General features: G+C 62.3%; 99 protein-coding genes, 3 tRNA genes and 1 pseudogene. 54 read left to right on the top strand and 49 right to left on the bottom strand.

Annotated features, from left to right (window positions below; genetic code table 11):
- Window positions 1-264 precede the first annotated feature (264 nt).
- Window positions 265-2001: a gamma-glutamyltransferase gene (ggt, locus tag NKJ23_RS25570; protein WP_352683196.1), complete on the top strand. Its 1737-nt coding sequence runs from the start codon at window positions 265-267 to the stop codon at window positions 1999-2001.
- Window positions 2002-2065: 64 nt separating this feature from the next.
- On the opposite strand, the gene NKJ23_RS25565 is transcribed toward ggt (NKJ23_RS25570), so the two are convergent.
- The 3 genes from NKJ23_RS25565 to NKJ23_RS25555 all read right to left on the bottom strand — a co-directional run bounded on the left by NKJ23_RS25565 (window position 2066) and on the right by NKJ23_RS25555 (window position 3477).
- Window positions 2066-2407, bottom strand: a complete 342-nt coding sequence (locus tag NKJ23_RS25565) for a hypothetical protein (RefSeq protein ID WP_292663955.1) — start codon at window positions 2405-2407, stop codon at window positions 2066-2068.
- A 181-nt stretch (window positions 2408-2588) separates the two neighbouring features.
- A complete protein-coding gene (locus NKJ23_RS25560; protein ID WP_352457746.1) occupies window positions 2589-3038 on the bottom strand; it encodes a hypothetical protein in 450 nt (149 codons plus the stop codon).
- A gap of 139 nt (window positions 3039-3177) precedes the next feature.
- Window positions 3178-3477, bottom strand: a complete 300-nt coding sequence (locus NKJ23_RS25555) for a DUF1236 domain-containing protein (RefSeq protein WP_352457747.1) — start codon at window positions 3475-3477, stop codon at window positions 3178-3180.
- Between the two features lie 422 nt (window positions 3478-3899).
- On the opposite strand from NKJ23_RS25555, the gene NKJ23_RS25550 reads away from it, so the two are divergent.
- From NKJ23_RS25550 to ggt (NKJ23_RS25515), 8 genes are all read left to right on the top strand, one after another.
- The gene (locus NKJ23_RS25550) at window positions 3900-4091 is read left to right on the top strand and encodes a DUF3606 domain-containing protein (protein ID WP_352624329.1); all 192 of its coding nucleotides are present in this window, start codon (window positions 3900-3902) and stop codon (window positions 4089-4091) included.
- Between the two features lie 102 nt (window positions 4092-4193).
- Window positions 4194-4460 (top strand): DUF6894 family protein, encoded by a 267-nt coding sequence (locus NKJ23_RS25545; protein ID WP_352448669.1) that lies wholly within the window; start codon window positions 4194-4196, stop codon window positions 4458-4460.
- Window positions 4461-5114: 654 nt separating this feature from the next.
- Window positions 5115-5492, top strand: coding sequence for a VanZ family protein (locus NKJ23_RS25540; protein ID WP_352683193.1), 378 nt, complete (start codon window positions 5115-5117; stop codon window positions 5490-5492).
- A gap of 536 nt (window positions 5493-6028) precedes the next feature.
- Window positions 6029-6676: a GntR family transcriptional regulator gene (locus NKJ23_RS25535; protein WP_352683191.1), complete on the top strand. Its 648-nt coding sequence runs from the start codon at window positions 6029-6031 to the stop codon at window positions 6674-6676.
- Window positions 6677-6761: 85 nt separating this feature from the next.
- Window positions 6762-7607, top strand: coding sequence for a transporter substrate-binding domain-containing protein (locus tag NKJ23_RS25530; RefSeq protein WP_352683189.1), 846 nt, complete (start codon window positions 6762-6764; stop codon window positions 7605-7607).
- Between the two features lie 85 nt (window positions 7608-7692).
- Window positions 7693-8406, top strand: coding sequence for an ABC transporter permease (locus NKJ23_RS25525; protein WP_352683187.1), 714 nt, complete (start codon window positions 7693-7695; stop codon window positions 8404-8406).
- Complete coding sequence (locus NKJ23_RS25520) at window positions 8403-9122, top strand: ABC transporter permease (RefSeq protein WP_023677396.1); 720 nt, start codon at window positions 8403-8405, stop codon at window positions 9120-9122. The genes NKJ23_RS25525 and NKJ23_RS25520 overlap by 4 nt, the downstream gene beginning before the upstream one ends.
- Before the next feature lie 21 nt (window positions 9123-9143).
- A complete protein-coding gene (gene ggt / locus NKJ23_RS25515) occupies window positions 9144-10736 on the top strand; it encodes a gamma-glutamyltransferase (protein ID WP_352683185.1) in 1593 nt (530 codons plus the stop codon).
- A 152-nt stretch (window positions 10737-10888) separates the two neighbouring features.
- Here the strand turns inward: ggt (NKJ23_RS25515) and NKJ23_RS34725 are convergent.
- A pseudogene (locus NKJ23_RS34725) lies at window positions 10889-10981 on the bottom strand (SOS response-associated peptidase); the annotation flags it as partial.
- Between the two features lie 192 nt (window positions 10982-11173).
- Here NKJ23_RS34725 and NKJ23_RS25510 point away from each other — a divergent pair.
- The 6 genes from NKJ23_RS25510 (at window position 11174) to NKJ23_RS25485 (ending at window position 17390) form a co-directional block, all read left to right on the top strand.
- Window positions 11174-11902: a hypothetical protein gene (locus NKJ23_RS25510; RefSeq protein ID WP_352683183.1), complete on the top strand. Its 729-nt coding sequence runs from the start codon at window positions 11174-11176 to the stop codon at window positions 11900-11902.
- An 8-nt stretch (window positions 11903-11910) separates the two neighbouring features.
- The gene (locus NKJ23_RS25505) at window positions 11911-12705 is read left to right on the top strand and encodes a hypothetical protein (RefSeq protein ID WP_352683181.1); all 795 of its coding nucleotides are present in this window, start codon (window positions 11911-11913) and stop codon (window positions 12703-12705) included.
- 27 nt (window positions 12706-12732) lie between these two features.
- Window positions 12733-13287, top strand: coding sequence for a hypothetical protein (locus tag NKJ23_RS25500; protein ID WP_352683179.1), 555 nt, complete (start codon window positions 12733-12735; stop codon window positions 13285-13287).
- 714 nt (window positions 13288-14001) lie between these two features.
- Entirely contained in the window at window positions 14002-14673 is a 672-nt protein-coding gene (locus NKJ23_RS25495; RefSeq protein ID WP_352683177.1) for a hypothetical protein, read from the top strand.
- 679 nt (window positions 14674-15352) lie between these two features.
- A complete protein-coding gene (locus NKJ23_RS25490; protein ID WP_352683174.1) occupies window positions 15353-16558 on the top strand; it encodes an AAA family ATPase in 1206 nt (401 codons plus the stop codon).
- A 217-nt stretch (window positions 16559-16775) separates the two neighbouring features.
- Complete coding sequence (locus NKJ23_RS25485) at window positions 16776-17390, top strand: class I SAM-dependent DNA methyltransferase (RefSeq protein ID WP_352683172.1); 615 nt, start codon at window positions 16776-16778, stop codon at window positions 17388-17390.
- 603 nt (window positions 17391-17993) lie between these two features.
- On the opposite strand, the gene NKJ23_RS25480 is transcribed toward NKJ23_RS25485, so the two are convergent.
- From NKJ23_RS25480 to NKJ23_RS25435, 10 genes are all read right to left on the bottom strand, one after another.
- A tRNA-Phe gene (locus NKJ23_RS25480) sits at window positions 17994-18069 on the bottom strand.
- 430 nt (window positions 18070-18499) lie between these two features.
- Window positions 18500-18691, bottom strand: coding sequence for a DNA gyrase inhibitor YacG (gene yacG / locus NKJ23_RS25475; protein ID WP_023677402.1), 192 nt, complete (start codon window positions 18689-18691; stop codon window positions 18500-18502).
- A complete protein-coding gene (locus NKJ23_RS25470; protein ID WP_352457706.1) occupies window positions 18688-19317 on the bottom strand; it encodes a Maf-like protein in 630 nt (209 codons plus the stop codon). The genes yacG and NKJ23_RS25470 overlap by 4 nt, the downstream gene beginning before the upstream one ends.
- A gap of 25 nt (window positions 19318-19342) precedes the next feature.
- Entirely contained in the window at window positions 19343-19561 is a 219-nt protein-coding gene (infA, locus tag NKJ23_RS25465; RefSeq protein WP_006200926.1) for a translation initiation factor IF-1, read from the bottom strand.
- Between the two features lie 89 nt (window positions 19562-19650).
- Entirely contained in the window at window positions 19651-20118 is a 468-nt protein-coding gene (locus tag NKJ23_RS25460) for an arsenate-mycothiol transferase ArsC (RefSeq protein ID WP_352683202.1), read from the bottom strand.
- A gap of 1 nt (window position 20119) precedes the next feature.
- A complete protein-coding gene (locus NKJ23_RS25455) occupies window positions 20120-20605 on the bottom strand; it encodes a UPF0262 family protein (protein WP_292663977.1) in 486 nt (161 codons plus the stop codon).
- 2 nt (window positions 20606-20607) lie between these two features.
- Window positions 20608-21900, bottom strand: a complete 1293-nt coding sequence (gene hisD / locus NKJ23_RS25450; RefSeq protein WP_352683170.1) for a histidinol dehydrogenase — start codon at window positions 21898-21900, stop codon at window positions 20608-20610.
- A gap of 4 nt (window positions 21901-21904) precedes the next feature.
- Window positions 21905-22339, bottom strand: a complete 435-nt coding sequence (locus NKJ23_RS25445) for a DUF2948 family protein (protein WP_352457708.1) — start codon at window positions 22337-22339, stop codon at window positions 21905-21907.
- 301 nt (window positions 22340-22640) lie between these two features.
- Window positions 22641-23933: a UDP-N-acetylglucosamine 1-carboxyvinyltransferase gene (gene murA, locus NKJ23_RS25440; RefSeq protein ID WP_352614714.1), complete on the bottom strand. Its 1293-nt coding sequence runs from the start codon at window positions 23931-23933 to the stop codon at window positions 22641-22643.
- 157 nt (window positions 23934-24090) lie between these two features.
- Window positions 24091-24321: a hypothetical protein gene (locus NKJ23_RS25435; protein WP_352683168.1), complete on the bottom strand. Its 231-nt coding sequence runs from the start codon at window positions 24319-24321 to the stop codon at window positions 24091-24093.
- A gap of 160 nt (window positions 24322-24481) precedes the next feature.
- Here NKJ23_RS25435 and NKJ23_RS25430 point away from each other — a divergent pair.
- A tRNA-Thr gene (locus NKJ23_RS25430) sits at window positions 24482-24556 on the top strand.
- A gap of 1292 nt (window positions 24557-25848) precedes the next feature.
- Window positions 25849-26319, top strand: coding sequence for a group I truncated hemoglobin (locus tag NKJ23_RS25425; protein ID WP_352683166.1), 471 nt, complete (start codon window positions 25849-25851; stop codon window positions 26317-26319).
- A gap of 99 nt (window positions 26320-26418) precedes the next feature.
- Here the strand turns inward: NKJ23_RS25425 and NKJ23_RS25420 are convergent, their stop codons facing one another.
- The 5 genes from NKJ23_RS25420 to NKJ23_RS25400 form a co-directional block, all read right to left on the bottom strand.
- Window positions 26419-27012 carry an SOS response-associated peptidase gene (locus NKJ23_RS25420; RefSeq protein WP_352683163.1) on the bottom strand — a complete coding sequence of 198 codons (594 nt, stop codon included), beginning with the start codon at window positions 27010-27012 and terminating at the stop codon, window positions 26419-26421.
- A gap of 84 nt (window positions 27013-27096) precedes the next feature.
- Entirely contained in the window at window positions 27097-27354 is a 258-nt protein-coding gene (locus NKJ23_RS25415; RefSeq protein ID WP_031211977.1) for a hypothetical protein, read from the bottom strand.
- 266 nt (window positions 27355-27620) lie between these two features.
- Complete coding sequence (locus NKJ23_RS25410; RefSeq protein WP_352683161.1) at window positions 27621-28148, bottom strand: hypothetical protein; 528 nt, start codon at window positions 28146-28148, stop codon at window positions 27621-27623.
- A gap of 524 nt (window positions 28149-28672) precedes the next feature.
- Window positions 28673-28873 carry a CsbD family protein gene (locus tag NKJ23_RS25405; protein ID WP_352683159.1) on the bottom strand — a complete coding sequence of 67 codons (201 nt, stop codon included), beginning with the start codon at window positions 28871-28873 and terminating at the stop codon, window positions 28673-28675.
- A gap of 192 nt (window positions 28874-29065) precedes the next feature.
- Complete coding sequence (locus NKJ23_RS25400) at window positions 29066-30349, bottom strand: ROK family transcriptional regulator (RefSeq protein WP_352683157.1); 1284 nt, start codon at window positions 30347-30349, stop codon at window positions 29066-29068.
- Between the two features lie 197 nt (window positions 30350-30546).
- Here NKJ23_RS25400 and NKJ23_RS25395 point away from each other — a divergent pair, with 197 nt between their 5' ends.
- The 4 genes from NKJ23_RS25395 to NKJ23_RS25380 all read left to right on the top strand — a co-directional run bounded on the left by NKJ23_RS25395 (window position 30547) and on the right by NKJ23_RS25380 (window position 35988).
- Window positions 30547-33105, top strand: a complete 2559-nt coding sequence (locus tag NKJ23_RS25395; RefSeq protein WP_352683155.1) for an ATP-binding cassette domain-containing protein — start codon at window positions 30547-30549, stop codon at window positions 33103-33105.
- A complete protein-coding gene (locus NKJ23_RS25390; RefSeq protein ID WP_352614739.1) occupies window positions 33102-34091 on the top strand; it encodes an ABC transporter permease in 990 nt (329 codons plus the stop codon). Before NKJ23_RS25395 ends, NKJ23_RS25390 begins: the two co-directional genes overlap by 4 nt.
- Before the next feature lie 46 nt (window positions 34092-34137).
- Window positions 34138-35139, top strand: coding sequence for a rhamnose ABC transporter substrate-binding protein (locus NKJ23_RS25385; RefSeq protein ID WP_352624340.1), 1002 nt, complete (start codon window positions 34138-34140; stop codon window positions 35137-35139).
- Window positions 35140-35226: 87 nt separating this feature from the next.
- Window positions 35227-35988 carry a glutamine amidotransferase gene (locus NKJ23_RS25380; RefSeq protein WP_352683153.1) on the top strand — a complete coding sequence of 254 codons (762 nt, stop codon included), beginning with the start codon at window positions 35227-35229 and terminating at the stop codon, window positions 35986-35988.
- Window positions 35989-36102: 114 nt separating this feature from the next.
- Here NKJ23_RS25380 and NKJ23_RS25375 read toward each other — a convergent pair whose 3' ends face one another.
- The 4 genes from NKJ23_RS25375 to NKJ23_RS25360 form a co-directional block, all read right to left on the bottom strand.
- Window positions 36103-36984 (bottom strand): YihY/virulence factor BrkB family protein, encoded by an 882-nt coding sequence (locus tag NKJ23_RS25375; protein WP_352683151.1) that lies wholly within the window; start codon window positions 36982-36984, stop codon window positions 36103-36105.
- Window positions 36985-37158: 174 nt separating this feature from the next.
- Window positions 37159-37563, bottom strand: coding sequence for a TadE/TadG family type IV pilus assembly protein (locus NKJ23_RS25370; protein WP_352571643.1), 405 nt, complete (start codon window positions 37561-37563; stop codon window positions 37159-37161).
- Window positions 37553-37972: a TadE/TadG family type IV pilus assembly protein gene (locus tag NKJ23_RS25365; RefSeq protein ID WP_352571642.1), complete on the bottom strand. Its 420-nt coding sequence runs from the start codon at window positions 37970-37972 to the stop codon at window positions 37553-37555. Before NKJ23_RS25365 ends, NKJ23_RS25370 begins: the two co-directional genes overlap by 11 nt.
- A gap of 26 nt (window positions 37973-37998) precedes the next feature.
- A complete protein-coding gene (locus tag NKJ23_RS25360; RefSeq protein ID WP_352683149.1) occupies window positions 37999-39354 on the bottom strand; it encodes a pilus assembly protein TadG-related protein in 1356 nt (451 codons plus the stop codon).
- A gap of 164 nt (window positions 39355-39518) precedes the next feature.
- Between NKJ23_RS25360 and NKJ23_RS25355 the strand changes: the two genes are divergently transcribed.
- Both NKJ23_RS25355 and NKJ23_RS25350 read left to right on the top strand, forming a co-directional pair.
- Window positions 39519-40844: an NAD(P)H-dependent oxidoreductase gene (locus NKJ23_RS25355; protein ID WP_352634686.1), complete on the top strand. Its 1326-nt coding sequence runs from the start codon at window positions 39519-39521 to the stop codon at window positions 40842-40844.
- The gene (locus tag NKJ23_RS25350) at window positions 40837-40995 is read left to right on the top strand and encodes a hypothetical protein (protein ID WP_352589246.1); all 159 of its coding nucleotides are present in this window, start codon (window positions 40837-40839) and stop codon (window positions 40993-40995) included. Before NKJ23_RS25355 ends, NKJ23_RS25350 begins: the two co-directional genes overlap by 8 nt.
- Before the next feature lie 147 nt (window positions 40996-41142).
- Here the strand turns inward: NKJ23_RS25350 and proC are convergent, their stop codons facing one another.
- Window positions 41143-41958, bottom strand: coding sequence for a pyrroline-5-carboxylate reductase (gene proC / locus NKJ23_RS25345; protein WP_352683147.1), 816 nt, complete (start codon window positions 41956-41958; stop codon window positions 41143-41145).
- A 226-nt stretch (window positions 41959-42184) separates the two neighbouring features.
- Here proC and NKJ23_RS25340 point away from each other — a divergent pair, with 226 nt between their 5' ends.
- The 5 genes from NKJ23_RS25340 (at window position 42185) to NKJ23_RS25320 (ending at window position 46825) form a co-directional block, all read left to right on the top strand.
- A complete protein-coding gene (locus NKJ23_RS25340) occupies window positions 42185-42922 on the top strand; it encodes a hypothetical protein (protein WP_352683145.1) in 738 nt (245 codons plus the stop codon).
- A gap of 36 nt (window positions 42923-42958) precedes the next feature.
- On the top strand, window positions 42959-43093 hold the full coding sequence (locus NKJ23_RS25335) for a hypothetical protein (RefSeq protein WP_023677431.1): 135 nt from the start codon (window positions 42959-42961) through the stop codon (window positions 43091-43093).
- 37 nt (window positions 43094-43130) lie between these two features.
- The gene (gene folD, locus NKJ23_RS25330) at window positions 43131-44030 is read left to right on the top strand and encodes a bifunctional methylenetetrahydrofolate dehydrogenase/methenyltetrahydrofolate cyclohydrolase FolD (protein WP_352683143.1); all 900 of its coding nucleotides are present in this window, start codon (window positions 43131-43133) and stop codon (window positions 44028-44030) included.
- A 16-nt stretch (window positions 44031-44046) separates the two neighbouring features.
- A complete protein-coding gene (locus NKJ23_RS25325) occupies window positions 44047-45045 on the top strand; it encodes a GlxA family transcriptional regulator (RefSeq protein WP_023677433.1) in 999 nt (332 codons plus the stop codon).
- Between the two features lie 112 nt (window positions 45046-45157).
- Window positions 45158-46825, top strand: a complete 1668-nt coding sequence (locus tag NKJ23_RS25320) for a vWA domain-containing protein (RefSeq protein WP_352683142.1) — start codon at window positions 45158-45160, stop codon at window positions 46823-46825.
- Between the two features lie 148 nt (window positions 46826-46973).
- On the opposite strand, the gene edd is transcribed toward NKJ23_RS25320, so the two are convergent.
- From edd to zwf, 3 genes are all read right to left on the bottom strand, one after another.
- Window positions 46974-48797 carry a phosphogluconate dehydratase gene (gene edd / locus NKJ23_RS25315; RefSeq protein ID WP_352683140.1) on the bottom strand — a complete coding sequence of 608 codons (1824 nt, stop codon included), beginning with the start codon at window positions 48795-48797 and terminating at the stop codon, window positions 46974-46976.
- A gap of 73 nt (window positions 48798-48870) precedes the next feature.
- A complete protein-coding gene (pgl, locus tag NKJ23_RS25310; RefSeq protein ID WP_352683138.1) occupies window positions 48871-49590 on the bottom strand; it encodes a 6-phosphogluconolactonase in 720 nt (239 codons plus the stop codon).
- Window positions 49572-51041: a glucose-6-phosphate dehydrogenase gene (gene zwf, locus NKJ23_RS25305; RefSeq protein WP_352683136.1), complete on the bottom strand. Its 1470-nt coding sequence runs from the start codon at window positions 51039-51041 to the stop codon at window positions 49572-49574. The genes pgl and zwf overlap by 19 nt, the downstream gene beginning before the upstream one ends.
- Window positions 51042-51315: 274 nt before the next feature.
- On the opposite strand from zwf, the gene NKJ23_RS25300 reads away from it, so the two are divergent.
- The gene (locus NKJ23_RS25300; protein ID WP_023677438.1) at window positions 51316-52062 is read left to right on the top strand and encodes an SDR family oxidoreductase; all 747 of its coding nucleotides are present in this window, start codon (window positions 51316-51318) and stop codon (window positions 52060-52062) included.
- Between the two features lie 63 nt (window positions 52063-52125).
- Here the strand turns inward: NKJ23_RS25300 and NKJ23_RS25295 are convergent, their stop codons facing one another.
- The 3 genes from NKJ23_RS25295 to NKJ23_RS25285 form a co-directional block, all read right to left on the bottom strand.
- Window positions 52126-52926, bottom strand: a complete 801-nt coding sequence (locus tag NKJ23_RS25295) for an SH3 domain-containing protein (protein WP_352683134.1) — start codon at window positions 52924-52926, stop codon at window positions 52126-52128.
- 259 nt (window positions 52927-53185) lie between these two features.
- Window positions 53186-54472, bottom strand: coding sequence for an NAD(P)/FAD-dependent oxidoreductase (locus tag NKJ23_RS25290; RefSeq protein ID WP_352683132.1), 1287 nt, complete (start codon window positions 54470-54472; stop codon window positions 53186-53188).
- 185 nt (window positions 54473-54657) lie between these two features.
- Window positions 54658-56091 carry a glutamine synthetase family protein gene (locus NKJ23_RS25285; protein WP_352683130.1) on the bottom strand — a complete coding sequence of 478 codons (1434 nt, stop codon included), beginning with the start codon at window positions 56089-56091 and terminating at the stop codon, window positions 54658-54660.
- A gap of 167 nt (window positions 56092-56258) precedes the next feature.
- Here NKJ23_RS25285 and NKJ23_RS25280 point away from each other — a divergent pair, with 167 nt between their 5' ends.
- Window positions 56259-56975 (top strand): HAD family hydrolase, encoded by a 717-nt coding sequence (locus NKJ23_RS25280; RefSeq protein WP_352683128.1) that lies wholly within the window; start codon window positions 56259-56261, stop codon window positions 56973-56975.
- 32 nt (window positions 56976-57007) lie between these two features.
- Here the strand turns inward: NKJ23_RS25280 and NKJ23_RS25275 are convergent, their stop codons facing one another.
- Window positions 57008-57397, bottom strand: coding sequence for an ANTAR domain-containing protein (locus tag NKJ23_RS25275; protein ID WP_245274728.1), 390 nt, complete (start codon window positions 57395-57397; stop codon window positions 57008-57010).
- Window positions 57398-57827: 430 nt separating this feature from the next.
- On the opposite strand from NKJ23_RS25275, the gene NKJ23_RS25270 reads away from it, so the two are divergent.
- Entirely contained in the window at window positions 57828-58289 is a 462-nt protein-coding gene (locus NKJ23_RS25270; protein ID WP_352589275.1) for a RidA family protein, read from the top strand.
- A gap of 53 nt (window positions 58290-58342) precedes the next feature.
- On the opposite strand, the gene NKJ23_RS25265 is transcribed toward NKJ23_RS25270, so the two are convergent.
- Window positions 58343-58597: an SMc00767 family acetate metabolism repressor gene (locus NKJ23_RS25265; protein WP_023677446.1), complete on the bottom strand. Its 255-nt coding sequence runs from the start codon at window positions 58595-58597 to the stop codon at window positions 58343-58345.
- A gap of 70 nt (window positions 58598-58667) precedes the next feature.
- The gene (gene aceA / locus NKJ23_RS25260) at window positions 58668-59957 is read right to left on the bottom strand and encodes an isocitrate lyase (protein WP_352683125.1); all 1290 of its coding nucleotides are present in this window, start codon (window positions 59955-59957) and stop codon (window positions 58668-58670) included.
- Window positions 59958-60195: 238 nt separating this feature from the next.
- Here aceA and NKJ23_RS25255 point away from each other — a divergent pair, with 238 nt between their 5' ends.
- The 7 genes from NKJ23_RS25255 to NKJ23_RS25225 all read left to right on the top strand — a co-directional run bounded on the left by NKJ23_RS25255 (window position 60196) and on the right by NKJ23_RS25225 (window position 68335).
- Window positions 60196-61647, top strand: a complete 1452-nt coding sequence (locus NKJ23_RS25255; RefSeq protein WP_352683123.1) for a helix-turn-helix domain-containing protein — start codon at window positions 60196-60198, stop codon at window positions 61645-61647.
- A gap of 196 nt (window positions 61648-61843) precedes the next feature.
- Window positions 61844-62743 carry a DUF2167 domain-containing protein gene (locus tag NKJ23_RS25250; RefSeq protein ID WP_352571625.1) on the top strand — a complete coding sequence of 300 codons (900 nt, stop codon included), beginning with the start codon at window positions 61844-61846 and terminating at the stop codon, window positions 62741-62743.
- Between the two features lie 182 nt (window positions 62744-62925).
- The gene (locus NKJ23_RS25245) at window positions 62926-63879 is read left to right on the top strand and encodes a DMT family transporter (RefSeq protein ID WP_023677450.1); all 954 of its coding nucleotides are present in this window, start codon (window positions 62926-62928) and stop codon (window positions 63877-63879) included.
- A 352-nt stretch (window positions 63880-64231) separates the two neighbouring features.
- Window positions 64232-65329, top strand: coding sequence for a polyamine ABC transporter substrate-binding protein (locus NKJ23_RS25240; RefSeq protein ID WP_352683121.1), 1098 nt, complete (start codon window positions 64232-64234; stop codon window positions 65327-65329).
- 73 nt (window positions 65330-65402) lie between these two features.
- The gene (locus NKJ23_RS25235) at window positions 65403-66542 is read left to right on the top strand and encodes an ABC transporter ATP-binding protein (RefSeq protein ID WP_352683119.1); all 1140 of its coding nucleotides are present in this window, start codon (window positions 65403-65405) and stop codon (window positions 66540-66542) included.
- A 9-nt stretch (window positions 66543-66551) separates the two neighbouring features.
- Window positions 66552-67520 (top strand): ABC transporter permease subunit, encoded by a 969-nt coding sequence (locus NKJ23_RS25230; protein ID WP_352577543.1) that lies wholly within the window; start codon window positions 66552-66554, stop codon window positions 67518-67520.
- Window positions 67517-68335: an ABC transporter permease gene (locus NKJ23_RS25225; protein WP_352683117.1), complete on the top strand. Its 819-nt coding sequence runs from the start codon at window positions 67517-67519 to the stop codon at window positions 68333-68335. Before NKJ23_RS25230 ends, NKJ23_RS25225 begins: the two co-directional genes overlap by 4 nt.
- Window positions 68336-68342: 7 nt before the next feature.
- Here NKJ23_RS25225 and NKJ23_RS25220 read toward each other — a convergent pair whose 3' ends face one another.
- Entirely contained in the window at window positions 68343-70193 is a 1851-nt protein-coding gene (locus tag NKJ23_RS25220; protein WP_352614779.1) for an AsmA family protein, read from the bottom strand.
- A gap of 283 nt (window positions 70194-70476) precedes the next feature.
- On the opposite strand from NKJ23_RS25220, the gene NKJ23_RS25215 reads away from it, so the two are divergent.
- Entirely contained in the window at window positions 70477-72435 is a 1959-nt protein-coding gene (locus NKJ23_RS25215; protein ID WP_352683115.1) for an acetoacetate--CoA ligase, read from the top strand.
- Window positions 72436-72718: 283 nt separating this feature from the next.
- Here the strand turns inward: NKJ23_RS25215 and NKJ23_RS25210 are convergent, their stop codons facing one another.
- Window positions 72719-76465: a PAS domain S-box protein gene (locus NKJ23_RS25210; RefSeq protein ID WP_352683113.1), complete on the bottom strand. Its 3747-nt coding sequence runs from the start codon at window positions 76463-76465 to the stop codon at window positions 72719-72721.
- Between the two features lie 253 nt (window positions 76466-76718).
- Here NKJ23_RS25210 and NKJ23_RS25205 point away from each other — a divergent pair, with 253 nt between their 5' ends.
- Together NKJ23_RS25205 and NKJ23_RS25200 are read left to right on the top strand one after the other, a co-directional pair.
- Window positions 76719-77177 (top strand): phasin, encoded by a 459-nt coding sequence (locus tag NKJ23_RS25205; protein ID WP_254819298.1) that lies wholly within the window; start codon window positions 76719-76721, stop codon window positions 77175-77177.
- 335 nt (window positions 77178-77512) lie between these two features.
- Window positions 77513-77589: transfer RNA gene (locus NKJ23_RS25200), tRNA-His, on the top strand.
- Between the two features lie 61 nt (window positions 77590-77650).
- Here NKJ23_RS25200 and NKJ23_RS25195 read toward each other — a convergent pair.
- Window positions 77651-78571, bottom strand: a complete 921-nt coding sequence (locus NKJ23_RS25195; RefSeq protein WP_352683111.1) for a LysR family transcriptional regulator — start codon at window positions 78569-78571, stop codon at window positions 77651-77653.
- Window positions 78572-78696: 125 nt separating this feature from the next.
- On the opposite strand from NKJ23_RS25195, the gene NKJ23_RS25190 reads away from it, so the two are divergent.
- The 4 genes from NKJ23_RS25190 (at window position 78697) to NKJ23_RS25175 (ending at window position 81365) form a co-directional block, all read left to right on the top strand.
- A complete protein-coding gene (locus tag NKJ23_RS25190; protein ID WP_352683109.1) occupies window positions 78697-79449 on the top strand; it encodes an SDR family NAD(P)-dependent oxidoreductase in 753 nt (250 codons plus the stop codon).
- 77 nt (window positions 79450-79526) lie between these two features.
- Window positions 79527-80255 carry an SDR family oxidoreductase gene (locus NKJ23_RS25185; RefSeq protein WP_352683107.1) on the top strand — a complete coding sequence of 243 codons (729 nt, stop codon included), beginning with the start codon at window positions 79527-79529 and terminating at the stop codon, window positions 80253-80255.
- On the top strand, window positions 80255-80599 hold the full coding sequence (locus NKJ23_RS25180) for an Atu4866 domain-containing protein (RefSeq protein WP_352683105.1): 345 nt from the start codon (window positions 80255-80257) through the stop codon (window positions 80597-80599). Before NKJ23_RS25185 ends, NKJ23_RS25180 begins: the two co-directional genes overlap by 1 nt.
- Window positions 80600-81110: 511 nt before the next feature.
- Window positions 81111-81365 (top strand): DUF768 domain-containing protein, encoded by a 255-nt coding sequence (locus NKJ23_RS25175; protein ID WP_023719384.1) that lies wholly within the window; start codon window positions 81111-81113, stop codon window positions 81363-81365.
- A 60-nt stretch (window positions 81366-81425) separates the two neighbouring features.
- On the opposite strand, the gene NKJ23_RS25170 is transcribed toward NKJ23_RS25175, so the two are convergent.
- The 3 genes from NKJ23_RS25170 to NKJ23_RS25160 form a co-directional block, all read right to left on the bottom strand.
- Window positions 81426-82553, bottom strand: a complete 1128-nt coding sequence (locus NKJ23_RS25170; RefSeq protein ID WP_352683103.1) for a DmpA family aminopeptidase — start codon at window positions 82551-82553, stop codon at window positions 81426-81428.
- Between the two features lie 7 nt (window positions 82554-82560).
- The gene (gene xseA / locus NKJ23_RS25165; RefSeq protein ID WP_352457093.1) at window positions 82561-84126 is read right to left on the bottom strand and encodes an exodeoxyribonuclease VII large subunit; all 1566 of its coding nucleotides are present in this window, start codon (window positions 84124-84126) and stop codon (window positions 82561-82563) included.
- Window positions 84127-84196: 70 nt separating this feature from the next.
- Window positions 84197-85153 (bottom strand): LysR substrate-binding domain-containing protein, encoded by a 957-nt coding sequence (locus NKJ23_RS25160; RefSeq protein WP_023680469.1) that lies wholly within the window; start codon window positions 85151-85153, stop codon window positions 84197-84199.
- Window positions 85154-85387: 234 nt separating this feature from the next.
- On the opposite strand from NKJ23_RS25160, the gene NKJ23_RS25155 reads away from it, so the two are divergent.
- The gene (locus NKJ23_RS25155; RefSeq protein WP_352683101.1) at window positions 85388-85678 is read left to right on the top strand and encodes a DUF1127 domain-containing protein; all 291 of its coding nucleotides are present in this window, start codon (window positions 85388-85390) and stop codon (window positions 85676-85678) included.
- Window positions 85679-85852: 174 nt separating this feature from the next.
- On the opposite strand, the gene NKJ23_RS25150 is transcribed toward NKJ23_RS25155, so the two are convergent.
- The 4 genes from NKJ23_RS25150 to NKJ23_RS25135 form a co-directional block, all read right to left on the bottom strand.
- Entirely contained in the window at window positions 85853-86908 is a 1056-nt protein-coding gene (locus NKJ23_RS25150; protein ID WP_352683099.1) for a DUF937 domain-containing protein, read from the bottom strand.
- A gap of 102 nt (window positions 86909-87010) precedes the next feature.
- Window positions 87011-88384 carry a glutamate--cysteine ligase gene (locus NKJ23_RS25145; RefSeq protein ID WP_352683097.1) on the bottom strand — a complete coding sequence of 458 codons (1374 nt, stop codon included), beginning with the start codon at window positions 88382-88384 and terminating at the stop codon, window positions 87011-87013.
- Window positions 88385-88570: 186 nt separating this feature from the next.
- Window positions 88571-89305, bottom strand: a complete 735-nt coding sequence (locus NKJ23_RS25140; RefSeq protein ID WP_352683200.1) for a 16S rRNA (uracil(1498)-N(3))-methyltransferase — start codon at window positions 89303-89305, stop codon at window positions 88571-88573.
- Between the two features lie 32 nt (window positions 89306-89337).
- Window positions 89338-89985 carry a hypothetical protein gene (locus tag NKJ23_RS25135; RefSeq protein WP_352683095.1) on the bottom strand — a complete coding sequence of 216 codons (648 nt, stop codon included), beginning with the start codon at window positions 89983-89985 and terminating at the stop codon, window positions 89338-89340.
- Window positions 89986-90059: 74 nt separating this feature from the next.
- Between NKJ23_RS25135 and NKJ23_RS25130 the strand changes: the two genes are divergently transcribed.
- Window positions 90060-90758: a type 1 glutamine amidotransferase gene (locus tag NKJ23_RS25130; RefSeq protein WP_352589299.1), complete on the top strand. Its 699-nt coding sequence runs from the start codon at window positions 90060-90062 to the stop codon at window positions 90756-90758.
- 287 nt (window positions 90759-91045) lie between these two features.
- A complete protein-coding gene (locus NKJ23_RS25125; RefSeq protein WP_292664785.1) occupies window positions 91046-91186 on the top strand; it encodes a hypothetical protein in 141 nt (46 codons plus the stop codon).
- Between the two features lie 28 nt (window positions 91187-91214).
- On the opposite strand, the gene NKJ23_RS25120 is transcribed toward NKJ23_RS25125, so the two are convergent.
- Genes NKJ23_RS25120 through NKJ23_RS25110 form a run of 3 tightly spaced genes read right to left on the bottom strand, consistent with a single transcriptional unit; the run spans window position 91215 to window position 94021 of the window.
- A complete protein-coding gene (locus NKJ23_RS25120; protein WP_352683198.1) occupies window positions 91215-91985 on the bottom strand; it encodes a metallophosphoesterase family protein in 771 nt (256 codons plus the stop codon).
- Between the two features lie 38 nt (window positions 91986-92023).
- Window positions 92024-93160, bottom strand: coding sequence for an alpha-hydroxy acid oxidase (locus NKJ23_RS25115; protein ID WP_352683093.1), 1137 nt, complete (start codon window positions 93158-93160; stop codon window positions 92024-92026).
- 57 nt (window positions 93161-93217) lie between these two features.
- Window positions 93218-94021, bottom strand: coding sequence for a FadR/GntR family transcriptional regulator (locus tag NKJ23_RS25110; protein ID WP_352683091.1), 804 nt, complete (start codon window positions 94019-94021; stop codon window positions 93218-93220).
- 211 nt (window positions 94022-94232) lie between these two features.
- Here NKJ23_RS25110 and NKJ23_RS25105 point away from each other — a divergent pair, with 211 nt between their 5' ends.
- The 5 genes from NKJ23_RS25105 (at window position 94233) to glcF (ending at window position 100461) form a co-directional block, all read left to right on the top strand.
- Window positions 94233-95567 (top strand): DUF3422 family protein, encoded by a 1335-nt coding sequence (locus NKJ23_RS25105; protein ID WP_352472690.1) that lies wholly within the window; start codon window positions 94233-94235, stop codon window positions 95565-95567.
- 136 nt (window positions 95568-95703) lie between these two features.
- Window positions 95704-97200 (top strand): FAD-linked oxidase C-terminal domain-containing protein, encoded by a 1497-nt coding sequence (locus NKJ23_RS25100; RefSeq protein ID WP_352683090.1) that lies wholly within the window; start codon window positions 95704-95706, stop codon window positions 97198-97200.
- 224 nt (window positions 97201-97424) lie between these two features.
- The gene (locus NKJ23_RS25095) at window positions 97425-98681 is read left to right on the top strand and encodes an FAD-binding protein (protein ID WP_352683088.1); all 1257 of its coding nucleotides are present in this window, start codon (window positions 97425-97427) and stop codon (window positions 98679-98681) included.
- Window positions 98678-99061: a DUF4870 family protein gene (locus tag NKJ23_RS25090; RefSeq protein WP_352683086.1), complete on the top strand. Its 384-nt coding sequence runs from the start codon at window positions 98678-98680 to the stop codon at window positions 99059-99061. The genes NKJ23_RS25095 and NKJ23_RS25090 overlap by 4 nt, the downstream gene beginning before the upstream one ends.
- Before the next feature lie 68 nt (window positions 99062-99129).
- Window positions 99130-100461, top strand: coding sequence for a glycolate oxidase subunit GlcF (gene glcF, locus NKJ23_RS25085; RefSeq protein ID WP_352683084.1), 1332 nt, complete (start codon window positions 99130-99132; stop codon window positions 100459-100461).
- A 12-nt stretch (window positions 100462-100473) separates the two neighbouring features.
- Here the strand turns inward: glcF and NKJ23_RS25080 are convergent, their stop codons facing one another.
- On the bottom strand, window positions 100474-101394 hold the full coding sequence (locus tag NKJ23_RS25080; protein ID WP_352618472.1) for a bifunctional 5,10-methylenetetrahydrofolate dehydrogenase/5,10-methenyltetrahydrofolate cyclohydrolase: 921 nt from the start codon (window positions 101392-101394) through the stop codon (window positions 100474-100476).
- A 261-nt stretch (window positions 101395-101655) separates the two neighbouring features.
- Window positions 101656-102390 (bottom strand): L,D-transpeptidase, encoded by a 735-nt coding sequence (locus NKJ23_RS25075; RefSeq protein WP_352683082.1) that lies wholly within the window; start codon window positions 102388-102390, stop codon window positions 101656-101658.
- Between the two features lie 222 nt (window positions 102391-102612).
- Between NKJ23_RS25075 and NKJ23_RS25070 the strand changes: the two genes are divergently transcribed.
- Window positions 102613-103248 (top strand): DNA-3-methyladenine glycosylase I, encoded by a 636-nt coding sequence (locus tag NKJ23_RS25070; protein WP_352683080.1) that lies wholly within the window; start codon window positions 102613-102615, stop codon window positions 103246-103248.
- A gap of 4 nt (window positions 103249-103252) precedes the next feature.
- Here the strand turns inward: NKJ23_RS25070 and NKJ23_RS25065 are convergent, their stop codons facing one another.
- Window positions 103253-103504, bottom strand: coding sequence for a hypothetical protein (locus NKJ23_RS25065; RefSeq protein ID WP_031213141.1), 252 nt, complete (start codon window positions 103502-103504; stop codon window positions 103253-103255).
- Window positions 103505-103686: the final 182 nt, after the last annotated feature.

The following is a 103686-nucleotide window of genomic DNA, read 5'->3' as shown; positions in this document are numbered from 1 at the left end:
TTTGTTTTTTATCGTGTGCCCGCCGCCCCCCCCCTCGTGGGGGGGGGGGGGGGGGGCGCCCCCCGCGCCCCGGGCTGGGGGCCGCCGCGCTACGAAGGCCCCCTCTCGGGCCGCTTCGCGGCCACCTCTCCCCCATGAATGGGGCGAGGAACCCCAGGTGTTGATAGAAGGCGCGAAGCCTCGCCGTATCTTCCCGTCATTATCAGTAGACTCGACCTCCCCAAAGGGCTTTCCTAGGCCTATCCCACGCCTCGGAGGACGGCCATGCGCAACACCCGCCGAACCCTAATCGCCGTAAGCCTTTCCCTCACCCTGACCTTCGTACCCTTCCTCGCCTATGCCGCCTCGCCGCAGCCGGCGAAGGGCGAGCACGGCATGGTGGTGACCGCCCAGCATCTTGCGTCTGAGGTCGGCGTCGAGGTGCTGAAGCAGGGCGGCAACGCGGTCGATGCCGCGGTCGCCGTCGGCTATGCGCTGGCCGTGGTCTATCCCACCGCCGGCAATATCGGCGGTGGCGGCTTCATGACCATCCGCTTCAAGGACGGCCGCTCGACCTTCCTCGATTTTCGCGAGCGCGCGCCGCTGGCCGCGACCAAAACCATGTATCTCGACAAGGACGGCAAGCCGGTAAAAGGCGCCAGTCTCGACGGCTATCTGGCGGTCGGCGTGCCGGGCTCGGTCGCTGGTTTCGAGATGGCGCGGGAGAAATACGGCACGCTGTCGCGGCAGGACTTGCTGGCGCCGGCCATCCGCTTTGCCAAAGAAGGCTTCGTTCTGGAGCAGGGCGATGCGGCCTCGCTCCTGGGCGGCGCGGAGCGGCTGGCGAGGGACCCAGCGGCGGCGGCCATTTTCCTCAAGCCGGACGGCAAGCCTTATGCTGTCGGCGAGCGCCTTGTTCAGCCCGATCTCGCGGCTTCGCTTGCCGCCATTTCCGAACGCGGGGCGGATGCCTTCTACAAAGGCGCGACCGCCGACGCCATCGTCAAGGCGAGTGGCGAAAAGGGCGGCATTCTGGCCAGGGCTGATTTCGAAAACTATGCGGTGCGCGAGCTCAAGCCGGCGACCTGCAATTATCGCGGCTACGAGATCATTTCCTCGCCGCCGCCGAGCTCCGGCGGCGTCATCATCTGCGAGATCCTCAACGTGCTTGAGTTCTATCCGTTGTCCTATCTCGGCGCCGGTTCGGCCGAGACGGTTCACGTCATGGTCGAGGCGATGCGCCACGCCTATGTCGACCGCAATTCGGCGCTCGGCGATCCCGGCTTCATCGACAATCCGGTCGCAAAACTGCTCGACAAGAACTACGCCAGGGAAATTCGCGAAAAGATCGATCCGTTCCGGGCCGGCGTCTCGCAGGAATTGATGCCGAAGGGCTTTGGCGAGAGCAACGAGACGACGCATTTTTCGATCATCGACAATGACGGCAATGCCGTCGCGGTAACCTACACGCTGAACGGCTCTTTCGGCGCCGGCGTTGTCGCCGCCGGCACCGGCATCCTGCTCAACAACGAGATGGACGATTTCACCCAGAAACCCGGCGTGCCCAATCTCTATGGCCTGGTCCAGGGCGAGGCGAATGCGATCGCGCCGAAAAAGACGCCGCTGTCGTCGATGAGCCCCACCATCCTCGCCAAAGACGGCAAGCCGTTCATGGTCATCGGCAGCCCCGGCGGTTCACGCATCATCACCATCACGCTGGAGGCGATCGTCAACGTCGTCGACCACGGCATGAACATCCAGGAGGCCATCGACGCACCGCGCATCCATCACCAATGGTTGCCCGACACGGTCTATATCGAACCTTTCGGCCTGTCGCCCGATACCGAAAAGCTGCTCACCGGCATGGGCTACCGTCTCGATCTTGCCGACACGACCTGGGGCCAGGCGGCCGGCATCCTGGTCGGCGGCAAGAGCCTGGCGGAAATCGAGAAGGGTGGCGGCGCCCGCTACAATGGCGCCATCGACAGCCGCGCCGCAGCCGGCAAGGCTATCGGGTATTAAACCCCAAAAAGTGGGAACCGGTTTTCGGATAAGATCATGGTAAACAAGAAGATTGCGCCTTGCTTCAGGTGACCAGCGCGATTGTCGACGCAATCAGCATCAGCGCCGCGATGCCGACGAACAGCGCGTAGATGCGCGGCCGGTCGAGCAGAAGCGCATTGCCGGATATCCATGCTGCAGTGGCGCCACCAAGCGCGAAAAAGAAGGTGCTGCGGCGCCCGAAGCTCAAGCCGGCAGCCATCAGGCCACCGATGATCAGGGCGCCGAACACGATGATCACGGCGACTGCGTATTTTTCGAAATCGTTGCTGCCGGCGCTCGGGCCGATTGCGTTCAACCTCGACAGATCGTCCGGATCGAACGGGCTGGTCGACCCATATTCGTCTTGACCGACAGGCTCATGCATTATTCGTTCTCCGCAAACCGACAGCAAATCATCAAGCCTCGCCGAGCGCAACCGCTCGCCGAATGTGATCGGCACGGTGTTCAACACTTTCTGGCGACGGCTTGCCAGAGATTTTTGAATTCGCGCTTGGATCGCCGCCCCGCTGCGCGGCCTGGTCAAGCGCTTTGCCCGAGCTGAATCTTCATGCCGCCCTGGCCAAAGACTGCGTTGCCTGAACGGAAGCCCCAAGCACCGCCTGTGCGGTGTCGGCCTGCCTTTCATCGACATGCGCCAGCACCAGGATCACACCTTGTGCGGCATCCGGCTTGCCTGGCTGCTTGCCGGTACCGGACGATGTCCCGAAAAGCCTGCCGGCAACGCCGCCCAGGACTGCACCGACGAGGGCCGAGGCCAGCCATCCCGCGCCGAGGGGATCGATGCCGGGGATATCGAACGCGCCGAGGCCGGCCAACAAACCGGCCGCCGCGCCAAGGGCGGCACCGGTGCCTGGACCGCGCAAGACGGCGCCGATTTCGTCATCATAGGGTCCGATGACACTGATTTCGTGGCGGGCGATCCCTGCCGCCTGAAGCGCTTCGACGGCACGCGCCGCCTGGTCATGGGAATCAAAAAGTCTGCTGATTGTTCGCATTGAAACTGCCTGTGAGGCCCCCCGGCCCTCGACGGTACGGCGGGTTCCTGCTGAGCGACGACGCCGAGGAACCGCCTAACGCATACGTCGCCCGCCGCGGAATTCCGAGCGGGGGGGGACGACTGCCCGAGCTTTCACGTCACTCGATGATCTTGACGATCTTGCGCGTGCCTGGGTCGACCACGACGGTGCGATTGTCGACGATGACATAGCGGTATTTGACGCTGGGGACTTCATGAAGTTCGACGGTATCGGGGAGCGTCGAGCCAATGTTGAGCTCCACCCCAGGGATTTTCACCGAGGCCAGCGGCTGCTTTTTCACATACTCCTTGATGACCGTTTCCTGCTGCGGTTCGATGACAACGTCTTGCGCCGCAGCGGCGCCGATGCCTGCCAGCAGCAAAAAACCCGCCACCGCGGTGGAAAGATGCATTCTCATGGTCGTCTCCTTTGCGAACTCGGTCCGCTCTTCGCGCCAAGGCTCATTCGAACGGAAGGCAGCTGAAAACGTTCCGTCGACGGGGCTTCGGTCCCGCCCGGGAGGGACCAACCGACGTGTTGCCGCAGGACCTAAGTCTGATCCTTGCGCGCAAAGGGTGGGTTTGCCGCGTGACCCGGAACCGCCGCGGCACCTAGCCGTTGCTGGCTGCACATTCCGGGAGGATTCCATGGAAAAGGTCGACGGTTGCTCGCACCGGTCCTGGCTGTTTCCATTCCGATCGAACCCGGCATCTGCGCAGCCCTGTCCCTTCCTGCGCCGATAAGGGTTCGCGCGTCACTTTGTGGCGGGCGAACCCTCAAATTGCTGCGTGCACCAAAGTTGACCCCCTGAAGCGAAGAGAAGGGGCGAGGAGAGCGGAAATGCCCGACGACAAGAGCAAGCGAGACTTCAGCGACCGCAATCGCGTTTCGGCGGATGAATATTATGAGGTCGAACATTTCGCGCGGGAAAATGGTGTTTCGCCCAGCCAGGTGAGCAAGCTGATCAAAAGGACCGGCGGCGACCGGATGATCCTCTCGCAGGCGGTGAAGGCATTGCGCGAGCGCAAGTGAGCTGGCGGCCAAGCCAACGGTGGAGAGGCACTGATCGCGATCGGCCGAGATCCGGCCAGCTATCGACAACATGCCCGGATGCCGCCGCTTCGGCCAAGCGCAATGCCCCGCTACTTCTTCGATTCCGATGAAGACGGAATCGTCTATTCCGACGATCAGGGAACGTTATATGACGATCTCCCGCTGGTCAGGAAAGAAGCCCTTCGCACACTGGCCGAGATGGCCAGGGATGGCCTTCCTCATCGCAGGATTGCAGTCAAGGTCCGGGACGACCGTGGCGGTCTGGTCCTTGAAGTGGCTTTGACCTTTGCCGTTGAAACGCGGCACTTCGACGAGCGGATTTTCCAGATCGACTTGCGCACGAACTGACGGCTCGATCATCATCGCGCCGACCATCATCAGATTTCTGGTGTAGCGGCATCTTCCCCTGGCGCTGAACATTAGAAGTCTCTAATTGTTATCTTAAGCAGCGGGAACCTCCCAGGATTCTGCTGCAGATCGGGTGCAACCCGATCGGCCCGCGCCCTCCGCCAGAGGCGCGGGCTTCGTTTGTTTAGCCGATGCGCAACGCCGTTCGGCAGCAGCATATTGGAGACCTGCGGGAGCAGTAGTAGCATCTGTCGCTACCGCGGCGCCCTGGCGCCCAGGCAACGGAGCCCGTCGTCCGACAGGGCGGCGGGCTTTTTTGACGCGGGTCGGTCATCACGCAATCGATGGAATTCTGGCCGGCGCCGATTCGTGTGGCATGGGGTAAGGTGCCCTGACGCAGCGCCGGCCAAGCGGAAATCAGGTCCGCCGCAGCCAGATTGTAGCCGCGCTGGCGCAGCAGGTAATTGCGTGATCGCGGAAGCTACACCATGCAGAGCCCTCCCCAGCAGTTCGGCCTGCCAGCGGCTGACCCGAGGCATTCATTCATTCTGACGATGCACCGGACGCCCCGACGGCGGAAATTGGACGCAGCGCTCGCTCTCGATTCAGCGGCCGGTGTTCGCTGCAGATTTCGGACGAAAGGCCATTCTATCCTTGTTGCGCCTGGATTCTTATCAGATCGTGGCAAGGATTGCCTTTCCGGCCGCGTTTGCCGGCGTTCTGCTGTTCGCCCTTCTGCCGGAGCAACTCCTGCAGGGCCTTGGCCTGGCTTTCACGTTTGATCACGACAAGCTCGATCACGCCGCCGCCTTCGTCGTCCTGGCGGCTCTCGGAAGTCTCGGCTGGCCGGAACGCAAGGCGAAGCTGATCGTACTCCTCGTTCTCACGGGTGCGGCGATCGAGGGGCTTCAAGCCGTGCAACCGATAGGGCGCGACCCGGATTTATTCGATTGGGTGGCCGACTGCGCGGGAATCGCGTGCGGACTGATGGTTGCAGGCTGGACAAAGCGGCTCGCCGGCGGATTGCCATAGCTCGAAAGCGCATAACGGAATCGGCGCGCCCGTGCCCCAATAAGGGGAAAATGGCCGGCGCCACTTGGGGGGCGCGTTGGGGTAAGTTGCCTGATGGGGCGCCGGCCAGGCGGAAAAATTACGTCCGCCGCAAAGTAACGTAGCAGGAATGGCAAAGCGCGGCAGTAGCGTGATCGCGGAAGGTCCGCGTTGGCGCCTCCGGTGCGGTGACCCGTTTTGGATCAACAAATCTGGCACCTGAATTGCACTGCAGGCAATGCCGGGAAATCCCGGCAATCGTCCCCGAATATGGGGCCTCGCCGCTTCGCAAATGGAGCGGCGGGCCTTTTTGCCGGACGTTGAAAAGTAGGCCGATCAGCGGCTTAGCCGATCACAGTGTGCTTAGCCCGATTTCCCCTACCAAGTGCTTATTCTCACAAGAGAAATTCTAAAGCGCCAAGCATCGGTGCTTGACACAGGTTTCGTCAGCTGGATAAGTGGATACACAGATACGCTCTGATCGGACCAGGGACATGGCAGCTGACGCAATCGAGCCGTTGGGCATCACGACCGCCGAGGAGGAAGCTTATCGCCACATTCAGCGGGCCCTGAGGATGGGGCGTTATCGGGCCGGGGACCGGCTGATCCCGGAAGAGATCGCGACGGAAATCGGCATGAGCCGCATGCCGGTTCGCGAGGCATTCCGCCAACTGGCCGCGGAAGGTCTTGTGGTCATTCGCCCGAACCGTGGCTGCATCGTCGCCGGGCTTACCCTCGATGAGATCTACGAAACCTTTGAAATACGCTCGGTGCTCGAAGGGCTGGCGGTGAGGCTTGCCATGCCGCACATCGATGCCGAAGTGCTTGAAGAACTGGAACGCCAGCTGGACCGCATGGAGCGCGCCAGCCAGACCGGCAGCAGCGACTGGGTCGTGCGCCATCAGGCCTTCCATTTGCAGATTTGCCAACTGAGCAACCGACCCAAACTGGTCCGGCAGATTGCCAGCCTGCACGTCGTGATCGAGCCCTACCTGCGCATCTGGTTCGACTATGTCGACAAACCCGCCAGCGCGCGTGCCGAGCACGAGATCCTGATCGACGTGCTGCGGTCAGGTGATGCCGGCAAGGCTGAGATCGTCATGCGGGATCATATCGTCGAGACAGCGCCGCTTCTGGCCAACTTCGCAAGTCCCGGCCGCCGCTAGGGAATACCGTCTAACTCGTTGAAGCCGGAAGATAATCCGGCACGACGAAAGGGAACTGCCATACCGGCAAAAAGAGGAGAATGATATGAAAATTAGCCGCATCGCAGCCATTGCGTCGGTCCTGTTCGGCCTAGTCCAGGCCGCCGTTGCACAAGAAACACCAAAGGCAATTACCATTGCCACCGAAGGAGCCTACGCGCCCTGGAATTTCACAACAGCCGACGGCAAGCTGGACGGCTTCGAAGTCGATCTCGCCAATGATCTGTGCGGGCGAATGAAGATCGAGTGCAAGATCGTCGCACAGGACTGGGACGGCATGATCCCCGCGCTGACCGTCGGCAAGTTCGACGTGATCATGGCGAGCATGTTCATCACTGAAAAACGTCTGAAGATCATTGACTTTACCCAGCCGTATGCCGTGGATCCCTCAGGTTTCGCGGTCGCCAAGGATAGCGAACTGGGCAAGCTCGGCATCTCCAACGAGCGGTTGAAGCTGGACAATGAAGCCTCTGCGCAGGCGGCAATCGACAAGCTCAAGCCATTGCTGAAGGGAAAGATCATTGGAGTTCAGGCTGCAACGGCGAACCTGGAATTTGTGAAAAAATACTTCTCGGACGTCGCCGAGATTCGCGAATACAAGACCACCGAGCAACACGATCTCGATCTCGCCGCGGGTCGCATCGACGTGCTCTTCGCACAGCAGACGGCGCTGGCCGCCACGCTGAGCAAGCCGGAGTTCAGCGACTATACGCTTGCAGGACCAGGATTTGTCGGGGGTCTCTTCGGCCTTGGCTCCGGGGCCGGCATCCGCAAAGAGGACACCAAGCTGAAAGACATGCTCAACGGCGCCATCGACGCCGCGACCGCCGACGGCACGATCAAAACCCTGTCGCTTAAATGGCTCAAGAGCGACGTCACTCCAGTCAAGTAAGCGCTTGCCGGCGAACGGCCATTCCTGACCACGTTCCGGAGCTGAGCCGTTCGTCCTGCCGGGGGTATCAATGCCGGGGGTATCAATGGTTGACGCATTCCGGCTGCTTGGTTTCCAGCACGGAGGTTGGGGGGCTGCTCTTCTCATGGCGGCCTCGGTCACAGTGCTCCTGTCTGTGCTGGGCTTTGCGCTTGGCGCTGTGTTTGGCGGGCTGGCAGCGGCCGGGCGTCTCCGCGACTCCAAGGTATTGAGGTTCTTGGCCCTTGGCTATTGCACGGTTTTCAGGGGCGTGCCCGACCTTCTGACCATTTATCTGCTTTACTATGGAGGTAGCGTCGCCCTGACCTCGCTTGGTCATAGCCTGGGCGGGTCCGGATTCGTCGGCGTTCCGGCCTTTGCCACTGGAACCTTGGCTATCGCGATTATCTCGGGCGCCTATCAAGCCGAGGTCTATCGAGGGGCTTACCTCGCCATCGACCAGGGACAGCACGATGCCGCTTGCGCGCTTGGTCTCGACCGGCTGCAGCGGCTGCGACAGGTTATTTTTCCCCAGCTCCTGAGATACGCGCTGCCAGGTCTCGGCAATGTGTGGCAGTTGGTTCTGAAGGACTCGTCGCTGATATCGGTAATCGGCCTCGTTGAACTGATGCGCCAGGCGCAGATCGCTGCAGGTTCGACCCGTGAACCGTTCATCTTCTACATTGCTGCAGCCTTGCTCTATCTGGCTATCGCTTCCGTCACGGGCCACGCCTTTTACCGTCTGGAACGGAAGGCGCCGTGGCGCGTCCGGTCGGCATGATAGATTTCAGTTTTTTCCTCGAAATCCTGCCGAAGCTACTCGCCGGCCTGCCGCTCACGATGGAACTGGCCCTGACTTCCATCGTTGCCGGCTTCGTTCTTGCCGTCACATTGGCGCTTGCCCAGCAATCGGAATCGCCCTTCGTCGTCTTGCCGATCCGTGGCTTCGTTGCCGTGTTCAGGGGCACGCCTCTGCTGGTGCAGATTTTTCTGACCTATTATGGCCTTGGTCAGTTCCGGCACCAACTGTCGGCAATTGGATTATGGGCCGTTTTCCGCGAACCCTACTGGTGCGCAATCATCGCGCTGACACTCAACACCACCGCCTATGGCAGCGAAATCCTCCGCGGCGCGATTCAATCGGTGCCACGCGGCCTTGTCGAGGCGGCCCGGTCTGTCGGCCTGTCCACCTATTTGACCTATCGGCACGTTATCCTGCCGCTGGCCTTTCGCCAGGCGCTGCCGAGTTACGGCAATGAAATCATCCTAATGATCAAGGGCACGTCTCTGGCTTCCATCGTGACCTTGATGGAGGTGACTGGAATTGCCCAGGGATTGATCGCCCAGACCTACCGCGCCTTTGAAGTCTTCATCTGCGCGGGCGCCATTTATCTCACTTTGAACTTCGCGATCATCCGTGCCTTGGCGGCACTCGAATACTGGATGTCGCGGCATCTGCGGCACCGCCCCTCGACGATGAGCGACGCCGCCTCTTGAGCACGATCAGAAGGGCATAGCATGCGAAATTTTGAGAAACCAACGCGCTCGGTCGTCGTTTCACGCGAGGCCATGGCCGCCACCTCTCATCCGTCGGCGACCCTGACGGCGGTGGAGATCATGGCGGCCGGCGGCAACGCCATGGATGCCGCCATCGCAGCCTGCGCGGTGCAATGTGTCGTCGAGCCAGCCTCGACCGGCATTGGAGGCGACTGCTTCGCTCTTCTGTCGCGAAACGGATCCGGCGAGGTCATCGCCTACAACGGATCGGGCAGGACACCCGCCGCCCTCACGATTGACTGGTTCCTCGAACGTGGCATGGCGGAGGTGGCCCGCAATTCTCCTGGCTCCGTCACCATCCCGGGAGCCATCGATGCCTGGACCAGATTGCACGCTGATCATGGACATATGCCCTTCGATCAAATCCTGGCCCCCGCTATACGTTTCGCCGAGGAAGGCTACGCCATTTCACCGCGGGTCCATCGTGACTGGGCGTTGGAAGAAGAACTTCTGGCCTCCGATGTAGCCGCGAAACGGATTTTCCTGCCAAACGGCCGCGCGCCAGGCGTTGGCGAAGTGCATCGCCAGCCTGAGTTGGCTGCAACGCTGCGGCTGATCGCCAAGAAGGGACGAGAGGCCTTCTACACTGGCCCTGTGGCCGACGACATGGTCGCCTATCTTCGTGGGCTCGGCGGATTGCACGCACTCGAAGATTTCGCCTCGGCAACAGGCGAATACGTGACCCCGATCAGCACGGCGTTCCGAGGCTGCGATGTGTTCGAATGTCCGCCGAATGGCCAGGGTGTGATCGCGCTGCTCATTCTAAACATCCTCTCGCGCTTCGAAGCGCACGGCGACCCGCAATCCGCGGACCGGCTTCACCTGGAAATCGAAGCAACACGCCTCGCTTACGCCGCGCGTGACCTGCTCGTCGCCGATCCTGATGCGTCCGAGGTCCCGGTGGCCGACATGTTGTCGAATGCCTGGGCCGATCGTCTGGCCGGCATGATTGACCTAAAGCGCGCCCGCGCGGACCTGCCGGCGTTCGATATGCCGCTGCACAGCGACACGGCCTATATTTCCGTTGTCGACAAGGATCGCAATGCGGTCAGTTTCATCAACTCGGTCTTCGACAGCTTTGGCTCGGGCCTGGTCTCGCCACGCTCCGGTGTCGTCTTGCACAATCGCGGGCAAAGCTTTTCGCTTGACCCCAAGCACCCCAATGCAGTGGCGCCGAACAAGCGACCTTTGCATACCATCATACCCGGGATGCTTGCGAGAGACGGCCGGGCAGAAATGCCTTTCGGCGTTATGGGTGGCTACTACCAGGCAATGGGCCACGCGCACCTGCTGACGAAGGTGCTCGACTTCGGGATGGATCTGCAGGAGGCGATTGATCTGCCGCGGGTCGCCCCCGTCAGCGGCACCATGAACGTCCAGGCCGAACACGGGCTCGCTGGCGAAACCGTAGCTGAACTTAGCCGACGCGGTTTCGAAATCATTCCCGCCACGGACCCGATCGGCGGTGCGCAGGCCATTCGCATCGATTGGGCAAACGGGACCCTGCTGGGCGGTTCTGAACCGCGCAAGGACGGCTGCGCCCTCGGTCTGTAGAGCGGGTACGACGCAGCGATGCTCGACGCCAACATTGCTGCCAGTGGTCGTACTGGGGATTGCGGATGTTGGTTGTGCCTGCGTTGGCATCGCGCCTGACGCGCTCTAATGGCGTCGGCATTCCCAGCGCAAATTGGCAAGCTCACGCCGATAGACGGCTCAAGGTTGCCCAGAATGTCGCGCAACGCACGGGTCCACTGGCGAATGGCCTCTTGCGACGTGGTGATGTTGTAAAGGTTGCACATGACTTAGAGTGTGCAACATTCCCCGCCATCGCGCTAGGCACGACACAGCGAGGAACTCTGGGGATCGACACGTCAAGGCGCTGTCCTGGCCCGCGCACGTAGAACTTCCGCATGAAGCTTATTTGCTTCCAGCCAAGATCACGGAAAGAATGGATCTAAGTATTCTAGCGATACCACATCTGTACGCTCCAAATGCTTCTGCTAACAGCACTCGAATCAAAAAAGCAACACCGGAATGGCGACACTTACAACCATAGCGCAGGCATTTACGTGGTCGAAGAAATCTCCGCGCCTGACTGGCGGCGTAACAGCATTCATTTACGTAACGTCTATATCGTGTCTATTCTCGGGAAATTGGTTGTATCCGGAATTGATATTACTGCAGACGCTTGCGGCTTACTTCATAAGCAAAATGTTTACAGCGCGACAATTGCCCCTCGATCGGCAGCGTCTATTACGTTTTCTCAGCCGACCCACGCACTGGTTCTGGGCGCAAACAATCGTGCTAGCTACCGCGATTCCCTGCGCATACATTCTAGGGCCTCAGGGAGACAGTTACTTGTCGCTGTTGGCCATCGGCACACTGTTGATGTATTCGGCAGCAAAAGCTGGCTGCGCGAATGCTGCGTGTTGTCCAGCTCGGTTTGGTCCGCTCGCGGTGTCTTCTCCTCTACTACCGCGGATCGAAGCTACAATCGCAATCGTCGCCGCCATTTTAACGTCTCTGGCGTTTACACACCGAGTAAACGGGCATACGATATTTCTGTCAGGCGGGTTAACTCTTCTAATCATGCGAATGGTATCATTGGGCCTCCAACGTCGGCGTGCACGGCAAGTGGTGGCGCAGATGTTCACAACTTGCTTGCTCATGTCGATTATATTGCTAATTACTTCGAGGTGAAATATATCCATGTTGTGTAGCCGTTCCAATGACTAAAACAACGATCGTTTACGATTTGACGCCATATGCCGCTAGAAACTCGGCTTTCTTTAAAGAAATTAAGGACGCTCTGGCGAATGGCAAATTATCAATTGGTCGAATGTTTAAGCTTCTCCCTCTAAATGTTATTCGTCCGTACAATGGCCAGGAACTACTTGTGCGACGAGGCGATGGTTTTTTCAGGCGCGACGGCGATGTTTTTGTCAATTCATCCCCTGAACGACAAGTCGTCACTTTTCTTGACGACCAGTTGGGCGAAATCACCGTTGAATTCCCCCCAGAAATGAAAATTAGAGCCACAGACGGTGAGTTCATCTCCGTGGGGTCGGTTGATTCGGCAATCGTCGTTCGTTTTGCGGATCTGCCGCCCGAGCTCCCAATCACGCCCCCATTGCGGTTTGGCAACTTTGTCATCGCGCCCTTCAGGATGGTGACCACGTTCGCCGATGCGGCTGGCAATGAAATAGTCGTGGACGGGACGGTTGAAGGAAGCCCTGCATCGTCGGCGGCTGTTTCTGATTTGTTGATGGCGCTTAGGGCAGGATCCGAGGCAGGTTGTGAGTCTCCGACCCCTCCGCCGCCGCCTCAGGAGGATTGGAGGTTTGCAATATATCGAAATGCGAATAATGGCCTCTGTAGAGTAATAACCCCAGGCTTTGCGTGGGGGAATGTTCGATTAGGAATATATCAAACTAATGCGGAAGCCGAGGCCGCCATGAATAGATTCTTGAGCGACGGAGATGAGTCCGGAAGTGTTCGTCCGACTTGTGAGGGGCGCGGTTAGGCAACCTCGCCAATAGGATTACTTCACATGAAGCTTGTCCAGCAAAGCGAAGGTTCTGCCCAGGTAATCGGCTCGATAGGCGACGATGTTGTGAACGCCTTGCCGGGCTTGGTAGTCGAAGAGCAGCCCATCTTCGAAGGCATGTCGTGCCGCGTAGTACTTAGTTTACTTTACCATTATGACATCGGCGGATGGCCGCTGACTACGCCGCCGAGTTGGGATCCAAACCGCATTGTGGCAAGTATTGATTTTTACTCTCACTATGGCACAGAACAAAGCGAGAACCAGTCACGAAAGATTCGTAATAAAAACATTGGGTCACAGCCGCCGATCAACACAGAACTGCCTGTATTTACTTTTCTGGCGGTTAATCCTCTAAAAGTGCGCCTGAATTTTCTTACAGTTAATTTTGTCGCTGTGAGCTTTGTCCTTCCAAGAATAGGCGGGGCTCCGCTGGTCTTATATATTGCTGGAAATGTCAAGATATTTGTTGACGAAAATCTAGTGCTCGACAAAAACTATGCTAGCCCAGGCGGGGAGGTCCATTTTGAAGACAAATGGCCTGTCATACGTCGAGAATAACAACAGTGAGCTCGTCGGTTTGAGTAACACGAATACCCCGTTAAAGGGGCCGTTAAAGGGGGGGTGACGGGTATTGCAAGGGAAGCGATAAGGACGATGGCATCGTCAGCGATGCAATCGAGACAGTCTCCCGCATGTCTGCTCCAGCCTTCAAACGTGGTGTCACCGCAAGCGTTAAGGTGAAGATCGGAAGGAGCTTGTCGGTCAATTTGGCTTGTGTGTTTCTGCGACCGCGCTGGGTACTGCGCAGGCCACTAGCTTCAACGTAATTGACGGCGTTTCGGCCGTCACTTGAGCAGTCGGATTCAGCGCTTTTGCGAGAAAACACCGACCAGCTTCACGTGGTCTCATGGTTTGTATGGGACCGCATGCGTTGCCAACCTTCTAAGGTTCTCGCAAGGTTGTGGGTGTCATTGATCAAATCAAATCTATCATGGGCACAGGGTGAGGGCTGGATGGCAAACTCCATCACGACCGAGGGCCGCTTTTTTCACTTGTCAGATTAGCGGGTAGGTCAAGCGCCACGAACAGATCGGCGCAGTCGCCATTTCCGCTAGAAGCAAGGTAGGCGGTCAGCTGCCGTGTGTCCGGGCCGCACGAAAAATGCTTGAACATTGGACCTGTCCTGGTCTGTTTGCACTTTCTGTCCATTAGCAACCTTGCCACTTTCCTTTCAATTTGCTTGGCTGCAAACTGATAGACTGGGGGAGCGAAATGGCCGAAAATGGTGGTCGTCACCTACTCGATACTGTTGTGGGAGTCGTGTCCCTCGCCGGGTTGCTTGCTGGTGGGATTTGGTACGCTACTGGCCTACAAAACCAGTTGGACGCCGCACAGCGCGAGATTACCGACCTTCGCACTAAGCTCGATACCGTGAGTGCCGCTAACTCTAGTGCTAAAGGTATCAAGGGAGATAAGGGCGATCCTGGCGACCAAGGCCCTATAGGTCTGCGCGGCCCGAAGGGTGATGTAGGACCGCAGGGTGATGCCGGACCAATGGGACCGCCCGGCAAAGACGGTGCGGGCGGCGGTATCGACGAGGGCGAACTGGAAAGTCTGGTCGATGCCGCCGTAACTGAGCGGATGGCTTCTTTGCCGAAGAGCGGCGAAGGGGTGGTTACGCAGCAGCCCGGCGTGTTTGATTTTTCTAAGTGCATTTCTGTCGCTGCCCTTACCGTGAAAGAGACTGCAACAATCGGGCCGAACTTGGAAATCTGCTCTTCAAACGGCGAATTGTTGGCAAGAATTACAGGTGTCGATAAGATGTCTAGCAGGTTATATTTTGAAATACCTGGACGCGGTTCGAATGGATGCGACACTAGATACAAATGTAATTTTAAAATCGCATCAATCCCCCCCCTTTACGGTGGAGCGTTTTTCAACTGACGGAGACAATGAAATCGCGATGATACGCTTTCAGAGAAACTAATTATCGAAGCTTTTCGTTGATTTGCGTAAGTATCTGGGGAGAGGGCGGCCGAAGCGGTTCATAACGGATAGAAATGCGATTTCGCAATCTGCGCCCCCATGGTCTTCAGCGTGACCTCGCCGTAAGTGTCGGCAACCGTCCCAGCGGCCTGACCCTGGATTGCATCTAGAATGCGCGGAGGGATGCCGGCCCCCATGTCAATTGTTTTGAAGCGGTGACGGCCACGTTAGGTAACGGGGTCGAGCCCACCAAAGACCGGACGGCCGCTCCCTCCACGGCTATCATAGGGCTCCGCTGTTTCTTCCGCCACAGGAGGACTGCCGTCCTTGCCCGTTAGGGACAAACTGTTACCTATCTCCGGGCCGTACAGGGAAAAATGGTGCCCAGAGGCGGTTCGAACCACCGACACGCGGATTTTCAGTCCGCTCTCGGTGATTGATATTGTTCAGATTTTAGGCCGAATGTCGCGTTTGTGTCGCGTCAGGCCCGCTCGGCCTGAACTCGTTGCCCTGTTCAGCGCCCAAACACGCGTGCCGTGGTGCCGACAGTCATTCAGATGGATGATGGTATGGTTCGGCACTCCTAGTAAGCTCCGATCCACAGGCAATTTAGAGACTTTCTGAGGTCCATGTTCCTATGGGCGCAAGCGGCGCGACGACGGAGGTGTTGGCGCAGGCGGCGGGGTCGGCGTCGTCGAGGCTCGCACGCCTGGAAGCCACGACGACCGACGTCGACCGACGGGCAACCGTGGGGCGCTCGATCGATCAGGAGATGGCACGGGCGACGAGCCAGTTCGACAGCGACAGGCGTGTCAACCAGCCGCAAGCGCAGGCGATCGAGAAGCAATTGCAAGTTCTCAAGTCAACCGGCAACGCTGTCGCGGCTCAACAGGCGGGACTGCACGCCATGGAAAGGCAGTTTCCGCCGCATCGCATCTCCTCCAAAGCTTTTGCGGCGTCAGCAGGATGCCAGCGAGCGGGGTCAACTCGGCCAGGCGGATGCCAGAGTGTTTACGCTCGCCACACCGCCGGAGCGGGCGAGCTCGCTTCATCCGATCTTTCTGTTTCCTGTTCGGGAGGTCCCTACATGATTATCGAGTTGTTCGGTCCGCCTGGTGCAGGCAAGACGACCCTTCTCCGCGCCCTTTGCCGTGAGCTGGCGAAACGCGACATCCGTGTGAAGACAGTCAATGGCTATCGCCGGATTGATTTTGTGTCTTTCGGCAGCGAAGTCGATTCGGTCGAGGATGAAGGCCCGGAGACACGCCATGGCATCCAGCGTCTGGTGCACAAGCTCGCCACCGCGAGTCCGGTCTTGTTCTCGACCCCGCCGAGCGAGGGGGCCGCTGCGCGGCTTTTGGCATCGATCCCTCCAAAAAGTCGAATATGGGCGTTGCGTCTGAAGATCGATGTCGTTTTGCTCTTCGAAGCCTGGAATACGGCGCAGGCCTCAGAAGGGTACTTCATTTTCGAAGAGGGCATCGTTCAGGCGTTGTGTGCGCTCGTCCTGTTGGCACGAAATCCAAGTATCGACATGGTTCGTGATTGCATGACGTTCCTGCCGCGACCGGATCTCCTCATTCAAGTCGACGCGCCCGGGGAAACGCTGCGCCACCGCCTCATTGAGCGGTATGCGCGGCAGCCGTACCTCGAGCGCCTTCTCGAAGTCGGAGTGGTCAGGGGCCTGAAGCAAGCGGATATCGCGAGGGAGATCGGCCAATGCCTGCAAGACAAATGGCCGCTGATGCGTGTCGACGGCCTCGACCCACGCAATTTCGAACAGGTCGTCGCGCGCATCGTGGGGCACGGATTGCCCGCGACGGCATGCGTCGGGCCAGACTAGAGGCGCGAGTTGCATGGTGCTCACGGTGAGATCGTTCGTTGGCATTCGCAGATTTCTACGGGCGCAGCGGCGACCGTTAGGCAACGTCCATGAGAACCGTGCACCCGCTCGTCGGGATTACCGAGCAAGCCACCAGACGGATGGGTACGGTGCCCATTACTCCGACACGTTCCGGTCCGGCTACTATGCAGCTCTGTGGTCGGGTATCGAAAAGCCTTTGGTCGAACGTATTCTCCTGCCTGTCGGCGGTCCGAACCGGAAATGCCTGGACTTCGCATGCGGCACAGGCCGCATAGCAAATATCGCAGCTCAATTTTTTGGTGAAGTCGTCGGCGTTGACATCTCCCAATCTATGCTGGCTAGCGCACGGGTTCCGAAGAACGTGAAATTGGTCCGCGCTGATATTACGTTCTCTCCGCTTGCCGAAAGGTTCGACGTGGTCACGGCATTCAGATTCTTCCTCAATGCTGAAGATGAGCTCAGGAAGGATGCACTGTCGGCCATCAGCGCGCATTTGAACGAAGGTGGATTGCTAATCTCGAATATCCACATGAATGCGACCTCGCCAATAGGGCTGGTCTGCCGCATTCTGAACCGTTATGCAGGAGGGACAGTCCGCCACACTTTGAGCATTAAAGGATACGAGCAGACGCTCATTGCAAATGGCTTTATTGTCGAGCGGATAGTTGGGTACGGTTTTTTGCCGCGACCCGGGAAATTGCTGCCAAGACTCTGCGAAATATTGATCGTGCCGTTTGAAAGGTTCTGCGCACGTGCCAGGATTCCGGCGGAGCTTGCGCAGAATTTCCTGGTGGTTGCCAGAAAGCGGTAAAGCCGGCGGGCACATGAAATTTGAAACCGAGCATTTGCCATGAGGCTGGTCTTTGTTGAAGCTATTGGCAGGAAAGTATCGAGTGTCGTTTTTGGCTGCGCTTCGCTTGGCTCAATCAGACAAAGCGCTGCTCGCCTCCGCGCATCAGTGCGTTTGGCGACGGCGCTCGCCGGTGACCAACGATGCACTTGCCCTTTAGATTGGGGGATTCCGGCAACGTAACGCCGGTTCGCGCCGTAATTTCCAGACGTCTTGAGGTTCAAGTATCTCCCTGCCGATTGCGGGACGCGAATTCCTCGTAATGCCTGCGTGTGAACTCCGGTTTGGCCCGATGCCGCACCTGCCGGCCTGTAAGCCTCTCGCAACCAGTGCCCACGCATCTCGAACCATAAAGACGCATGAGAGAACGTCTGAAAGCGGCTACGGCGCGCTTTACGCGTGCTCATGTCGCGTTCATGTCGCGTGGAGTTGCCGACAGTCGCAGGAAACCTTTGAAAATCAGCGGTAACAGTTCGCAGCACGGCGCGACATGAAATGCCGTAAGTCGCCAAGTTGGCGACACCGCAAGCAAGCGATTGATGATGATTTTATATGAGGAAGTAGTGGTGCCCAGAGGCGGATTCGAACCACCGACACGCGGATTTTCAGTCCGCTGCTCTACCAACTGAGCTATCTGGGCCTGCTCCGGTGGGCGGCAATCTGCACACCGGGTTCATGAAAGCGCCGTCGGCACCCCTTGAAAGCGCGTGGGTTATAGCACGGGAATTCGGCCTGTCCAGCGCTTAGAGCATGATCCCGAAAAGTGGAATCCGGTTTTCGGAAAAGATGATGCTCAAACAAAAAGCATGATCCCGAAAAGTGGAATCCGGTTTTCGGAAAAGATCATGCTCAAACAAAAGCATGATCCCGAAAAGTGGAATCCGGTTTTCGGAAAAAGATCATGCTCAAACAAAACCCCAGAAGCTGTTCCGTCCAACAGTGCCCGGATGGAACAAGTTCTGGACATTGATTTCAGGCGGGAAACGACAGCAGTCCGCAAGGCCGATCATCGGTCACGATCGCGGCTGCGAAACCGTCCCAAGCCTGTGGAAAACCGCAGGTGGACGGCGCTATTTCTGGTCATCGTTCTCGTCCTCGTCGTCGCGGCCCGGGATGACGTAGACCCCCTTCAGCCAGCGGTTGAGGTCGATATCCTTGCAGCGCGTCGAGCAGAACGGGTAGGTTTCGCGTGCCGATGGCTTGCCGCATTCGGGGCAGGGCCGCTTGGGCCGCAACGGCGTGACCTTGTCGTCTGGGCTCATATCCGCGCACCCGACAGCCAGTTGGCGTGCACCTTAAACCCTTCGCCGCTCAAAAGCGCTACCGTCTCGTAGAGTGGCAGGCCGACGACGTTGGTGTAGGAGCCGACAAGCTTGACGACGAAGGCGCCGGCAAGCCCCTGGACGCCATAGCCGCCGGCCTTGCCGCGCCATTCTCCGGACGCGATGTAGGCCTCGATTTCCTCGCGCGGCAGCCGCTTGAAACGCACCCTGGTCTCGACCAGCCGCAAGCGCTGCTTGCCGCCCGGCGTGATCAGGCAGATGCCGGAATAGACCCGGTGCGAACGGCCGGACAAAAGCCCGAGGCAGTTGGCGGCGTCGTCGAGCGTCTCGGCCTTGGGCAGGATGCGCCGCCCGACGGCAACCACCGTGTCGGCGGCCAGCACGAAGCTCGGCAGGTAGTCGGCTTCGGTCTTCAGCGAAGCCAGCGCCTTCTCGGCCTTTTGTGTTGCCAGGCGCTTGGCCAGCGAGCGCGGGTGCTCGGCGCGCAGCGGCGTCTCGTCGACATCGGCCGGCAGCACCCGGTCCGGCTCGATGCCGGCCTGCTGCAGCAGCTCGATCCGGCGCGGCGAACCCGAGGCAAGCACGAGCTTCTGCAAAATGCCCATCGCGATCCCGGCCGGGTTCTTGAACTTACTTGAAGCGGTAGGTGATGCGGCCCTTGGTCAGGTCGTAGGGCGTCATCTCGACCAGGACCTTGTCGCCGGTCAAAACGCGGATGCGGTTCTTGCGCATGCGGCCGGCCGTATGGGCGATGATTTCATGTTCGTTTTCGAGCTTGACCCTGAACATCGCGTTGGGCAGCAGTTCCGTCACGACACCCGGAAACTCGAGGACTTCTTCCTTCGGCATTCGATACCTTTGCTTGGATGGGTACTTCCAGCGCCCCGGCCGGAAAGTTGCGCGGAACCTATATGATAAACGCCCGCTTGTGAACATGCTTAATCCGCGGCGTTTTCAGCCCCGGTGCCGAGAAAACGGCGGCCGATCCGCGCCTTCAGCCGCTCGCGCACGTCGCGGTAGGCGGCCATGATCTGCTCGCGCGTGCCGCTGACGCCGGTCGGGTCGGGCATCGGCCAATACTCGACCTGGACGGCCAGCGAGCGGGTGAGCTCGAGCGCGGTGTGGTGGGCTTCCGGTGCGAGCGTCACGATCAGGTCGAAATAGTCGTCCTCGAGGTCGTCCATCGTTCTCGGGTGCCGTTCGCCCAGCGACAGCCCTTCTTCGGCCAGCACGGCATCGACGAACGGATCGCGTTCGCCGCCGCGCACCCCGGCCGAGGCGACGAAGGTTGTGGGCGGAAGCACCTTGCGCGCCAGCAATTCGGCCATCGGCGAGCGCACGGCGTTCATGCCGCAGACAAACAGGATCGAGCGGGGCAGGATCGGGCGGGGCAGCGGGGCGGCCAGTTCAGCCTCGCCAGTGCAGCACGCAAACCAGCGTGAACAGCCGGCGCGCCGTGTCGAAGTCAATCTCGATCTTGCCGGCAAGCCGGTCCATCAGCGTCTGCGAGCCTTCATTGTGCAGGCCGCGCCGGCCCATGTCGATCGCCTCGATGTGGCTGGGTGTCGCGGTGCGGATGGCATCGTAATAGCTTTCGCAGATCATGTAGTAATCCTTGACGATGCGCCGAAGCGGCGTCAGCGACAGGATGTGGGTGACCACGGCTGCGCCGTCCTCGCGCGCCACCGCAAACACCAGCCGGGATTCGGCCAGCGACAGTTTCAGCCGGTACGGCCCGGCGCCGTCGTCATTGACCGGCTGGAAGCGGTTCTCCTCTATCAGGTCGAAGATCGCCACCGCCCGCTCATGCTCGACATCGGGCGTCGAGCGGCCGATCGTCTCGTCGAGCTCGACATCGATCAGCCTGGCGCGGGTTTGGTCGTAGTCGGACATTTCTACATGTTCAGCCGGATGGCGACGGAGCGTCCATGCGCATCGAGGCCTTCCGCCTTGGCGAGCGTGATCGCCGCCGGCGCCAGCGCCCGCAACTGCTCCGGCCCGAGCTTCAGGACCGAGGTGCGCTTGACGAAATCGAGCACCGAAAGCCCGGACGAAAAACGCGCCGAGCGCGCCGTCGGCAGCACGTGGTTGGAGCCGGCGACATAGTCGCCGATGGCTTCCGGCGTGTGGCGGCCGAGAAACACCGCACCGGCATTGCGCATTCGCGCCAGGAAGGCCTCTGGGTCGTCGATTGCAAGCTCGACATGTTCGGCCGCGATGCGGTCGACCAGCGGCAGTGCTGCCTCGATCGTCGGCACCAGGACTATGGCGCCGAAATCGCGCCAGCTCGCCGCCGCCGTTTCTCCGCGCGGCAGGTTCTGCAACTGGCGTTCGATCGCCTGTTCGACCGCTGCGCCAAACGCACGGTCGTCGGTGATCAGGATCGACTGCGCCGACACGTCGTGTTCGGCCTGGGCGAGCAGGTCGGCGGCGATCCAGTCCGGATCGTTGCTGCCGTCGGCGACAACCAGCACTTCCGACGGCCCGGCGATCATGTCGATGCCCACCGTGCCGAACACCTGGCGCTTGGCCGCCGCGACATAGGCATTGCCGGGGCCGACGATCTTGGCGACGGGCTTTATCGTTTCGGTACCATAGGCAAGGGCCGCGATCGCCTGGGCGCCACCAACGCGATAGATTTCGGAGACACCGGCAAGGTCGGCTGCCACCAGCACCAGCGGCGGCACCTCGCCGCCGGAGGCCGGCACCACCATGGCGATGCGCTCGACGCCGGCGACGTTGGCCGGTATCGCGTTCATCAGCACCGAGCTCGGATAGCTCGCCGTGCCGCCCGGCACGTAGAGCCCGACGGCCTCGATTGCCGTCCAGCGCGAGCCGAGCTCGACGCCGGCGGCATCGGTGTAGCGGTCGTCCTGCGGCATCTGCCGCTGGTGGTGGGAGCGGATGCGCTCGCGCGCGAATTTCAGCGCCTCGACCGTCTGCGGATCGGCGGCCTCGTAAGCCTTGGCAATGTCGTCCCTGGAGACGGCGATGCCGAGCCTGGCCAGGTCACCGCCGCCGAATTTCTGCGTGTACCCGACCAGCGCCGCGTCGCCCTCGGCACGCACCTTGGCGATGATCTCGCGCACCACGGTATCGACATCGGCCGAGACTTCCCGCTTGGTCAGCAGGAACGCGGCAAAGCGCTGCTCGAAATCGGCGTCGGACTGGCGAAGCGTGATGGCCATCGGCTCAAACCCTGTGGACCGGGCGCGACGTCGCTTCCCAGGCGCCGCCGACATCGGCAAGCCGTGCCTCGATGCATTCGACATCGAGCATGATCGCGCCCCCGCCCGAAAAGATCAGCTCGACGATGCCGGCCGGTTTGTCGAGCGCGAGAAAGCTGATCGCCAGCAGCGACAGCACTTCGTCGGGCTTGTCGCGGGCAATGCCGCTGGTCTTGGCGCCGAGCACCCGGTCGAAATGCAGCACGGCCTGCCGCCGCTCATTGTGCTGGCGCAAGAAGCCGGATTTCGCCTCCCACACGAAGCGGTTCATGGTCAGCACGAAGCGCTTTACAGAAGGCAGGTATTCGAGATCGCTGACCTTCATGACGGCATCCTGGACATGCGCCGAGATGATGCTCAGATCCTGATCGTCGAGCGCGACAAGCTTGAGGCCATTCATGCGGAATTCGCACCTGCGAGTTGATTATTCGACCTTCTGTTAGGCGGTCTTTCCGGCTCGTGCAACCGCGCCGGAGGTCTTGGCCAGGCAATCACTCCGGTCGGCGCCGCCCCTCATCCCCCTGCCGGGACCTTCTCGCCGTATAGCGGACGGGTGTAGGGGCTGGCCGCAACCTCGGCACCCTCTCCGCAACGCCGGAGATTGGCGAAATCCTTCGCGAGGCGGTCCTACTTCCCGCCCCTATACGGCGAGAAGATGCCGGCAGGCAGGTGAGGGCAGCGCCGACCTGAGCCTGCTATCGTTACCCCGAAATGCGCTCGATTTCCGCGCCGCAGCCGGACAGCTTTTCCTCCAGCCGCTCGAAGCCGCGGTCGAGATGGTAGACGCGGTTGACCGTGGTTTCGCCTTCGGCAGCAAGGCCGGCAATGACCAGCGACACCGAGGCCCGAAGATCGGTCGCCATGACTGGCGCGCCCTTCAGCTTCGCTACGCCGTCGACGATCGCCGTCTGGCCGGACAGCGTGATGTGGGCGCCTAGCCGGGCGAGTTCCTGGACGTGCATGAAGCGGTTTTCGAAGATCGTCTCGGTGATGCGCGACTTGCCCTTGGCCATCGTCATCAGGCCCATGAACTGCGCCTGCAGATCGGTCGGGAAAGCCGGGAAGGGCGCCGTCGTCACGTCGACCGGCGAAATGCCGGCGCCGTTGCGCCTGACGCGGATGCCGGAATTAGTCTGCGTGATCTCGGCGCCGGTCTGCGAAATGATGTCGAGCGCCGTCTGCAACAGGTCGGGCCGGGCGCCTTCCAGCACGACGTCGCCGCCGGTCATCGCCACCGCCATCGCATAGGTGCCGGTCTCGATGCGGTCGGGGATCACCCTGACGCGGGCGCCCGACAGCGCCTCGACGCCGTCGATGGTGATGGTCGCCGTGCCGGCGCCGGAGATCTTCGCGCCCATGGCGTTGAGGCATTCGGCGAGGTTGACGATCTCCGGCTCGCGCGCGGCGTTTTCGAGCACCGTCTCGCCCTTGGCCAGCGAGGCCGCCATCATCAGCACATGGGTGGCGCCGACCGAAACTTTCGGGAACATGTAGCGGTTGCCGACAAGCCGGCCGTTCCTGGTCTTGGCGATGACATAGCCGGTGTCGACATCGATATCGGCGCCCAGCGCCTGCAGGCCTTCCAGGAACAGGTCGACAGGGCGCGTGCCGATGGCGCAGCCGCCGGGCAGCGACACCTTGGCTTCGCCCATGCGGGCCAGCAGCGGGCCGATCACCCAGAACGAGGCCCGCATCTTCGACACCAGCTCGTATGGCGCCGTCGTGTCGACGATGTTGCGGGCGGAGAAAGTGATGGTGCGCGAATAGCCTTCCTGCTGCTTTTCGCGGCGGCCATTGACCGAATAGTCGACGCCGTGATTGCCGAGGATGCGGATCAGCTGCTCGACATCGGCCAGATGCGGCACGTTTTCCAGCGTCAGCGTGTCATCGGTCAAAAGCGCGGCGATCATCAGCGGCAGCGCGGCGTTTTTCGCGCCCGAGATCGGAATGCTTCCGGCAAGCTTGTTGCCGCCGACAATTCTGATGCGATCCATGAAGAGCGTCCCCTCGGCGCCAAGGCCGGTTTAAATCGGTTGAGTCTGTTGCGGCCATCTAGACCATTGGCCGGCTTGGTTCAAGAAACAGGCTACTCCCCACTTTGGCCCACGCCGACTTGGCCAAAGTACCGGCGACCAACATAGCCGATTCGCGTTAATCTTTTTTCATCGCCGCCTGCAGCCCCTCCGGCCGCTCGTCGGCCTCGCCAGCGCGCCGCTTGTCGGCGTCGCCGGTCCTTCGTGAGCGCGATTGCGCCTTGCGCTTCTGCAGGTTGGCGCGCAACTGCTCGGCCAGCCGGTCCTTGCGGCCCGTTCCGGCCTTTTTCGCTGAATCATCCTTCTTCGGTGATCCATCCTTGTTCGGAGAAACTGTCTTGCCGTTCATCGTTCTGTCCCCGGCCGGCGACCCGCCGGTGCGCATCAAGGGATAGCCAACATTGTGGCACGGCCATGTCCGCAACGATCGCCCGGTGCGGCCTTTCAACCCGTCTTTGTCTTGGCCTTGCGCTTGCCGGTTCGATATGGCAGAAGCCCCGCCATCGGCGGCTGCGGTAGCTCAGTGGTAGAGCACTCCCTTGGTAAGGGAGAGGTCGAGAGTTCAATCCTCTCTCGCAGCACCAGATTGTTTTCGCTGGCGCATCTTCCAAGGCTCCCTGACCTGCTCGATGATGATTGTGCGCGGTTGGCGAGGTTGCCGAAAAATATGGCGCCCCGCGATCTGCCGAGTGCCACGCGCACAAGCTCGTCGAAACAGTGGTCTTGCACGCTCACCTCCCGGCGCTCGCACGAGCCATGATGCGCGGGGAAAGCGTTCCAGTCTGCCCTGCTGCAGGCTGCTTAACAAAGCTTGCAGCCGGGAACAATCGCTCAATGACTCGCGTTTCTTGCGAAGACCCGCTTCTTTTGCACGGGCAGCGGCCTCGAAGGCTCGCAAATGTCGCGCCGGCGTTTCAATCGCACTCGCCTCAGTCCTCACGATTTGGCTATTTGTGAACGCGTGTTTGATCAGGTTTGCGCAGATGAGCACATTGACCCTCTAAGCCTGGATGCCGAAGCCTTGGCGGTGATGATTGTCGCAATCTTCCGAAACGTGACTACCAATGAGCGCGAACTGCTGGAGGAAGTTAGGTCTCTTCGTCGCTCAAAAGGCGCAGAGAAGGCGCACTAGCTAGGCGGCGTTCCGAGGCGAATTGTTCTAGTCCCGCATTGGCACAATCGGATTGGCATCTGAATTGCCCATTGATGATCGCCAGAGTGTAGCCACCGAGCTTGCGAAGGGGATAGAAATGGGTTTGGCCGAAGACTTATCTGATGTCGCGCTCACATTCGAATGTCCGGATTGCTCACACCCGGCGGTAAGAAAGGGCTCCGCACTAAGAACAATCGCGCACTTCAGATGCGACGGGTGCAACGCCAAGGTGCGGATGACCTATCCGCAGAAGCTCGCGATCTTCGAAAAGCACAAGCTATTGGCCGCAAGCAGCCGGCAAAGCCGCGGGAAGCGATTGTACGCCCCCTACCGGGGCTGATTGCCGCCGACAACACGACACAGAAGGAAAATGCCCAAGGTCAGGGGCACAGATGCGGCCGAAGTGGCTTCGCGACCTCTGCCGCGTGCAGCGACGCCTGCTAAGCCTTCCTCATCCGCGCGACCTTCGCCCCTTTTGACGCATGTTGACCATGACAATGCGCCCAATCGGAATAATTCGGGCGAACGGCTCGTTAGTTCGTTAGGCGGTGCTAAAATACGGCAAAGTGTCCGAATGTCATTTCATGAAGCCCGCCAGACAGGCTGCGGCTCGCTCTGGCCTAACCGCGAAGGGAACCAGGAATGAAAACGGCTGTTTCGACCTCTTTGACAAGACGAAGTGTTGTCGCCGCGCTGGCGCTGACCGCGGCATCGACGGCGGTATTGCCTGCCGACAACGCGCTCGCCCAGGCCAAGAAGACCACAGCTGAGAAAAGTCTGTATGAGCGGCTGGGCGGCGTGTTTGCCATCGCAGCGGTGATCGATCACTTCAGCGACGCCGTCGTGAAGAACCCGATCGTTGGCAAGAAATCCAAGAATCCGCAGCTGCGCAAATGGCACACCAAGAACCTGGAAAGGTTGCCCGGCCTCAAGTTCATGCGCACGCTGTGGGTCTGCGACGTTTCTGGCGGGCCCTTCAAGTTCGTCGCCACCAAGCCCGGTACGACGCCGCTCGGTCTCGAGGAGGCGCATCGCGACCTGCGGATTTCCCCCGCGGAATTCGATGAGGTCGCAGCCGAACTCGGGCGGACCTTGGATCATTTCAAAATTCCGAAGCCTGAGAAAACTGAAGTCCTGGAAGCTTTCGCCGCCCACAAAGACGAGGTCACCGCCGGCTACGTCAAGCCGGGCTGAAGCGCTTATATCGCGCGGGCATTCGTTCTGAGCATGGCGCGCATCGCCGTGACGATGCGGCGCGGCCGTAGCTCAGCGCGCGCAGTCTTCCGATGGATCCTACTCGGAACCTGCGCGAACTGTTTCCGCGCTGAGCGACCCTTCCGGCAGTGGCAGCATGAGTTCAGCCTCGGACTTCGTCAGATGGATCCATGCCGCCCAGTCCGATGGCCGCAGCACAACCACTTGCCGATTGTGATATGGCGCGACATCCGGCCCCGGATCGGTCGTCAGCATCGTGAACGTCGGCGGCTTGTTGCCGACACCCTCGCGCCACAGCCCGGCAATCGCCATGAACGAATGGCCATTCAGCGTGAACCTGTGCTTGGTCTTTGGATATTTCGTTCCCGTGAATTCGAAGAATGCCGACGCCGGAACGAGACAGCGCTTGCTGTTGCTGAACTGCCGGCCCTCCGAGCGAAAGTTGAATACAGGTCCGCCTTTTGGCCCGGCCGGGGGAAAGCCGAACGTCATCGACGCCAGTTCGATTGCGTCGCCGGCGGCGCGCATTACAGGCGCGGGGTCGTTGATGTGGATGTCATCCGCCTGCGGCAGATCCAATTCGGTTTGATGGCTGGGGATTTTGAGCGCCAGCGATTCCATCATCCGGCAGTATTCGGCCCAGGCGATGTGCTGCTGGTAGTCATTGCACATGGAAAGGCTCCGTACGCTCGACCGAGATCAGTTCAACATAGCGTTTATCGGTTGGCGCCGATTGCTGGCGGATTTGATATAAGCCTATTTGGGCCGGCGTGCGGCAGCGATGGCCTGCAACAGATTGATGCTGTTCACGTCGGGTTCGCTGGATGCGGCAACGGCAAGTGCGGCGGCTTCGGCTATTTTCGCGACGTCGTCGCTGCTGATCGTTCCACGCTTTTCCAGCAGATTTACGAGTTCGACAACGAGAAGAAAGGCGTTCACACCATATCGTTCGGCTCTGAGCTCGAACTCGCCTCGAGCCAATTTCTCCGCGTCTCCTTCAGCCCGTTTGTCCACGTTGGCGTCCTCTCCTATGGCTACAAGCTATTAACGCTTAGCACGAATGGTTTAATCCTTCGAACTGGCCACAACCTTCGCCAATTGCCGGGCATAGTGTCGCCGGTGGCAAGGCGCATGGGTTCAGCCAAGGATGAGACCAACCAATAGAACGGTAAGAACAAAGGACAACACGACGGCAAGTAGCCCGCATGCTTCCAAAGTGTTGGTTTGCCAAGCTTTCGTCGGGCGCCTCCGGTTTGAATTCCCGTTTCGCGAAACAAACTTCATCGGGCACCAGATCGGACGCGGAGCCGGCTTGAATTTGGCAAAGCGCTCCTCTTCATCGGCCCGGAAGGCATCTCCGCGAAACTCCGGAGCACCGTATGCGCGGCGCCGGCCTGCCTTTCATCGACGCGGGCCATCACCAGTACGACACCTTCTGCGATCTTCGGCTTGCGCGGCTTCTGGGCGAAATTGGCGAAAGTTCCGAGAAGCACGCCGGCAAAGCCGCCCCAAGCCACACCGACCAGGGCCATGCCGGTCATCCCCGCAGGATCAACGTCTTGAGCTCCAAAAGCGCTGAAGCCGGCCAACAGACCAGCCGTCGCGCCAAGTGCGGCACCAGCGACGGCACCCCGCCAGAGAGCACTCATCTCATCGTCGTAATATCCAGCAACGCTGATCGGTTCATCATTGTCATTGTAAGATCCGACGACGCTGATTTGCCGGCGACGAATCCCGGCAGCCTGAAGCCTGGCCACGGCACGTGCTGCCTGGGCATGGGAATTGAACAGCCTGCTGATCGTTTGCATTTACGCCCAGACCCGCCGCCCGTTCGGAGCGTCGGGCCTCTCCTCCCTGGCTTGAACTCTTCCGCCCGGACGCATCTTCGTCGCGCCAAAGCTCACCACAACGTGAGCCAGCCGGCTACGTTCCCAGCCGGGGCTTCGGTCCAATCCTGGAGTATCTTGCTTGGGACCTAAGTCTGACCTGCTTGAATGCAACGGGCAGTGAGGCCACGCCGAGAGGGAGCCGTTGCCGAATCGAAGAGGTCGAGGAGAGGGCTAGGGCCTATCGCAGACCCAAAAAGCTCAAAATGGCGATTACGATCACGATCGCGCCGACTAGCCAGATAATGTTGTTCATGATTACGCTCTTTCGCCTACGGGCTGGGCGCACGCCGGGGCGAAGCCCGCCACGCAAGTGGAACATTAGATGCGGCTAAAGGTTCCTCGCGGGCCTTGCTGTCGAAAGAGCCCACCGCACCAGTCGGCACGGCGGGCGACGCAGAGTTTCACCCCGGTGGTGGGGCAGCAGACGGCGTTGCGCCCAAGGCTCAGCTGATGCTTCTGGACCAGTTATCAACCTGGCGCTCCGCCTCTTCCTTGGCGATGCCATATCGCTCCTGGATGCGTCCCAAGAGCTGGTCCCTATTGCCCTCGATACGATCAAGATCGTCGTCGGTGAGGTCACCCCACTCCTCCTTCGCCTTGCCTTTGAACTGCGTCCATTTTCCCTTGATTTGATCCCAGTTCATATGTTCCTCCTTGCTTCCTGGGCCCGCACTGAAGCGGAGCGCGGACCGATCGGCATTTCAATGTTGGTGACGAATGAAGATTAGCAGCTGCTAAAAGTTCCAGTGCCGACGCAAAAAGCCCGTCGTGCCCGTGCCGGACTGCGAGCTGATGTTGATGATGCCCGGAGCTTGATGCTCTTTCGCAGCGCCATCCTATCCCGTTGAAGTCGCCGAGCTTCTCGCTGGTTGGCCTTGGCTGGCAAGCCTCGAAAGGCTGCCCGGCAGCATTGTTCTGTCCTTGCCGATCATGAGCACGCCGCTGTCGGGCGCCAACAGTGCCGAGAACGGCAGCATCGCCGCGCCGATCGGCGAAGCCTCGGGGCCGAATTGTCCCGACACGATTTCCGGCGCCACGATGCCGATGGCGCTGATCCTGTTGAACTGGGTCTGCACCTTCGCCAACAGCTCGAGATGAATCGGCCGCGGCAGGATGCTGTCGAGGACGATCGCCTCGATGTCGATGACGGAGGTGATGGCGATGATCGCCTCGACCAGCGCATTGGCACAATCGTCGATCCATTCGGACAGCGGCTCGCGCGCCCCCGGCGGCAAGGGGTCGAGTTCGCGCACGCGGTTGATCTCGATGCCGCGCGATTTGAGATGATTGACCAGCACATAGATCGAAGCGCGATGCAGCAGGCTCTGGTAGCGCGCCGGCTTGGCCGCCACCGAATCGAGGCTTGAAGGCGAGACCGGCAAAGGACCGAGCGCGGCGCTGTTGCCGTGCGGCCCGGTGTGGACCTTGCCGCCTTGCACCAGTCCGCCGCCGACAAAGGTGTCGATCGAGATATGCATGAAGTCGCGGAACCGCGCGCCGGTCCCCTGGATGAGTTCGGCGAGTGCGGCCGATGACGCGTCGTTTTCCACGAAGACCGGGGTCTTCGGCTTTGTGGCGAAAAATGTCGTCAGATCGATTGCTTCCCAGCGGCTGCCGAGGTCGTCGGGAAAGCCGAGTTCCTCGCTCCAGCCGCCGAGGAAATATGGCGAGGCGATGCCGACACCGACGATGCTGGCATCGCCAAGCCCCTCGACCAGCTTGTCGAAATTGGCCAGCGACATGTTGCCGGTCTTGAGCACCATGTCGGGATCCGGAAAGCGATATTCGTGCGACTCGCGCGAGCGGACCTCGCCGGCAAAGTCGACGAGCACGGCTTCCAGCGCGCGCCGGCCGATCTTGATGCCGACGCTGTAGATACGCTCAGGTGCAAGTCGGTAGAGAGTGGATGGCGATCCGCGTTGCCCGAACCTTTTTCCCACTTGCTTTACGAATCCGGACGATTCCAGCCCGTCGACAATGGTGGCGACCGCGGCCGGCGTCAGATTTGCGGCGCGCGCCAGATCGGACTTGGATGCCTCCTTCAGGCGGCGAATGGCATCAAGCACGAAGCGCTCGTTATAATGCCGAACCTTGACCGAATTGCTGCCTTTTCCGGACAAAACCGGCGCCTCCCCCATTCATTCCCGCAGAGCCACTCCAGCCGCTTGCAGCTTTGCGGCTGCCGCGGGGTCGAGCACTCCAATCGCACCCGTGCGCGACGCGACAGTGCCCTTCGCGGCCATGGAAGTCAATTTTCCAGTTGCGGCATTCGGCCATTTAATATAGCAAATTGAAAAAACAGGACCAGGGAGGAAAGGTGCTGCACTTGGGCGCATTAGGCGAAGCCGACGCCATGGTGAAGAGCGACGCGGCTGTCCCCGTTGCCCTGGTTCAGGCGACAAAAGCCTTCGGCGGCACGATTGCCCTCAAGGACGCGTCCTTCGAATTGCGCTCAGGCGAGGTGCTGGCTCTGCTTGGCGAAAACGGCGCCGGCAAGAGCACCTGCGTGAAGCTGCTGGCCGGCGTGTATCTTCCGACCGGCGGCCATGTCGAAGTCGATGGCAAGCCTGTGGTCTTCCATTCGCCGCACGACGCCCAGGCTGCCGGCATCTCGGTCATGCACCAGCACCCCGGTCTTTTCCCGGATCTTTCGGTGGCGGAAAACATCTATCTCGGCCATATGCCGCGCGATCGCTTCGGCGGCATCGACAACGCCGCCATGCTTGCCGGCGCGAGCAGGGTGCTGGCGACAGTCGGCCTCGACGTGCCGGCCGAAACCCGGCTCGGAACGTTGCGCACCTCCGAACAGCAACTGGTCGAGATCGCCCGCGCCCTGTCGCTCGACGCGCGGGTGCTGATCATGGACGAGCCGACGGCCGCCCTGTCACAGCGCGAGGTCGAGCGGCTGTTCACTGTCGTCGCCGACCTGCGGCTGCACGGCGTGGCGATGATGTTCGTCGGCCACCGCATGGACGAGATCTTCCGCATCGCCGACCGCATCGCGGTGCTGCGCGACGGGCGCCTCATTGGCGTCAAGCCGAAGGCCGAGCTTGGCCGCGCCGCTGCCATCGGCATGATGGTCGGCCGTGAGGTCACCGACCTCTATCCGCAACGAAGCCACGCCACCGGCGCACTGGTGCTGGAGGCGAGGGGGCTTTCGCACGCCGGCGGCTTTTCCAATATCGACCTCAAGCTCCATGCCGGCGAGGTGCTCGGGCTCGGCGGCCTGGTCGGCAGCGGGCGGACCGAGATCGCGCGCGTGCTGTTCGGAATCGACCAGTCCGATGCCGGCGAAATCCTGATCGACGGCGAAGCAGTGCGCTTCGCGTCGGCACGCGACGCCATGGATGCGCGTATCGCCTATGTCTCTGAAGACCGCATGGGCCAGAGCCTGGTGATGGATTTTTCCATCCTCGACAACGCGGTGCTGCCAGTCCTCGACAAGGCAGCCCGCTCCGGCTTCTACGGCACGAACCGCGCGATCAATCTGGTTTCGGACTGGCTGAAGCGCATGAAGCTTCGCTTTTCCGGCTACGCGCAGCCGGTAAAGGAACTGTCCGGCGGCAACCAGCAGAAGGTGGTGTTGGCCAAATGGCTGCGCAGCGAACCGCGCGTCCTCATCCTCGACGAGCCGACGCAAGGCATCGACGTCGGCACCAAGGCGGAAGTGCATGCGATGATCGCCGACCTTGCCGCCCAGGGCATGGCAATCATCCTGATCTCCTCCGAAATGCCCGAGCTCATCGGCATGTGTGACCGCATCATCGTCCTGCGCGAAGGCCATCGGACGGCCGAATTTGCCAGGGGCGAAGCCACTCAGGAAAAGGTGCTGGAAGCAGCGACCAAGGCCGGCGAAAGCGCCGATGCGGCGGCACAGGCCACCGGCGAGGAGAAGAGAAGAGGACCGCTCGACATACTGAAGCGGCGGGAGTTCGGTCTGCTCGCCGCGATGCTGGCGGTCGCCATCCCGGTCACCGTCATCAACCCGCGCATGGTGAGCGCTGCAAACCTGACCGCCGTGTCGATGGATGCCGCCTTGCTCGTCGTTGCAGCACTCGCGCAGATGCTGGTGCTGATCACCCGCAACATCGACCTTTCGATCGCTGCGGTGATCGGCCTGTCGGCTTACATGGCGGCCAGCATGGTCCAGGCCTATCCAGGGCTAGACATCGGCATTGGCCTGATAACCGCATGCGCCGTCGGTGGCGTCGCCGGCCTGATCAACGGCCTCGTCGTCACCAGGGGAAAGATCCCGGCGATCGTCGTCACGCTGGCCTCGATGTCGATCTTCCGCGGCTTCAACTCGATCTGGGCAGCCGGTGACCAGATCAGCGCCGACGAAGTCACGCAAGCCTGGCTCGACATGACCGGCCTGAAGATCGCCGGCGTGCCGCTGATCGTCGTCATCGCGATCGTCATCCTGTGCCTGGGCTACGTGCTGCTCTATCGCACGGCCATCGGGCGCGAACTGTTCGCCGCCGGCTCCAATCCCGACGGCGCGCGTCTTATCGGCATCCCCGTCGACCGCCGCATTCTGCTGGCCTTTGGCATGGCCGGCCTGCTCGGCGGCCTGTGCGGCGCGCTGTGGGCATCGCGCTATGCGACCATCGATGCCCGCGTCGCGCTCGGCTTCGAACTCACCGTGATCGCGTCGGCGGTGGTCGGCGGCGTCGCCATCCGCGGTGGTTCGGGCACGCTGCTCGGTATCATCCTCGGCGCGCTCACGCTGCTCGTCATCAAGAACGGGCTGACGCTGGTGCGCGTCGACCCGCTGTGGCTGCAGGGCGTCTACGGCCTGGTGATCCTGGTCGCCATCGGCATCGACACCTTCATCGTGCGGCGTGCGGAGCAGGCAAGACAGGCGAGGGCGCGGTGAAAAAGTTCCTCCGTTCGATCGACTTCTGGGATCTGCTGCTGGCGACCTCTTGCGTGGCCATCTTCCTCTATGCCGCGATCTTCGTGCCGAATTTCGTTTCCGGCTTCAATCTCTCGCAACTGGCCGCCAGCGCCTCGGAAAAGGCATTGCTGATCCTGCCGATGACGCTGCTCATCATCACCCGCGAGATCGACCTGTCGATCGCCTCGGTGCTGGCGCTGACGTCCGTCGTCTTTGGCTTGCTGGTCCAGGCCGGTGTGCCGACACTTGCCGCAATCCCGCTGACGCTCGTCATCGGCGGCCTGCTCGGCGCCTTCAACGGCTATCTGGTCTCGGGCCTTGGACTGCAGTCGTTGGTTGTGACGCTCGGCACCATGGCGCTCTATCGAGGCATTGGCTACATCCTGCTCGGCACCGGCTCGGTCAACATCCTGCCGCCCGCGGTCGTCGATTTCGGCATCAACAACCTGCCTGGCACCGAGATACCGTGGACCATCGTGCCCTTCCTGGTGCTGGCGCCGGTGTTTGCGGTCGTGCTGCAGAAGACGCCGACCGGCAAGCGCATCTACGCGCTCGGTGGCAGCCCCGAAGTGGCGCGCTATTCCGGCATAAACACGCGCCGGATGGTGCTGAACCTGTTCGTCGTCTCGGGCGTCGTCGCGGCGATAGCCGGCATCGTCTATACCGCGCGCCTTTCCAACGCCCGCGCCAACAATGCGCTCGGCATGGAGCTCGACGTCATCACCATCGTGCTGCTCGGCGGCGTCAGCGTCTTTGGCGGCAAGGGCCGCCTGACCGGCGTCATGCTGGCACTGGTCCTGATCGCCATCATCCGCAACGTGCTGGCGCTGAACCAGATCGGTGGCGACGCGCAGGGCATGATCATCGGCCTGCTTCTGATCGGCTCGCTGCTGGTCGGCAATTACTGGCGCTCCACACAGGAGATGCTCAGCAGATCCCGCGCAATGCGCGAGACAAAGGGGTGATCTCGGGCCCCTTCCTTCAAGCCCGAATTTTGACGGAGGAGTCACAATGAAAGCGTTTAGATTAGCCCTGCTCGCATCCGCGGTTCTGCTTGCGCCAAGCTCGCTGGCCTTCAGCCAGGAGTGCGCCAAGGAACCCGTAACGGTCGGTTTCCTGCCCAAGCTCGACACGGATCCCTACTTCAAAGTGGCCTTCGGAGGCGCACAAGAGGCAGCCAAGGAAATTGGCGGCACCGCTACCCAGGTCGCCCCATCGCAGGCGACCGCCGAGGCGCAGATCGATTTCATCAACAGCCTCGTGTCGCAGAAGGTCGGAGTCATCGCAATTGCCGGCAACGACGCCAATGCCGTCGCGCCTGCGCTGAAGCGCGCCGTTCAGCAGGGCGTCAGGGTGATTTCGTATGACTCCGATGTGGCCGCCGATGCGCGTGCGGTATTCGTCAATCAGGTGAAGGGCGACAGCCTCGCCGAGATGATGCTCGAAAGTGCATTCGCCCTCAGCGGCGGTGAAGGCGAATTCGCGATCCTGTCGTCGACGCCGACGGCGACCAACCAGAATGCCTGGATCGACTTCATGAAGGCGAAGATGGCGGCCGAGCCGAAGTTCTCCAAAATGAAGCTGGTGCAGGTGGCCTATGGCGAAGAAAGCGAACAGATCAACCAGCAGCAGGCATTGGCGCTGGTCCAGGCGTTTCCCGATCTCAAGGTGATAATCGTCCCTGCAGGCATCGGCCTTCCGGCGGCCGCGCGTGCACTCGAGGAAGCGGGCATGATCGGCAAGGTCAAGCTGACCGGCCTCGCGCCGGCCACTCTGATCTCGAAATACATCAAGGACGAAGCGGCTCAGGATATCTGGTGGAACGTCACCGATCTTGGCTATCTTACTTATCAGACGGCCCAGGCGTTTGCGCAATGCAAGATCACCGGCAAGGAGGGTGAGAAGTTCACGGCAGGCAGGCTCGGCGAATACACGATTGGCGCCGGCGGCGAACTGATCCTTGGTCCGGCCAAGATCGTGACTCCCGAAAATCTGGCCGAGTTCAAATTCTGATCCTATAGAGCTTGAGTTCTAGGGGGGCGCCGGCCCATCCGGCGCCCTTCCTAAAAACCTCTCGAATGAAAACAGTGCGGGGCGGCAATGAAGATATTGCTTGCAGGCGAAACCTTTGCAGCGACGACCTCGGTTGCCATCGGCAGCGACGTGCTTACAAGTGCGGCCTCGACAAATGGTGCGACGGCCTTCAATGCCGCGCTGGCCACTGAAGGCATCGCGGTCACGCAGATCGGCGGCGAGCGTTGCAGCGCGGAGTTTCCTTATGACCTCGATGGGCTCGCCCAATATCAGGCGGTGGTGATCTCCGACGTCGGCGCCCTGACATTGCTGGTGACGCCGGATGCCCGCGCCGGGCGTGTCGGCGTCAACCGCCTCGATGTGCTCAAGGCCTATGTCGAAGGTGGCGGCGGGCTGATGCTGGCCGGCGGTTACATGGGCTTTCAGGGCATGTTCGGGACGGCGCGTTTCCACGACACCCCGGTCGAGGACGCTCTGCCGGTCCGTTGCCTACCCTACTGCGACGGCATGGAGGTGCCGCAAGGCCTGGAGGCCTCCATCCTGCAGTCGTCACATCCGATTTTTTCCGGGGTGGAGGGGCCTTTGCCACCGATTCTCGGCATGAACAAGCTGGAATTCAGGCGCGACGGTTCGTCCCGGCTTCTGGCGACCTGCCACCATCGCGGCACCGACTGGCCGCTCCTTGCCGTCGGTAGCCATGGCCGCGGCCGCACGATTGCCTGGGCAACCGATATCGGCCCGCATTGGCTCTCGCAGGATTTCCTCGGATGGCCGTTCTACGGAAGACTGATGGCGAACATGGTCCGTTGGCTCGCCGGCGATGAATGAGGAAGCCGGACACCAGGTTTGACCACTGCAGTCCGCCTGCCGCTGCCTCCGCTGTCGCGCTAGGCCCCGGGGACCAGCACCACCTTGCCGGCTAGGTCGAATTTCGGCGTGAACTCATTTGCCATGCAATTCCACCTTGTTCTTCAAATCGGACCGGCTGCCGTGTCGAACCGAATAGGCTCGCGTGAATTCGGCGCCCAGCAGAAATATCTCGGCCGAATAATAGACCCATAACAGCACGACGAGCAGGGCGCCGGCCGCGCCGTATGACGATGAGATGGCGCTGGTTCCGATATACCAGCCAATCAGCGACTTGCCGATGGTGAACAGAAACCCGGTGACCACGGCGCCGATGCCGACATCGCGCCATTGCAGGCTGCGGTCCGGCAGCACCTTGTAGATTGCGGCAAACAGCAGCGTGATCAGGGCAAACGAGACGATCCCGTTGATGGTGCTCAGGATGATGGTGCCGAACGGCAGGTAGGCGTTGATGACTTCTCCGAGCGCCGAAATTGCAGCGCTTACGACCAGCGACACCAAGAGCAGAAAACCGAGGGCGGCGACCAGGCCCAGGCTTGCAATGCGTGCCCGAACCATTCGTGAAATCGTTGCCCCGCTCGGTTTGACTTTCCAGATTTCGTTCAACCCCAGCTGCATCTCGCCGAACACGCCGGATGCGGCGACGAACAGCGTGACCAGCCCCAGAATGCTGGCGAGGGTTCCGGCTTCCTTCTGCGAGGCGTTTTCGATCGTAGCTCGCAGCAGCTCGGCACTTTGCGGCCCCATCAGGCCAGCGATCTGTGCCGAAAGGGCGAGTTGCGCCGCCTCGTGCCCGAAGGCCATGCCGGCAATAGCGACAACGATGAGCAGGATCGGCGCAAGCGAGGTCGTGGCATAAAACGCTATCGCCGCCCCATGGCTCAGCGCATTGTCGTCGATGAAGCCGATGACGCTCTGCTTGAGGAGCCTCCAGCCCTCTGCTGCCAAATTCCACATGTAGGCCTCGCATGCCTGTCAACAAACAAGTAGCGGCGGCGCAGCACTAGGCGAGGGGTGGGGGCTCGGCCGGAACAAAGCCGGCAACGGCACGCTGTACAAGGCGATCGCCTATAAAGGCGGCGTGCAGCGAACATCCTGCGAAAGGTGCCGCTCGACTGGCCGGGGACGTGCTCACGATGCAATCAGGGGAACTGTGACAGTTGTCTGATAATGTATCGGATATCGGTTGAAATACGGGAACTCGATCACGAACGCATATTGGGCGGTCAGATGTGCCATGCGAAAGCCGCCGCTGGCGACGTCGATTGCTATTGTTACGTCGACGTCTTTCAATCCCAAATCCAGTAATTTTTCCGTGGCAATGGCTTGGATCTGGGCCTGAGTCAGCGAGTTCTTCATTTGCAGCGCACGTGACGACGTTTCCAGCGTGTACCGAACACTCGACATAGCATTCAGAGCCCAGCCGAATGCAAAGATGCCGATCAAAAGCATTATCAGAAAAGGCGCGATCAGCGCGAACTCTAATGCAGCTCCGCCTGATGCATCCCCCGTGAAAGCTCTCGACTTAGCGGACACGAATCACCTGTTGATGACTGAGTTCGCGCGAGAGGGAAAACGCGCCAAAACTGAAGGGCGGTGACCAGGTGGCTGTCGCCTGTATTACGAGGAAGACCGAGGGGGCTTTCAAAGTGTCGCACAGGACCGATGGATCGGCCACGATGTTCCCGCACATGTATTTCCGGCTCACTGCCACCTGCGCGCCATCAGGATGGTTTTCCCAGCTCGAAAGAGCGACAGCTTGGATGGTCGTATCCTCGACTGCTCCTTGCATCACGAGGTTCGCCGCGGTTTTGACGCCTGCACGCATCGACAATGCGCTCGAGACAAAAGACCAGCCGTCGATGATGCCAAGAAGTACCAGGCAAAGGATGGGCAGAACCAGCGCAAACTCTACCGCGGCAACACCCGAATCACTCCGGAACATCCGGACTTGTAGCCGATCCACGAAAACTACTCGACAAGCTGAACGGTTTGCGTGGCCGGAATGTCTCGCATTCCAAGGCTCGTGCAATCCTGAATGATGTTTGCGTTGCCGGACCATTGCACGGTACTTGCGACGACCTGCGTGCAACCACCTTTGCCCGAGAAATTGCCGAGATAATTGACGCCCTGTGTTGGAAAATACAGAGCGCCGGTCAATAGCGAATCCGCCGTGCCATTAAACGTGTTGGATCCCGCCAGGTTGGCTCTGTCGCCATAGAACAGCACACCTGAATAGGTGCCCGACGTCGGTGCGCTGAGCTTGACGGTCGCCGTGCCGTTCATGCTAACGCCGGAGGTATCGGCCAGATAAATGACGACACCCTCGCCGGAAATATTTGCATTCGAGCTCGCTTTGAAATCGCCTCCCTCAATGACGTATATCCCGGGCGAGAGGGTTACATTGCCGCTCAAGCTGAGCCCCTTGCAGTATGTTCCAGGTTGCAAGGTTGACTGATTGCCGTTTTGACAAGGGTTCGTGGCCGGCGGCGCCGGCAGGTCGGCAAAAGGATCAGCAGCGGGCAGCGCCTGAGTTATCAGGCTGGCGCAAACGGTCTTCACGACGTTGCTCAACGAAACACCGCCTGCCGATATCAGGCAATCGACATCAAGGCTTGCCGATCCCTGAAGTTTGATGGCGTCCGGAGCTATCGAATTCGACATGACGGAGCAGCCTGTCAGTTTTGTGGTCGAACTGCCGGAAAAGAGCGCCGCTTTCGAAGCGGAAGGATCGACCGTCAAAATGCAGGCTTTTGAAGCATCCGTAATAAGAGCCACCGCCCTTGCTTGTGCGCCAACTGCGTTTTGCGTGAATATCGACGTAAAGAACCGATCGAGGTTCTGATGAACGACTACCTCAACCGCCTTTTTTCCGACATTTGGACCGGCTGACGGAGGCGAGAAAACCTCTATTGTACCTGCTGACGGTCCCCAGCCGTTCGTGGTCGCTGACGCTGTCGCTGCGGAGACAATCTTTGGCGTGTCGGATCCCGAAACCTTTTCCAAAGCGCCAGCATAGGCCGCCGCATCCGCCACCGCTTGTAGCTTCAGGCTGCTGTAATACCAATAGGAAGTCTCGATACCGAGGCCCGCACCGCCGACGACAATCGGCAAAGACAGAGCAAAAATAGTAGCAACGTTGCCGCTCTCGCCGATCGGTCGCATAGCGCGGAAAAAACACCTAAAAATGCGGGCACGCCAGTCCATTTCCCCATTAAAGCAGGATTGCATAAAAGAATGACTAAGAATTTCCGTACATTTCTTGGCTGCGATCCATCCGGGCTTAACGGCCCGTTCCGCCGCTTCAACGCGGGCCTTTGGCGCCACAGGACCCTCGTTAGTCCTTCGGCCGGGTGCATGTCTTCATAGGAACAATTCTGGTTTCCGGGGTCATGCGCAAGAAAAGACCGCCGCGGCCGGTTTCGATTGGCAATGGGTTGCCGTTCCCTGCTATTCCCGCTTCAAATCAAAAAGCAGTGGACGTTTCCAGTATGACCAATGTCGCCTTGACCGGGCTTGCCCGCGATCTTGCCAAGCGTGCCGCGGAAGGCCGCCCGGTGCGCATCGGCGTCATTGGTTCTGGCGAGATGGGCACCGACCTGGTGACGCAAGGCATGCTGATGCCGGGCATTTCGGTTTGCGCGATCTCGACGCGCCGCCCGCATACGGCGCGTGAGGCCATCCGCATTGCTTATGGCGACCAGGCGATGGCAGCCGAAGCGGACAGCGCTTCGAAGGTCAGCCAGGCGATCGAAAGCGGCAAGATCGCCATCACCTCGAACGAGATGCTGGTCACCAATCCGCTCATCGATGTCGTCATCGATGCCACCGGCAAGCCCGGGGTCGCCGCCGATTTCGACCTGATGGCGATGCAGCACGGCAAGCACCTGGTGATGATGAATGTCGAGGCCGACGTTACCATCGGCTGCTATCTAAAGCAGCAGGCCGACCGGCTCGGCGTCGTCTATTCGGTCGGCGCTGGCGACGAGCCGTCGAGCTGCATGGAGCTGATCGAGTTCGCTTCGGCGCTCGGCTACACCATCGTCTCCGCCGGCAAGGGCAAGAACAACCCTCTCAACCACGACGCCGTTCCCGACGACTACCGCGAGGAGGCGCTGCGCCGCAACATGAATCCGCGCATGCTGGTCGAGTTCGTCGACGGCTCGAAAACCATGGTCGAGATGTGCGCCATTGCCAACGCCACCGGGCTGGTGCCCGACGTTCCCGGCATGCACGGGCCCAAGGCCGATCGCGACGAGCTGGTCAAGGTGCTGATCCCGCGCGAGCAGGGCGGCATTCTGTCGAAGAAGGGCGTCGTCGACTACACCGTCGGCAAGGGCGTGGCGCCCGGGGTCTTCGTCATCGTCGAGGCGACGCATCCGCGCATCATCGAGCGCATGGACGATCTGCATATCGGCCACGGTCCCTATTACAGCTTCTTCAGACCCTACCATCTGACCTCGCTGGAAGTGCCGCTGACGGCCGCTCGCATCGCGCTTTACGGCAAGCCCGACATGGTGCCGCTGCCGCGGCCGGTGGCCGAGGTCTGCGCCGTGGCCAAGCGCGATCTGGCGGCAGGCGAGGTTTTCGATGCGATCGGCGAGACCTGCTACCGCTCCTGGACCATGACCGTCGAACAGGCCCGCGCCCATCGCGCCGTGCCGGTCGGTCTGCTCGAAGGCGGCAAGGTGCTGAAACCGGTGAGGAAAGGCGAATTGCTCACCGCCGACAATGCCGCGCCCGACCCGACGACCGGGCTGTTCGCCTTGCGCCGGCTGCAGGACGAGATGCTGTATGGGAATCTTGGTGATGGCTGAGGTCCGTGAATCCGAGTTGAAGCGGGAAAATGGACGCCCTTCTCTGGCAGAGCGGCTCGCGGCCATTGCCGATGATCTCAAAGCCAAAGCCGGCAAAGACGGGCGGCCCGTGAACAAGGACGAGATCGACGACTTGTGGGGACATCGCTGATATCTGTCGACATTCTAGGCTATCGCGATTTTGATGTCGGCAGGACAGTGGAGGGCGCGAAGGAACGCCGCGTAACGGCTTTTCTACCGGTTGCTATTGCCGAAAGGAACGGTCGACCATCACCGCCGACCGGCTCCCCCAGAAGCCCTACTTCCCCAGCTCGATAGACCGCAGCCGCGCCGCTTCCACCGCCTCGGTGAGCAGGCGCGTCAGCCGGTCCTCGCCCATCAGTACTGCAAGGGCCGCAGCCGTGGTGCCGTTGGGGCTGGTCACCTGCTGCCTGAGCACGCCCGGCTCCTCGCCGCTTTCGGCGGCCAGCGATGCGGCGCCGTAGACCGTCTGCATGGCCAAGAGCTTGGCAGTCCCGGTCGGCAGGCCGGCTTTCTCGGCGGCCACGGTCAGCGCTTCGATGAAATGGAAGATATACGCCGGCCCCGACCCGGAAACCGCCGTCACCGCATCCATCAGGGCTTCGTCGTCGATATCGGCCACGTGCCCGCTCGCCGAAAGCAGGTCGGCGACGAAGCGTTTAGTCTCGTCGGAAACCAGCCTGTTGGAAAACACCACCATCATGCCCTTGCCGATCGCCGCCGGCGTGTTGGGCATGCAGCGCACGATCGGCGCGCGGTCGCCGAGAATACCTTCAAACGTGGCCACCGGCGTTCCGGCGGCGATGCTAAGGAAGGTGGTCCGGCCATCGTTGAAGCGGATGTAACCAGCCGTCACGTCGCGGATCACCTGCGGCTTCACCGCAATGACGACGACGGTCGGCACGGCGTCCGCCGGGATGGCGCCGGCATCCGCGGCAGCAGCGCAGCCCAGTGCTTCGGCACGCTTGCGCAACTCGGCATTGGGCTCGACCACGAACACCGCAGCCGGAGCGAGCTTGCCGGCTTTCAGCCAGCCCGAGAGCATGGCGTAGCCCATATTGCCGCAACCGGCGAGAACAAGCCTGATCGTCATCAAAAGCCTCCCATAGAGATGGCTTCCCCATAGACGTTCGCGGCAGGGCGGGGAAGCCCTGTTGGGACCGTGATCAGGCGAAAACCCCGACCTTGCGGTTGGGATGCGCATGTAGTCGCGCTGCCGCGCGGCGACCAAATTAACCTTTTATTTCCTATGCCTGTTTAGCATCGCTTAACCAGTGGCGGTCGCTACGTCCCAGCCCGAGGGGAAGGCTCCAGAAACCATGGCTTATAGGAAAAATCGTGAACACTGGAGGAACGAGCAGTCCTTGCTGTCGCTCGTCGAGGCGGTGCGCGGCGAGGACGAAGCATCGCTGGTTTCGCTAGAGGACCGCGCAGGCCCGTCATGGCGCGAGGATGCCGCCACACGCCATCGTCTTGCCCGCTCGCGCCGCGAAGCGCGTGCCAGTCCGATCCTGTTGGCAGCCGCCGGCATAAGCCAGCCCGATCCTGATGAGCCAAAGGCCGGCACCATACTGATGGAAGAGGCTGCAGCTGCCGATGGGTTTTTCGACCCCGCTGGCTCCCTTGGCGGCCCCGATGCCGGTTCCGCCGATCACGCAGTATACCGGGCAGCGCCGCCTCCCGCTCAGCCGGTCGAGGTCGCGCGTACCAAACGTCCTGGTCCGATCGGTGCCGTGTTGTCGGCGCTGAGCCGGCTCATGCCTGGCAGAGCGCCGGAGGAGATGGCGTCCGGTGAGACTTCCGCCGCGACAAATTCCACCGCAGCGATGCGACCTGCGTTCCACCCGCAGCCGCTCTATGCCGGTCGGGCACCTTATCCGCAGCAACCCACGCCGCCGCATTCGGCCCATACTCAGGCCTGGTCGAGGAAGGCAAATCAGGCCTCGGAAGCCGCCGATCAGCAAAGCCAGATCGAGGAAATCCGCGCCAGCCTGCGCGAATTCCGCGAGGTCGTTCGCGAGCTCACCGAAAACCGCGCGCGCCGCCGCTATTTCTGAGCGTCGAATAAAACATGCCGGTTTCGAGTTAACGGCATGGGACGGCGCATTGACGGGATTGCCCGGCTCGATTTTCGTGAAAATGCCGCGCTGCATGTCCGCCCGCAGCGCATGGTTCTGGGCAACGGCCTGCATAAAAGATATCTGGAGCGCGCCGCATGGATGTTTTAACGCGGCAGGCTTACGCGATAGGCGTCGAGGGTGGTTCATGGCTGAGTTGATTGACGGAAAAAGCGTCGCCGAAGACGTGGTGCGGCGGGTCAAGGCCCTGACCGCCGAACTGGCGGAAAAGGATGGACGGCAGCCCGGTCTCGCCGTGGTCATCGTCGGCGAGGATCCGGCGAGCCAGGTCTATGTTGCCTCCAAATCCCGCACCGCCAAGGAATGCGGCTTCCATTCGGTTCAGCACACGCTGCCGGCCGAAACCTCCGAGCCGGACCTGTTGAAGATCATCGGCCAGCTCAACGCCGATCCGGCCATCAACGGCATCCTCGTGCAGCTTCCGCTTCCCGGCCATATCGATTCCGGCAAGATCATCCAGACCATCGCGCCGGAGAAGGATGTCGACGGCTTCCACTTCATCAATGTCGGCAAGCTCGGCACCGGCGAGCTCGAGACCGCCTTCGTGCCTTGCACGCCGGCCGGCTCGATGCTGCTGATCGAACGGGTGCGCGGCAAGGATCTGTCCGGTCTCAATGCGGTCGTCGTCGGGCGTTCGAACATCGTCGGCAAACCGATGGCCAATCTTCTGCTTGCCGCCAATTGCACCGTCACCATCGCACACAGCCGGACCAGGGACCTGCCGGCGCTTGCCCGCACCGCCGATATTCTGGTCGCCGCCGTCGGCCGGTCTGAAATGGTCCGCGGCGACTGGGTCAAGCCTGGCGCCACCGTCATCGATGTCGGCATCAACCGCGTCGCCGCACCTGAAAAGGGCGAAGGCAAGACGCGCCTCGTCGGCGACGTCGCCTTTGCCGAAGCAGCGAAGGCGGCCGGCGCCATCACGCCGGTGCCTGGCGGCGTCGGGCCGATGACCATTGCCATGCTGATGGCCAACACGCTAGCTTCCGCCTATCTCGCGGCCGGGTTGAAACGGCCTTCCTTCTGACCAGAAAGCAGCGTCCTTGCCGAACCTCACTGTTCCCTTAGAACGGCCGGTCACCAATGATCCCGTTCAAGGCGGGCGGCAGTTCGGGTTTCTGTTGGTCGACAAGTTCTCCATGTTCTCGCTGGCCGCGGCAATCGACACGTTCCGGTCGGCGAACCGGCTGCTCGGCCGCGATTTCTACGGCTGGACTACGGTGTCGGCCGACGGCGACGCCGTCATGGCGTCCAACGGCCTGCCGCTCAAGATCGACTACGCGGTTGCCGATCTGCCGCCGGTCGATATCCTGTTCGTCTCGGTCGGGCTGACGACGGAATTTCCCGGCAAGAGCAAGGTGCTGGCAGCGCTGCGCAGTTGGGGCCGGCGCGGCAATGCGCTCGGCGCGCTTTCGGTCGGCTCCTATTTGCTTGCCGAAGCAGGCCAGCTCGATGGCTATCGCTGCACCATCCATTGGGAAAACCGCGCCGGCTTCCTCGAACGCTTTCCGGACATCAACTGCACCGGCAACGTCTTCGAGATCGACCGCAAGCGCTACACCTGCGCCGGCGGCACCACATCGATCGACCTGATGCTGGAGATCGTGCGCGGTGATTTCGGCTCGAGCCTCGCCAATGGCGTCGCCAACCAGTTCCAGCATGAGCGCATCCGCTCGGCCGGGGACCGCCAGCGCGTCGGCCCGGAACGCGACCTGACCGGCAAGTCGGAGAAGCTGCGCCGCATCGTCGAGCTGATGGCCGACCATCTCGACGAGCCGCTGTCGGCGGTGCAGCTCGCCAAGTCGGCGGGCCTGTCGGTGCGCCAGGTCGAGCGCCTGTTCCTGCGCCATCTCAGTGTGACGCCCGGGCGCTATTATATGCGGCTCAGGCTCGAGCGGGCGCGCGAATTGCTGCGCCAGACCAACATGCCGATCCTCGACGTGGCAATCGCCACCGGGTTCACCTCGCATTCCTATTTTGCCCAGAGCTACCGGCTGCAATTCGGCCGGCCGCCTTCCGAGGAACGCCGCACGGCCTATTAAGGGTTTGGTAGAGAGGCGACGCAGCTTCGTACTCCGTCCGGGCTTGTGTCGGGACCCGGCGTCAAATAGCTTTCCGGCGCCGAGCGGCGGCGACTGACGGGGGAGATTTTTGATGGCGGGATTTGTGCAGAGCGTCGCTGCGGCGGCCCTGTTGCTGTGGACGACGGGGTTCGGCTTCGCCGCCGATCGCGTCATCGTCATTCTCGATGCCTCCGGCTCGATGTGGGCGCAGATCGACGGCAAGCCCAAGCTCGAAATCGCCCGTCAATCGCTGCGGAACGTGCTGCAATCGGTCCCGGCCGAGGAGGAAATAGGCTTCATGGCCTATGGCCATCGCGAGAAGGCCAGTTGCGACGACATCGAACTCATCGTGCCACCGCAGGCAGGCTCGGCAAGTGCGATCTCAGCCGCGGCCGACAGCTTGAAATTTCAGGGCAAGACGCCGCTGACCGCTGCGGTCAAGCAAGCGGCGGAAGCATTGAAATACACCGAGGACAAGGCGACGGTCGTTCTCATCACCGATGGCATCGAGACATGTAGCGGCGATCTCTGTGCGCTCGGCAAGGAACTGGAGGCTGCTGGCGTCGACTTCACCGTCAATGTCGTCGGCTTCGGCCTGACGGCGGCCGAGGGCAAGCAGGTCGGTTGCCTCGCCGACAATACCGGCGGCAAATATATCGAAGCGTCGGATGAAAAGGCATTGCAGGACGCCCTCGTCGAGACCGTTGCGCCTCCGCCACCCGCCCCTGAACCGAGTCCCGCCCCGCAGCCTGCTCCCCAGCCGGCGCCCGCCCAGCCGGCGGAGTCCAATTTCGTGCCCACCGTCGTGCTTGCCGAGGGTGGCGATCCCGTCACCGACGGCAATGCCTGGGAGATCTACAAGGCGAATTCCGACGGCATGCGCGGCGATCCCGTCACCACCCAATATGGCACCTACAAGGGCAATCTGGAGCCGGGCGACTATATCGTCGTCGCGCGTGCCGGCGAGGCCAGGGTCGAACAGAAGATCAAGATAGAGCCTGGCCAGGTCGCCAAACCGCACTTCAACCTGAATGCCGGCACGCTGGTCATCCACCCGCGGCCAAGCGAAGGAGCGGACGTTGATGACGGCGCGGCTGTCGTAATCGGCTATCCCGGCGTCGACACCCCGCCGACCTATTACGGTGACACGAAAGTCGTGCTGCCGGCCGGTGACCAGAAGGTGACGGTCACGATCGGCCAGGGCATGGTTATCGAGACGATCCCGCTTGCCGCCGGCAGGGTCATCGACAAGGACATCATCGTCGGCGTCGGGCGTATCGTCGCCAACGCCTATTATGCTGCCGGCGGCGACAAGGCCGAGGGTTCGGGCGTCGCCTTCAAAGTGCTCCAGGCGAAAAAGAACGTCGACGGAACTAGGCAGGAGGTGACTTATGCCTACGGTCCGGACAGCAAGTTCTATCTGCCGCCCGACGATTATGTAATGGTCGCGACGGTCGACCTTGCGGTGGCCGAGCAGCCGTTCAGCGTCAAGGTTGGCGACCATCAGGATCTGAAGATCGCGATGAACGCCGGCGTGCTGACGATAACCGCGCCAGGGGCCTCGAGGATCGAGATATTCGAGGCCAGGAAGGCCATCGACGGAACCCGCAAGTCGGTCGGCTACGCCTACGACCAGAAGTATCAAGCCACTCTGTCGGCCGGCGACTACGCGGTGGTTTCGGAGAAATCGGACAACAGCTCGAGGGAAGGCACGGTAACGGTCAGGGCCGGCGCGCGAGCCGAGCTGACGGTTCAGTAGATCTAATGCATGTCGCGCAAAAGTGTGCAGCGGTTTTGCGATAACGACATGCATAAAAACAAGATCCTAAAAGCGCGTCGCGTGAGGCCGATCGAACGCCACGCGCTTTTGGAGAGCGGCCACCAGCCGCTCTTCCATGGTCGAAAAGTCACGCCGTACCGAAGGCGCTGGCGCCATGGTCGGCGCGTCCCACCAACTGCCGGAACCCGGCGAAAAGCTCGCGGCCGAAGCCGAATTCATTGCCTATGAGGTCGCTGTCCGCGGGGCGGCGCAGTGCGAAATCGCCGGCTGGCACCAGTACCTCCAGCGTCCCGGCCTCGGCGTCGAGCCTGATGATATCGCCGTCATGGATCCTGGCGATAGGCCCGTCCTCCGCCGCTTCCGGCGTCACGTGGATCGCCGCTGGGACCTTGCCTGAAGCGCCCGACATGCGGCCGTCGGTGACCAACGCCACATGCTGGCCGCGGTCCTGCAGGATGCCGAGCACGGTGGTCAGCCTGTGCAATTCCGGCATGCCGTTGGCCTTCGGTCCCTGGAACCGAATGACGGCGATGAAGTCGTCGGTCAGCGACCCCGCCTTGAACGCCTCGTTCAGGCCTTGCTGGCTGTCGAACACCTTGGCCGGCGCCTCGATGACGCGCCGCTCCGGCTTGACCGCCGATGTCTTGATGACGGCGTGGCCGAGATTGCCCGAAAGCACTTTCAGACCGCCGCTCGGCTGGAACGCCTTCTTGAACGGCGCCAGCACCTTCTCGTCCCCGCTCTCGCGCGGCGAAGCCTCGCGCACGACGCCGCCGTCGGCGCCGAGCCTGGCCTCGACCGCGTAGGGGCGCAGCCCTTCGCCCCACACCGTCTGCACATCCTCGTGCAGGATGCCTGCGTCGAGCAGTTCGCGGATCAGGAAGCCGAGCCCGCCGGCGGCGTGGAAGTGGTTCACATCTGCAAGGCCGTTCGGATAGACTCGCGCCAGCAGCGGCACGGCTTCCGAGATGTCGGAAATATCCTGCCAGGTAATGGCGATGCCGGCCGCCGCTGCCATGGCGATCAGGTGGATGGTGTGGTTGGTCGAACCGCCGGTGGCGTGCAGGCCGACGATGCCGTTGACGATCGAGCGCTCGTCGATCATCCGCCCGACCGGCGTGTAGGCGTTGCCGAGCGCGGTGATCGCCAGCGCCCGCTTCGTCGCTTCCCTGGTCAGCGCGTCGCGCAACGGCGTGCCGGGATTGACGAAGGAAGCGCCAGGCGTGTGCAGGCCCATGATCTCCATCAGCATCTGGTTGGAATTGGCGGTACCGTAGAAAGTGCAGGTTCCCGGCCCGTGATAGGATTTTGATTCCGCTTCGAGCAGTTCGGCCCGCCCGGCCTTGCCCTCGGCATAGAGCTGGCGGATCTTGGCCTTTTCGTCGTTCGGAATGCCGGTCGTCATCGGCCCGGCCGGGATGAAGACCGCAGGCAGATGACCGAAGGTCAGCGCCGCGATCACCAGCCCGGGCACGATCTTGTCGCAAACGCCGAGATAGACGGCGGCATCGAACATGTTGTGCGACAGGCCGATTGCCGCGGCCATGGCGATCACGTCGCGCGAGAACAGCGACAGCTCCATTCCGGGCTGGCCCTGGGTGACGCCGTCGCACATCGCCGGCACGCCGCCGGCCACCTGGGCGATGCCGCCGGCCTCGCGCGCCGCGTCCTTGATCAGCGCCGGAAACGTCTCGAAAGGCTGATGTGCCGACAGCATGTCGTTATAGGAGGTGATAATGCCGAGATTCGGCACCCGGTCGCCGCCAAGCGCTACCTTTTCGGAAGGGCTGCAGACGGCAAAGCCATGGGCCAGGTTGCCGCAGGACAGCACGGCCCGGTTGGCGGTGCGGTTCGAGGCTTCGGCGATGCGGCCGAGATAGGCCTCGCGACCGGGCTTTGAGCGCTCACGGATGCGCTGGGTGATGACTTCGATATCGCGTCTTGCGGTCATGGCGGTCGGTCCTTTCAGGCGAGGTCCCGCAAACACCTTCCGGCTGTTGCCGGGACCTGCAGCCAAGTTGAGATCAGGGTGCCCAGAAAACCTCTACGGGCTTTTGAGTGGCATCGAGCACGGCGCGAATGGGCTTTCGTGCTCCAGCTCCAAGCGCGGCCTCGAATGCGGTGCGTTTTTCCGCGCCCTCGATGTGCAGCGCGATGAAGGCGGCATTGATGATCCGCGCCAGTGACAGCGTCAGCCGTGGCTCGCCGGCACTTGCCGCGTGAACCGGAAGCACGATCCTTTGCGATGACGGATCGAGCAATCTTGCCAGGTTGTCGGCATCCGGAAAGAACGAGGCGGTGTGGCCATCAGTTCCCATGCCGAGCACAACAACGTCGAGTGGCCAGGGCAGCACTTGCAGCGCCTCACTGTCGGAGACCGCTGCACCCTCGATCGTTGCCGCGGCGTGGTAGAGCGGCACGAAATTCGCGGCGGCGGCCGCGTTCTGTAGCAGGTTGGCGGCAACCAGGCCGGCATTGGAGCGCGGCGATGAGGGCGGCACGAAGCGCTCGTCGACCAGTGTCACCTTGACCTTGTCCCAGGCGATCGGAATGTTGGAAAGCGCCGTGAAGAATTTCGCCGGCGTGGTGCCCCCGGAGACGGCGAGAAATGCCGTGCCGCGCGCCGCGATTGCCTTTGACAGGCGGCCGGCGACGTGGCCGGCAAGTGCTGCCGCCAGCTGCTGGCGTTCGGCAAATTCGTGCCACGTATAGGCGGCGGCGTCGCTCAATTGCTCTCGTGCCATGTCCGCCCGTCGCGTTCGATCAGCGCAATGGAGGCCGATGGCCCCCATGTGCCGGCGGTGTAGCTTTGCGCTTCCTGCCTGGCGTTCTCCCAGGCGTTCTGGATCGGGTCGATCCATTTCCACGCCGCCTCGACCTCGTCGCGGCGCATGAACAGCGTCTGGTTGCCACGGATGACATCCATGATCAGCCGCTCATAGGCATCGGGCGCGCGCGCGCCGAACGATAGCGCGAAGCTCATGTCGAGCGGAATCTGGCGCAGCCGCATGCCGCCCGGCCCGGGATCTTTGATCATGATGAACTGCTTGACGCCTTCGTCGGGCTGCAGCCTGATCACCAGCTGATTGGCGAAGATCGGTCCGGCGCTGTCGCCGAAGATCGAATGCGGGATTGGCTTGAATTCGATGACGATCTCCGAAACGCGGGTCGCCAGCCGCTTGCCGGTCCGGAGGTAGAACGGCACGCCCGCCCAGCGCCAGTTGCCGATCTCGGCCTTGAGCGCAACGAAGGTCTCGGTGTTGCTATTCTTGCCGAGCTCGTCGACATAGCCTTTCACCGGCCCGCCGGCCGAGGCGCCGGCACGGTATTGCCCGCGCACCGTGTGCTTGGGCGCTTCGTTACCATTGATGCGTTTCAGCGCCCGCAGCACCTTCAGCTTTTCGTCACGGACGGCATCGGCGTCCATCGACGACGGCGCCTCCATGGCGACGAGGCAGAGCAGCTGCAGCATGTGGTTCTGCACCATGTCGCGCAATGCGCCGGCCTTGTCGTAATAGGTGACGCGGTCTTCCAGGCCGACCGTCTCGGCCACGGTGATCTGCACATGATCGACGTTGGCGGAATTCCAAAGCGGCTCGTAGAGCGCGTTGGCAAAGCGCAGCGCCATCAAATTCTGCACCGTCTCCTTGCCGAGATAGTGATCGATGCGGAAAATCTGGCTTTCATGGAAGTCGTCGCCGACCAGGTCGTTGAGCGCGCGCGCCGAAGCTAGATCGCGGCCGATCGGCTTTTCCAGCACGATGCGCGAATTCGGCGTGATCAGCCCGTGCTCCTTCAGCTTGTGCGAGATGTCGCCGAACAGCGCCGGCGCCACAGCCAGATAGAAAGCGCGGATGTGTTCGCTGTCGCCGATCGCCTTCTTCAGCCTGTCGAAGCCGGCACCTGTGGTTGCATCTGCCGGGACATAGGAAAGCCGTGCGAGGAACGTCTTCAGTTCCGTGGCGTCGATATCTTCCGGCTTCACGTGGTCGGCAATCGCCTGCCTGGCGAAAGACTGGAACTCCTCGTCTGTCATCTTCGAACGCGATGTGCCGATGATGCGCGTCGGCTCGGAAAACTGGTGGTCGCGCTGGCGGTAGTATAGCGACGGCAGAAGCTTGCGTTCCGACAGATCGCCGGTGCCGCCGAAAATGATGAAGTCGAAAGGGTCGACGGGGATGATCTGGCTGGTCATGGTCTGTCCGCTCTGACGCCGGTCGCGATAACGCGGCTGATATAATCTAATCGATTTAGACTTGCCAGTGCCATTGCGTCACATCCGCGTGTGCTCTTGACACCGGCGCTGGCCGGAGGCTTGTCGGCAAGCGATGCTTCCGGGAGCGTTCGCAGGTGCAGCATAGAGCGGGTTCAAGGCGAAAGCCAAAGGAGAAATCGGCAATGGACACACATCTTTCGATGGCCCTGGCCAAACGCGTTTTCGATCGTCTTCAACGATGAGTGAGAAAAGCATGCGCCTCAAAAACAAGGTCGCCATCATCACCGGCGCTGCCTCGGGCTTTGGCGAGGGCATGGCCAGGCGCTTTGCCGAGGAGGGCGCGCGCGTAGTCGTCGCCGATCTGAACGCCAAGGGCGCAGAGCGCGTTGCCGGCGAGATCGGCGAAAAGGCGATCTGGACCCAGACCGACGTCTCGCTGCGGTCCGAATTCGACGACATGGTCCATGCCGCAATGAGCGCCTTCGGCCGCATCGACATCATGGTCAACAATGCCGGTTACACCCATCGCAACGGTGACATGCTGGAAGTCGACGAAGCGACCTTCGACCTGATCACATCAGTCAACATGAAGGCGATCTACCACGCAGCGCTTGCCGTGGTGCCGGTCATGGAACGGCAAGGCGGTGGCGTCATCCTGACGACGGCCTCCACGGCCGGTATCAGGCCGCGGCCTGGCCTCACCTGGTACAATGCATCGAAGGGCTGGGCGATCACCGCGACCAAATCGATGGCGGTGGAACTCGCGCCGAAGAACATCCGCGTCAACTGCCTCTGCCCAGTTGCCGGCGAGACCGGCATGCTCGCGAAATTCATGGGCGCCGACACACCCGAGATCCGCGAGAAGTTCCGCGCGTCGATCCCGCTCGGCCGGCTTTCGACGCCGCTCGACATAGCCAATGCCGCGCTTTGGCTTGCTTCGGACGAAGCGGCTTTCATCACTGGCGTGGCGCTGGAAGTCGACGGCGGACGTTGTATTTGAACGGCCGGGGCCTCCGACGGAGGACTGGCTGATGGCGAGCGACCCGCAATCGCTCTGCCGGACCTACGCCCCGGTTTTGACGTAGCTCTTGTAAATCCAGCCGCGCTTGCCGTTGTAGACGATCTGGCACCATTGCTTGCAGCTCATCACTTGCACCGACGTCTTGGCCGGCACGGTGAGAATGGCGGCCGCATTCTTTTTTGGGCCGGTGCGCATGGTGACGGATCTCAGGATGCGTCCGGTACCGGCAGTATTGGCTCTTCCGGAATTTGCCTTGGTGCTGTTGTCGTCTTCGCTCGCGGTCTGCGTCGGCAGTTGCGGCTTGGGCGTGGGGATGGCGGCGGTCTGCGCGCCATCGGGCCCGCTGTTTTTCGTTGAGCTGCCGGGAGCCGCGACCTTGGCAAACAATGCCGCAGCGTCGGGTTTTGCTGCCGGGTCGGCGAATGCCACCGAAGCAGACGATTTATCGGTCGCCTGCTCGGTCTGGCTTGCCAGCTGGTCGGATGCTGCCGTGGCGGCGGCCGATGCCGTCTTTGGCCCTGTCCAGCGCGGATCGTTGGGAGCCAGCGCTGGTATCTCGGCTTCCGCTGCGGCCACCGCTGGGGAAACCGCATCTGCCTTGCCCGTCGTCCGCGGCGCCGCAGCAACCTTGGCAGGCATGATCTTCGTCGTCTTGACCGGGATGGTCGGAACGATCTGCTCAGGACTTGCGGCCGCTTGTCGCTCATTTGCCGGCAATGCCAGCCACAGTGCCACCGCGGCAACGCCGAGCAGTGCGGCCGTGCCAAGCGCGGCTATCACCAGATGCGCGTTCGACCGGACCCCGTGCCAGAACGTCGGCCGCATATCGTAACCGAATTGCATCGCAAGGCGCCGTCGTTCCGGCGCGCCGAAACTGAAGGGCTCTCTCACACTTGCCACCTCCATTTGCGGGCCGATGTTCTTACGACCCATGCCGGAGAGCCGGCATTTCGATCGGCATCGGTCCCAAACCAAAAGCGGGCAGGCCCGCAAAAATTCCCCGTTCATCTGCCCACGAGCATCATCTTTCGCCCGCGATTGTGGCATCACTGCGCCCTTGGCGGGAATTCTGCGCCCTGGTTAAGGATTCTGCAACGTCTGGTTAGATCCTGTCCCGCAACGCGTACCAGTTGAGCGCAAGAAAGAGCAGTGGCGCGCGCAAACGCCGGCCGCCGGGGAAGGGTGGAATTTTCAGGTCCTCGATCAGCTTCAGCCGGTCGCGGTTGCCGGCGACCGTCTCGGCATAAAGCTTGCCGAAAAAGTTCGACAGCATGACGCCGTGGCCGGAATAACCGCCGATCGAGGTCACATTGGGCATCACTTCGCGCACGAACGGCTTTCTCGGCACGGTGATGCCGACGTAGCCGCCCCAGCCATGGGTGATCTCGACGTCCTTCAGTGCCGGATAAATCTCGGCAATCTGCCGGCGGATGTGGATGTGGATGTCCTTGGGATCGTTGACCGCATAGATCTCGCGCCCGCCAAACAGCAGCCGCCCATCCTTCGATTTGCGGAAATAGCGCACGACGAAGCGCGAATCGTCGACCGCCTCGCCACCCGGCAACACTTTGGAATCGGCTGCCAGCGGTACCGTCGCGCCGATGAACGAGCCGATCGGCATGATATGTGCGGCACTCACCGGTTCGAGCGTGCCGCCATAGGCATTGACCCCGATCAGGCATTTAGCGGCGGTGATCGTGCCCTTCGGCGTCGCAATCCTGACCTTGCCGCCGCCGGAGGTGATGCCGGTCGACGGCGTCTGCTCGAAAAGCTTTGCGCCGGCCTCTGCCGCGACTTTCGCGGTGCCGATCACCAGCTTCAGCGGATGGACATGGCCGGTGCCGGTGTCGCGGGTGCCGCCGAAATAATGCGTCGAGCCCAGCCGCTCGGCAGTCTCCGCGGCATCCATGAATGAGATGTGCGGATAACCGAACCGGTTTGCCATGATCTCGGCATGCGCCTTGTAGTCGTCGACATAGCGCTTCTTGTGCGCCACCGACATCTGGCCGGGCATATAGTCGATCTCGATCTGGTGCATCGCGGCAAAGTCGAGCAGATGCGCCTTGGCCTCTTCGGCAAGGTCGAACAGCGCCTTGGCGCGGGAAAAGCCGTATTCCGCTTCCAGTTCCTCTGCCCAGGCCCGTTGTCCGGTGCCGAGCTGGCCACCATTGCGGCCCGATGCGCCGTCACCGAAACGATGCGTTTCGATAAGCACGACATCCGCGCCTGTCTTGGCGAGATGAGCCGCCGCCGACAGACCGGTAAAGCCGCCGCCGACAATCACCACATCGCATGTCCGGTCGCCGTCGAGCGCCGGATATTCGGGCCTTGGCCCGGCCGTGTCTTCGTACCAGGAGCGGCCGGGGGAGATTGGGGATTGGTAAATCATAGGCGCGCCGTTATGCGGTGAAATGGTGAATGGTGAATAGTGAATAGAAAACGAAGCGGCCCCTTGCCGTCGGCGAAAGCGTCTTTCATTTCACCATTCACCATTCACCATTCACCATTCACCATTCACCATTCACCATTCACCATTCACCATTCACCATTCACCATTCACTCGATGCAGTCGCCCTACACATTCAGCAGCAAATACTCCCTCTCCCACGGGCTGATCACTTCCATGAAGGTCTCGAATTCCGCTCGCTTGATCGCCGCATAGGTGGCGGCAAATGACTTGCCGAGCAGCGCGCCGAGTTCTTCGTCAGCCTCGAACAGGTCGACGGCTTCGAGCAGGCTGCGCGGCAGGTCGATCTGGTCCTCGTTGGCGGTCGTCAGAACCGGCGGCTCGGCCTTGATCTTGTTGGTCATGCCGATCAGTCCGCAGGCAAGCGATGCCGCCAGCGCCAGATAGGGGTTGGCGTCGGAGGAGGGGATGCGGTTTTCGACGCGCCGCGCCGCCGGGTCGGAGCGGGGCACGCGGAAGGCCGTGGTGCGGTTGTCGTAGCCCCATTTGTTGTTGACCGGCGCCGAGGCCGACTGCGTCAGCCGCCGGTAGGAATTGACGTAGGGCGCAAACATCACCAGCGCGTTCGGCACATGTTTCTGCATGCCGCCGATGAAATGGAAGAAGGCCTCGGTCTCCGAGCCGTCCTCCGCCGAAAAAACGTTCTTGCCGGTCTTCTTGTCGATGATCGACTGATGGATATGCATGGCCGAACCGGGCTGCCCTTGGATCGGCTTGGCCATAAACGTGGCGTAGATCTCGTGCTTGAGCGCCGCCTCGCGGATGGTTCGCTTGAACATGAACACCTGGTCTGCGAGCTCGATCGGATCGCCGTGACGCAGATTGATTTCGAGCTGGCCGGCGCCCTCCTCGTGGATCAGCGTGTCGATCTCCAGGCCCTGGCTTTCGGAGAAATGGTAGATGTCGTCGATCAATTCGTCGAATTCGTTAACCCCGGCGATCGAATAGCCGGCGCCGCCGCCGATCGGCCGTCCCGATCGACCTACTGGCGGGGTCAGCGGATAGTCCGGATCGGGGTTCTTGCGCACCAGGTAGAACTCGATCTCGGGTGCCACGACCGGCCTCAGCCCACGCTTGTCATAGGCGGCAAGCACGCGCTTCAGCACGTTGCGCGGCGTGAACTCGACCGAGCGGCCGTCCTGGTGGACGAGGTCGCAGATAACCGCCGCGGTAGGGTCCTCCTCCCACGGCACCACCGTCAGCGTCGAGAGGTCAGGCATCAGCTTGAGGTCGCCGTCGTCCTCCGGATAGTGGAAGCCCTTGCCGTCCTCCGGATAGCCGCCGGAAATCGTTGTCATGAACACCGCCGAAGGCAGCGCCAGCGAGGTGTTGGAGGTGAACTTCTTCGATGGCATCATCTTGCCGCGCGCAACCCCGGCCTGGTCGGGTGTGATGCATTCGATATCTTCGATGCCGCGCCATTCCAGCCAGGCGCTGACTTCCTTCCAGTTCTTGACGCCACGTTGGTTTTTCACGAAGGCAGGCGTGCGGGCGCGTCCTCCGCGGCTCGACGGACGGACTTCCTTTTTTGCAGGCGGCATCAATCACCAGATTTGTTGCAGATTGTGGAGTATAGCCGTTGCCGACGACGAAAGGGAAGGGGAGCCGGCTGGCGTGCGCCTCTATAACCGGGCGAACACAACGACTTCCGGATAAAAGCCTCCTGGTCTAGGGTCGGCCTCCCGCAACGCTGCAATTAATGGTCCCCATGCAACACAGCCGCAACCTGACGACGATCGGCTTCGACGCCGATGACACGCTGTGGCAGAACGAACAGTTCTTCCGCGTGACCGAGAAGCGCTTTGCCGCACTGCTCGCCGATCACGCCGAGGAGGACCGGATTTCAGCAAGATTGCTGGAGGCCGAGAAGCGCAACCTCGCGGTCTACGGCTTCGGCATCAAGGGGTTCACGCTGTCGATGATCGAGACGGCGATTGAGGTCACCAACGGCCAGGTGCCGGCCTCGACTATCGCCGAAATTCTCGCCGCGGGCCGCGAGATGCTCAACCATCCGATCGAGCCGCTTCCGCATGCGCGCGAAACCGTGGAAAAGCTGGCCGGCGCCTACCGCCTGGTGCTGATCACCAAGGGCGACCTGTTCGACCAGGAACGCAAGCTGGCGCAATCCGGCCTGGGCGAGCTGTTTGATGCCGTCGAGATCGTCAGCGACAAGAGCGCGGCCACCTATAGCCGCATCTTCAGCCGCCACGGCGACGGCCCGGAAAAGGGCATGATGGTCGGCAACTCGCTCAAATCGGACGTCGTGCCCGCCATCGAAGCCGGCAGTTGGGGCATCCACGTTCCGCATGATCTGACCTGGGTGCTGGAACATGTCGAGCCGCCGGTCTCGGCACCACGCTTTCGCCAGATAGCCAATCTCGGTGAACTGCCGGGCTTGATCGAGCGTATCGGCGAGATTGATTGATCAGGTCTGCAGCCGAGGCATCACGGTAGGCGTCAATTGCGGCTAATTGCGATCAGCCGGTCGATCACCGGCTGCAGCCGTTCGGTGGTGATCGGCTTGACGACCACTGCATCGATGACGCTGGACAGGCCCAGGCTCTCCGGCGTGCCGGTCTTGACTGAAAGCAGGATCACCGACGGAAGCGATCTGCCTGACGCCCTTCGCAGTGCATCGATACCCGACAGCAAGGCGTCGCAGTCCCCATTCTCCGCACCGCCGTCGAGAACGACAGTCCCGGGAATCAGCGCGTGCAAGGCCTTTGCCGCGGTTTCGGGAGTTTCCGAGATCGGTTTGAGGCCGGACCGCTCCACGATTTTTGAAACCACGACGCGGTTGATCGGTGATTTTCCGACCACCAGCACCCGCGAGAAATCCGGGAGCATCCGCGTCTCCATGTCCCGGCTAACAAAAGGCAGCTGTTTTGCAGTCTCGATATCGCGATTCGCTGGGCACATGGCGGGGCAGGCCGTTGTTCAATGTTTCAATGCAGGGTTGAAACTCGAGAGGTAATTGGCGTGAGATCACTGCTCATGTCAAGCTCAAATGGCGTATCAGGAGAATATCGCAAGAAACATTAAAATTAAAATTAAGTGCTTTTCTTTGCCGCCGCCCGAAGAAGAAGTTGCCACCACAACCGGGCAGGCTCAGCTAAGTTTGGCTTTGCAGCGCGAACGCACCAACTCGCAGCCGTAGCCGGGTTGCCGTAAGGTTGGACGAAGGCGAGTCAGGCCTGTCGCGAGCTTGTCGTATCGCCTCGCCGGACTACCCTTCCTCGTTGGCTAAGCACGTCTCTTTGACCGACGGGAGATGACGATGGAACTCGTGACTCACAAGAAATTCAAAAATGGCCGGTTGATGCCATGGGGAAAGGGTACGGTCGTTACCGGCGCAAAGGGGTTTGTCTACCTTTCCGGAAACACCGCGACGGCCGAGGACTACGATCCGATCGGCAAAAGCGGCGGCGCCGCCATTGGCGATGCAGCGGCACAGTGGCGCGCAATTCTCACCAATATCAAATCAGATCTGGAGGAGCTTGGCAGTGCGCTCGAGCATCTCATCCGGCTGACCTTCTTTGTTAAGGGGCCATTTCCAGATGGCGGCGTGCTGAGCTCGCCCAATTTTCGCTTGGACGTCTTGGACGAATTCTTTGCCGTGCACTGCCCGAAGCACTGCAGCTACAACAACCCGCCGCCCTCGGAAGTTATCGGCGTTGCAGCGCTTGCGCAGCCTGATCTTGTCATTGAAATCGTTGCATTAGCGGCTCTGCCGGATTAGGCAAAGCCGCGGCGTGCAAGGTGCGATAGCATGCGCTCAAAAGAGGCGCGGTGCTATCGAGTTTGTCTGTCGTGGCTCCGCTGTGTGACGATGACCGGGATCAGCAGATCGCCCCAGTTGCCGTCGCCGCCATGGTGCCGTGCCGAGCGCACCAGTTCGACCGAGACGCCTGCCTCGACCGCCTTCATCACCGACTGATTGAGCCTGTGCAGATCGTTCGCCAGCATGCGGATGGTCGCCTGCTGGTCGACATTCATGCTGGTGGCCTGCTCTTCGGCCCGTTCCTTGACGCGGCTTATCGATGCCATTGGTCTTCTCCCTGTGTTGCCATGCCTGTTGTGTTGCCATGCCCGTTTGGGCGTTCCCTCTGTTTGTCTGCTATTCCGCCGCCGGCCTGAATTGGGCGCGCTCGGTCGATCCCTGCATGGCCGTGGTCGAAGACTGGCCACCGGTGATCGCCATCGAGACGGCGTCGAAATAGCCGGTGCCGACCTCGCGCTGGTGCTTGGTGGCCGTGTAGCCATTGGCTTCCGCGGCGAATTCCGCCTCCTGCAGTTCCGAATAGGCTGCCATCTGCCGCTCCTTGTAGCCGCGAGCGAGCTCGAACATGCCGAAATTGAGCTGGTGGAAGCCGGCCAGCGTAATGAACTGGAACTTGTAGCCCATGGCGCCGAGTTCCTTCTGGAACTTCGCAATCGTCGCGTCATCGAGATTCTTCTTCCAGTTGAAAGACGGCGAGCAATTATAGGCAAGCAGCTTGCCTGGATGATGCTTGCGCACGCCCTCGGCAAACGTCCTGGCCTGCCCCAGATCGGGCCTGGAGGTCTCGCACCAGATCAGGTCCGCATAGGGCGCATAGGCGACGGCGCGGGCGATGCAGGGCTCGATGCCGTTGCTGACATGGTAGAAGCCCTCCGCCGTGCGGCCGGCGCCATAATCGACGAAGGGCCGGTCGCGTTCGTCGATGTCGGAGGTCAAGAGCTTTGCCGCTTCAGCGTCGGTGCGCGCCACGACCAGCGTCGGCGTGCCCATGACGTCGGCGGCAAGCCGCGCCGCGTTGAGGTTGCGGATGTGTGCGGCGGTCGGGATCAGTACCTTGCCGCCGAGATGGCCGCATTTCTTCTCCGAAGCCAGCTGGTCCTCGTAATGGACGCCGGCCGCACCCGCCTCGATGAACGCCTTCATGATCTCGAAGGCGTTGAGCGGCCCGCCGAAGCCGGCTTCCGCGTCGGCGACGATCGGCGCGAACCAGGTGTCGACCGACAGCCCCTTACCTTCCGAAGTCTCGATCTGGTCGGCGCGCTGTAAGGTGCGGTTTATGCGCTTGACCAGTTCGGGCGCGGCATTTGCGGGATAAAGCGACTGGTCCGGGTACATGGCGGAAGCGGTGTTGGCATCGGCGGCGACCTGCCATCCTGACAGATAGATCGCTTTCAGCCCGGCCCGCACCTGCTGCATCGCCTGGTTGCCCGACATGGCACCCAGCGCGTTGACGAAATCCTCTTCATGGATGAGCTGCCACAGCCGGTTTGCCCCCATTTCGGCGAGGCTCTGCCGGATCTGCACCGAGCCGCGCAGCCGCTTCACGTCGTCCGGCGAATAGGGCCTTTCAATGCCATCAAAGCGGCCTTGCGGCGCCGATGGGACGAGGTTGTAAAAGTCGGTCATTGATCACTCCAGGCGGTTTTGATGCCGGTTTGGGAAGGCGTCGCAGAGGGAAAATATGTGCGCCATATGTGTGACACCATTTACACGTCGGCACGACGCAAGCGAGGTAAACCTCCTGATCAGTCATAAAATAAGGGAAAACCTGTGTTGTGTTTGACCGATGAGAGCTGTAAATCTGTCATGATTGTAAAGACTGCCATGCCATCGGCGGATGTAAATTTCTGTCAAGGAAACTCGATTGGCCGACCACAAAATCTTTGCCGGGCCGCGCATTCGTCGCATCCGCAACGCCAAGGGGCTGACCCAGACGGCGATGGCCGAAGGGCTCGGCATCTCGCCGTCCTATCTCAATCTCATCGAGCGCAACCAGCGGCCGCTGACAGTGCAACTGATCCTGAGGCTGGCATCCGTCTACAAGGTTGACCCGCACGAACTGCAGGGCGAGGCGCGGGGATCGGTCGCCGATTTGAAGGAAGTGTTTTCAGATCCGTTGCTGGCCGGCGAACTGCCGGGCGACCAGGAACTCATCGAGCTTGCCGAGGCGGCGCCCAACGCTTCCGCAGCTGTCATAAAACTGTTTCGCGCCTATCGCGAGCAGGCCGAGCGATTGTCGGATATCAACGAGCTGCTCGCGCGTGAGGGCAAGGCCACCGCCCTCTCCGGTGCCAGGCTGCCGATCGACGAGGTGCATGAGATTTTCGAACGCCGGCCGAACCATTTTGCCGCGCTCGAAGAGGAAGCCGAGGCATTCACGTCGGTGCTCGATCCCGGCGACGATCTGTTCAGTGCGTTGAAGGCTTGGCTGCGGCGTGAATTCGGCATCGTCGTCAAGGTACTGCCGGTCGCCACCATGCCCAACTGGCGGCGTCGCTATGACCGTCACTCGCAGCGCCTGTTCCTGTCCGAGCGGCTGTCGCCATTCGATCAACTGCGCGAGGTGGCGATGGAGGCCTGCCTGATCCGCATTAGCGTCGCTGTAGCTGCCGAGATCCAGGTGCTGAAGCTGACCACGGACGAAGCCCGCCGGCTGGCGCGTTTCGAGCTCGGCCGCTATGCCGCGCACGCTCTGATGATGCCTTATCAACCTTTTCGCGCCGCTGCGGTCCGTGCCCGCTATGACATCGACATGTTGCGGTCGCGCTTCGGCGTCTCTTTCGAGCAGGCGGCGAACCGGCTGACCACGCTGCAGCGGCCGGGTGCGTCGGGTGTGCCGTTCTTCATGCTCGAGGTCGACAGTGCCGGCAATCGGTTCCGCAAGGCGGGCAGCCACGGCTTTCCGCAAAGCCGCTTCGGCGGCGGCTGTCCGAAGCTGCCTGTCCATGCCGCCTTCGCCCAGCCCGGCCAGATCCTGGTCGAGGCAGTGGAAATGCCCGACGGTGCGGCGTTCCTCTGCATGGCCCGCACGCTCGAAGGGCCGCAGGGCTCGTTTGCCGAGCGCCCGCGGCGCACCGCGCTGTTGCTCGGCTGCGACATCGGTTTTCGCGACGAGGTCGTCTATGGAGCGGCATTGCCGGGGCCGGCCGCCATCGGCAAGACCGGACAGAGCGCCGCTGCGCTGGCGACGCCGGTCGGCCCTGCCTGCCGGCTGTGCGAGCGCATCGGCTGCCTCGCCCGCGCCGAGCCACCCGTTACACGTCCGCTCGGCCTCGACGAGATGGTCACGGGACTGTCGGCGTTCGATTTCCAGTGATTCGGCTCCAGCAATATTGCGGCTGAATCTTCGACCAAAGGACCTCATCTGTTCCTGCGGCCGCAACCAGTAAGCTGGTTCGCGGTTGCCGGCCAAAATATTGGTTCAGCCAAAATATTGATTCAGCCGAATATTGATTCAGCATTGACGGTACGGTATCAAAAAAAAGAACTGCGCAACGGTCGGGGGATCAATGATGGGCAGGACAGTTTTTTGGCTTGGCTTGGCGCTCGCGTTTTCGGCCGATCCCGCATTGGCTGAAAAGTCCTCGGATTTCTTCAATTCCTATCAACACTACAATGATGCCGGCAAGGCGTTCCTGGACAAGATCGATCCGAAGACCGGCGCGATAAATCTTGCCGAAGGTATCCATCTCGACCTCAAGGACAAGTTCTATTTTCTGGACAAGAAGGACACGCTCTCCGTCCTCACCGAGGCCTGGGGCAATCCGCCCGACTCTGGTTCCGATGCCCTCGGCATGATCTTTCCAGTCTCCCATGATCCCATTGCCGACAACAATTGGGGGATAGAGCTGCGCTGGGAAAAGATCGGTTACGTCGACGACAGCGACGCCGCGTCCATCGATTACAATGAACTGCTGCGCAACATGCAGTCAGACACTCTGTCCGGCAACGATCAGAGGGTAAAGGATGGCTATGCGCCCATTACGCTGATCGGCTGGGCGTCGCCGCCGGTTTATGACGCGGCCCACAAGCGCCTGCACTGGGCCAAGGAGCTGCAATTTGGCAACGATGCCGCCCATACGCTCAACTACGACGTCCGTTTCCTTGGCAGGGAGGGCGTCTTTGTGATGAGCTATATCGCGACGGTGGAACAATTGCCGGAGATAAGGCAAAGCCTGGATGAAGTGCTTGGGCTCGCGGACTTCAATACCGGCAAGACATACGCCGATTTCGTGCCGGGCGTCGATACGGTTGCGGCGATTGGCGTCGGTGGCCTGATTGCCGGCAAGCTGGCGGCGAAAGCAGGTTTTCTGGTCGTGGCGCTGATCGCGCTGAAAAAGTTTGGCCTGCTCCTGCTGATTCCGCTGGCCGGTCTCTGGCGTTTTATCCGCGGCAACAAGAGCACCTCGTAACGCATCATCGACAGGTCGCCTCGGAGCATCGCCGGGCGAGGGGCGAGGCGCCCTCATCAGTGCGCCAAACGGAACATCGAACTGGATCACGCCCGGCCTTCTGCTTTGCGTTACGCGAATTAGGCACGTCTCTGTCGTCCATTGCACATCGTGCTGCTCCGAATTCGCCGACAGTCGTACCCATGACCGATACCGCATCATCTCCGGTTGCCGCTTCGCCGATCGTGTCGCCGCAAGGGGAACGCGTCGGCTTCCTGCTGGTATTCCTGTCGGCGTTGATGTGGAGCTTCGGCGGCAGCATTGCGCGCTTCATCGACAACGCCGACAGCTGGACGGTGGTGTTCTGGCGCTCGGTCTGGGCCGCCGCCTTCCTGCTCTGCTTCATGGTCTGGCGCGACGGCTGGCGTGGCACGCTGAAGCTGTTTCGCGGCATGGGCCTGGCCGGCCTTGCGGTGGCGTTCTGCTTCGCCACGGCGTCGACCTCTTTCGTCGTGGCGCTTGCCTATACCACCGTCGCCAACATCCTGTTGATGCAGGCCGGCGTGCCGCTTCTGGCGGCGCTGTTTGCCTGGGCGCTGTTTCGCGAACGGGTGGCGGTGGCGACCTGGGTGGCGATCGCCGCCGTCATTGTCGGCGTCGCCATTATGGTGTCGGAATCGCTCGATGGCGCGGTGTCGCCGATCGGCGACGGGCTGGCGCTGCTCATCGCCGTCATGTTCTCGATCGCCACCGTCATCACGCGCCGCTTTGCCCATGTGCGCATGACGCCGGCGACCTGCCTCGGCACGATGCTGGCGGCCGCCTTTGCGGCATCGCAGGCGTCGGCGCTGGGCGTCTCCAGCCATGATATGGGCTTCCTCTTTGCCTTTGGCGTGATCAATCTGGGCCTCGGTCTCGCCTTCTTCGCCACCGGAGCCCGGCTTGTTCCGGCCGCCGTCGCGGCGCTGCTCGGCACGTTCGAACCGATCCTTGGCCCGATCTGGGTCTGGCTCATCCATTCCGAGGTGCCGTCGGCGCGCACCATCGTCGGCGGTGCGGTCGTGGTCACCGCGCTGCTCGTCCATATCGGGCTCGAGTTCAAGCGTCAGACGCGGCCCGCGCGAGCGGGCGTCACCGGTGTGCCGTCACCTAATTGATGCAGTGCGCGCGTCAAAGCGAGATGAGCCATTGACAACGTTGCAGCCGCGCGGGCAGGCTGCGATCACGGCAACAACAAGACAGGCGTATCTTGCCAAGTCTCCATGCCGGCCGCATCGAGGCCGGACAATATCGTCGTCTCCCTGCCCGCGCCGTAGCGAAAGCTTCCGACGGCGTCGGAACACCACCAACGCCACGCCAGGTCTTCGCTGTCGGCTCGCCGCCGAACGATAATGGCGCCGGCAATTCGCGCTTGTCGCCTGCCTGCAAGCCCAATACCTTGAAGCAAATGCCCAGCCGCGCGGACGCCGCGACGAGCTGGCGACGGAACACTCATCAAAGGAGAATAGCATGACCCGCAAAGCGCTCTGGCTTTCGGCGACTTCGGCGTTTCTGGCAGTTTTCACCTTGGGCGCGCATGCCGAGAATCGCGTCGTCAACGTCTTCAACTGGTCGGACTATATCGACAGTTCGATCATCGACGACTTCACCAAGGAAACCGGCATCAAGGTCGTCTACGACACTTTCGATTCCAACGAGATCCTGGAAACGAAACTGCTCGCCGGCGGCAGCGGCTACGATGTCGTCGTGCCCAGCGGCAATTTCCTTGCACGCCAGATCCAGGCGGGTGTGTTCCAGAAGCTCGACAAGTCGAAACTGCCGAACATTTCAAATATGTGGGACACGGTCATGGAACGGACCGCCAAATACGACCCCGGCAATGAATATTCGATCAATTACATGTGGGGCACGGTCGGCATCGGCTACAACATCAAAAAAGTGCAGGCGGCGCTCGGCACCGACAAGATCGACAGTTGGGACGTGTTCTTCAATCCCGAAAGCCTGGCCAAATTGAAGGACTGCGGCGTCTATGTGCTGGATTCGCCGGCCGACATCATACCGGCGGCACTGAAATATCTGGGCCTCGATCCAAACAGCACGTCGCCCGATGAGATTGCCAAGGCCGAAGAAACCTTGCTGAAGGTCCGGCCCTATATCCGCAAGTTCCACTCGTCCGAATACATCAACGCCCTTGCCAATGGCGACATCTGCCTGGCGGTCGGCTGGTCGGGTGACGTCTTCCAGGGCCGCAACCGCGCCGACGAAGCCAAGCAGGGCGTCGAGATCGGCTACTCCGTGCCGAAGGAAGGTGCCCAGATGTGGTTCGACCAGATGGCGATCCCGGCCGATGCGCCGCATGTCGCCGAAGCGCATGAGTTCCTGAACTACATGATGAAGCCCGAAGTGATCGCCAAATCGTCGAACTATGTGCTCTATGCCAACGGCAACAAGGCTTCGCAGCAGTTCATCGACAAGGCGATCCTGGAAGATCCGGCGATCTATCCGGATGCAGCCACCTTGCAGAAGCTCTACACCGTATCGCCTTACGATCCCAAGACCCAGCGCATCATCACCCGCACCTGGACCAAGATCGTCACCGGCCAATAGCAATCTGACCACGCCCCGGCAGCCGTTGCCGGGGCCGCTTTCTCATGGGGCAAGCAGCAGGACGGAGTGGGACATGAAATCGCTTGGCAGCATCCGCAGGGATTTTGCGCCATGGAACGATCCGAACGCCAAGCCATACATCCAGTTCGACAACGTTACCAAGAAATTCGGTGAGTTCACAGCGGTCAACAACCTGTCGCTGACCATTTTCGAACGCGAATTCTTTGCCTTGCTCGGGGCCTCAGGCTGCGGGAAATCGACACTGCTCAGGATGCTTGCCGGCTTCGAGGAGCCGACCGCCGGCCGCATCCTGCTCGACGGCCAGGATCTGCGCGGCATTCCGCCCTACCGGCGGCCGGTCAACATGATGTTCCAGTCCTACGCCTTGTTTCCGCACATGACGGTCGAGAACAACATCGCCTTCGGCCTCAAGCAGGAAGGCATGGCCAAGGCCGACATCGACAAGCGCGTCGCCGAGATGCTGAAGCTGGTCAAGCTCGAGCAGTTCGCCAAGCGCAAACCGCACCAATTGTCGGGTGGCCAGCGCCAGCGCGTCGCGCTCGCGCGCTCGGTGGCCAAGCGGCCGAAAGTCCTGCTGCTCGACGAGCCGCTTGGTGCGCTGGACAAGAAGCTGCGCGAGGAAACCCAGTTCGAGCTGATGGACCTGCAGCAGAACCTCGGCCTCACCTTCGTCGTCGTCACCCATGATCAGGAAGAGGCGATGACGATGGCCGACCGCATCGCCATCATCGACAAGGGCGAGGTGATGCAGGTGGCGACGCCGGCCGAGGTCTACGAGGCGCCGGGTTCCCGCTTCGTCGCCGGCTTCGTCGGCAATGTGAATATGTTCGACGGCAAGATCGCGGCTGGCGAGGCCGGCAGCGCGAGCATCGATGCCGGCAACGGCATCACCATCCGGACCGAAAATGCCAGCAGTGCCGCCGCCGGAACATCCGTCACCTTCGCCATCAGGCCGGAGAAGATCAAGGTGTCCTCCACGAAACCGGCCGGTGCCGTCAACGCCATCGAGGGCGAGGTCTACGACATAGCCTATCTCGGCGACATGACCGTCTATCACGTCAGGCTGGACGACGGTCAGGTGGTGCGGGCGAGCACCATGAACGCGGCACGCCTCACCGAGGACCCATTGACCTGGAACGACCGCGCCTGGGTTTCTTTCCGCCCCGACGCCGGCGTCGTCCTGACACGGTAGGGACTGATCATGTCCGCTGTCACCGCCGCAACAAGCTCTCCGGCAAGCGCTGCCGGCAAATCCGCCTTGGTCAGGCTGGGAGCGGCCTTCGTTAGCCGGCTCGTCATCATCGTCCCCTACCTCTGGCTGCTGTTCTTCTTTCTCGTGCCTTTCATCATCGTCTTCAAGATTTCGCTGTCGCAGACGGCGATCGCCATGCCGCCCTACACGCCGGTGCTCGACTTCCGCAGCGGCATTTCCGGGTTTATCTCGGAATTCGGCGCGCTCAATTTCGACAACTATACCTGGCTGACGCAGGATGCGCTGTATTTCAATGCCTATGTGACGAGCGTCATTGTCGCCGCCATCTCGACGGTCCTGACATTGCTGGTCGGCTATCCCATAGCCTATGGCATGGCGCGCGCCCCGGCGACGATTCGCCCGACCTTGCTGATGCTGGTGATCCTGCCGTTCTGGACCTCGTTCCTGATCCGTGTCTACGCCTGGATCGGCATCCTCAAGCCCGAGGGCCTGCTCAACCAGCTGCTGCTCGCCACCGGCATCATCAGCCAGCCGCTGATCATCCTCAACACCTATACAGCGATCTTCATCGGCATCGTCTACTCCTATCTGCCGTTCATGGTGCTGCCGCTCTATTCGTCCTTGGAGAAGATGGACCATTCTCTGATCGAGGCCGCCAAGGATCTCGGCTGTCCGCCGACCAGCGCCTTTTGGAAGATCACCTTCCCCCTGTCGCTGCCCGGCGTCATCGCTGGCTGCCTGCTGGTGTTCATTCCCGCCGTCGGCGAGTTCGTCATTCCCGACCTGCTCGGCGGCTCGCAGACGCTGATGATCGGCAGAACGCTGTGGAACGAGTTCTTCGCCAACCGTGACTGGCCGGTGTCGTCCGCGGTTGCCGTCATCTTGCTGCTGCTGCTGATCGTGCCGATCATGCTCTTCCAGCGAGCCCAGGCGCGCGCCCAGGAGCAGGACCAATGAACGCGACCTGGAGCCGCTTCAACATCATTTCGATCGTGCTCGGCTTTGCCTTTCTTTACCTGCCGATCGTCCTGCTCGTTGTGTTCTCTTTCAACGAATCGAAGCTGGTCACCGTCTGGGGTGGCTTCTCGACGAAATGGTACGTGTCGCTGTTCCACAACCGGGGTCTGATGGACGCCACCTGGGTGACGGCCCGCGTCGGCGTCATCTCGGCAAGCGTGGCGACCGTGCTCGGCACGCTGGCGGCGCTCACCTTGACACGCTACACGCGCTTTCGCGGCCGGCTTCTGTTTTCCGGCATGGTGTTTGCGCCGCTGGTCATGCCGGAAGTCATCACCGGCCTGTCGCTGCTGCTGCTCTTCGTCGCCGTCGGCCTCGACCGCGGCTTTCTGACGGTGACGCTTGCCCACACCACGCTAACCATGTGCTTCGTTGCGGTGGTGGTTCAGTCGCGCCTGATCACTTTCGATCGTTCGCTGGAAGAGGCCGCGATGGACCTCGGTGCGCCACCGGTGAATACCTTCTTCCAGATCACGCTGCCGGTTATCATGCCGGCTATCGTCTCCGGCTGGATGCTGGCCTTCACGCTGTCACTCGATGATTTGGTTATTGCCAGCTTCACCTCGGGACCCGGCGCCACGACGCTGCCGATGAAGATCTACAGCCAGGTCCGCCTTGGCGTGACGCCGGAAATCAACGCAGCCTGCACCATCTTGATCGCGGTCGTCGCAGTTGGCGTGATCATCGCTTCGCTCGCAAACAAACGCCGCGAGGTGCAGCGCCAGCGCGACGAGCAGGCCGCGCAGCGAGGTTGAAGCCTCGCTACTCTCCCGAAACGCCGCGGCTTATCGGCGAGATGAACGGCGTGCTCCACGTGCCGCCGACGAAGAACGACGACTGCTTGGGCGCCTGGCCGTTCGTCTGCGTGGCAGCTTGGCTCGGCTGGACGATGCCGCCGGACAGCGCCAGCCCGCGTCCGGCATAGGATGCGATGCCGGAAAGCCAGATCTTGTATTGCGCGGAATTCACCTCGGCCTTGTCGATGCGCGCCACGCCGTTCGAAACGCTCGCCTTGAGTTCGGCCCCGTCGATCGGCAGCGTTCCGTCCGAGACGTCGTCCAGCGCGAAGAATCCGCCCTGTTCGGTGTGCTTGAGGAACGCCGGCAGGTTAAGCCGGCTCAGCGCACCCGCGCCGAACGTCGCGGACAGCGAGCCATTGGCGTTTTCGAAAATCGAGTCCCAGGTTCTGCCAGGCCCTTTGAGGATGACCGAAACGGTTCCAGTGCCGATCGGCACCAGCCGCGTCATCCCGGCCGCGGTGCCGAAAGCGCCGCCGTCGATATCGGAAGCAAGCAGCCGGATCTCGACTTCCGTGCCGGCGGGCTTGCGGTCGAAACGGACGCTGCTCTGGACGTTGCCGCCAAAGGCGGATGCATCCGAGATGTCGAAGACGGCAAGGCCGTTCTTGACCTGGGCAGTGGCAGCGACGTCGGCAAGCTGGATGGCGCCGGCGGTGGCATGCGCCGCCGACAGCCTGAGATCGAGATTGATCCGGTCGGCGAAGCTTGTGTCGATCTCGCCCGGGCCGGTGCCGCCGGCGGATGGTACCGGCGTAAAGGCGGAGAGAAATGATCTGAGGTCGAGCGTATCGAAGGCAAGTGTGCCGGAGATCACCGGCAGTGCCTCACCATAGGTGAAGTCCAGCGCACCCATTCCCGGGTTGTTGTCGAGGGTCAGGGCCGTGTTTTCAAATTTGACGCGCCCGGCCGTCGCCGTGATCTTGCTTGAAACCGAGATCGAGCCGATTGCGGCACCGGGCGCGATGCCGGCCTGCGACCATTCGAGCACGCGTCGGAGCGAAGGTGCGGCGAATTTTGCCTGGCCGTCGAAATAGCCGTTCTCCGACATGCTGGCGCGGCCGTCGAACGAAAAACTGGCCGGTGCCGCCTTGAAGGAAAATGTGGCCGGTGCTGTGCCGCCACCAAACAGCACGAGCGGGTTCGGCGATGCGGCGTCGATGGCAACACTTTCGCCGCGCCATATCCCGGTCGCCGACAGCGTCGCATTGCTGTTCATCGCGGCCCAGTTCGCCTGGCCGCTCAGGCTGCTCAATATCTCCTGGTCCTTGCCGCCGATGGCAGCCACTACGCGGCCGTCCCTGAACTCGACTGTGCCGAACGGATCTGTCGGCAGCTTGCCGAGATCCGGCTTGGCGGGATTTGTGTTGATCACCGCGCGGGCAGCATCGATCGAACGCGTAATGCGCCCACCGCTGGGAATCGCAGGCAGGAAAAACCCGCTCGCAGTACGCTGAACCCGGATCGTCGGTCGTACCAGCCGCGCCGTCGAAAACACCACATCGCCACGCAGCGCCGCCATCGCTGAGAGGTCGACCTCGACCCGTTCGGCCTCGACCACGGGCGGCGCATCCGTCTCTGTCCATTGCGACAGCGTCACGTCGCTCAGGATCGCCCGGAAATTCGGCCAGACCTCGATACGCGGCGCGCCGTCGATGGTGACCCGGAAACCGCTCCACGCGCTCATTTCCCACGCGATACGGTCGCGTACGATGCGGGTCGAGGCGATCAACGGCAAGGCTGCGACAACCAGCGCGATGACGATGACGGCTGCGCCGATCGCCCATATTCCGCGTCGGATCAAAGGTGATGGCATATCGCCCCGTATGCTTCCATTCCGACAAAATCGCCCGACGGGTGTAACCGACGGCTGACGCATTTCAAGTCTTTATGGCCCGGCGATGGCATTTGCGCACACCCTGACCGGCGCGGTCCAACAAAATCTTGCTCTGCTGCATCGCGATATGCATAAGCGATGCCAATGCATGTCGCCCAAAAGTGCGCAGCGGTTTTGGGATAAACGACATGCATAAAGACAAAAGTTTAAAGCGCGTCGCGTGAATTTCTTCAAACGTGACGTGCTTTAAGGAGGAACAATGATGGCTGACGACGCACCGCTCTGGATCCCGACGCAAGAGCAGATCGACGCAGCGCCGATGACCGCCTTCATGAACGCCGCGGCGAACATGGCCGGCAAGGTTTTCTCCTCCTATGCCGACCTGCATCGCTGGTCGATCGATGATCGCGAGACCTTCTGGAGCCTGGTCTGGGACTTTTGTGGCATCGTCGGCGACAAGGGCGAACGCGTGCTGGTCGATGGCAACAAGATGCCCGGCGCGACCTTCTTCCCTGATGCGAAGCTGAACTTCGCCGAGAATCTCCTCAAGAAAACCGGGCTTGGCGACGCAATCGTCTTTCGCGGCGAGGACAAGGTCGAGCGGCGGCTGTCCTGGAACGAGCTGCATGCGCTGACCTCGCGCCTGCAGCAGCTTTTCCTGTCGCTCAAGGTGAAGAAGGGCGACCGCATCGCCGCGATGATGCCCAACATGCCGGAGACGGTTGCTGCAATGCTGGCGGCCGCCTCGATCGGCGCCGTCTGGTCGTCCTGCTCCCCAGATTTCGGTGAGCAGGGTGTTCTCGACCGGTTCGGCCAGATCGAGCCTGTCGTGTTCATCGCGCCGGACGGCTACTGGTACAATGGCAAGGCGATCGAAGTCGCCGACAAGATCGCGGCCGTGGCGGGCAAGCTCGCCACCGTCCGCAAAGTCCTCATTGTCGACTATCTCGGCACCTCGCTCGACGTCGCCGCGACCATCGGCAAGGCGGCTGCGCTGGAAGAGGCGCTGTCACCCTTTGCCGCAAGGCCGGTCGCCTACGAAAGGCTGCCGTTTTCGCATCCGCTGTACATCCTGTTTTCGTCGGGCACGACCGGCATCCCCAAATGCATCGTCCATTCGGCCGGCGGAACGCTGATCCAGCACGTCAAGGAAGAACGGCTGCATGCCGGTCTGCTCGACGGCGACCGCTTCTTCTATTTCACCACCTGCGGCTGGATGATGTGGAACTGGCTGGTGTCGGGCCTGGCGTCGGGCGCCACCTTGCTGCTCTATGACGGCTCGCCTTTCTACCCGGACGGCAATGCGCTGTTCGACTTCGCCGATGCCGAGAAGATGACCTATTTCGGTACCTCGGCCAAATTCATCGATTCCGTGCGCAAGGCCGGCCTCAAGCCGATCCGCACGCATGATCTTTCCAGCGTGCGCACCATCTCCTCGACCGGCTCGCCGCTGTCGCCGGAAGATTTCCGTTTCGTCTATGAAGGCATCAAGAAGGACGTGCATCTCGCCTCGATCTCCGGCGGCACCGATATCGTCTCCTGCTTCGTGCTCGGCGTGCCGATCGAACCGGTATGGACCGGCGAGATCCAAGGGCCCGGGCTCGGCCTTGCCGTCGATGTCTGGGACGATGACGGCCGCCCGCTCCGCCAGGAGAAGGGCGAGCTCGTCTGCACCAAGGCGTTTCCGGCGATGCCGATCGGCTTCTGGAACGACCCTGACGGCAGGAAATACAAAGCCGCCTATTTCGAACGTTTCGACGATGTCTGGTGCCACGGCGATTTCGCCGAATGGACCGTCCATGGCGGCCTGATCATCCATGGCCGTTCTGACGCCACGCTCAATCCGGGCGGTGTCAGGATCGGCACGGCGGAGATCTACAATCAGGTCGAGCAGATGCCGGAAATCCTCGAAGCGCTATGCATCGGCCAGGATTTCGACAATGACGTGCGTGTCGTGCTGTTCGTGCGGCTGGCGGCCGGCGTTGAGCTCGATGCCGAGCAGGAAAAACGCATCCGCGCGAAAATCCGCACCGGGGCGAGCCCGCGCCACGTGCCGGCCAAGATCGTCGCCGTCAGCGATATTCCGCGAACCAAATCGGGCAAGATCACCGAGCTCGCGGTACGCGACATGGTGCACGGCCGCGCCATCAAGAACAAGGAAGCGCTCGCCAATCCCGAAGCGCTCGAGCTGTTCCGCAACCTGCCGCAGCTTGCCGACTGATCCCGGGATCCAAGGTGGGAGCCGTTTTGAGGTCTCAGGTATCGTTAACAAATTATCTCTTCGGAATTTACCTAGATTTCATGAGTGGTACACATTGGTAAATTTTGCGGCGTGCCGGTAAGGATTTGTTAAGGCCCGGCATCGATAGTCGTGCGTAACTTGAGGGAGAAATCCCGTTCCTCTTAGCCCCGAGAGGATCTGATTCGCTCAAGCCCCGTTGTGACAGCAATTCCAATTTCTCAAGGCGTCCTGTTGGACGCCTTTTTTCTTTGCGCAACCATAGCTAACCGGCGAGCACTCGGGTCGAGGGAAAGGCGACTTCGACAAGGGTTCCCTCGCCGGGCGTCGAGTTGATGGTGAACCGGGCCCGGTTCGCTTCGACCATCGCCTTGGTCAGCGGCAGCCCAAGACCCGTGCCGTCGCCACGGCCGCGCTTCAGCGCATTGATCTGCTTGAACGGCTTCAGCGCCTGCTCGATCTCGGACTGGCTCATGCCGATGCCGGTATCGCGAACGCGCATGACGACATCGCCGGAGATCTCGTAAGCCGTCGACACGATCACCTGGCCGCCGGCCTGCGTGTAGCGGACGGCGTTCGACAGGATGTTGAGCGCGATCTGCCGCACGCTGCGCAGATCGGCCACCACTTCCGGCAGCCGCGAGGCGAAGCTGGAGCGGATGATGACGCGTTCCCGGTTGGCTTGCGGCTGCATCATCGCCACGGTTTCGGCCAGCGTGTCGTTAAGCGACACCGCCTCATAGGCCATCTCCTGCTGGCCGGCCTCGATTTTCGAAATGTCGAGCAGGTCGTTGACCAGATCGAGCACGTGGTTGCCCGAACGGTTGATGTCGCGCAGATAGTCGCGATAGCGGTCATTGGCCACCGGCCCGAATTTCTCGTCGACCATCAGCTCGGAAAAGCCGATTATGGCGTTGAGCGGCGTGCGGATCTCGTGGCTGATGCGGGCCAGAAAATCGGTCTTCTGCGACGAGGCGCGTTCGGCGACCGCGCGCGCCTGGGTCAAGTCCTCTTCGGCCCGCTTCCACTGGGTGATATCGCGCACCACCGCACAGAAGCCGCTGTCGTTGGGCAGCCTGCCGATGGTCATGAACAGCGGAATGAAACGCCCCTGCGCCTCGCGCCCGATCACCTCGCGGCCATCGTTCATCACGCTTGCAACGCCGGGCTCCGACAACCCCTCGAGGTAGTCACGCGCCGCGCGCTGGCTTTCGATCGCAAACAGCGAGACGAACGGTTTGCCGGTCACCTCGTCGCTGTCGAAGCCGAACAGCGCTTCCGCCGGACGGCTAATTGAACGGATCGTTCCGTTACGGCCGATCAGCACGACGCCGTCGGTGGCGGTGTCGATGATGGTGCGCATTTCGGCAATGCGTGCCTTGAGCTCGGAAACATCCGGCTGCGTTTGGTCTTCGGCGGCGCCACGTGGAATGGCTGCTGCCTCGTCGTCGCCGGAACGACGTACGACCAGCATCAGCGCCTTGCCGTTTCCCCAGGGCACGGAGCGTAAAATCGCATCGATCGGAAACTCCTGACCTTCGCGCGTTTTCAGCCGCAGAGCGCGGTCGCCGCCGTCCGAACTGCCGTCGTCGGCATAAGGGTCGGCAAACAGCGCGCCGAGCCCGCCGGCCTCGTCCAGGGCATTGAGCGTCGCATAGCCGGTCAAGCCGAGGAATTCGTCGTTCGCGTAATGCAGCTGGTCGCCGGAATGAATAAGCACCGGCACTGGCAGCTTGCCGAGGATCGAGGTATCCGGCCCCTTGTTGTCCTCTCCGGCAAACGCCGACGGCACGAAGCCGTCGAGTTTGAGCGGTGATGCCTGCGGCCGCGCGATGGGCGGCACCTGGCCGGCAACGTCGGCTGCGGCTGCGCTGTCCTCGGACCAATCCTCGCTGTCCTCGGCGTCACGGAAATCTTCGGCCGTCATGCTATCGTCGTCGCCATCCCGCGGCGCTTCGGCGACGATCGTTCGACGGTTCGTGCTGGGCTCAACGCCTTCCTGCGCTTCATCGCTGGGTTCGCGGTCGGCATAGTCGAGCAGCGATCCGGAAACAGGGCGTGTGACGGGTTCGCCGGCTTGCGCCTCTGCTACCGCCTCATCCGGCTGCTCGCCGTCGAGCCGGGCAAGATCCTTCTGGTCTTCGGCATCGGCCTCGGGCGGTTCGGCGGCAGCCGCCCCGCTTTCCGGACCTTGCGCCGGCATCTCACCCTTGTCCGTCGGGCCGGCTTCTTTCAGCTTTGGCTCGTCGGCCTTGCCTGCTGCCTCGACTTTCTCAACCGGCTTCTGCTTTCCGGCGCTGGGCTGTTTTTCGGCCGGGGTGCTGTCCTTCTTGAGACGCTCGCCAATCTCGCGAAACGCGCTGCGTTCCAGCGTCGACAGGCCTTTGTCGTTGGCCGGCTGCCGGTGCTCGGCCAGCCGGATCACCTTGTCGGCAAAGCGCCGCTCGGGCTTTGGCACGATGGTCAACGCCGGCACTTCGCCCCTGAACGGATCGGCGGATTTAGGTGTCTCGGGGAGAGGTTCGACGGCTTCCGGCCCAACGCTCGCGGCGGGCTTCTCCTCGGCGACAAGGGCCATGCCGGCCGCGTCCGGATCGACCACCGCATCGCCGCTGCGGGCGACGCCGAAACCGCGAAAACCTTCGAAAACGCGGCTGCGGCTGTAAACCGGGAGCGCCGCCAGATCGACGGGTATCTTCAGATCGGTGCCGGCGACCGGCCACAGCACGGAGCGGCCGGACCAGGTGTCGCGCCGTTCAAGCAGGCCGGCAATCTCGCCAGAAGCATCGAGGCCATAGGCGGCCGAAACATCCTCGAAGCGACGTCCGATCACGTCGGCTGCAGGCTTGCCGACGAGCTCGGCAAATTCCGGCGACAGGGCGCTGAACCGGCCCTCCGCGTCGGTACGCCAGACGAAACGCATGGGCGCGGCGGTGCGATCGATCGCCGAAGCGCGGTGTTCGGCCGGGGAGGCGGCTTTGGTGGCTTTTGCGGCGCTTTCCGGCGAAGTATCCGCGCCGGCCTGCGAAGCGTCCGGGCTGGTCTCGACTTTGCCGGACGCAGCTGCCCCGGGCGGCCCCTGCGCGTCGTCGCCGGCATTGAAGTACCAATGGTCATGCTGCGTCGGCGCTTCGCCTACCGTGCGGTGATCGTCGGCCGCGTCGGCAGGTTCGTGCTCCGCCGATGCCGAGGTGCCTTCCATCGCTGCAAGGTCGATCTCCGCCGCGCCGGTGCTGGCGATCGGCTGCTCGTTGTCCTGGTCCGTTGGCTGGGGAAGATCGCCACCGCTCAGTGCCGCTGCCGCCTCGGTTTCCCCGCCGGCGCGCTCGCCATCGGGGGCCTCGCCGTCAAGCCGGTCCTCGTCGATCACCACCAGCAGGTGCCGCTCTTCCGTCAGCCGGGCAAGGCCCGCGGGATAGGAGCTGGACCCACCCGGAACCAGGCGCTTGACGATGCGGTCGCTCTCGTTCGCCACGTCGGCGACAAGCGCGGCCAGCGTCTCAGGCCGGATGCCGAGCGCCGAAAAGCCGTCCGATGCGGCGTCGATATTGCCCTTGGCATCGACAAAGGCGATGTAGTGGCCGTCTTCCGTAAAGCCACCGATGGCGCGGTCGGCGATCTCGGCGGCGCTTCGCGAGCCGGTCTGCGCCGCCGGCAGCGCCAGCATGATTGCTTCCTCGCCATCGGGCATGGTCACCGCGCTGGCCAGGAAACCGACGGCGCGGCTGGTCAGGCCGGTCGCCAGCCGGACCGTGATGGCACGGTCGCGGCCGATCTGCGGAAAACCGCTGGTTGCCATGATCTGGCGCCGGGCGATCAGCGGCAAACCTGCCGAGGCGCCGATGATAGCGCCGATGTCCGGATAGCCGAATACCGCCGCGCCGGGCCCGTTGGCCCAGATCACCTGTTCGAGGTCTGCCGACAGAATGGCGATCGCGTCGCCTGCGGCGAAGCGCCGGCGGACGGCATCGAGCACGGCGACGTCAAGGAAGGAGTAGTTTTCAGCCGGCATGCGCTTGGCGACCCTCACAGAGCGGGCAATTTGCGGTTAACGCTTTGTTAATAAAAGCCGACGGCGCGAAGGTCCACAAGTCATAGCGTGCAACCAGCGGAATCTCTAGGCGCGTGGTTAACGCCGCGAACCAAATATTTTATGGTGCGATGCAACAAACATGTTGCAATGCACAAAATTTGCCTTTATATTGCCATGATAGATGAACGAGACGGCATTTTGTCAAAGCCGCTGCCGCTGAAAAGGATGGAAAATGTCCAGGACCAAGACCGCTGAAACGATCGAAAACGTTGAATTCCCGAGCTTCGACGCTTCCAAGGCCACCGACCAGATCCGTGCCTTCGCCGAAAAGGGCGTTGAGCAGTCGAAAGAGGCCTACGCCAAGCTGAAGACCGGCGCCGAGGAGACCCAGAAGGCTCTAGAATCGACCTACGAGACCGCCAAGTCCGTTTCCAGCGACCTGTCGCTCAAGACCATCGCCGCCCTGCGCGCCAATGCCGAAGCCGGCTTCTCGCATTTCGAAGCGCTGATCGGCGCCAAGTCGCTGTCGGAAGTCGTCGAGTTGCAGACCGCTTTCCTGCGCAAGCGCGTCGAAATGACCGTCGAGCAGGCTAAGGACTTCCAGGCGGTTGCTGCCAAGGCGGCCGAGGACGTATCCAAGCCGATCAAGACCGCCTTCGAGAAGGCCGTGAAAGAAATCAAGATCGCCTAATATTTGCGCACAGTTTGACGATGCATCAAAAGGTCGCATTTCGTCAGACAAATAGATGTGCGATATAGTGGTTTAAGTGAATACCCGGCGGGTGGAACCTCCTCCCTCTGCTCACCGGGGTGACCAGCCAGCACCTCCTCCCGCTGGCTCGTAACAGGAAAAGGCCGGCACCTCCTCCCGCCGGCCTTTTCTTTGTCCGGCGAAAGCTTGCGCTGGGAAGCAGTCTTTTGCCTTGCCAAAAGCCTTGAATTAAACTCCGATAGCCCGTATGGACGCATCGCCGAACGACAGAGCGGGTCCCGAACGTTTCATCTCGATCCCGCTCAGGCAAACGTGCCGTTGTAGCTCAGATGGTTAGAGCGCCGGATTGTGGATCCGGAGGTCGCTGGTTCGATCCCAGCCAACGGTACCATTCAGCTTTCAGCCAGGCTTCTGACCAATAGCGCCGAGCGTTCACTACGATCCCGTAGCGCTCACCCACGGTCCCGCGCCTGACGCGCGCCGCGCAGGTGATCCACGAGGGCTCTCAGCTTCGGCGCGATATTCCGTCTGCTGGGGAAATAAAGATAGAAACCCGCAAACGGCGGAAAATAGCCGTCGAGGATTGGCACGAGCTCGCCGCGGTCGAGCCAGGGGCGGAATGTATCGGCCATGCCGAACGTGATCCCGGCGCCTGCAACGGCCAGCCGGATCATCAGCCACATGTCGTTGGTAGTGATCTCGGGCGCAACCGCCACGTCGAACTCGCGCCCGTCCTCGCCGAACTCCCACCGATAGGGCGAAACTCCCGGCGCCGGCCGCCAGCCGATACATCGATGTGCCACAAGCTCGCGCGGATGGGCGGGTGCTCCGAACTTTTCGAGATAGCGCGGGGCGCAGACGGCCATCTGCCGCTGATCGCCCGATACCGGCACGGCAATCATGTCCTGCTCGATCACTTCGCCGAGCCTCACTCCCGCATCATAGCCTTCGGCAACGATGTCGAATTCCTCGTCGGTGACCACAATATCCAGATGCACCTCGGGAAACCTTTCTGCAAAGGACGCCAGCAACGGTCCTGACAGAAAGGCCTCTGCGATCGACGAAACCGCGATCCGCAGGCGGCCGCGCGGGCGGTCCAGAAACTCCGTGGTGGCTTCGATTGCCGCGTTCACGTCGGCGATCGCCGGTGCGACGCTCGCCAGCAGGCGCTCGCCCGCTTCGGTCAGGTTGACGCTGCGTGTCGTGCGCTGCAGCAATGCGATGCCAAGGCGCTGTTCAAGCCTGAGGATGCTCTGGCTGACCGCTGAGCGCGTCACGCCCAACCGGTCTGCCGCAGCGCGAAAATTGCGTTCCTCGGCCACGGCGACGAAGACGACAATTGCATTGAGATCGATGTCCCATTGGTTAGTCAAACTTACCATCGAGGTTAACGGCAGGCGGGTTATCGCGACAATGCCATGGCTCTATCTCTGTCGCAACGGCAAGAAGGCTTGATCCTCCCGATCCAAGCCGAAGCCGACCGACAAGGAGATATCCCATGACATCACTCCCTTCCTCCTGGGACCTGGATGGAAAAGTCGCCCTCGTGACCGGCGCGGCACGCGGCATCGGCCGCTGCACGGCGGAACTGCTGCGGGCGCGGGGCGCCCGGATCGTGGCAAGCGATCTCAGCGACAGGGTACGCGAATTGGAAGCCGAGGATGTGGCGACCCTGGTCGGCGATGTCGCCGACGAGGATCTGGCCAGACGCTCGGTCGAACTCGCCGCGAAGCGCTTCGGTCGACTCGACATCGTCGTGAACAATGCCGGTCGCACGCTCAACAAACGACTGACTGAGACCTCGGTCGACGACTATGACCGCATCCTGCAGATCAACGCGCGCGGCAGCTTCGTCACTGCCCGTGCCGCAGTGGAATTGATGGCCGCCGGCGGTACCGGCGCGATCGTCAATGTCTCGTCGATCTCGGCCGTCGCGGCCTTCGAGACGCAGGCGGCCTATGCCTCCTCCAAGGCGGCTGTCGCACAGCTGACCAAGGTGATCGCGATCGAATACGGGCGCATGGGCATTCGCTGCAACGCCGTTGCCCCTGGCGTGATCGAAACCGACATCATGGAAGGCGTGGTGGAGAATGGCCGGGAGATGCTGCGCAGCTTCGGCGGCGCGCATCCAATCGGCCGGATCGGCCAGCCGCAAGAAGTTGCCGAGGCCATCGCCTTTCTTGCCTCGCCGGCATCCAGCTTCATCACCGGGGCCTTGCTTCTGGTCGATGGCGGCTACACCGCCCAGTGAGCCCAAATAAGGCTGACGCACCGCACGCCATCCCTTCACATCGTGAAAATAATCACAGAACCAAAAGGATCATCTCGATGACCATGAACAGAGTTGTTCTGATCACCGGTGCCTCCAGCGGCATCGGCGCTGGCATTGCCCGCGAGCTTGGCGCGGCAGGTGCGAAGCTGATGCTCGGCGCACGCCGCACCGACCGCCTTGAAGCGCTTGCGGCCGAAATCGAGGCAGCTGGTGGAACGGTTCGCGTGCGAGCGCTCGACGTCACCAGGAGGGAAGATGTCGCAGCATTCGCCGATGCCGCCCGGGCCGAATGGGGCCAGGTCGATGTCATCGTCAACAATGCGGGCGTCATGCCGCTGTCGGCCATCGCAGCCATGAAGATCGACGAATGGGAGCTGATGGTGGACGTCAACATCAAGGGTGTTCTGTACGGCGTCGCGGCGGTTCTGCCGGAGATGACGGCACGCGGCTCCGGTCACATCATCAATATCGGTTCCATCGGCGCACTGGCCGTCTCGCCCACGGCTGCCGTCTATTGCGCAACGAAATACGCTGTCCGCGCGATTTCCGATGGGCTCCGCCAGGAGAGTGACGATATCCGCGTAACCTGCATTCATCCTGGCGTGGTGGAAAGCGAGCTGGCGAACACGATCTCCGACGAAGCCGCTGCCGCCGCCATGAAAACCTGGCGTGCTATTGCCCTGCAACCCGATGCAATCGCCAGGGCAGTGCGCTACGCAATCGAACAGCCCGACGATGTCGACGTCAACGAGATCGTCGTGCGTCCGACGAAGGCGGCGCATTGATGCGATCCACTTTGGCCGCAGTGCTTACGGGTATTGCCGTTGCTGTAGCTCCAACCGGCCTGACCCTTCCTTCAACTCCAATCCTTGCGGAGGAACCAATGCCGCACCAAGATCATCCCTATGTCGGAATGTGGGTCACCGAGGATCGCCATATCAGGCACGAACTCCTGCCGAACGGCCGTTATGACGAAGCGCGCGGTGACCGCGAGAGCGCCTATCGGGGACGCTATGAAGTGCACGGCAGCCACATAGAATACTGGGACGATACGGGCTTCACCGCGGATGGTGAGTTCGTCGAAGGCGTCCTCTATCATGCCGGCATGATCCTTTACCGCCAGCGGTAGAGAGCCACCCTGAGAAAAGCACTTCAGGGTTCCACAAGGCGCTATTGCACGCCTTGCATGAGGCGCTCGGCAGTTTGCACCGCAAGCCTCGCCACCACCACATATGTCCCAGCAAGCGCGGCGGAAAGAAGCAGGATCGCGAGCAGAGTCGACATTGCAAATGGTTGTCACTATATAGCGGCGGCTTTGACGGCTCGCCTCTTACATGGTGCCGGCGAGAGCGCGGTAAATGTGCTAGTCATTGCGACATCTATTGTGATCTAAAACGGCTTGAAAACCGAAAAAAAGCGAATAGAAACAATAGCGCGGGTCGAACGAGTTTCGTCGAGAGAATCAGTCCTCAAGAACTAGAACGTGCTCCTTGAACCCTCCATTCCCTTCAGCTCTGTGGACCTCGGACAAGTTCGGCTTGCCGGGCGAAGCCGACTCGGCTCGAATGGCAGCACGCATCTTTTCGAAGATGCCGACGTTTATGATTACCAACCGGCATAGCCGCTAGGGAAACAGCAGTATGAGTGAACACGCGATCGAGTTCTTGCGCGGGTGGATCGGCGAAAAAGTCCACTGCCAGCCCTCGCCAGCCAGAATCGAGAAGCAGGCCGAGACCCTCGCCAGGGAATGTGCGGCCAAGGCTGCCGAAGCCGGCATACCCCTGGAGGATATCCAGGAAGAGGTCGGCGACATTCAGGAGCTCATTGCTTCGAGGCTCGAAGAGGCGGCCGAGGCCGACCAGGACGAGCAGAATTCCAACAAGCCTGCCGGCTGACGGACCGCCCCGGCAAAACCTGCCGGGCGAACAATGCCTGTCTGATGCAGTTGCGCGGTCCTATCGCCGCGCAGCCTTGCCAAATCTCTCCTTGAGCCACTCTTTCGGCAATGCCGGCACGAAATTGCCGTCGCGCCCGGTCATGTCTTCATTGGCGACCAGTGCGTTGAGGATTGCTTCCTCCACGCTCTGAACGACGGCGTCGAAGAACGGGTTGATGTCGGCATCCGGTATGTAGCCGGCGCTGACCAATTTGCCGGCCGCGCCGCGCGCCGCGTCGGGATTGGCCGTGCTGAAGGCCAGAAAGATATCGCCGGACGAATTGTATCCATAGCCGCCGGTCAGCGCCACGCCGAGCGGCACGCGTTTCGCCAGTCTTTTCAACTGATGCGGCATGAATGGCGCATCGGTGGCGACGATCGCGATGATCGAGCTCTTTTCCGCTCGCGGCGTGTTGTCCCGGGTCGCCGGTTCGGCGAGTTCCGCTCCGGCTCTGATGCCACGGATCACGAGGTTTCGCCGTGTACCGAAATTCGACTGGACGAAGCAGCCGATCGTGAAATGCTCTCCATTCCAGTCGACGCTGCGCGAGGATGTGCCCGATCCCGCCTTGAAGCCGAAGGTGATCATGCCGGTGCCGCCGCCGACGCTGCCCTCTTCGATCGGCCCGCTTTCAGCCGTTTCGAGCGCGGAAAACACGTGCTCGAAGCCCACATGGTGGCCGTTGATATCATTCAGGAAGCCATCATAAGTCTCGCCCGCCACCGGCAGAGCCCAGGCGCTGTCGAGCGATTGCGGCAGCACTGTCTGCATCCAGCGCAACGTTGCGTCGCGGCTGACGCCGCAGGAATGCGTGTTGGTGATGGTGATGGGAAGATTGAACGCTCCGAGTTCCTCTATCAGATGTGAGCCGGTCAGTTCGCCATTGCCATTGGCGCTGAACACGCCGGCAAACGCAGGGACGGCCAACTCGTCTCTGGGCCGTGGCAGGATCGCGGTCACGCCGGTGCGTACCGGACCCTTGCCGACGACGAGCGGCCCGTCCCCTGAGATCAGCGTCGTATAGCCGACCGTCACGCCGGGCACATCGGTGATGGCATTGAAGCGGCCTGGCGTGCCATCGAATGGGATCGCGAAGGCGCGGGCGCGCAGTTTGCCCGAGGGCGTCGCAAGATGCGGGTCGGTCATTTTTTCCTCAGAAAAGCGAACCTTGGCCGCCCGGCGCCTTGAGCTTGGCCGCGGGCTTGGCAACCGTCTTCGGCCGCGCCGTGCCACTGATGGCGACTGCATCGGCGGTGCCGTCGGCGAACTCCAGCGAAAGCGCCATTCCCGACACCACTTCCGCCGCATGCTTGACCACCGCGCCGTCCGCATCCTTGACCAGCGCGAAGCCTCGCGCCAGCACGGCCTTGTGCGAGAGCGTCGCCAGCAGCCGGTCTGCCTGCGTCAGTTTTCCACGCAGGCGGTCCAGCCGTCTTGAAATCGCCTGGTCCTGCCGCCGTGTCAGTGCCAGCAGGGCATCGCCTTGCAGTTTCTGCCGTCTTGCTATCGGCGCCGGTGACAGTCTGGTCGCCGTGCGCGAAAACCGCGCCCGACGCTCGCGCACGATGGCGAAGAAAGCCGCTTGCGCACGGGCGAGGTCGCGGCGGGTCAGAGTGCGGGCTTCGTTCATGCGCCGCGACAAAGTCGCCGGCGTCAGCCGCTGCCCCAGAAGCCTGGCCCGCTTGCGCTCAACGCTGACCGACAGCGCCCGGCCGAGCCGGCTCGTCGCCTCGTCGAAGCGCCGCCGCGGCAGCGCCAGCAACTGGTCGGGCGAGGGCAGCGCACGGGCGGCCGCGCGTGCCGCCTGCCGCTTGCGTTCGAAATTGCGCGACAGTGCGGTCTTCAACCGCGCGCCAAGGCCGGCAAGCGTCGCTTCGAGGTCGACCTTGACCGGCACGGCGATCTCGGCGGCGCCTGTCGGCGTCGGCGCCCGCACATCCGCCGCCAGATCGATCAATGTCCAGTCGGTCTCGTGGCCGACCGCGGAAATCACCGGAATGCCCGAAGCGGCGACGGCCCGGGCAAGCGCTTCGTCGTTGAACCCCCACAGATCCTCCAGGCTGCCGCCGCCGCGCGCCACGATCAACAGATCGGGCCGCGCGATGGCGCCGTCCCATGGCAGTGCGTTGAAGCCGTTGACGGCAGCAGTCACTTCCGCACCCGCCGTCTCGCCCTGCACCCGCACCGGCCAGACGAGCACGTGCAGTGGAAACCGATCCTTGATGCGGTGGATGATGTCGCGGATGACGGCGCCTGTCGGCGAGGTGACGACGCCGATGACGCAGGGCATGAACGGCAGACGCCGCTTGCGCGCCGCGTCGAACAGGCCTTCGGCCTGCAGCCGGCGCTTGCGCTCGTCCAGCAGCGCCATCAGCGCACCGGCACCGGCCGGCTCGAGATTGTCAATAACGATCTGGTAGTTCGACTTTCCGGGATAGGTGGTGAGCCGGCCGGTGGCGATCACCTCCATGCCTTCCTCTGGACGGAATTTCAGCCGGCTCATCGTGGTCTTCCACACCACGGCGTCGAGCCGCGCGCGATCGTCCTTCAGGCAGAAATAGGCATGGCCGGAGGAATGCGGTCCGCGATAGCCGGAAATCTCGCCGCGCACCCGTACATTGCCGAAGACGTCCTCGACCGTACGCTTCAGCGCGCCGGAAATCTCGCTCACCGTATATTCGGTAGCGTTGGTGCGTGATTCGGATGCTGCGTCGCTCATCGGCCGATTGGGGGACGATTGCTGGCCGGCGTCAAGGCGGCCGCGTTCGATGTCCGCCCCAATCGCGCGATCACCAGCCCGGCAGGATCTGGTTCGGCTTGGTCCGCTTCATCTTGGCGAAGGCGAGGGCGGCGAAATCGAACGTGCCGGTCTCCTCGCCGAGTGGCACGGAAATATTGTCGAGGCTCTCCGAAATGTGGCGCGCAAGCGCGTCGACGATCTCCGGCCGCGAGGTCTGACCGCGCATGATGCCGATGCGGCAATCGGGCAGGGCGCCGAAACCGTCGGCCTCGCCCAGCACCCGCATGCCGGGCCGCAGGGCGCATTCCGGCAGCACCGAGATCGCCAGACCGGAAAGCACCGCGGCGGCGATGACGGTGGCAGAGAAGCTGGTGAACAGGATGCGATAGTCGCGGCTCTGCTGATCGAGCACGTCGGCGGCGGCCCGCCGCCAGATGCAGTTCGGCCGGCCGAAGGCCATCGGCAGGATCGGCTGCTCATGCGTCGCATGGTTGGCCGAGGTAACCCACAGCAGCGGTTCGCGCCGCACCACTTCCGACTGGCCGCGCGCGTCGTTGTGCGTCACCAGCGCCAGGTCGAGATTGCCGCGCTTGATGTGTTCGACCAGTCCCGGCGTCGGTTCGCAGATAACGGTCAGTTCGACATGCGGGTTGGAACGGGCAAACCGCGCCATGATCTCTGGCAGGAAGCGATCGGCATAATCGTCCGGGGTGCCGATGCGGATGGTGCCTTCGAGCCGGCGGTCGTCGAAGGCGGCCAGTGTTTCCTTGTTGAGATAGAGCAGCCGCCTTGCGTAGGAGAGCAGTCTGTCGCCTTCCTCGGTCAGCCTGTTGGTGCGGCCGTCTTTTTCGAACAGCGGCTTGCCGATCCGTTCCTCCAGCCGCCGCATCTGCATCGACACCGCAGACTGGGTCCGATGCACCGCTTCCGCCGCGCGGGTAAAGCTGCCGGTGTCGACAATCGAGATGAAGGTCTGCAACTGATCGAGATCGAGCGGCGCTTTCATTGGCCTAATCCATCATTGATGCTGATGCTAAAGATTAGAAACATTCGTTGGATTAATCAATCGGGCCATGGCAAATTCCGATTGTCCACATGAAGCGAATGCATGTCGCCCAAAAGTGGGCACCGGTTTTGGGGCGACGACATGCATCATCTTAGATGAATCGAAGCCGGAACGGCCGCTGTCGCCAGCGCCCGATCGACCGGTTTCGCCCGTTCGAATGTGAAGGAGACCGACATGGCTACGTTTGATTTCGCTACCGAGACCTCGCGCATCACCTCGCGTCCGGCCGTTGCGACGCGCGTGGCCAATGCCGCTGCCAATGTTTACCGCGCCTGGAGAAACCGCCGCGCCTTTTATCCCCTCGGCGAGATGTCGGATGCCGAGCTCGCCGACATCGGCCTGACCCGCGCCGACCTGCACGTCGCTGTCGGTGTACCCTTTGGCCGCGATCCGACAGAAAGGCTTCGCGTCATCGCGGTCGAGCGCGCCGAAACGATCGAGGATATTGCCCGCAAGGTGGTGTGATCGCATAAATTCGCGATTTTGGTCGCATTGAACCTTTTTGAGGCACGACGCCACCAAGTTACGCAGGCTCCCCACTCCCTGCCGGATCCCCCCGGCCAGCCTGCGCGCTGCCCGGTCCTCCCAGGACCGGGCTTTCTTTTTGGGCGGCACTGATGATTGGTTGCGGTGTCTGGTCTAGCGCCGGCCCATGCCCTGCTTGAACTGGTCGAAGATCGACTCCATGCCTTTCTGGTAGTCGTCGCGCTGCTGGGCGCCTGTCTCGAACATCTTGCCGAACAGGTCGTCGAACGGATTTCTCGGCCTGCCGCTCGGATTGGCCTGCGGCTGCGGCGCCTGAGGTTGCTGCGGCGCCTGACGCGGCTGAGACTGTTGTGCACCACCGCCGAACATGTCCTGCAGTACTTTGCCGAGCGGATTGTCACCATAAGGGTTCTGTGTTTGCTGGGGTTGGTTCTGCGGCTGCTGCGGCTGTGGTGCACCGCCGCCGAACATATCCTGCAGCACCTTGCCGAGCGGATTGTCACCATAAGGGTTCTGCGTCTGCTGCGGCTGGCTTTGCGGCTGCTGCCCGCCGCCGAACATGTCCTGCAACACCTTGCCGAGCGGGTTGTCGCCGTAAGGGCTCTGCGTCTGTTGCGGCTGCTGCCCGCCGAACATGTCCTGCAGCACCTTGCCGAGCGGGTTATCCGTGGGGCCTGCAGGCTGAGGGGCCGGCGCCTGGCCGCCGCCGCCCGCCTGCCGCATCATCTGCTCGATGAGCTCGCCGAGCGGATTGCCGCCGCCTGCCGCATGCATCTGCCCGCCTAACTGGTTGGTGGTCTGCTTGAACAGCCCGCCCATCATCATCGAGGCGATTGCCGGCAGCATCTGCTGCAACACCTGCTGGCTGACGCCGCTCGCCTGCGCGGCCTGGTTGGCGACGGCCCGCGACAGGTCCTTCGAGCCGAACAAATGGCCGAGAATGCCGTTGCCTTCATCGAGGCCCTGCGGCGAGAAGGCCCGGCTTGCATCCTCGAAATATTTGGCGTGCTGGCCGCTTGCCATCGCCGTCATGAAGGAGCCGAGCCCATAAGGGTCCGCCGTGTTGCGCTTCAGCCCCTGCGAAAAGGCCGGCAGCAGCGCCGCGACCGCCGCCTGCGTCTGCTGCTGCGAAAGCCCGAACTGCTGGGCCAGCGCCTGCATGCCGTTGCCGTTCTGGGCCTGTGCCAGAATATCGAACAATGAAGGCATCGTTTTCTCCTCCGGGAAAATCCTCGTTGGAGAAGCCTAATTCGTTTCCATCACTGATTGAAGCGAATTTGCCGGACCATCGGCCAAGCGGATAGCGAAGCGTTAATACGCGTATTCCATGAACACCGGCTCGATCGAGCCGCCCCAGCGTGTGTGGTAGGCCGAGACCATCTCTTCGGCGCTGGTGGTGCCACGCGCGACGACCTCGTCCAGCGTGTTGAGGAACGAGGTCTCGTCATAGCCGTCGCGGTTCTTGCGGCCGCGGTTCTTCAGTCCCATGCGCGAGATGACGAGCACGTCGCGGGCGATCTCGCGCAATGTCGTGTTGCGGAACGGCGCCGAAATGCCCTGTTCCGGCACCGCGTTGCGCATTGCCAGCACTTCGTCATAGCTCCAGCTCGAGGTCAGCGCCTCGGCGGCGTCGAGCGCAGCCGCATCGTAGAGCAGCCCAACCCAGAAGGCCGGCAGCGCGCAGATGCGCCGCCACGGCCCGCCATCGGCGCCGCGCATTTCGAGAAAGCGCTTCAGCCGCACGTCCGGGAACAGCGTCGACAGATGGTTCGCCCAGTCGCCCATCGTCGGCAGCCCGTCCGGCAGTTCGTTGCGGGCGGCGCCCGCCATGAACTGGCGGAAGGTGATGTGCGTCATGTCGTGGTATTGGCCGTCGCGGATGACGAAATACATCGGCACGTCGAGCGCCCATTCGACATAATCGGCAAAGCCGAAATCGGGCGAGAAGCAGAATTCGAGCAGGCCGGAGCGCTGATTGTCGGTGTCGCGCCAGATCTCGCCGCGCCAGCTCTGCAAGCCGTTCGGCCGGCTTTCGGTGAAGGGCGAGTTGGCAAACAGCGCCGTCGACAGCGGCTGCAGCTTCAGCGACACCTGCATCTTGCGGCGCATGTCGGCTTCGCTCTCGAAGTCGAGATTCACCTGGATCGTGCAGGTCCGGTACATCATGTCGAGGCCCTTGGTGCCGACCTTGGGCATGTAGCGGGTCATGATCTCGTAGCGCGATTTCGGCATTTTCGGCGTCTCGGCCAGCGACCATTTCGGGCTGCCGCCAAGGCCGAGAAAACGAATGCCCATCGGTTCGGCGATCTCGCGTACCTGCGCCAGATGCGCATTGCCTTCGCGGCAGGTCTGGTGAATCGTCTCCAGCGGCGCGCCGGACAGTTCGAATTGGCCGCCTGGCTCCAGCGAGATCGCGCCCTGGCCGGTCGGCTCGACCAGGCCGATGATGCGGCCGGCATCCATGATCGGGTCCCAGCCGAGTTTGTCCTGCATGCCTTCGAGGATGGCGCGGATGCCGCGCTCGCCGCCATAGGGCACCGGGGCATTGCCGTCGACATAGAACGGGAATTTCTCATGCTCGGTGCCGATGCGCCATTTGTCGCGCGGCTTGTTGCCTTCGGCCAGGTGCTCGACGAGTTCGTCGACGCCTTCGATCGGCCGGAAATCGGTAGTATCGCGCGCCATAATAGCCCTCCGCACACGACCCCGAAAACCGGCTTCGATTTTCGGAAAGGATCATGTGCCCAATCAATATGCTACAGCGTCCTTTGCGCGCCCGAAAGGACGCGCGGCCACTGCCGGCGCTAGATGGACGAAATGTCAGTAGCCGATCAAGCGAAAAATCCTGAGCCAGAGGGTAACTGGAATTGATCACCAATCGCCGATTGTCGCCTGGATCAGCGCCAGTGCCGCCACCGCCGCCGTATCCGCTCGCAGGATGCGCGGCCCGAGCGGAATGGCGGTAACGAAGGGCAGCGCTCTCAGCATCTTGCGTTCCTCGTCGGAAAAGCCGCCCTCCGGCCCGACCAGCAGACCGAGCTTTCTCTCCCGCACCGCCTGCAATGCCCGCAGGGGATTGTTGGTCGATGCATGCTCGTCGCAGAAGATCAGCCGCCGCTCGCGGTCCCAGCCCGCCAGCAGGCGCTCGAATTTTTCCGCTTCGCGCAGCTCCGGCACCGCCAATATGCCGCATTGTTCGGCCGCCTCGACGACATTGGCGCGCAGGCGCTCGATGCCGGGTTTTGCCACCTGCGTATGCTGGGTGATGACCGGCTGCAGGATGCCGGCGCCCATCTCCACCGCCTTTTGCACGAGGTAGTCGAGCCGTCCTTGCTTCAGCGGCGCGAAGCAATAGACGAGATCGGACAGCGGCGGCTGCGACCGCTGCAATGCCAACACCTTCAGGCGTACAGCTTTCTTCGATTTTGCCGCGATCGCCGCCGACCATTCGCCGTCGCGGCCGTTGAAGACCAGAATTTCGGCGCCTTCGCCGAGCCGCAGCACGTGCGAGAGATAATGGCTCTGCTGCGGGCCGATGTCGAACTCGATGTCCGGTCCAAGCCCGTCCGGCACGAACAGCCGCTGCATCTTGTAATTGGCGCGCATCGCCGAGGAATGCGGCAACGTCACCCTCGGCGTCAAGCCTCGGCGGAAGGATGCCAGACAGGCTCGTAGCCTTTCTGCAGCACCGAAACAGTTGTCGCTGGCGTGAGCAGGCCGATTGGACTGTCGGTAAAACCGCCGAACCCCACCGGTTCGCCATAACCGCCGAAACTCCAGGGCAGCGCGGCGCCATCAAACAGGGCGTACGCCCTTTTTCCTGACGAGATCATCGTGCCGCCCGGCAGGTCCGCAAGCGCTTCCGCTTCCAGTCTCGTCGCCCGCCCGCCCGATGCCAGGCGCTCCTTGTGCAGGCGCTTGTCGAGCTGCGGCGCGCGTGGCTCGGCAATGCCGAAGGCGTCGCCGAAACGCCGGACAAAATCCCTGGCCCGCTCGCGCCGGCAGAAGAAGCAGGGACGGTGGCCGGCGGCAAGTGCCGTCACCTCGTCGAGGAAAAACAGCTCGGTCCAGCCGGCCTTGCCGCCAGCCCGGTTGCGCCCCATCGGCTCGCGCCGCACGTTGCCGAATTCGCAGACGCAGATGATCCAGGCTTGCAGCGCCCAGCGCTTCTTCAACAGCGTTCTCGTCTCGGGGTCGTGAATGATGCCGCGATTGCCCATGAACAGGCCGCGCTCCGGCACGGCATGGATGGCGCCGAACGGGTCGACCCGGTTTTGCAGTGGCATAGGCGTTCCCTGTTGGCTGCAATGCTGGTGCCATGATATCGCTCGTTGCATCAATTTCATGTCAGCAGGTTTCGATGCGGGTCTTGGTTGTCCAGAACTTCGACAATGAGGGCCTTGGCCAGATCGGCGCGGCCCTTGTCGAGGCGGGCGCCGATATCGACCTGCGCCGTCCCTACCGCGGCGACGCGCTGCCGCAAGATAGCGGCGGGCATGACGCCATGGTGGTGCTCGGCGGCGCCCAGAATGCGCTGGAGGACGAGCTCTGTCCTTATTTTCCGGGTCTGCTCGATCTGACACGCGACTTTGCCGAGAGGGATCGCGCGGTGCTTGGTATCTGCCTCGGCAGCCAGTTGGTCGCGCGCGCCTTTGGCGGCGAGAACCAGATCGGCGGCGCGTCGGAGTTCGGCTGGCACGAGGTCGCGCTCACCGCGGCGGCGCAGGCCGATCCGGTGCTCGCCGCCTTGCCTGAAAAATTCCCGATCTTCGAATGGCACGACGACACCTTTGTCTTGCCCGAGACTGCCGTGCGGCTGGCCGGCAATGCCGTGGCCGAGAACCAGGCGTTCCGCATCGGCCGCGCCGTCTATGGCTTTCAGTTTCATTTCGAGGCGGACCGGCCGATGGTTCGCGACTGGAGCACGTCCTTCGCACCGCTGATCGCCGAACGCCATCCGGATTGGGCCGTCCGGCTCGACGACGAAATGGCCCGCAACGGACCGCAAGCCGATGCCGCCGGCCTGGCCATCGCCCGCGCCTGGGTGGCGACGATCTGACGGCCCATATAGTCAACGTATTTGGCGACGTTGCATATTTGGCACGCGGCGGCAAATCCGCCGGGGATAACGCGTTTCATCCTTGGCCTGTGTCTGTCCGCCAGCCTAAAAGGCGCCCGCTCTGCATCTTCAGTGCAACCGCGATGAACCTTTCCTGTGACCCGCGCGACACACCGCCGATACAGAACATGCCTAGAAGCGCGAAACCGTCAGACATTTGCGACGTATTTCGCGTTTCAACGCATTGGTAACCCGCTCGTGCATAGATGCAGGAAGCTCAACAAGAGATGACGTCCGTGAAAGCAGCCTTTTTGTCCTTTGTCATGTTGTCGGCCATCGTCTTGTGCGGCCTCGGCATTTATTCCGCCGACGCGGCCAACGACCACAATGCCGTCGACGGCTACGGCGTCACCGCCGCGCTTCGCTAGCCTCTCTGCTCATAATCCCACGCCTTCCCTACGCCCGCTCACCCGTCACTGTCAGGATATGCTTGTCAGCGCCGTCCACGACGAGCGCGGTGAGGTTTCCCGATTGCCAGGCGAGGGTGTCGACGTTGACGCGGTTGCCGGTGATCTCGGGTTTGGGCACCGGCGTATGGCCGTGCACCACGATCTTGGGATGAAGACCGGCGTGGTCGTGGAAGACCTCGCGGATCCAGATCAGGTCCTGCCGGCTCTGGCTTTCCAGCGCAACGCCGGGCCGGATGCCGGCATGGCAGAAGAAGAAGTCGCCGAAGGTCACCGAAAAGGGCAGCGAGCGCAGGAACTCGACATGGTTCTGCGGCACCGCCTCGACCAGTGCGGCGTGGCCTTGCCGCAATGCCGCATCGGCCCGGCCAAACCAGGCGCTGCCCCCACCGAGCGACACGCCATAGGATAGCGCCGTCTGGATGCCGCCATAGCGCATGAACAGCCCGTCCGGATCGGGGACATCGAGAAAATCGAGGAAGCCGAGATCATGATTTCCGGCCAGCATCAGGTGACGCGGATCGCGTCTTTGCGCGTCGATCAGGAAATCGATGACGCCCCTGGAGTCCGGGCCGCGATCGACATAGTCGCCGAGATGGATCACGCGCCAATCGGCCGACGGCCTTTGACCGAGCTCCGCCTCGATCCGCCGGTGCATGGCGGTCAGCAAATCGAGCCGGCCGTGCACATCGCCGATCGCGTAAAGGCGCATGCCTTGCGGTCCGCGCGCCTCGTAGAAACTGATGCCGGGCTCCGTCAATGCCTGCGTCGCCTCCGTGGTCATGCCGTCACGGGACTTTAGCGCCGAAGCTGATCCTTGCCCATGTCGGTGACCAGACGCTTTCCGCACAGCGCCAGCGTTATGTCCATCTCCTTGCGGATGATTTCCAGCGCCTTGGTAACCCCTTCCCTGCCGAGCGCGCCGAGGCCGTACAGGAAAGGCCGACCGATATAGGTGCCCTTGGCGCCAAGGCACAGTGCTTTGAGCACGTCCTGGCCGGAACGGATGCCGCCGTCCATATGCACCTCGATCGTGTCGCCGACGGCGTCGGCGATCTCTTCCAGCGCCATGATCGACGACGAGGCGCCGTCGAGCTGGCGGCCGCCATGGTTGGAAACGATGATCGCGTCGGCGCCCGTTCTGGCGGCCATCAGCGCATCTTCCTTGTCGAGTATGCCTTTCAGGATCAGCTTGCCGCCCCAGCGCTCCTTGATCCAGGCGACGTCCTTCCACGACAGATGTGGATCGAACTGCTCCTTCGTCCAGGACGACAGCGAGGCGAGGTCGCCGACGCCCTTGGCATGGCCGACGATGTTGCGGAAGCTCCGGCGCTTGGTGCCGGCCATGCCGACGCACCAGCGCGGCCTTGTCGCCATCTGCCAGAGGTGCTTCGGCGTCATTCGCGGCGGCGCCGAAAGCCCGTTGCGGATATCCTTGTGGCGCTGACCGAGGATCTGCAGGTCGAGCGTCAGCACCAGCGCCGAACATTTCGCCGCTTTTGCGCGATCGATCAAATCGAAGACGAAGTCCTTGTCGCGCAGCACATACAGCTGGAACCAGAACGGCTTCCTGGTCACCGACGCGACATCCTCGATCGAGCAGATGCTCATTGTCGACAGCGTGAACGGCACACCGAATTCTTCCGCAGCCTGCGCCGCCAGCATCTCGCCGTCCGGATGCTGCATGCCGGTCATGCCGGTCGGCGCCAGCGCCACCGGCATCGTCACCTTCTCGCCGATCATGGTCGATTCCAGCGAGCGGTTGTCCATGTCGACAAGCACGCGCTGGCGGAACTTGATCTTCTGGAAATCTTCCTCGTTGGCCCGGTAGGTGCTTTCGGTCCAGGCGCCGGAATCGGCGTAGTCGAAGAACATCTTCGGCACGCGGCGGCGCGCTAGGTCCTTGAGGTCGGCGATGGTGAGAATGCTGCTCATGGATCTTTTTTTCCGCTGGTTCTTCGCTGGTTCGTCGTTGAATTTTCTGGGCGGGGCCTACGGCTGTTTTCTTGCCGCCTCACCGTCACCGGGCTCGGAGCGCTGCCTGAGCCTCAGCCGCGACACGCGCTGCCAGTCGCCGCTGCGCTCGGCCTCGGCCATCGACCGTTCGACGTAGGAGATGTGGTCCATCGCCGCCTGCCGCGCCGCGGCCGGATCGCCGGCCTTGACCGCCGCATAGATTGCCCGGTGCTGCGAAAGCAGCGCCTCGCGCGCGCCCGGCACGTTGAACACCAGCCGCCGGTTCTGGAACACGCCTTCCGACAGCAGCCGATAACAGGAGCGCAGCGTGTGCAGCAGGATGATGTTGTGCGCGCATTCGCAGATCGCGTGATGGAACTCGATGTCGATTTCCGCCTCATCGTCGAAATTGCCGGTCCGGTGCGCCTCGTCCATACGTGCCATGATGCGGTCGAGCAGCGCCAGATCGTCCGATGTGGCACGCCGCGCCGCATATTCCGCCGCCACCGCCTCGATCTCGCGGCGGTACTCCAGATAGTCGGTCACCGCCTTGCGATGCATCGAGATCAGGTCGGTCACCGGCTTGGTGAACAGCTGGCCGATGACATCGGCGACATGGGTGCCGCCGCCTGGCCGTGTCGTCAACAGCCCGCGCCCTTCCAAGGCTTTCAAGGCATCGCGCAGGATCGGCCGCGACACCTCGAACTGGCGCGCCAGTTCGCGCTCGCCCGGCAGCCGGTCGCCGGTGCGCAGGACGCCTTCGAGGATCAGGCTCTCGATCTGCTGCACCACCTCGTCGGCGGTGCGCGAATGCTCGATCCGGGAGAAAATGTCGCTCAAACGGGATGCCTGGGGGTTGAACCGATGTCGCGCAAGATAAAGCCGGCGTCGCCAACTGGTCAAATTATTTATCCAATTCGCCGGGGCCGGGTCCGTTTCACAGCCGCGGCGCCATATCATCTTCAGCTAAATTGGGCGTTTGCGTCCCCTGGCGATTGCCTCTAGAGGGACATCATTGCCAAAGGGCTCACAGAAGCCCGGGGGACCAGCCGTGCCAGACGCCGACCCTTCCAACCTCGAATTCCAGCTGCGCGCCAAAGCCGTGGGCGGCACCGTCATGGGCTTTCCGGCGCATGAAGGTCGGCCGGGCGCGCTCGGCGAGGTCCACGCCCGGCCGCAGCCGCTGGTCGAAAAGCCGCGCGTGCTGGTGCAGCTTTCCTTCATGACCGAAGCTGGATCCGGGATCGATCAGGCCGTGCTTTCCGAATTGTCGCGACGCCTCGGCATCGCCGCGCCCGACCCTCACGCCCGCCACCACGCGATGAAATGGGGCAAGGGCTCGCTGCGCTGGGAACGCCACACGGAATTCTCGACCTATCTCTGGGAAGGCCCGCTCGCCGAAAACGGCAGGGGGCAAGAAGACACACCCTTCGGCAACGGGTTTTCGCCGCCGGGCACGGTGATTTCCGGCATCAGGCTGGAGATCCGCAAATGGACGCCGGCGAACGAAAAACTGATCGCCGGCTTCGATCCGACCAGCCTGTGCTATTCGCTGGTCGAGCGCGGCAACGCGGCCATCGTCACCGATTTCCGTCAGGATGGCGACGGCTTGACCCGCATGCTGGTGCTCGACCGCGGCCTGACCCCGGCGCGCACCGGGGCACTGTCGCAGCGGCTGATCGACATCGAGACCTACCGCACGCTGGCCATGCTTGGGCTGCCGCTGGCCCTGACGCTGTCCGGTCGCGCCCGCCGCATCGAAGACAGGCTGGCCCAGACCACGTTGGAAATGAAGGTCGCCGAGACCCGCGACAGCCAGACGCTACTTGCCGACTTGACCGAACTGGCCGCCGAGCTGGAGGCCGATGCCGCCTCCAGCCTCTACCGCTTCGGCGCCAGCCGCGCCTATGACGGCATCGTGCGCGAACGGCTGGAGGCGCTCGACGAAGAGGCGGTGCCCGGCTACGACACCTGGGGCGGTTTTCTGCAGCGCCGCGTGGCGCCGGCGATGCGTACCTGCCGTTCGGTCGAGGAGCGTCAGGCCAACCTGTCGACGAAGCTCACCCGTGCCACCACACTGCTGCGCACCTGGGTCGACGTCGAGGTCGAGAAGCAGAACCGCGATCTTTTGGCGTCGATGAACAATCGCGCCCGCCTGCAATTGCGGCTGCAGCAGACGGTGGAGGGGCTCTCGGTCGCCGCGGTTTCCTACTATGTCGTCGGCCTCATCGGCTACGTCGCCAAGGGCGCCTCGATCTTCGGCCATGCCTTCGCGCCGGAAATGGTCACCGCCGCCTCGGTGCCGCTCGCCGTCGTGCTCGTCTGGTGGGGCGTGCGCCGCGTCCGCCGCATGCACTCCGAACCAGGCAAGCAGCCGGGCGAGTAATGTGGGGCGCAGCGGCAGATTGCCGCTGCGGAAGGCTGTCCCGGCCATAGGCCTCTCATCGCGGCCAACGCGGCATTTGCAAGCGACCACTGTCGCTGGTAAAAGATTTTTACCAGTCGATCGAAGGAGGCTGTCGATGTCCGGCCTTGCCATGCCGAAACCAGACGACGCCACGATGCGCCGGCGCGACGAGATCGTCGCCGATATGCGCATCATGGTGCCGGGCGAGGGCGTCGTCGACGCCGCCAATGCCATGCGCGCCTTCGAGAGCGACGGGCTCACCGCCTACCGGCAATTGCCGCTCGTCGTGGTACTGCCGCAAACCGTGGCCCAGGTCTCGCGGGTGCTGAAATATTGCAGCGACCGCAACATCCGCGTCGTGCCGCGCGGCTCCGGCACCTCGCTCTCCGGCGGCGCGCTGCCGCTCGAAGACGCGGTGCTGCTGGTAATGAGCCGCTTCAACCGCATCCTCGAGATCGATTTTCAGAACCGCGTCGTCGTCGCCCAGCCCGGCGTCACCAATCTCGGCATCACCACCGCCGTCGAGCAGGAGGGTTTTTATTACGCCCCCGATCCATCCTCCCAGATCGCCTGCTCGATCGGCGGCAATGTCGCGGAAAATTCCGGCGGCGTGCACTGCCTGAAATACGGTCTCACCGCCAACAATGTGCTCGGCATCGAGATGGTGCTGATGAATGGCGAGGTGGTGCGCCTCGGCGGCAGCCATCTCGACGCGGAAGGCTACGACCTGCTCGGCGTCATGACCGGCTCCGAAGGACTGCTCGGCGTCGTAACCGAGGTCACCGTGCGTATCCTGAAGAAGCCGGAGACGGCGCGTGCCCTGCTGATCGGTTTCGCGACCAGCGAGCAGGCCGGCCAATGCGTTGCCGACATCATCGGCGCCGGCATCATTCCGGGCGGCATGGAGATGATGGACCGCCCGGCCATCCACGCCGCCGAGGATTTCGTCCAGGCCGGCTATCCCTTGGATGTCGAGGCGCTGCTGATCGTCGAACTCGACGGGCCGGGGGTAGAGGTCGATCATCTGATCGGCCTGGTCGAGGCCATCGCCTATAGGAACGGCTCGACCACATGCCGCATTTCGCAATCGGAGCAGGAGCGGCTGAGCTTCTGGGCCGGCCGCAAGGCGGCGTTCCCGGCGGTCGGCCGCATCTCGCCCGACTACTACTGCATGGATGGCACCATCCCGCGCAAGGAACTGCCGCGCGTGCTCGCCGGCATGCGCGAGCTGTCGGAGAAATACGGGCTCGGCGTCGCCAATGTCTTCCACGCCGGCGACGGCAATCTGCACCCGCTCATCCTCTATGACGCCAACGTGCCGGGCGAACTCGACAAGGCGGAGAGTTTCGGCGCTGACATATTGCGGCTCTGCGTCAAGGTCGGTGGCGTGCTGACCGGCGAGCACGGGGTCGGCGTCGAGAAGCGCGATCTGATGCCGGAAATGTTCAACCAGATCGACCTCGACCAGCAGATGCGCGTCAAATGCGCCTTCGACCCCAACCATCTTTTGAATCCCGGCAAGGTCTTCCCGCAATTGAGGCGATGCGCCGAGCTCGGGCGGATGCACGTGCATCGCGGGCAAGTGGCGTTTCCGGACATTCCGAGGTTTTGAGTGCGTATGTTAGCGCTTGAACACCCCCCTCTGTCCTGCCGGACATCTCCCCCTCAAGGGGGGAGATTGGCAGCTTGCAGGCCTCAGCCTTCTTTCAATATTGACGATTGGCGAAGCCAGACGCGACGTCCGATCTCCCCCCTTGAGGGGGAGATGTCCGGCAGGACAGAGGGGGGCGCGAAGGAACGCGACGTTCCCGCATTTGCAAATGCCGCGTCCGTCCCATGACCACCTTCACCCCGTCCACAGCCGCGGAAACCCTATCCACAATCGCTTGGGCAGCCGCGGAAGACTCGCCGCTCGAAATCATCGGCCATGGTTCCAAGCGCGGTATCGGCCGGCGGCAGCAGAGTGAGCATACGCTCGACCTTTCCAGACTCTCCGGCGTCATGCTTTACGAGCCGGCCGAACTGGTGCTGTCGGCAAAAGCCGGCACGCCGCTGGCCGAAATCGAAAGCCTGCTTGCCGAAAACGGCCAGCAACTTGCCTTCGAACCGATGGATTACGGCCCGCTGCTCGGCGGTGGGCCAGCGCGAGGCACGATCGGCGGCGCACTCGCCGCGAACCTTTCCGGCCCGCGCCGGCTGAAGGTGGGTGCTGCGCGCGACCATATCCTCGGCATAGCGGCCGTTTCCGGGCGCGGCGAGGCCTTCAAGTCGGGCGGCCGCGTCGTCAAGAACGTCACCGGCTATGATCTGTCCAAGCTGATGGCCAACAGCTGGGGCACGCTGGCGGTGCTCACCGACGTCACCTTCAAGGTGCTGCCTGCTGCCGAGACCGAAGTCACGCTCGCCATCCGCGGCCTGCTCGACGATCACGCCGCCGCCGCCATGGCGCTGGCGCTGGGTTCCAGCGCCGAAGTGTCAAGTGCTGCCCATCTTCCCGAACGGGTCGCAGCTAGGGTCGCTGGCGGCAGTCTCGGCAGCGATGCCGCGACGCTGCTGCGCATCGAGGGCTTCGGCCCGTCGGTCGCTTACCGCATTGCCGCGCTGAAAGACCTGCTGAAAAACGCTGGCCCGCTGCAGGAGATTTCCGGTTCGGTCTCGTACTCGGTCTGGCGCGATGTCCGCGACTGCGCGCCGTTCGCCGATGGCAGCGAAAGGCCGGTGTGGCGCGTCTCGATGGCGCCGTCGCGGGGCCACCAGATGGTGCTGGCGCTGCGCATGCAGGCCCCGGTCGATGCCTTCTACGATTGGCAGGGCGGGCTGATCTGGCTGCGCATGCAGCAGGACGATCCCGAGGCTGGCCTGTTGCGCGGCCTGATCAGAAGACATGGCGGCGGCCATGCGACGCTGGTGCGCGCAACCCCTTCGCACCGCGCCGCCGTGCCGGTGTTCGAACCGCAAGCGCCGCAACTGGCAGCACTATCGGCGCGGCTGAAGGCCGAATTCGACCCGAAGAATATCCTCAATCCCGGCCGTATGGCCCCGGGCGCAGGCTCTGCTACTCTCGCCGCGGCAACCGAGGGAGGAGCACAATGAGCGATCCAGGCCAAAACGGTACGTCACGCCAGACCGACCGCTGGCTGGAGCCCGGCCCGACCAACGCGCTGGTCATCTACATCCTCTATCTCGCCGGCCTAGCCATCGGCGTCAGCGGCATTGTCGGCGTCGTCCTGGCCTATATCAATCGCGGCAAGGCCGGCGGCTTCGTCGAGAGCCATTACACATTCCTGATCCGCACCTTCTGGATCGGCCTGCTCTATGCACTGATCTCGGCGCTACTGATGATCGTGGTCATCGGTGTCGTGCTGATGGTTGCCGTCGCCGTCTGGTTCATCGCCCGCTGCATTCTCGGCCTGCAGGCGCTGCAGCGCGGCGAGGCGGTCAAGAACCCGGAAAGCTGGTTTCTGGGATTATGAGCATGATCCCCAAAAGTGGGTGCCGGTTTTGGGAAAAGATCATGCTCAAACGGTAAGGGTTCGTTTACGTGCAGACCAATTTCTCAGCTGCCCAGCTCGCCGATCCGCATGTCGCGGAATCGGAGAAGATCCTGCGCAAATGTGTGCATTGCGGCTTCTGCACCGCCACCTGCCCGACCTATGTGACGCTCGGCAACGAACTGGATTCGCCGCGCGGCCGGATTTATCTGATCAAGGACATGCTGGAAAACGGACGGCCGGCCGACAAGCAGATCGTCACCCATATCGACCGCTGCCTGTCCTGCCTCGCCTGCATGACCACCTGCCCGTCGGGCGTCAACTACATGCATCTGGTCGACCACGCCCGCGCCCATATCGAGGAGACCTACAAGCGTCCGCTGGCCGATCGCCTGACACGCGCCATGCTGGCCTTCGTGCTGCCCTATCCCTCGCGTTTCCGCGCGGCGCTCAAGCTGGCGAAGCTCGGCCAGCCATTCGCCGGCCTGTTTGAGAAAATCCAGGCATTGAAGCCTTTGGGCGCGATGTTGAAGCTGGCCCCGGCGTCGGTCCCGGCAGTCTCGCCGATGGCCTCGCCTGGCGTCCATGCCGGGCAGGGCGCGAAGAAAAATGGCCGCGTCGCCATCCTCACCGGCTGCGCGCAATCCGTGCTCGATCCCGGCATCAACGACACGACGATTTCGCTGCTGACCCGGCTTGGCGTTGAGGTCGTGGTGCCCGAGGGCGAGGGCTGCTGCGGCGCGCTGGTGCATCATATGGGGCGCGAGGACGCTGCCTTGGCGTCGGCCCGACGGAACGTCGACGCCTGGACGCGCGCCATCGAGCAGGGTGGACTCGACGCCATCGTCATCACCGCATCCGGGTGCGGCACCACCATCAAGGATTACGGCTTCATGCTGCGCCTCGATCCGGCCTATGCCGACAAGGCCGCGCGCGTGTCGGCGCTGGCCAGGGACATCACCGAATATCTGGCAAGCCTCGACCTGCCCGAGCCGGTTCGCAAGCCGGGCACGGTCGTCGCCTATCACTCCGCCTGCTCGATGCAGCACGGCCAGAAGATCACCCGCCAGCCGAAGGAGCTTCTGGCCAGAGCCGGCTTCGTCGTGCGCGAGCCGCGCGAAGGGCATTTGTGCTGCGGTTCCGCCGGCACCTACAACATCCTGCAGCCCGGGATTTCGGCAACGCTACGCGACCGCAAGGTCAGGAATATCGAGGCGACCGGTGCCGAAATCGTCGCCACCGGCAATATCGGCTGCATCACCCAGATCGCTTCTGCCGCCAAGCTGCCGGTGGTGCATACGATAAAGCTGCTCGACTGGGCCTATGGTGGGCCGAGGCCGGAAGGCGTTCGCGAAGAGAGGGCGGTTGTCGCGGCCGAGTGATGCGCCAGTCGCCTACTCCGCCGCCAGCCGGTCTGCCGTGCCGTAGGTGGCCTGGTAGCGGGCGCGCTGGCGGCTGAGCGCTACCATCGTGTTGCGCAGCAGGATCGCCACCGTGATCGGGCCGACGCCGCCCGGCACCGGCGTGATCCACGACGCGACATGCCTGACGCTCTCGGCATCGACGTCGCCGACGATGCGGCTCTCGCCGTCCGGCCCGATTTCCGAATTGATGCCGATGTCGATGACGGCGGCGCCCGGCTTGACCATGTCGGCCTTGATCAGCCGCGGTTTGCCGACCGCGACGAACAGTGCGTCGGCGCGGCGTGCGTGTGCCGCCACCGAACGCGTCATGTGGTGACAGACGGTCACCGTCGCGCCTTCGCTCATCAAAAGGAACGCGATCGGCTTGCCGACGATCTCGGAATGGCCGACGACCACCACCTCGAGCCCCTTGAGGTCGAGGCCGGTTTCCCTGAGCAGTTCGACCGAAGCGGCGGCGGTGCAGGGCGCCAGGTCGAGCTGGTTGTAGACGATGTTGCCGATCGAGGCCGGATGCATGCCCTCGACATCCTTGAGCGGATGCACCGCCGCCTGCAGCGTCTTGATCGGAATGTGCACCGGCACCGGCCGCTGGATGATGATGCCGGTGACGCGGGGGTCGGCATTAAGCCCGTGGATTGCCGCTTCCAGCTCGCCGGCGGTGATGTCGGCGCGAAAGCGCCTTTCCTCGAAGCCGATGCCGGCCAACCCGGCCTTGGCGCGCTGGTTGCGGACATAGACGTCGACCGCGGCGGTATCGCCGACGGTGACCGACACCAGCTTGGGCGGAAAGCCTTCGGCGGTGGCGATCGCCGCGTCCTCGCGCACGCCGGCGATGATGCGTTGGGCAACCGGGCCGCCTCTGAGATAGCGGCTGTCATCGGAAAGGGACATCGGGATGGGGCCTTTATCTGGATTTTAGCCGCCACATAGCAAAGCAACCGCGAAAAGGCAGCGCGAAAAGCGAACCGCCATGCCGGTCGCGCGACGTGCCGGCAAAATCTTCCCGTCAATTCCTGCTGGCGGAAACAAAAAGGGCAGCACGGCTTGCCGCGCTGCCCTTTCGTGACTGGCCGCATCCCCACACGGCCCGTCCCCCGTTATTCAATGCTCCCGAGGCTTCTGAGCAGAATCATCGGTGAGGTCAACCGCAGATTACATCACTACAACCGTCGTGCCAACATTGACCCGCTCGTAAAGGTCGACCACGTCCTCGTTGCGCATGCGGATGCAGCCCGACGACACCGCGCCGCCGATCGTCCAGGGCTGATTGGTGCCGTGGATACGGTACTCGGTCGAGCCGAGATAGAGCGCGCGTGCGCCGAGCGGGTTTTCCATGCCGCCGGCGAGATAGGTCGGCAGATAGCGGCCCTTGGCGGCTTCGCGGGCGATCATCACCGCCGGCGGCCGCCAATCCGGCCAGACGCGCTTGTTGGTGATCTTGTGGGTGCCGGACCATTCGAAGCCCGGCTTGCCGGTGCCGACGCCATAACGCCGCGCCTTACCGTTCTTCCCGACCAGATAGAGGAAATTCTCTCGCGTATCGATGACGATCGTGCCCGGCTTCTGCGGGCCGTCATAGGCGACTTCCTGCGGCAGATAGATCGGGTCGATCTGCGGCCGCATCACCATGCGCTTGGCCGGCGCCTGCACCGCTGCGGTGCGCAGCTGATCGGGTTCGGCCAGCCGCCGGTAGCGCCGTTGCGTCTGCGCCTCTTGCCGGCTCTGCCGCACGATGCCCGGCGCATGGCCGAGCTGCAGCACCCAGGGCGCCGAAAGATCTGGGCTGACCACCACCGGCGGCCTCTCGGCATAGCGGTCGTTGGCATTGGCGGCGCCGGCCGCAAGCACGGCCGCGGCGCCGAACAGTGGGAACAAGAATGTCTTCATCGCAACGCACCTTGATCGTCGAACATGCCGGGGTGCAAAGCCTCCCCGATTTCGCCGACATTGGGCGCGAAGCGGCAACCGAAACATGAATCGGAATGCGTAAAATGCCGATCTGTCAGTAAAGCTTTTGGTGTGGTTACCGCCCGGTTCAGGAATCTGGTAAAGCCGCGGTAAAGGCCGCGTCAAAACGCGTTAACGCCAAGACACGAACGGAATTCCGCCATGGATGAAAAGACAGGTCTGCTTGCCGGTCCCGACGGCATCGCCCGCTGCTTCTGGCACGGCAACCTGCCGGATTATCTGCACTACCACGACCACGAATGGGGCCGGCCGGTCGCCGACGACCGCCGGCTGTTCGAGAAGATCTGCCTCGAAGGTTTTCAGTCGGGCCTGTCCTGGCTGACCATATTGCGCAAGCGCGACAATTTCCGCGAGGCGTTTGCCGGCTTCGATGTCGACAAGATCGCCGCCTTCACCGACGCCGATGTCGAGCGCCTGCTCGGCAATGCCGGCATCATCCGTCACCGCGGCAAGATCGTTTCGACCATCAACAACGCCAAGCGCGCCCGCGAACTCATCGACGAGGCCGGCTCGCTGGCCGCCTGGTTCTGGAAGTTCGAACCCGGCCACGACGAGCGGCCCGAGATCGTCGACCTCGCGCATTTGCGCGCCAATCCGACGACGGCCGTCTCGGTCCGCATTTCGAAGGAGCTGAAGAAGCGCGGCTGGAGCTTTGTCGGCCCGACCACCGTCTACGCCTTCATGCAGGCGATGGGGCTGGTCAACGACCATCTCGAGGGCTGCGTCTGCCGCGAGCCGGTCGAGGCGGAACGGAAAGCGTTCAAGCGGCCGAAATAGCGGCTCAGGCGCCGCCGGCGCCGGCGAGGAAAAACCCGGCAAGGATGGCCGCCAGCGCGGCGAACACCGGATAGATCACCAGCAGTCCGGTCATCAGCACGTCGCGCATGGTCGGTCCGCTGCGCTGTTGCGCCGCGATCTCGAACGGTCCTGCGATTTGCTTCGTCTTCGGCGCATAACCATCGGCCGGCCGCAGCCGGACCGAGGCGTCGCGTGCGCCGCTATCGATGATGTCGAACTTCTGTAGCGTGGCCATGGCCCCGAACCCTTGTTTCGGCGTGCTTATCGGCCCGGATTGTGTCGGCACGATGCCGCGCGCATGGCGCAATTGTTTCAGCTTCTTTTTCGCCTTTCCTTCTCCCCTTGTGAGACCTTTGCATAGAAGCCGATTGGTGATTCTGTGATGATGGTCGAAGCAGGGAGATTCGGGATGGCGGA

The organism is Mesorhizobium sp. M0184, from assembly GCF_040322215.1.
Taxonomy (GTDB): domain Bacteria; phylum Pseudomonadota; class Alphaproteobacteria; order Rhizobiales; family Rhizobiaceae; genus Mesorhizobium.
Note: the sequence above shows the minus strand (reverse complement) of the source record. Positions and strands in the feature narration are given on the sequence as shown.

Coding starts and splice junctions, on each gene's coding strand:
- pgl (WP_352683138.1), bottom strand. CDS start 49,590: ATGGCACGAGAGCAATTGAGCGACGCCGCCGCCTATACGTGGCACGAA.
- NKJ23_RS25285 (WP_352683130.1), bottom strand. CDS start 56,091: ATGCCGCCTGCAAAAAAGGAAGTCCGTCCGTCGAGCCGCGGAGGACGC.
- NKJ23_RS25300 (WP_023677438.1), top strand. CDS start 51,316: ATGCGCCTCAAAAACAAGGTCGCCATCATCACCGGCGCTGCCTCGGGC.
- infA (WP_006200926.1), bottom strand. CDS start 19,561: ATGCCGAAGGAAGAAGTCCTCGAGTTTCCGGGTGTCGTGACGGAACTG.
- NKJ23_RS25405 (WP_352683159.1), bottom strand. CDS start 28,873: ATGAACTGGGATCAAATCAAGGGAAAATGGACGCAGTTCAAAGGCAAG.
- NKJ23_RS25160 (WP_023680469.1), bottom strand. CDS start 85,153: ATGAAAGCGCCGCTCGATCTCGATCAGTTGCAGACCTTCATCTCGATT.
- NKJ23_RS25080 (WP_352618472.1), bottom strand. CDS start 101,394: ATGTCCCTTTCCGATGACAGCCGCTATCTCAGAGGCGGCCCGGTTGCC.
- NKJ23_RS25295 (WP_352683134.1), bottom strand. CDS start 52,926: ATGCAATTCGGTTACGATATGCGGCCGACGTTCTGGCACGGGGTCCGG.
- NKJ23_RS25270 (WP_352589275.1), top strand. CDS start 57,828: ATGGAACTCGTGACTCACAAGAAATTCAAAAATGGCCGGTTGATGCCA.
- NKJ23_RS25550 (WP_352624329.1), top strand. CDS start 3,900: ATGCCCGACGACAAGAGCAAGCGAGACTTCAGCGACCGCAATCGCGTT.
- NKJ23_RS25565 (WP_292663955.1), bottom strand. CDS start 2,407: ATGCATGAGCCTGTCGGTCAAGACGAATATGGGTCGACCAGCCCGTTC.
- NKJ23_RS25380 (WP_352683153.1), top strand. CDS start 35,227: ATGAAGATATTGCTTGCAGGCGAAACCTTTGCAGCGACGACCTCGGTT.
- NKJ23_RS25190 (WP_352683109.1), top strand. CDS start 78,697: ATGACATCACTCCCTTCCTCCTGGGACCTGGATGGAAAAGTCGCCCTC.
- NKJ23_RS25355 (WP_352634686.1), top strand. CDS start 39,519: ATGACCAATGTCGCCTTGACCGGGCTTGCCCGCGATCTTGCCAAGCGT.
- NKJ23_RS25210 (WP_352683113.1), bottom strand. CDS start 76,465: ATGCCGGCTGAAAACTACTCCTTCCTTGACGTCGCCGTGCTCGATGCC.
- NKJ23_RS25170 (WP_352683103.1), bottom strand. CDS start 82,553: ATGACCGACCCGCATCTTGCGACGCCCTCGGGCAAACTGCGCGCCCGC.
- murA (WP_352614714.1), bottom strand. CDS start 23,933: ATGGATCGCATCAGAATTGTCGGCGGCAACAAGCTTGCCGGAAGCATT.
- NKJ23_RS25230 (WP_352577543.1), top strand. CDS start 66,552: ATGTCCGCTGTCACCGCCGCAACAAGCTCTCCGGCAAGCGCTGCCGGC.
- edd (WP_352683140.1), bottom strand. CDS start 48,797: ATGACCGCAAGACGCGATATCGAAGTCATCACCCAGCGCATCCGTGAG.
- NKJ23_RS25435 (WP_352683168.1), bottom strand. CDS start 24,321: ATGAACGGCAAGACAGTTTCTCCGAACAAGGATGGATCACCGAAGAAG.
- NKJ23_RS25490 (WP_352683174.1), top strand. CDS start 15,353: ATGGGCGCAAGCGGCGCGACGACGGAGGTGTTGGCGCAGGCGGCGGGG.
- NKJ23_RS25115 (WP_352683093.1), bottom strand. CDS start 93,160: ATGAGCAGCATTCTCACCATCGCCGACCTCAAGGACCTAGCGCGCCGC.
- NKJ23_RS25560 (WP_352457746.1), bottom strand. CDS start 3,038: ATGCGAACAATCAGCAGACTTTTTGATTCCCATGACCAGGCGGCGCGT.
- ggt (WP_352683185.1), top strand. CDS start 9,144: ATGCGAAATTTTGAGAAACCAACGCGCTCGGTCGTCGTTTCACGCGAG.
- zwf (WP_352683136.1), bottom strand. CDS start 51,041: ATGACCAGCCAGATCATCCCCGTCGACCCTTTCGACTTCATCATTTTC.
- NKJ23_RS25280 (WP_352683128.1), top strand. CDS start 56,259: ATGCAACACAGCCGCAACCTGACGACGATCGGCTTCGACGCCGATGAC.
- yacG (WP_023677402.1), bottom strand. CDS start 18,691: ATGAGCCCAGACGACAAGGTCACGCCGTTGCGGCCCAAGCGGCCCTGC.
- NKJ23_RS25500 (WP_352683179.1), top strand. CDS start 12,733: ATGAAGCTTGTCCAGCAAAGCGAAGGTTCTGCCCAGGTAATCGGCTCG.
- NKJ23_RS25095 (WP_352683088.1), top strand. CDS start 97,425: ATGACCACCTTCACCCCGTCCACAGCCGCGGAAACCCTATCCACAATC.
- NKJ23_RS25205 (WP_254819298.1), top strand. CDS start 76,719: ATGTCCAGGACCAAGACCGCTGAAACGATCGAAAACGTTGAATTCCCG.
- NKJ23_RS25290 (WP_352683132.1), bottom strand. CDS start 54,472: ATGATTTACCAATCCCCAATCTCCCCCGGCCGCTCCTGGTACGAAGAC.
- NKJ23_RS25225 (WP_352683117.1), top strand. CDS start 67,517: ATGAACGCGACCTGGAGCCGCTTCAACATCATTTCGATCGTGCTCGGC.
- NKJ23_RS25510 (WP_352683183.1), top strand. CDS start 11,174: ATGCTTCTGCTAACAGCACTCGAATCAAAAAAGCAACACCGGAATGGC.
- NKJ23_RS25090 (WP_352683086.1), top strand. CDS start 98,678: ATGAGCGATCCAGGCCAAAACGGTACGTCACGCCAGACCGACCGCTGG.
- NKJ23_RS25445 (WP_352457708.1), bottom strand. CDS start 22,339: ATGAATGGCCTCAAGCTTGTCGCGCTCGACGATCAGGATCTGAGCATC.
- NKJ23_RS25235 (WP_352683119.1), top strand. CDS start 65,403: ATGAAATCGCTTGGCAGCATCCGCAGGGATTTTGCGCCATGGAACGAT.
- NKJ23_RS25555 (WP_352457747.1), bottom strand. CDS start 3,477: ATGAGAATGCATCTTTCCACCGCGGTGGCGGGTTTTTTGCTGCTGGCA.
- proC (WP_352683147.1), bottom strand. CDS start 41,958: ATGACGATCAGGCTTGTTCTCGCCGGTTGCGGCAATATGGGCTACGCC.
- NKJ23_RS25335 (WP_023677431.1), top strand. CDS start 42,959: ATGGGACGGCGCATTGACGGGATTGCCCGGCTCGATTTTCGTGAAAAT.
- NKJ23_RS25410 (WP_352683161.1), bottom strand. CDS start 28,148: ATGCAAACGATCAGCAGGCTGTTCAATTCCCATGCCCAGGCAGCACGT.
- NKJ23_RS25175 (WP_023719384.1), top strand. CDS start 81,111: ATGAGTGAACACGCGATCGAGTTCTTGCGCGGGTGGATCGGCGAAAAA.
- NKJ23_RS25065 (WP_031213141.1), bottom strand. CDS start 103,504: ATGGCCACGCTACAGAAGTTCGACATCATCGATAGCGGCGCACGCGAC.
- NKJ23_RS25125 (WP_292664785.1), top strand. CDS start 91,046: ATGACGTCCGTGAAAGCAGCCTTTTTGTCCTTTGTCATGTTGTCGGCC.
- NKJ23_RS25140 (WP_352683200.1), bottom strand. CDS start 89,305: ATGCGCGCCAATTACAAGATGCAGCGGCTGTTCGTGCCGGACGGGCTT.
- NKJ23_RS25340 (WP_352683145.1), top strand. CDS start 42,185: ATGGCTTATAGGAAAAATCGTGAACACTGGAGGAACGAGCAGTCCTTG.
- hisD (WP_352683170.1), bottom strand. CDS start 21,900: ATGGCCATCACGCTTCGCCAGTCCGACGCCGATTTCGAGCAGCGCTTT.
- NKJ23_RS25385 (WP_352624340.1), top strand. CDS start 34,138: ATGAAAGCGTTTAGATTAGCCCTGCTCGCATCCGCGGTTCTGCTTGCG.
- NKJ23_RS25185 (WP_352683107.1), top strand. CDS start 79,527: ATGACCATGAACAGAGTTGTTCTGATCACCGGTGCCTCCAGCGGCATC.
- aceA (WP_352683125.1), bottom strand. CDS start 59,957: ATGACCGACTTTTACAACCTCGTCCCATCGGCGCCGCAAGGCCGCTTT.
- NKJ23_RS25375 (WP_352683151.1), bottom strand. CDS start 36,984: ATGTGGAATTTGGCAGCAGAGGGCTGGAGGCTCCTCAAGCAGAGCGTC.
- folD (WP_352683143.1), top strand. CDS start 43,131: ATGGCTGAGTTGATTGACGGAAAAAGCGTCGCCGAAGACGTGGTGCGG.
- NKJ23_RS25470 (WP_352457706.1), bottom strand. CDS start 19,317: ATGGGCATTTTGCAGAAGCTCGTGCTTGCCTCGGGTTCGCCGCGCCGG.
- NKJ23_RS25495 (WP_352683177.1), top strand. CDS start 14,002: ATGGCCGAAAATGGTGGTCGTCACCTACTCGATACTGTTGTGGGAGTC.
- NKJ23_RS25150 (WP_352683099.1), bottom strand. CDS start 86,908: ATGCCTTCATTGTTCGATATTCTGGCACAGGCCCAGAACGGCAACGGC.
- NKJ23_RS25505 (WP_352683181.1), top strand. CDS start 11,911: ATGACTAAAACAACGATCGTTTACGATTTGACGCCATATGCCGCTAGA.
- NKJ23_RS25250 (WP_352571625.1), top strand. CDS start 61,844: ATGGGCAGGACAGTTTTTTGGCTTGGCTTGGCGCTCGCGTTTTCGGCC.
- NKJ23_RS25365 (WP_352571642.1), bottom strand. CDS start 37,972: ATGTTCCGGAGTGATTCGGGTGTTGCCGCGGTAGAGTTTGCGCTGGTT.
- NKJ23_RS25100 (WP_352683090.1), top strand. CDS start 95,704: ATGTCCGGCCTTGCCATGCCGAAACCAGACGACGCCACGATGCGCCGG.
- NKJ23_RS25265 (WP_023677446.1), bottom strand. CDS start 58,597: ATGGCATCGATAAGCCGCGTCAAGGAACGGGCCGAAGAGCAGGCCACC.
- NKJ23_RS25145 (WP_352683097.1), bottom strand. CDS start 88,384: ATGGCGCGCGATACTACCGATTTCCGGCCGATCGAAGGCGTCGACGAA.
- NKJ23_RS25180 (WP_352683105.1), top strand. CDS start 80,255: ATGCGATCCACTTTGGCCGCAGTGCTTACGGGTATTGCCGTTGCTGTA.
- NKJ23_RS25220 (WP_352614779.1), bottom strand. CDS start 70,193: ATGCCATCACCTTTGATCCGACGCGGAATATGGGCGATCGGCGCAGCC.
- NKJ23_RS25350 (WP_352589246.1), top strand. CDS start 40,837: ATGGCTGAGGTCCGTGAATCCGAGTTGAAGCGGGAAAATGGACGCCCT.
- NKJ23_RS25075 (WP_352683082.1), bottom strand. CDS start 102,390: ATGAAGACATTCTTGTTCCCACTGTTCGGCGCCGCGGCCGTGCTTGCG.
- NKJ23_RS25525 (WP_352683187.1), top strand. CDS start 7,693: ATGGTTGACGCATTCCGGCTGCTTGGTTTCCAGCACGGAGGTTGGGGG.
- NKJ23_RS25070 (WP_352683080.1), top strand. CDS start 102,613: ATGGATGAAAAGACAGGTCTGCTTGCCGGTCCCGACGGCATCGCCCGC.
- NKJ23_RS25245 (WP_023677450.1), top strand. CDS start 62,926: ATGACCGATACCGCATCATCTCCGGTTGCCGCTTCGCCGATCGTGTCG.
- NKJ23_RS25155 (WP_352683101.1), top strand. CDS start 85,388: ATGGCTACGTTTGATTTCGCTACCGAGACCTCGCGCATCACCTCGCGT.
- NKJ23_RS25320 (WP_352683142.1), top strand. CDS start 45,158: ATGGCGGGATTTGTGCAGAGCGTCGCTGCGGCGGCCCTGTTGCTGTGG.
- NKJ23_RS25275 (WP_245274728.1), bottom strand. CDS start 57,397: ATGCTCCCGGATTTCTCGCGGGTGCTGGTGGTCGGAAAATCACCGATC.
- NKJ23_RS25455 (WP_292663977.1), bottom strand. CDS start 20,605: ATGTCCGACTACGACCAAACCCGCGCCAGGCTGATCGATGTCGAGCTC.
- NKJ23_RS25520 (WP_023677396.1), top strand. CDS start 8,403: ATGATAGATTTCAGTTTTTTCCTCGAAATCCTGCCGAAGCTACTCGCC.
- NKJ23_RS25215 (WP_352683115.1), top strand. CDS start 70,477: ATGGCTGACGACGCACCGCTCTGGATCCCGACGCAAGAGCAGATCGAC.
- NKJ23_RS25240 (WP_352683121.1), top strand. CDS start 64,232: ATGACCCGCAAAGCGCTCTGGCTTTCGGCGACTTCGGCGTTTCTGGCA.
- NKJ23_RS25530 (WP_352683189.1), top strand. CDS start 6,762: ATGAAAATTAGCCGCATCGCAGCCATTGCGTCGGTCCTGTTCGGCCTA.
- NKJ23_RS25545 (WP_352448669.1), top strand. CDS start 4,194: ATGCCCCGCTACTTCTTCGATTCCGATGAAGACGGAATCGTCTATTCC.
- NKJ23_RS25135 (WP_352683095.1), bottom strand. CDS start 89,985: ATGCCACTGCAAAACCGGGTCGACCCGTTCGGCGCCATCCATGCCGTG.
- ggt (WP_352683196.1), top strand. CDS start 265: ATGCGCAACACCCGCCGAACCCTAATCGCCGTAAGCCTTTCCCTCACC.
- NKJ23_RS25130 (WP_352589299.1), top strand. CDS start 90,060: ATGCGGGTCTTGGTTGTCCAGAACTTCGACAATGAGGGCCTTGGCCAG.
- xseA (WP_352457093.1), bottom strand. CDS start 84,126: ATGAGCGACGCAGCATCCGAATCACGCACCAACGCTACCGAATATACG.
- NKJ23_RS25420 (WP_352683163.1), bottom strand. CDS start 27,012: ATGTGCAATGACTACCAGCAGCACATCGCCTGGGCCGAATACTGCCGG.